The sequence below is a fragment of the Pannonibacter sp. CBAS1226 genome, assembly GCF_055685825.1.
Genome location: NZ_JBVOUO010000010.1, coordinates 1 through 115,343, shown reverse-complemented (window position 1 = coordinate 115,343; position 115,343 = coordinate 1). Strand labels below are relative to the sequence as shown.

Below are 115,343 nucleotides of genomic sequence, written 5' to 3'. Positions count from 1 at the left end.
TAGCCATAGCGGATGGCATCCACCTCCAGCGCGCCGCTCATCAGCCGCGACGCGCCTCCGGCCGGGCTCTGCGTCAGCGGATCGGGCTGGTTGCGCATGGCGTCATCGACGCGATTGAGATCGGCGCGGATGTTGGCAAGCTTCGGCGACAGGGCCACGAGGCTGACAAGCGGCGCGGAGAAACTGGCGGCCAGAAGCTGGAAGGCCACGAGATCGCCCAGTGTCATTGCCCCCTGCATCACCCGGAAGGCGCCCGCGCCCAGAATGGCCACATCCACCAGACCGGTGAGCAGCGCCGGGGCCAGCGAGGTGATCAGCGCCCGCGAGCCCGATTCCTGCACCGCATTGAGCAGCCTGGCATGAATGCCGGCCCAGCGCCCGAAGGACGAGGTTTCAAGGCCCGAGGCCTTGATGGTCTCGATGTTGTAGATGAGGCCGACCGTGGTGCCGCCAAGCTTGCCATGCTCCACTGCAAGACGAATGGAGGATTGCTTCAGCCGCTCCTGCACCACGCGCAGCACCACGAGGTTCGGCAGGCTGAGCGCAATGGTCAGCGCACCCAGCACCGGATCATAGCTGACCAGCACCACGGCAAAGAAGGCGAGCGTGCCCCAGTTCAGCACCGCATTGGCCATGTCGGCGGAGATCACCTCCGCCACCCGCTCGCTCGCCTCGACGCGGGAGGCAATTTCACCGGCGCTGCGCTGGGAGAAGAAGGACATGGGCAGATGCAGCACCCGCCAGACGAAGGCGCCCGCGCCGGAAATCGTCAGCTTGGTGCGCAATCTCAGGATCAGCGAGGATCTGAGCCATGTGAGGCCGGTCTTGATCAGGGCCGTCAGACCCAGCGCAATCAGCAGCGGGCGCGTCAGATGCTCCTGCTGCTGCATCAAGATGCCATCGACGAAGATCTTGGCGAAGACCGGCAGCACCACACCGGGGATCACGAGCGCAAGGCTCAGAAGCCCGATCAGCCACAGCGCTCCGTGCGAGGACGAAACACGCGCGCGGAAGGCGGAGAGCAGCCCCTCGGGCTTGCGTGTCTTGCGGAAGGCATCCGTCTTCTCGAAGGTCAGCACCACACCGGTGAAGGCTTCGCTCAGCTCCTCACGGGTGATGACACGCGGCCCCAGCGCCGGATCGTTGATATAGGCATGGGTCTCCGTCATGCCCTCGAAAACCACATAGTGGTTGAAGTTCCAGTGCAGGATGGCGGGCCAGGGCAGATCGGTCAGCGCCTCCGGCTCCTTGCGGAAACCCTTGGCGATGAAGCCATATTGCCGGGCAGCCTTCAGCAGGCTGCTGGCCTTGGAGCCATCACGCGAAACCCCGCAGGCAACGCGCAGCTGTTCCAGCGGAATCCAGGCCCCGTGATGGGCGAGGATCATGGCAAGGCTGGCCGCACCGCATTCCACCGCCTCCATCTGCAGGATGGACGGCGTGGCCTTGCGGCGGCGCTTTGCGGGTTTGGGGGGCGTGTCCGTACTCATGCGGCCGCTCACCCTGCCAGCCCCGAGACCTTGCGCAGCCAGGGAATGACGTAGCTGATCGGGCGCCGCCAGGCGACGGTCACTTCCGCTTCGGCCATCGAACCGCTGCTGAACTGCTGCTCAGGCCCGGAACCACCGCTCCAGGCGAAACCGCTCGGCGTATTGGCGTCCGGTGTCAGCAGCACCCGCGCGGCAAAGGGCGCGCCCTTGGACGAGAAGCTCTGCACCAGCTGGTCATTGCGCAGGATGGCCTGCATCGCCTGGGCCGTGGTGGGGAAGTCGGAAACCGCCGCCACCGTGCCTTCCATCATGCCATATTCCTCGCGCCGCACCGTGGAGGGTGCAATCTGCACCGGCATGCCGGAGACCACGCGCTTGCCATCATTGGGCGGAAGGTACAGCAGAAGCTCCAGCCCGGCCGCCCCGCTCTCGATGCTCAGCAGCGCCTGCCCCGGCGCGATGCGGGTGCCGGGCACGGCCTTCCACTCCACCACGCGGCCATTTGCCGGGCTGGTGATGGTTTCCTGCTGGCGCAGCTGGATTTCCAGCTCGGCCTTCTGCCGTTCCGCATCTGCCAGCCGTTCCTCGGAGGAGCGGATGTCCCGGTCGTTGGAATTGCGCTGCACGATGGCGTCGCTTTCCACCTGCGAAATCTGGCTGCGCGCTTCCAGCTCGCTCTGCCGCGCCTCGGCCAGCGCCCTGCGGGTTTCCAGCAATTGCTGCCAGGTGATGAGCCGCCGGTCGAACAGTGCCGTGTCGCGCTTTTCCTGCTCGTCCAGCACCCGCACCCGCTCCTGCGCATCGCTGACACGCATGGTCAGGGCGTTGACGCGGGCGGCCTGCGTCTGATCGGCGGCACGGGTGCGCTCTGCCACCTGCCCCTTCAGTTCCTCCAGCAGCGCCTTGCGCTCCGCGATCACCGCGTTGATGTTGTCGAGCTGCTGGCGCAGGGCGGGCTGGATCACCCGTGCCACCACCTGCCCCTGCTGCACGCCGCCACCGACCTCAACCAGAATATCCGTCAGCGTGCCATCGCCCGTTGCCACCGCATCGACAACGCGCCCGCCCGTGGTGATCAGAATGCCGGAGCCTTTCACCCGTTCGGGCACACGGCCCAGAATGGACCAGCCAATCGCCAGCGCAATGAGGGCAAACAGTGTCAGCATGGCCAGCAGGTCACGCGGGCGCGTCAGCGAGATCAGCTGGTCCAGCTGCTCGGGAGAGGAAAGCCGGTCCAGCGCCGCCTGCCGGAACAGCCGGATGGCCTGATTGGACGCGCCGTCCTGCGGCGCCGGGCTCGGTTGCGATGACATGGCCCCTGCCTTCTCTTACTGCGCCGCAGCCGCACGTGCGGCGGCTACGGTCTTCGTTCCGCTTGCGGACGGCGTTTCCTTCGGCTGCATCAGCAGCCTTGCATCTTCCGGCGACCATCCCCCGCCCAGCGCCCGGTAAAGCGCGATGGCGGCCTGGAAGCGCGCAAGGCGCAGCTGTTCCAGACTGTCAGAGGCGGAGAAATATTCCCGCTGGGTGTTCAGCACCGTCGTCATGTCCACTTGCCCGGCTTCCAGCTGCTCCTGTGTCAGCTCATAGGCCCGGCGCGCCGCATCCACGGCCTTTCCGGCAATTGCCAGTTCCTCCCCGCTCGTGTTCAGCGCCACCAGCGCCTTCTCCACATCGGACAGGGAGGAGAGAACCGCCTGTTCGTAGGTGGCAATCAACTCCTCCCGCCGGGCCTCGGCCCCCTTCATCTGCGCCGCCAGCCGGGGCGCATCGAAGAGTGGCTGGGTCAGTTGGCTGGTGAAGTTGGCAACCCCGGATGCAGGCGAAATCAGCGTACTCGTGGTCAAGCTCTCGAAGCCGCGCTGCAGCGAGAAACTCAGGCTGGGCAGCATCGCCGCCCGGGCAGCCCCCACATCCTGCGAGGCAGCCAGAATCTGCGCTTCGGCCTGACGCACATCCGGCCGGCGGCTCAGCACATCAGAAGGCAGCCCGGCGTTCAGCGGCGGCAGCTTCAGGCCCTTCAGCCCGCCCTTGCCAAGGCTGACATCCCCCGGCCGGGTGCCCACGAGCAGCGCCAGCGACAGTTCCGCCTGCGACGCCGACCTTCTGAGGCTGACGATCGCGGCCTCCTGCTGGCGCACCACGGTTTCCTGCTGGGCCAGCGTCACCTGTGTGGCAGAACCTGCCTCCACACGCTCGCGGATGCTGTCCATCACCTTGCGGGCAAGCGTGAGGTTCTGCCGCGCAATCGCCAGCCGGTCACGCAGGGACAGCACGGTCACATAGGTCTGCGCCGTTTCCGCCGTCACAGCCAGACGTGTTGCGGCAAGCGCGAAGACACCCGCCTCCTCACGGCGGGCGGCGGCGGAGTAGAGCGCGGCATTCTTGCCCCAGAAGTCCAATTCCCAGGAAGCAGACAGGCCCGCACGGCGCAGCTGCTGCTGCGGCAGGCGTCCGCTTTCCAGCCCCGCCGCCGTGGCAGAGGACCGGAATGTCGTGCTTGTCCCGCTCAGGGCACCGGACGGCAAAAGACCCGTACCGGCCTGCAACGCCCCCCATTCTGCCTGACGGACGCGGGCAATCGCAGCTGCGATATCCTTGCTCCCCTCTTCGGCACGGGAAACGAGCGCAGCAAGCTCCGGCGAGCCAAAGGCCGCCCAGAACGCCGGCGCGGCAACCGGTGCACGCATCAGCGCCTGACTGCGCGGGTCCTGATGGATATAGGCGGACGGCATCGCCGGAGAAAAATCATCGGACGGCACAAGCGGATTGCCCACCAGCGCGCAGCCGGACAGCAGAGCACCCAGAAGCCCCACGGCCCCGACGCGCCTCACCCCGGCAAGCGGGAGCGAAATCCCCTTACGCATCACTCCAAGCCGCCCGACACGCCACATACCAGCCCCACATTCCCCAAACACGTAACACCCGGCGGCGGAGCAACCCCGAAAGCACCCAAAAAACGCCAGCCGCATCCAGCATCAAAGAGCAGGCACTGGCAATCCCGGCGGCGTTCAATACACACCCGAAATCAAGCAGGAGAACTATTGAAGGCGGCAAAAAATCATCTGAAAATTAAACAAAAACAAATAAAAAATACTCACATCCAAAAGAATATCAACAATAATGAGAATAGATATATATGAAATAACGACTGATAAGCCATAGATCAACGGCCATTGATATTCCACTACTTCAGCACATCAAATTACGTGGTATCAATATCGGACAGAGTACGTGCGATCGTCGAAGCCTTTGCCAAGCGCAAGGTGCTGATCAGCGGAAGCCGGTCTGGAGATCACCTGATGAATGCTGCAGCCCCTCTCAAGCACCCTGTTCCGGGCACGCTCCGTGCCGCGGCTGGATGCCTGTGGGAGGGCACGGAGCCTCAGAACGCTGCAGCTCTTGAGATCCTCAACGCCGGGCAGCAGGTCATCACGCCCCCCGTCCGCGACGCCGTTGTCCAGAACCTCGTGTCCCTCTTCCGCGGTGATTATCTGCTGGCACGGCTGATGCTGGAGGAAGGCCGCTTCATGGTGTTTCAGGCCATCCTGTGCCTGAGCTCCGCCCAGAACCCGGAAGACCGGGACAGCTGGCTGACACTCGGGCGCCTTCAGGCGCGCCTCTCCTCGTCGGGCCTGACCAGCCGCAACCGGATCGAAGCGCTGGTGGCCATTTTCGAGCGCTATGGCTTCATCGAGCGGCGCAAGGCGGAAGAGGATCTGCGGATCAGCATCCTGATGCCGACAGCCCGCATGTGGTCCGCCGATGCGCTTTTCACTGAAATGCACCTGTCTCCCCTGTGCCGGGAGCAGAGCCAGGAAGAAACGTCTGCCGGCGCCAGCCAGCTTCTGGCGCGTCTCAGCCATGGCGGCGAGACAAATGGCAGCCAGCACCAGCATGCCGACCCGATGGCACCGGCCTGGTCGGAGCGCAGCATCGCCCCGGCAACGGCAGGCCACCGCAACTGGCGCCGCAGCTTTGCCCCCCTGCTGCAGGATTACTTCGGCATGCGGATGCAGCACCGGTCCATCTCGGCGCTGGCAGAGCGGGACGGCGGCTACCTCACATTCCTGATGCTGCTGCATGAGGCTGCCCAGACCGGCAGCAGCCGCATCCAGATGGGTTATGAATCCATCTCGGAACATGCCGGCATTTCCAGAACCCACGCCCGCCTGCTGATGGAACAAGCCGAAACGCTGGGCCTCGTTCAGCTGCACGCACGCGGCGGCCGCGACATCGAAGTCCGGCAGAGTGCCTGGGACGCGATGGACAGCTGGCTGACCGGCAACTTCGCTTACCTGCTCGCCACTGTCTGATTCCAGACATAGAAAAGGCGCCAGCCAGACGGCCGGCGCCTGAGTTTGCTGACAACCCTTCGGCCTCTCCATCGTCCTCCTCGGCCTTGTGCCGAGGATCTATACAAATCAATGACTTGCAGATGGCCGGGACAAGCCCGGCCGTGCAGCAGGAGAAGAAAGCTTCCGTCAGTTGCTGGACGCAGGACGGATCTTGACGATGGTGCCGCGCTGTCCGCCGCGCGGGTCCGGGCAGGGGTTGCCCTCGGCACCGCCCGCTGCATAGTCCAGAATTTCATCCGGCAGTTCGTCCTGCGCGATGGCGCGCGGCAGCACCAGAACCACTTCGCCCGGCACTTCTTCCAGCACACGGATCTTGAAACCGGGGATCGGATCGACGCCGATCAGCTGCTTCAGCGCCGCGCGCGGGTCCTGCAGCAACAGCTTGCGGAAGGCCTCGTCGGACTGCGCCGTGTCGATCAGCGCGCGCTCGATATGCTGACGGGCCTGCGTCATGGGATCGGGAACGTGGGACATTTTCTCTCCGCCTCTGTCTTGGAAAACAATTCAGGGCCAGCCAGTCGGGCAGGCCGTGCAAGCCATCCTGCCTGCCGGGCAGGCTCATCGTCAGATGGCGCCCAGGCTGCAGAAATCATCTGCCCCCGTTATAGGCGCAGCGGACCGGGCCCTGCCGGATTGGACCTCAAAAGTGCCAAAACAAACCGCCGCGCCTGCGCTAGTAAGAGGGCAGACAAACCGGGCTGCCGCGGGGCGGCCGGTCTATGGCGGCAGGCCCGAATGGACACCATGACAGCACAGGATCTGGACACGCATGTGCCGCAGATCCGCGAAACCAGACCCGAAGAAGCACCGGCCCTTGCCGCGCTGACCGCAGGCGCGCTGCAGTGGATGCTTGCCGCGCCCACTGAGGACATGCGTGTGCTGCGCCTTGCCGCCTTCATCGGCGATGAGCCCGCCGGACTGGTCCTCTCCTGTGCTGGCGAAGGCGGCCTGCAGGAGCTCACCTCCATCATGGTGGCACCGCAGTGGCGTGGCCGGGGCATCGCCATGATGCTGCTGGCCCGGCTGAGCCAGACCCTGCGCAAGGGCGGGCGGCGCGGCATCTATGCCCGCTGGTCCAGCCGTCTGCCGCGTGCCGCCGAATTTGCCCGGCTGCTGGCCTCCTCCGGATGGGGCCAGCCCGAAGTCTCGCGCCGCCGCATGTCCTGGCGCATTGGTGACTGGCCGAAAGGCTTTCCCTCGCGCGACCGCATCCTCACGCGGCTGGAGGCCAAGGGGCTGCGCTGCACCCGCCTCGACGCTCTGGATGACGCCGGACGCCGGCAGCTTGTGCAGGAGGGGCAGGACCTGATTGCGCAGGGACGCGCCCCGGAATGGTCCAATCCCGCATACTGGGCGCAAGGCGAAGGGGCAGGCCTCAGCCAGATCCTGTTTGACGGAACGGGCGCGGTTCAGGGCTGGCTTGTGTGCGTGCAGCAATCCGCCTTCCAGCGCTGGTACATTCCGCAGGGCTGGGTCGTGCGCGAGCGCATCCAGCAGGGCTGGCTTCTGGGCGGCATTGCCCGGCTGGTGCAGGTGCTGGAGAAAGAGGCCGGGCCCGACACCCTCCTCATCTGCCAGCCGCCCGCCGATGTGCCCGGCGGCATGGAGCAGATGCTCTACAAGCACTTCGGCAGCCACGCAGCTTCCACCGATTATCTCTTCGAGAGCGAATACATATTCAGCGCAGACTGAATGCTCCGGAGCCCGTACAACACCACTGTGAGCACGTGCATGTCCCCGACACCAGCCAGGCCCCCATCGATGCATCTGACGGAGCCGATCGAGATCAGACCTTGCAGGCCGGACGACCTGCCCCGCTTCGCGCCGCTGACGGCGCAGGGCCTTTCGTCCACGCTGCGTGACGGGATCACCGGCGCGGAGCAGGACCGCTACTGCCATCTCGGCCTGTGGCTGGGCGACATTCCCGCAGGACTGCTTCTGTCCCGGCGCAGCAGCATGGTGCCCGGCGAGCAGGAGCTTCTGTCCGTGATGGTGCTGCCGCTTCTGCGCCGCCAGCATCTGGCGCTCCGCCTGCTGGAAGCCTTTGCCGCAAGAATGAAGGCGGAAGGGCGCACGCAGCTCGCCACCCAATGGTCCGAACGGTTGCCGCAGGGCGAGGCCTTCGCCGGTCTGCTGACCGCCTCCGGCTGGCGGCCTGCGGCCAAGGCGCGGCTGCGCATGGCCTTTCACGTAGGCGAGCGGCACGACGCCCTGCCGCAGCACGGGATGCTGATGCAGCAGCTTCAGCGCCGGGGCCTCGTTCTGAAATCTCTGGCCAGTCTGGACGCCCTCGAGGAGGCAGGCCTTTCCGCCGCCACGGCCCGGCTCACCGCCCGCCAAGCCCTGCCCGCCTGGGCCGATCCGCAGCTGTGGCAGGACGGGCTGGACCGGGAAGTCTCGCAGGTGCTCCTCAGTGCCGGTGGAGAGCTTCTGGGCTGGCTTCTGGCGCAACATCATTCGGCGCCCGGGCGCTGGACATTGCCATGCGGCTGGCTGTCGCCGTCCGTCCACTGGCATGTTGCACTGATTGCAGGGATGGGCGAGCTTCTGGCCCGGCTGGAAGAGATACGCGGCCCCCAGTCCAGCCTCATCCTGCAGCCCACCACAACGGAAGGCGCCAAGGTCTGCCGCCTGCTCGACCGCCGCTTCCGCCCCTATGCCATGTGGGCCGACAGCATTCTGGAGAGCCACAAGCCCCTCGATTGAGCGGGCGGGTCTCAACGCAAGACGGAACTCTGCAAGGAGGCCCGTCTTCCCTCAGTCCACCTTGTGCTGCGAGGGCATCAGCGCATAGCCGACACCGCGGATGGTGACGATCGGCGCGTCTTTTCCTTCATGCTGCATCTTCTTGCGCAGGCGCGCGATGAGATTATCGACCGTATGGCCGCTGATGTCGCGCGGGTCGCGGTTGGAAATCACATCCAGCAGAAAATCACGGCTCAGCGGCTGCATCTGGCGGGAGGCCAGCGCCACGAGAATGTTGAACTCACCGGCCGTCAGCTCCACCAGCTGACCGTTGGGGCGGAACAATTCGCGCCGCACCACGTCCAGGATCCACCCGTCAAAGGTGATCACCGGCTCGCGCGAGCGGCGCAGCACGCTGCGGATGCGGGCCAGCAGCGTGCGCAGGTTGATCGGCTTGGTGACATAGTCATCCCCGCCCGCATCGAGCCCGGCCAGAACATCATCATCGGAATCCCGCCCCGTGACGAAGATGAGGCCGAACCGCTCGCCAAGGCGTAACTGCCGCGCCAGTTCGATGCCGTCCTCGTCCGGCAGATTGACATCGAGCAGGATGATATCCGGCTGCAAACCCTGCAACCGGGCCCGCAGATCCGCACCGCTGCCCGCAGCGATCACCGTCATGCCATTATCCTTGAGGAAGCCGGAAATCATCTCCAGGCTTTCGGGGGCATCTTCAACGACAAGGACTGTTGCGGTCATCAGCGTGCTGTCTTCCCGGGCGCGTCAGTTGCCTTGGCGCCTGTATTCGTTTCAAGCTCTGCAATCGCCGCACTAAGTGCGGTTGAAAGCTTATCGATAGCGCCGGTACTTGGCGCGGTTATTTCTGTCAACAAGAGCCCGGCAGCATGCTGAAGGTCAGTGTAACCCATGTTGGCCGCACTGCCCTTCACGCGGTGTGCAACACGCTGCAGTTCCACGCTATCACCTTCCGCCTTACGCAAAGCTTGAAGCTGCTCTTTCAAATTCTCAAGGAACAGGATTTTGAGCTGCGCAAGCCGGTCAGGCCCCAGAAGCTGGGCTGGGGCTGTGACCATATGTCCCGCCTCCCCGGACACCACAGGGCCGCTCAGCATCTGCCCCAGTTCTTCCGCCAGATCCTGCACGCGCTTGCCTTCCGCACGGCCGCAATCGAAGACCGCGTCGACCCCAAGCCGCTGCAGTTCATCCAGCGCCGCAGGCCCGCAAGCGCAGGTAACGAGCTGCATGCCGCCTTCACAAAGCTCCTGCGCCGCCGCCACATCGCCCATTCGGCGCGGGAAGAGGATCATCACCGGAAACGGCCGGACAGCCAGGATATGCTGGGCTGCCTTGATGTCCGGGAGCGGAAAGACGCGGTAACCAAGGCCCGTGAGGCCCTCGGGCAGGCCGGGGGGAACGTCACCTGCAATCAGAATATCGGCACCCGGCAGGATGTTGAGCGGCCGCATGGGCCGCCGCTCCGCCAAGGAGCGCTCCTGCGCCTGCCTCCGGCTGGCGGCCCGGTGCAGCGTATCGTTCAGAATCTCCGGCCGCACCGGCTTTTCCAGGTGCCCATCCATGCCCGCCTCCTGCGACCGGCGGCGGTCCTCCGGAAGCGCATTGGCCGTCAGCGCGATGATGGGCAGATGGCGGAAGGCCCCGCCCAGCGCCCGGATGGCGCTGCAGGTTTCATATCCGTCCATGCCCGGCATCTGCAGGTCCATCAGCACCACATCAAAGGGCCGTGCCTGCACCAGCTTCAGTGCCTCCTCGCCGCTGTCTGCCACAGTGCAGACATGACCCTCGCGTTCCAGCAACCCGCTGGCGACCAGCTGGTTCACCGGATTGTCCTCCACCAGAAGGATCGCCAGGCTGCGCAGCGGCACCAGCCCGGCATGGGTGCCGGCACCCAGCTCTGCTGCAGCCGCCTCCAGCGCTCCTTCAGGCGCCCGTGCCATGGGCAGATTGAGCTGAAAACAGCTGCCCTCTCCCTTGATACTGGTCACTGAGATGCTGCCGCCCAAGGCCTCGGCCAGCCGGCGGCAGATGACAAGGCCCAGCCCCGAGCCGCCATAGCGGCGGCGGATCGAGGCATCGGCCTGCGAAAAGGGCTGGAACAGGCGCGGCATCTCTTCCTCCGAAATGCCGATGCCCGTATCCCGGACGGAAAAGCGCATCGGCAGAAGCCCGCGGCCCGCCTGTGTTCCGCCGGACAGCTGCCCCTGCAGGTCCACCGTAATGGTGACAAAGCCCTGCTCCGTGAACTTCACCGCATTGCCGGCCAGATTGAGCAGGATCTGGCGCAGCCTTGCCGGATCCCCCATCACCCTGCGCGGCACATCGGGATGGAAATCCAGACGGACGGAAAGCCCCTTCTCCTGCGCCTTGGAACTGACCAGCGTCACCACATCCTTGAGGATCTGATGCAGGTCCAGCGGCACATTTTCATGTTCCGCCGTTCCCGTCTCCAGTTTGGACAGGTCCAGCACGTCATCCAGAATGGTGGCCAGAGCCTCGGCGGATTGCTGCAGGATTTCCAGCCGCGTGCGGGCAACCGGCGGCAGCTCTTCGGCCTGCGCCAGCCGCACCATGCCAAGCACGCCATTGAGAGGCGTGCGGATCTCATGGCTCATGACTGCAAGGAAGTCAGCCTTTACGCGGGCACCGGCCTCCGCCGCATCCTTGGCCTGGCGCAGCTCCTCATTGATCTGCCGCTCCCGCTCGATATGCAGAAACTCCTCGCGGCGCATTCTGTTCAGCTGCACTCTGGCCACGCTGCCCGCCACGTAAGCCACCGTGATCACCAGGAAGATGGAGGCCAGATCCAGCGGCGTTTCAGGCTGCGGCCGCAGCACGCCCCAGAACAGCAGACTGACCAGCGGCGCATAGGCGCTGGTCAGTGCCACCACCCAGAAACGCCCAGGCAGATACATTGCCATGGACATGGCGATCAGCGGCAGCAGCAGACCGCCATGGCGGGTCAGCGCCGGATGGTCGAAAATCAGCGCATTGAGAAAGAAGAACGGCAGGATATGCGCATAGGTCAGCACAACGATCCGGTGATGGCTTTCCGCCTTGACCAGAAAGTAAAGCACCACGACACAGAGCACACCCAGCACCGCCCGGATGCCGAGAAAGAGCAGCAGGCGCGGCTCCTCAAGCATCATGATATCCATCGGCGCAAAGGCCAGGCTGGCAATCGTTGTTGCCCCGACGCAGAGCTTGGCCGTCCCCAGCGTCTCACGGAGAGACGCCGTGCAATAGGCGTCTTCCTGCTCACGGTTCCGGAATTCACCGGTCCAGCTGAACAGCCGCGATGCAGGAAGGTCGTGGGTGGGTTGCGTACTCATCGAATCGAGCCTGCGCAGGTCTTTGGTTTCCCAAAGACATACCGCCTTATTCGCCCTCGTGCGACGTCAACCCGAAAAACGCCGGAAGTTCAGCCACCTGCCGCCAGTTTCAGCACATCCGCTTCGCTCACCTCCGTCAGCGGCATGTGCAGACGATGCACTTCGATGGGATGCCCCTCGCGCAGCAGGCCGATGACCGTTTCCACATCCGGACAGCCCTCATCGCGGCAGCTCAGCTCAGACAAGGAAATGGCCACACCCTCCTCAAGGGCAAAGGCCGTGCGGACCCAGCCCTTGATCTCGGCGATCTTCTGCGGAATGCCGCGCGAGCGCGGCTTGAGCGGATTGATGAATGCCGTCATGTGTCAGGCGTCCCGTGTTGGTTTGGGCCCCAGCCCGATTGCATTGCGCAGGCGCTCCATGGCCGAGGGACGGCCGACGAGCACCGCTTCAAACAGGTCCCGGACGGGCTTTTCCTCCAGCTCATCCGTGATGAAGACGAGGCGCCCGCGCCGGTCTTCGCTCGGCCAGGCCTCCAGCTGCACCGCCGGAAACACGGCATGCTGCACCGCATGGATGACCAGCGGCTTGTCCGGCGCATCTTCCAGCGCGATCAATCCCTTGACGCGCAGGAGGCGCGGCCCGGCCGCCTTGACCAGCACATCCATGAACCTCTTGTAATTGGCCTCCGCGAACGGCGCATCGGAGGTGAGCACGAAGCTGTTCACCCGCGCGGCGTGGCGGGAAAGGCCGCTCTTGCCATGCGCATGGCCGCCTTCGGCGCTGACCGCCTGATCCATGGCGAGCCACCCCAGCACATCCTCGCCAAGGCTGGCCGGCTGATAGTTGCGCGGCACGAACAGGCTGTCGAGATCAACACCCTCCCCGTGCCGGTCGATGAGTTCAGCCGCAGGGTTCAGCTGCCGCAGGCCTTCTGCCAGCAGATTGATATCGCGTTTGCTCGCCGGGTCCTGCGCCAGATCCGTCTTGGTCAGCACGATCCGGTCGGCAAAGGCCACCTGCTTGGCCGCTTCGAAATGGTTCTCCAGCGTGATTTCGCCGGTGATGATGTCCACCGTGGTGACGACACCGGCGAGCACGAAGTGCCGCGCCACCACATGATCACGCAGTCCCATGGCGGGCATGGCGCCGGCCACCAGCTGGTTGACCAGCGGCGCGGGATCGGCAAGGCCGGTGGTTTCGATGATGACGCGGGAGAACGGGGCAACATCGCCGCTCTCCACCGCTTCATACAGCTCATAAAGGGTTGCGCGCACATCGGCCCCGGCGGTGCAGCACAGGCAGCCGGTGGAGGTGCGCATCAGCTCGCCCCGGCCCACCCGGACCAGATCATGGTCAATCGGCACCTCGCCGAATTCGTTGATGATGACCGCCGTGTCCTGCCCGTTCTCCCGGGTCAGCAACTCCTGCAAGAGCGTGGATTTGCCCGAGCCCAGAAAGCCGGTGAGGACGATAACGGGGATTTTCTGCGTGATCTTTGGCATTCCGTCCCCAATTCCTCGCACCGGCGGCTGCAGCTCACCCTGTCCTGCCTGAAGGCAATCGGCCAGGACCCCGGCTAGAAATAAGCATCTGGCACGTGCTGGCAAGCGCGCGCGACGATGTTACATTATTACATGCGCTCCGGCGCTGCAAGACGGTCCGGCGCTTGACAGCAAGGAAGATCAGGCATTTAGTTCGTCAGTCTGACGAACTAAAAAGCACCTAATATGTTACCACTCCCGCAGCATCCGGCCACGCATCACGCCGTCTTCCGGCAGCTTCTCTTGGATGGCCCCATGTCCCGGGCTGAACTGGCGCGCCGCTGCGGCTTGTCGAAACAGACGCTGACGCTCATCTGCCGGGCGCTGGAGACCGCGGGCCTCATCCGGCAGACCGGCGAGACCGGAGGTCATATCGGGCGGCGCGCCTGCGTTTTCGCGCCCATTGCGGAAGCAGCCTGCTGCGCCGTGGTGGATCTGGGCGGCACCAAGGTGGCGGTTGCGCTCTCAACCCTCACCGGCACGCTTCTGCCCGGCCTGACAGAGCCAACGGATGGCCGGGGCGGCCAGCACGTCATCGCCCAGATCGCCCGCCTGTGCCAGGAAGCGGCTGCGGCCGCAGGGCTTGACTGGAGCCGGGTGCGCCATGCCGTCATCGGTGTGCCCGGCGCACCGGACCTCACGACCGGCCGGGTGATGATGGCTCCCAACATTCCGGCCTTCGACACATTCGACGTACGCGCCGCCTTTGCCGAAGCGCTCGGATGCAGCGTGCAGCTGGAAAATGACGTGAACCTCTGCGCCGAAGGCGAGCGGTGGGCATTGTCCGCCGCCGCTCCTGTTCTGGACATGGCCTATGTTTCCGTGGGTACCGGCATCGGCTGCGGGCTGATCTGCGATGGCCGGCTCTTGCGCGGCGCCGCACATGCGGCCGGAGAAATCGCCTTCCTGCCCTTCGGCGCTGATCCGTTCGACCCGCAATCGCGGGACTGCGGCGCGCTGGAGCAGGAAGCAGGCTCCCACGGCATGCGCCGCCGCTATCATGCGCTGAGCGGTGAAGACCTCACCGTGCCGGAGATTTTCGCCCGGGCAGAACAAGGCGATGCTGCCGCCGAAGCCGTTCTGGACGAAACCGCCCGGCTGGCCGCCCGCGCCATTGCCGCCCTTGCCGCCATCACCAACCCCGCCCTTGTGGTGCTGGGCGGCTCCATCGGCGCAAGGCCGGATTTCATCGCCCGCGTCAGCGCGCTTCTGCCGCTCTGCCATCCCGCTCCGCCGGAGATCCGCCGCTCGCTGCTCGGCGGCGGCGCCCCGCTGACAGGTGCCGCAAGGCTGGGCCTTCCCCGGCTGATCGAGGCTGCCCTCGGCGGCTGAGCAACGCACCTCGTTCCACAGGCACCCTCCCCCGGATGGCCTCGGTATAAACACGGTTGCTCTTGCGCCGTTTCCCCCGCTACGTTTGCTGCCGGTAAGGCTCACGGGAGGAGACCTTGTGCCCGTGTGGCCATGAGCCAGAAGGCAGTTGCGGCCCCAGCCGCGCTGCATGCCGGACGAAAAGACCGGAACCAAAAGGGAGGCATATTCATGAACCTGATCAAGCGTTCGCTTGGTGCTGCTGCCATCGCTGCCACCGCCATGGGCGTTGCCATGGCCCCGGCCAAGGCCGAATTCATCAACGTGCTCACGGGCGGCACATCCGGCGTCTACTATCCGCTGGGCGTTGCCCTGTCGAAAATCTATGGCGACAAGATCGAAGGCGCCCGCCCGCAGGTGCAGGCCACCAAGGCCTCGGTCGAAAACCTCAACCTGCTGCAGCAGGGCAAGGGCGAGATCGGCTTTGCCCTGGGTGATTCCGTCAAGCTCGCCTGGGAAGGCGATGCCGAGGCCGGTTTCAAGGCGCCCTTGACCAAGCTGCGCGGCATTGCCGCCATCTATCCGAACTACATCCAGATCGTTGCCTCCAAGGACAGCGGCATCACCGATCTGGCCGGCCTGAAGGGCAAGAGCCTGTCCGTGGGTGCGGCCAAGTCCGGCACCGAGTTGAACGCCCGCGCCATCTTTGCCGCCGCCGGCATGGGTTACTCGGATCTGTCCAAGACCGAATACCTGCCCTTCGCCGAATCCGTGGAACTGATGAAGAACCGCCAGCTCGACGCCACCCTGCAGTCCGCAGGCCTTGGCGTTGCCTCGCTGAAGGACCTTGCCACCTCGGTTCCGGTCAACATGGTGGCCGTACCGGAAGATGTGGTCGCAAAACTGGGTGCCCCCTATATCGCCGCCACCATTCCGGCGGGCACCTATGACGGCCAGAGCGCCGATGTGCCGACGGTCGCGGTCGTCAACTTCCTCATCACCCATGAGGATGTTTCGGAAGAAACCGCCTACCAGATGACCAAGCAGCTGTTCGAGAACCTGCCGGAAATGGTCGCCGCCCATGCGGCCGCCCGGGCCATCAGCCTCGACAATGCCCTCACCGGCATGCCCGTGCCGCTGCATCCCGGTGCCGAGCGCTACTACAAGGAAAAGGGCCTGATGTAAGGCCCCGGCCGACGGGGGGAGCGCAGCATCTGCGCTCCCCCTTTTTTCCCTTTCCGCATTGCCGCATCCCGCGAAAGTTCGAGCCGCGCATGAGCACACCCCTCTCTCCGCAGACCCAGATTGCTGCGCCTCAGGAAGACCCGCATGGCGCTGGCTTTCAGGAAGGCTTCGAAGGCCGCCTGCTGTTCTGGATCGCCTTTGCCTTTTCCGCCTTCCAGATCGCCACGGCCGCCCATGTCATCGACCTGCCGAGCCAGATCGTGCGCGCGGTGCATGTCGGTTTTCTCGGCCTGCTGACCTTCCCGCTGGTCGCCGCAGCCCGGCACGACAAGCTGCCGGTGCGCATCGCCGCCTGGCTGATGGCATTTGCCGCCGTTTCCGTCGCGGCCTACCAGTGGTGGGATTACACGGACCTGCTGATCCGGGCGGGCGACCCGCTGCCGCGGGATCTGGTGATGGGTGTCGTCGCGCTCGTCACGGTCTTTGCCGCCGCCTGGGCCATGATGGGGCTGGCGCTGCCCATTATTGCGGGGCTGTTTCTCGCCTACTGCCTCTTCGGTCAGTATCTGCCCGCGCCGCTGGACCATCGCGGCTACGATTTTGCGCAGGTTGTCGAGCACATGACCTATGGCACGGAAGGCATCTACGGCATTCCGGTCTATGTCAGCTCCAGCTTCATCTTCCTGTTCATCCTCTTCGGCTCCTTCCTGGAGCGGGCCGGGATGATCAAGCTCTTCACCGATGTCAGCCTCGGCCTCGTCGGCCATGCCACGGGCGGGGCCGCCAAGGTGTCGGTCATTTCCTCCGGGCTTATGGGCACGATTTCCGGCTCGGGCGTCGCCAATGTGGTCACCACCGGCCAGTTCACCATTCCCCTGATGAAGCGCTTCGGCTACCGCCCGGCCTTTGCCGGTGGTGTGGAGGCCACATCCTCCATGGGTGGCCAGATCATGCCGCCGGTCATGGGCGCGGTGGCCTTCATCATGGCCGAAACGCTGGGCGTCGAATATTACGAGGTGGTGCAGGCGGCCCTCATTCCTGCCGTGCTCTATTTCGCCTCTGCCTTCTGGATGGTGCATCTGGAAGCGGGCAAGCGGAACCTGCGCGGCCTGCCGAAGGACGAACTGCCCTCCGCCGTGAAGGCGCTGAAGGAAGGCTGGTTCCTGCTGCTGCCGCTCGGCGTGCTGGTCTATCTCCTTTTCGGCGGCTACACGCCGCTCTTCGCCGGCACCATTGGTCTGGGACTGACCGTCCTGCTGATCCTCGGCGGCTCCGTTGCCCTCGGCCTGCCGCAGGGTGTCATCCGCACGATCTTTTGGATCGGCCTCGGGCTGACGGGCGCTGCTTTCTTCTCCCTCGGCATCAAGGTGCTGCTGATCGCCATTTCGGCGCTCATTCTCCTCAACATCTTCACCAGGGGCGGGCGCAACACGCTGGCCCTGTGCCGCGACAGCCTTGGAGAAGGCGCCCGCACCGCCCTGCCCGTGGGCGTCGCCTGTGCCCTCGTCGGCATCATCATCGGCACCATGACGCTGACGGGCGCGGCCACCACCTTCGGCCAGTTCATCGTCAGCGTCGGCCAGAACAGCCTGTTCCTCTCGCTGCTTCTGACGATGATCACCTGCATCGTGCTGGGCATGGGCATTCCGACCATCCCGAACTACATCATCACCTCGTCGATCGCAGGCCCTGCCCTGCTGGAACTCGGCGTGCCGCTGATCGTCAGCCACATGTTCGTGTTCTATTTCGGCATCCTCGCCGACCTCACCCCGCCCGTGGCGCTCGCCTGCTTTGCCGCAAGCCCCATCGCCAAGGAAAGCGGGCTGAAGATCTCCTTCGAGGCCGTGAAAGTGGCGGCAGCCGGGTTCGTCATCCCCTTCATGGCCGTCTATACCCCGGCCCTGATGCTGCAGGATGGCGGGGCGCTGGCAGAAAGCATCGGCTATGTCCCGGCGGTGGTCTACATCGTCCTCAAGGTCGCCATTGCCATCAGCCTGTGGGGCGCAGCCGTCATCGGCTGGCTCGGCGTGCCGCTGGCCTGGTGGATGCGGGTGCTTGCCATCGCCTCGGCCTTCACGCTGGTGGCGGCCCTGCCGGTCACGGATGAAGTGGGGCTGGGGCTCTTCGCCCTCTTCGCCTTCCTTGTCTGGCGGGCCAACATGGCGGCAGGCAACAAGGCCACCCCGAACGCAGGCGCATGAGCGCCTGCCTTCTGGCCGGAGCGCTGACGCTCAGCCTCTCCGGCCCCTTCACGCTGGAATGGACCCACTCCGTCGAGAAGACGCAGTGGCAGGAAACCTGGGTGGTGACGCAGGACGGCCTCAAACTTAAAGAGGCCCGCGTGCGCGGCTCGGGCGCGGGCATGGAACCGGGCGATGGCGCCCGGCTTCAGGACGGCTGGTGGGTCTGGGCCCCCACCCTGCCGCCGCAAGAAGAGCTGCTTCTCGCAGCCTCCGGCACCACCGTCTCCGGCTGGACCCTCTGCGCAAACGGCACCTGCCACACGATCGGGGCAGATGCCTCGGAACCGGTCAGGATTGCGCCGTGTGAGTAGGGGGAGGCATTCCAGCCAGCCTGAATAGAGCACCCGGCACAGCGTTTCAGCCCCCCTCCCCCTCGTGGGGAGGGGTTAGGGGTGGGGGGCGGCTTCTCCGGCGGGCAGAATATTCACTGGTTCCGGGGAGCAGCTCCTCTTGATGCTTCTTAAGAAAAAGGTTGAGTTTTCAAACTCTTACAGGCGCAGAGCCCCCACCCCTTACCCCTCCCCACCAGGGGGAGGGGGGTGGAGAGGTCCTGCCACAAGCCTGACGCATCACGGGGGCTGCTTTTCGAAACAGATATGTGCATCTGCCAGAGAAAACAGCCAAAGCGTCGCTGGAACGCTCCCTATTCCTCACTTCACCATGTCGCGCTGGTAGATCCAGTCATGGTCCGGGTGGTTCTTGAAGCGCCACTTGCGCAAGGGGCCGGCCATGACGTTGAGATAGTACATCTCGTAGCCATAGGGTGAGCCGCAGGGGTGGTGGCCTTTGGGGACCAGAACGACGTCATGGTTGGAAACGGCCATCGCCTCGTCGAGGGAGCCGTCTTCAGTGAAGACCCGCTGGATGCCGAAGCCCTGCGCCGGGTTGAGCCGGTGGTAATAGGTCTCTTCCAGATAGGTCATGTCCGGATAGTTGTCCTCATCATGCCGGTGCGGCGGATAGGACGACCAGTGGCCGGAGGGGGTGAAGACTTCCGTCACCAGCAGGCTGCCGGCCACATCCCGCCCTTCCATGGCGATGTTGTGGATGTAGCGGGTGTTGGTGCCCTGCCCGCGCTGGTCAAGCTGGATGCCATCCGGCCCCAGCACCTGCGCTTCATGGGTGCCCATGCCCGGTGCCGAGCAGACGGCCAGCGTCAGGTCCGTGGTGGCGGTGACGGCCCAGTCCGACTGGTCCGGTACATAGAGGCAGGCGGGCGGCAGGCGCTCGAACACGTCCATGCGCAGGCCCATCTCGCCGAAGTCCTTGCCCGATGCGGAAAGACGGGCCTTGCCCTCGACCAGCACAAGGATGACTTCGCGTCCGCCGGTCGCTTCGCCAACAGTCTCGCCCGCCTTCAGGCGGTAGAGATCAAATCCCACATAGCCCCAGCCGGCGCTTTCCGGCGTGATGGCGTGGGTCTTGCCGTGGGTGCCTTGCGGCTTTCTCAGAAGCTTGCTCATGCCTTTCCGTCTCCGCCCTGTTGCGGCTTGTAGGTGATGATCAGCGCCCATGCGGCATAGGCCGCAATGGCTGCGAAGAACAGCGCCCAGCCGGTGGAGCCGTTCCAGTACTCAAACCCGGCCCAGCCAGCCGTGACAACGACAATGGCAACACGCCGCCACAGCGGGCCGTAGAAGGAATGGGTCGGGTCGATAATCTTCATCAAGGTCTCTTTGCTGCCTGGGATCAGGGGAAAGCGGGCGCGCCGAGCGTAGCAGATGGCAGGGGCCAGTGCTGCACCATATATGGTTTGAAGCTTCCTGACGTGTTTCCCCGGTACTGCCTTTTGCCGCAGCACCCTCTCCCCCTTTTACTGCATGCACACATCGTACCTGAAGCCTGATCACTCAGGCACGGCGTCTCCGCCCCCCTCCCCCTCGTGGGGAGGGGTTAGGGGTGGGGGGAAAGGCCTTTCCGTCTGGCAGAGCATCCATTGACTGCAGACAGCTGTTCCTCCTGATGCCTCTTCAAGAAATCATATATCCTTCAGACAGTTGCGGGCTCAGAGCCCCCCCACCCCTTACCCCTCCCCACGAGGGGGAGGGGGGCGGAGAGGCCCTGCCATAGATCAAATGCATCACTGCGGGCAATCTCCGGACCTGATATGTAGATCCGGCTGCCCAACCGAGGAGACGGAGGTCGGAAACTTTCAGCCTCACGCTGCCCCCCTCCATCACCTGCCCTTGTCGAGACCAGCCTCGCGGGCGAAGCTGCGCAGGGCGTTGAAGCCCATGCTCTGATACTCGAAGGGATTGCGCACGCTCGGGTCCTGCTCGGCCTCGATGACGAGCCAGCCTTCGTAGCCATGAGCCGCTGCGCTCTTCAGCACGGGCAGGAAATCGACGCCGCCTTCCGCATCACCCGGAACGGTGAAGACACCGCGGCGCACGCCTTCCAGGAAGGAGAGGTTTTCCTCACGCACCTGACGCATGATGTCCGGCCGCACGTTCTTGGCATGGATATGGCGCACGCGGGCCATGTGGCGCTCGGCCACTGCTGCCGGATTGCCGCCGCCGAAGTAGCAATGGCCCGTGTCGAACAGCAGCTTGGTGGCCGGTCCCGTGTGCTGCATGAACAGGTCGATTTCCGCCTCGCTCTCCACCACCGTGCCCATGTGGTGGTGATAGACCAGCGTGATGCCCTGCTCTGCCGCAAAGGCCGCCAGCGCCTCGACGCCCCGGCCAAAGTCAGCCCACTCGGAGGCGGCCAGCACCGGCTTGTTGTTCACCGGCACGCCGTCATTGCCATGAATGGCATTGGAGGTTTCGCAGGTGATGATCACCTTCGAACCCACCGCCTTCAGCAGGTCGAGGAACGGCTGCATCGCCGCCTTCTCGTCCTCGATGGAGTTGGTCAGAAGGTTCAGCGAATGCCAGCCGGAGATGTATTTCAGGCCGCGTCCGCCCAGTTCCTTCGCGATGCCTTCCGGCGTCGCGGGCAGCTTGTGGCCCTTCTCGATGCCGTCGAAACCGATCTTGGCGGTTTCATCGAGGCACTGCTCAAGCGAAATATGGGCGCCGAGGGTCTGGTCGTCGTCGTTGGACCAGGCAATAGGATTGGTGCCGTAGAGGATCATGGTTCAGTTTCTTTCCTGAAGCGAACGTTCGTAGGACTCGCGCGCCGCCCGCACTTCGGCACGGGCGGAAACTTCCGGCACCGCCACATCCCACCAGTGGCCGCCATGGGGCGTGGAGGGGTAGGGATCGGTGTCGATGACCACCACAAACGGGCCACTCGCCGTCTTCGCTTCGGCAAGGGCTGCCTCCAGCTCGGCAATGGACCCGGCCTTCACCGCCTTTGCCCCCATGGCGCCTGCATGGGCGACGAAGTCGATATGGCTGGGGTTGGTGTGGTTGGTGTGGTCGAGAAGGTTGTTGAACTCGGCTCCGCCGGTGCCCATCTGCAGCCGGTTGATGCAGCCGTAGCCCCGGTTGTCGGTGATGACGACCGTGATCTTCTGGCCCAGCATCACCGCGCTGGCGAGTTCGGAATTCATCATCATGTAGCTGCCGTCACCGACCATGCAGATGACGTCGCGCTCCGGCTCGGCCATCTTGATGCCCAGCGCTCCGGCGATTTCATAGCCCATGCAGGAGAAGCCGTATTCCATGTGATAGGACATGGGACGGCTCGCCTTCCACAGCTTGTGGAGTTCGCCCGGCATGGTACCGGCGGCGCACATCACCACCGTATCGGGGCCAGCTGCACGCTGCACGGCGCCGATGACCTGCTGATCCGTGGGCAGGCCGTTTGCATCCGCTTCCGGCGCAGCCGTCAGCGGATCGACCTTGGCGAACCAATCCGCCTTGAGGCTCGCGGCAACGGCCGGGCCCTTGTGGGCACCCAGCTGCGCTGACAATTCGCCAAGGCAGACGCGGGCATCGCCCTGCAGCGGCACCGCGCCATGCTTCATGGCGTCATAGGCGGCGACGTTGATGGAGACGAGCTTGCGTGCCGGATTGCGGAACAGCCCCCAGGAGCCGGTGGTGAAATCCTGAAAACGGGTGCCAACGCCGATGACGAGATCGGCATCCTTCGCGGCGCTGTTGGCGCTTTCCGATCCGGTGACACCGACCGGGCCAAGGTTGAGCGGATGGTCCCACGGCAGGGCCGACTTGCCCGCCTGGCTTTCCACCACCGGAATCTGATGCGCCTCGGCAAAGGCCTTCAGCGCTTCCGTGGCGCCGGAATAATGCACGCCGCCGCCTGCAATCAGCACCGGCTTTTTCGCGGCGCGGATCAGGGCCACCACTTCGGCCAGTTCCGCCTCGTCCGGGCGCTGGCGCCGCTGGCGCCAGACCCGGGGGGCGAAGAACTCTTCCGGCCAGTCATAGGCTTCCGCCTGCACATCCTGACAGAAGGCCAGCGTCACCGGGCCGCAATCGGCCGGATCGGTCATCACCGCCATGGCGCGCGGCAGGGCCGTCAGCAGCTGCTCTGGCCGCATGATGCGGTCAAAATAGCGCGAGACCGGGCGGAAGCAGTCGTTGGCGCTGATGGTGCCGTCGCCGAAATCCTCGATCTGCTGCAGCACCGGGTCCGGCCCGCGATTGGCGAAGACATCACCCGGCACGAACAGCACCGGCAGCCGGTTGACATGGGCCAGCGCTGCCGCCGTCACCATGTTGGTGGCGCCGGGGCCGATGGAGGAAGTCACCGCCATGGCACGGCGGCGGCCAAGCTGCTTGGCATAGGCGATGGCCGCATGGGCCATGCCCTGCTCGTTGTGGCCCCGCCACGTGGGCAGCGTATCGCGCACGCCGTAGAGCGCCTCACCCATACCGGCCACATTGCCATGGCCGAAAATGGCCCAGACCCCGGCGATGAAGGGCACGCCGTCTTCGGTCATCTGGCTGGAAAGCCAGCGCACCATGGCCTGGGCGGCGGTCAGTCTTACCTTGCTCATGCCGCAACTCCCGTTGCACCGCGTGCCGCATCCCATGTGGCGGACAGGCGGGCGAATTTTCCGGCCATCTGTGCGATGGCCTCAGCATCCGTCATGGTTCCGGCGAGCCAGCCGCGTGCTGCCTCGCTGTAGATGGTGCGCCCCACGGCAAAGCCCTTGACCAGATCATGCTGCGCCGCCGTGGCAAAACAGGCCGCAAGCTCGTCCTCCGGCGCATCAAGTCCCAGCACCACGATGCCGCGCACACGTGGATCATAGGCCTTGATCATGTCACAGGTGCGCTTCCAGGCTGCATCGGAGCGCATTGGCTCCAGCTTCCACCAGTCCGGATAGATCCCGAGCTTGTAGAAGCGCTCGATGATGCGGGCGGTCGTGTCATCATCCACCGGGCCAACCTTGGAAGGGATGACCTCAAGCAGGAATTCCAGCCGGTTGCGGCGGGCGGCGGCAAACAGGCGCTGGATCACCGCTTCCTGCCCGGCCCACAGGGCCGCATCATCCTCCGGGTGGCAGAAGCACAGAACCTTGACCACATGCTCCAGCGGCCATTCGGTGAGCCCGCCATAATCCGGGCCCAGTTCCGGCTCCAGCGTCAGCGGACGCGAGCCGGGCCACTCGACCGGGCGGCCGATCCACAGCCCCTTGCCGGCCGCCTGATGCAGCGCATCACGGCCAAGGCGGTTGTCGCACAGCAGGCCGTACCCGGTCTTGCCGGCAGCCACTTCTTCCACGGCGGCAAGGCAGAGCTTCTTGAAGGCGCCGATCTTCTCCGGCGTTGCCCCCGGCAGCTCTTCCATCTGGCGTCGGTGATCGAAGGCAAAGACATGCATCGACGGCCAGTCATAGGAGCGGTTGGTGGACCAGTGCACCTGTTCCAGCTCAGCGTCCTTGCGCAGCGCAGGCGTGACGACGCCGCGCTTCAGGAAGAACTGCAGCTCCTCCCAGGACGGATAGGCAGGCGTGCAGCCATGGCGCGACACGGCAAAGGCGCCGCAGGCATTGGCATAGGTCAGCGCACGCGGCCAGGTCTCGCCGTCGAGCCAGCCCTTCAGCAGGCCCGCCATGAAGCCGTCGCCCGCGCCCAGCACGTTGAACACCTCGATGGGAAAGCCCGGCCCAGCCTCGCCTTCATCCAGCGTGTCGGGAATGGCCCCGGCAAAGGCGGCAGCGCCCATGGGGCCGCGCTTGCAGATCAGCGTCGCCCCCGTCAGCGCCCGCACGGCACGAAGCGCCTCGATGGTGTTGGTGGAGCCGCCTGCAATGTGGAACTCTTCTTCCGTGCCGACGATCAGGTCGAACAGGGGAAGGTGCTGCTGCAGGCGGGCCGTCACCTTGGCCGAAGCGATGAAGCGGTTTTCGCCGTCGCCATGGCCGGACAGGCCCCAGAGGTTGGGGCGGTAATCAATGTCGAGCGCCGTCTGGCCACCACTTTCGCGGGCAAGGCGCAGGGCCTTCAGCACGGCAGCTTCGGTGCGCGGATGGGACAGGTGCGTGCCGGTGGCCACCACCGCCCTTGCGCTGGCGATATATGCGGGGTCGATGTCGTCCTCGCAGATCGCCATGTCGGCGCAGTTCTCGCGGTAGAAGATCAGCGGGAACTGCTTGTCGTCACGGATGCCCAGCAGCACGAGGGCGGTGAGGCGTTCCGGGTCGGTCTTCACGCCCGTCACGTCCACGCCCTCGCGCACCAGTTGTTCGCGGATGAAGCGGCCCATGTGCTCATCCCCCACGCGGGTGATGAGGCCAGCCTTGAGGCCAAGCCGCGCGGAACCGGCGGCAATGTTGGTGGGCGAGCCTCCGATATATTTCTGGAAGCTGCCCATATCCTCAAGACGGCCACCCACCTGGGAGCCATAGAGATCGACCGAGGACCGGCCGATGGTGATGAGATCGAGGGTCTTGCTCATCCGCGTTGGTCCTTCAGCCCGTGATTTCCGAGAGGCGCACGGCACGCCCTTCCGCAACCGACTTCAGCGCCGCTTCCGCCAGAGCCAGTGCCTTCAGCCCGTCCTCGCCCGTGGTGGGCGGCACGGATTTGTCCGTCACGGCCTTGATGAAGGCGGTGATCTCGGCGGCATAGGCTGCCGTGTAGCGGGTCATGAAGAAGTCGAGCAGCGGCGGCTTGTGATAGCCGCTGGCATCAGCCACCTCGATGTTGGCTTCGCGCAGGTTCTCGGCAGCCACCATGCCCTTGGCACCCAGCACCTCGATGCGCTGGTCATAGCCATAGACCGCGCGGCGGGTGTTGGTGATGATCGCCTGTCGGCCCGACGCAGTGCGCAGGATGATGTTGACGCTGTCAAAATCACCGCGCTTGCCGATTTCCGGATCGACCAGAACGGAGGCAGAAGCCATCACCGTTTCCACTTCCTCGCCCAGCAGCCAGCGGGCCACGTCGAAGTCATGGATGGTCATGTCGCGGAAGATGCCGCCCGAGCGGGAGATGTACTCATACGGAGGGGGCGAAGGATCGCGGGAGGTGATCGTCACCATCTCCACATCGCCAATGCGGCCGCTGTCGATGGTGGCCTTGAGCGCGGCGAAATGCGGATCGAAGCGGCGGTTGAAGCCGACCATCAGCGTCGCGCCGGTTTCCTTCACCGTCTTCAGGCAGTCCTTGACGCGCTGGACGTTCAGGTCCACCGGCTTTTCGCAGAAGATGCCCTTGCCGGCGCGGGCGAAGCGCTCGATCAGGTCTGCGTGGGTGTCGGTCGGGGTGCAGATGATGACCGCATCCACATCCTTTGCCGCTTCAATCTCGTCGATGGTGCGGATGGAGCAGCCATGCTCCGCCGCCAGCGACTGAGCCGCCGCTGCGATGGGATCGGCCACGGCAATCAGCGTGGCTCCTTCCGTCGCGGCGATCGCCTTGGCATGGACGCGGCCAATCCGCCCTGCCCCCAATACTGCGAAACGCATTGTCATGTCGGTCTTTCCTAAATTAACCCGCAACACCTCAGATCGTGCCGCCGAGCGAACCCTCAAGTTCAGCCAGTTCCTTGCCGCCTGCCATGAGGTCCTGCAATTCTTCCGGCTTGATTTCCCCGCGTTTTGCGGTGCCCAGCGTCTTGCCCCGGTTCAGCACGGTGAACCGGTCACCCACCGCCATGGCATGGCGCACATTGTGGGTGATGAAGACGACACCAATGCCGCGCTTGCGCACCTTGTCGATGGTTGCCAGCACGTTGGAGGTCTGACGCACGCCGAGCGCGGACGTCGGCTCGTCGAGGATCAGCACCTTGGCGCCGAAATAGACCGCACGGGCGATGGCCACCGTCTGGCGCTCGCCGCCCGAAAGCGTGCCGACCGCCTGTTCCGGCTCACGCAGGTGAATGCCCATGTTGGCCATTTCCTCCAGCGTCACCCGGTTAGCCTTGTCGAAGTCGATGAAGCGGAACGGGCCGAACTTCTTCTCCGGCTCGCGGCCCATCCAGAAATTCCGGGTGACCGACATCAGCGGGATCATCGCCAGATCCTGATAGACCGTGGCAATGCCTGCACCCATGGCGTCACGCGGGCTGTTGAAGGCCGTAGCCTTGCCGTCCACCAGGATCTCGCCCTTGGTCGGCTTGTGCACGCCGGCCATGGTCTTGATGAAGGTGGACTTGCCGGCGCCGTTGTCGCCGAGCAGGCAGTGGCATTCTCCGGCCTTCACGTCGAAGCTGACGCCAGCCAGCGCGATCACGGGGCCGAAATGCTTTTCGATGTTGCGCAGTTCGATGAGCGGGGCGGACATCAGCGTTCTCCCGTGATCATGCGGCGGATGTAGGTGTTGAGGATCACGGCAAGGATCAGGATCGTGCCGAGGAACACCCGGAAGAGCGAACTCTCTGCGCCCGAGAAGAAAAGACCCTGCTGCACCACGCCGAAGATGATGGCGCCCAGCGCCGCGCCGATGACCGAGCCATAGCCGCCGGTGAGCAGCGCCCCGCCGATGACCACGCAGATGATGGCCTCGAACTCCTTCAGCAGGCCGCGGTCCGCCGCCGCCGAGCCGAATTCGATCACCTGGCAGGTGGCAAACACGGTGGCGCAGAAGGCAGTGAACATGAACATCAGCACCTTCACCCGGTTGACCGGCACGCCCACATAGCGGGCCGCCTGCGCATCACCGCCGGAGGCAAAGATCCAGTTGCCGAACTTGGTGCGGGTAAGAAGGATATGGCCGAAGGCGACGAGCACCAGCGCCCAGACCACCAGCATCGGCACGCCTTCCACCACCGGCAGCCCAGCCTTGGGACCGGCCACGAACTTGCCGACAAGACCCATATCGGCGAACCAGACGAAAAGGTTCTTGAAGATCACGCCGCCGAACAGGAAGGCGAGCCAGTCGTTCTGTGCCAGATCCTTGACGCCGCCGATGATGGTCTGGCGGGTGGTGAGGATCGACAGCCAGATGGTGAGGCCGCGCAGGATGTAGAGGAAGGCCAGTGTCACGATGAAGGACGGCAGCCCGGTCTTGATCACCAGCATGCCGTTGATCCAGCCCAGCGTCACGCAGATGACAAAGGCCGCGATGATGGACACCCAGACGGGCAAGCCGAATTTGACACTCAGAATGGCGATGACGATGCCGGCAAAGCCGATCATGGAGCCGACCGAAAGGTCGAATTCGCCGGAAATCATCAGCAGGCAGGCGCCCACAGCGATGATGGCAAACTGGGCGGACACCACGCTCCAGTTCATGATGCCTTCCGGCGCGAACATGCCGGAGTTGCCGGCGATCAGAAGGAAGAAAAGGAAGACCAGAACGGTGCCGGTGGTCGCACCCAGCTCGGGCCGGATCATGGCACGGCGCAGGGCCGAGACCTGCTTGATGCGCTCGTCCGTCATGAGTTGCCTCGATTTTCAGGAAACGTCTGTTGCAAGGGGCCGGGGCGCTTTCACACCGCCCCGGCCGGGGCTGAAACCTCAGCTCAGATCAGCCGCTTAGCGGTACTGACCGGCGTATTTCTCAACCAGTTCGATGTTGTCCTTGGTGACGAAGCCCGGGCCCGAGTTGATCGAGTTGCCCGGCACGACGCCGTAACGGGCGAAGTTGGTGAGGATCACCACCGGCAGGTAGCCCTGCAGATAGGGCTGCTGGTCGATGGCAAAGGCGATGGTGCCAGCCTTGATGGCCGTTGCGATTTCCGAGGACAGATCGAAGGTGCCGAAGAAGATCTGGCCGGCCTTGCCCGTCTGCTCCAGCGCCGCCAGCGTCGGGTGCGCAGAGGTGGGGCCGAGGGCAAGGATGGCGCCCGTGTCCGGGTTGGTCTGCAGATAAGCCGAGACCTTGTTCTGGATTTCGGACGGGTCCTGCCCGGCATCGATCATCTGGTTGCCCAGATCCACGCCGAGCGCGGCGGCAAAGCCCTGGCAGCGCTCCACCGAGGCCGGGTTGGTGATGTAGTGGTTCACGCAGAGGAACGACTTGGCACCGGCTGCCTTGGCCTTTTCGCCCGCGCCGAAGCCTGCGTCATATTCCGGCTGGCCCACATGCAGCAGTGCGCCCAGGTTCTTGGACTGCTCGATGGTGCCGGAGTTGATGGTGATGACCGGAATGCCCTTGGCCACAGCGTTGGAAATCGGGCCGGACAGCACGTCATAGTCAGCGATGGTGACGATGATGCCATTCGGGTTGGATGCAGCCGCCTGCTCGACGATGCGGGCCATGTCGGCCAGATCACCGGTCGGCGGGTTGCGGTATTCGACGCTGACCTTCATCTGCTCGCCGGCAACGGCGATGGCATTCTTGATGGTGTTCCACCAGCTGTCACTGTCCGGCGCATGGCTGACCAGGACGAACTTTTCACCTTCGGCAGCAGCCGGAGCAGACAGGCCTGCCACGGCGATGGCCGCAGCGGCGACGGCGGTAAGCGCTTTTCTCATCATAACCTCCCAGAGTGCGGATCCGCCGGCTCCCCCCGGCGGCCACCCGGCCCGGATATGTCCGGGCTTCGGGTATGGAATATTCATTCCATTTTTAGGTTTGATGCAACAGTTTTTTTATGGTGCGGCTTTTCGTCCGGCACCGACGGCCACCGCCAGCGTGATGGCAAGCGAGAGCGTCGCCGACAGCGCACGGAAGGCACCGAAGTCAACTTCCGCCACACTCAGCACCGTGGCATCCAGTTTCTGCAGCGGGCTCATCACCGTGTCGGTGATGGCGATGACCGGCACATCCTGGCTGCGGGCAAACTCCGCCAGTTCCACCGTTTCCCCGCTGTAGGGCGAGAAGGTGATGGCCACCAGCGCATCGCCCGGGCGGATGGCATGGCGGTGATCCAGCTTGCCCACACCATCATGCAGAAACGCCGGAACATCCATTTTTTCAAAGGCATAGGCGAGATAGGACGCCACCGGGAAGGCACGGCGCAGGCCCACGAGATGCACCATTCCGGCTTCGGAAAGGATCTTCACCGCCCGGTCCAGATTGCGGCTGTCGACGCTGCTGGCGAGATTTTCCAGCGACATCCGGCCCGCATCGATGAACTCCGCCAGCAGGGCGGATGGGCTGCCAGCGCCGCTTTCCCGCAGGTTTCTGAGCCGTGTCGCGTAGTCCGGCCAGCCCTGCGCATAAGCATCGCGGAACAGGCGCTGCATCTCCGAATAGCCGGAAAAGCCCAGGATCTTGCAGAATCGCATCAGCGCCGAGGGCTGCACTCCGGCCGCCAGCGCCATCTCGGCCACCGTCGAAACCGCGATCCGGTCCGTGTTCGCCGCCAGATATTCCGCGCATTGGCGCAGGCGTTTCGGCAGGGTTTCCGCCGCTTCCAGCAGACGGGCATGGAAGGCTTCGATGTTGCGCGGGGCGGAGAGGTGCGACATTGCGGTTTGCCAGTTCGTTGATCCTGCTTGACAAAACAGGATAGCCGCAGGATGACAATAATGGAATAAAAATTCTATTTGGTTTCGGGAGGAAATCAATGACCCTGGGGATTGGCCTGATCGGAACAGGCTTCATGGGCAAGGCGCATGCGCTCGCCTGGCGCAATGCCCGCGCCGTCATGGGCGACGTGCAGGACGTGCGGCTGGAACTGCTCTGCGACACGCCGGAAGACAAGGCCGCCGCCTTTGCCAGCCAGTTCGGCTTCGCCCGCTCCACCGGAGACTGGCAGGCGCTGGTCACTGACCCCAAGGTGGATGTGGTGTCGATCACCACGCCAAACCGCTTTCACAAGGAGATGGCCATCGCCGCTCTGAAGGCGGGCAAGCACGTGTGGTGCGAGAAGCCGATGGGCCTGAGGCTGACCGAAGCCGAAGAGATGGCCGCCGCAGCTGCCCGCTCCGGCAAGCTGACCATGACCGGCTACAACTACACCCGCAATCCCGCCTACCGCCATGCGCAGAAGCTGGTGCAGGAGGGGCGGATTGGCCGCATCGTGCATGTGCGCGGCGCGGTGGACGAGGATTATCAGGCCGACCCGGATCTGCCCTGGACCTGGCGGGCAAAGCTTGGCGAGGCCGGCCTTGGCGCGCTGGGGGATATCGGCTGCCATCTGATCAGCCTGCTCTGCGGCATCTGCGGCCCCGTCGAAAGCCTCATCGCCGACATGCAGACCGTGCATGAAACCCGCCCCCTGCCCGATGGCACCGGCCGGGGCAAGGTGGAAAACGAGGATACGGCCACCGCCATCCTGCGCTTTGCCAATGGCGCACAGGGCTCCTTCGCCGCGTCGCGCTCCGCCTGGGGCCGCAAAAACCGCCTCGGCTTCGAGATCCACGGCACCAAGGGCATGATCATCTATGATCAGGAGCGGATGAACGAGCTGCAGCTCTTCGTCAACGAGGGCCCGAAGGCCGAACAGGGCTTCCGCACCATCCTAACCGGGCCGGATCACGATGGTTACGGCGCCTTCTGCCCAGCCCCCGGCCACCAGATCGGCTTCAACGACCTGAAGATCATCGAGGCCGCCGATTTCCTGCGCGCCATCGAAACGGGCGTAAAACCATGGCCGGATTTCGCAGCCGCACTGGAATTCGAAAAGGTCATCCACGCCATCGCCGAAGCTGCCCGCAGCGGCACGCGGGTGCGTGTGTGAGATCAGCAAAAAGGCCGGAGCAGCACTTGCTCCGGCCTTGCTTGAATGCGCTCTTCCCGCCCCTCTCCATCGTCATCCCGGCCGAGCAGCGTGAGAGCCGGGACCGGTGAGCCGGGGTATAAGTTAGTTGCCTTTAGAGCCATAGCCGGGAGACCCGGGCTCACCGGTCCCGGCTCGCGCTGCGCTTGGCCGGGATGACGATGGAGAGGTTTTTCCTTCAGCGTGGACCGGAACAGCAGATGTTCCGGCCCCTATTTTTCAACAGCTTACAGCTCCGTCCACACCCCGCCCGCAGATGACGAGCGGATGCAGGCGTCGATGAAGCGCAGGCCGGCAAGGCCGTCGCTGAGGCCCGGCAGATGCTCCGGCAAGGCCACCGGCCCGCCGTCGCGTGCCGTACGGATCGCAACCGCCGCCTCGCGGTAGAGCGTGGCAAAGGCCTCCAGATAGCCTTCCGGATGGCCCGAGGGCACCCGCGTTACGGCAGCGGCCGCCGGACCCGTGCCTGCCCCGCCGCGTGTCAGGCGGCGGCGCGGCTCGCCGAAGGGGGTGAACCACAGATGGTTCGGGTTTTCCTGCTCCCATTCCAGCCCGCCCTTGTCGCCATAAACGCGCAGGCGCAGACCATTTTCGTTGCCGGGCGCCACCTGGCTGGCCCAGAGCATGCCGCGCGCGCCGCCGGCAAACCGCAGCAGCACGTTGACATTGTCATCCACCCGGCGGCCCGGAACGAAGGTGCTGAGATCGGCCAGAACTTGCGAAGGGGCAAGCTGCGTCACGAAGGTGGCCAGCTGGAAGGCATGGGTGCCGATGTCGCCGATGCAGCCGCCCGCGCCCGAGCGGGCCGGATCCGTGCGCCAGGCGGCCTGTTTCTGGCCGCTTTCCTCCACCGGCTCGGTCAGCCAGTCCTGCGGATATTCCACCTGCACCAGGCGCAAGGTGCCGAGCTCGCCACTGGCGATCATTTCCCGCGCCTGCCGCACCATGGGATAGGCGGAATAGTTGTGCGTGAGCACGAACAGCCGCCCGCTGGCCTCACCCAGCTTCACCAGCTCCTCCGCATCCTCCAGCGTCGAGGTCAGCGGCTTGTCGCAGATCACGTGGATGCCAGCCTTCAGAAAGGCGCGGGCCACAGGGAAATGCAGATGATTGGGCGTAACGATGGACACCGCCTCGATGCCGTCCGGCCTTGCCGCTTCCGCAGTGGCCATTGCTTCAAAGCTGTCATAACAGCGGGCCGGATCGACGCCCAGCTCAAGGCCGGACTGGCGTGCCCGCTCCGGATCCGACGAGAAGGCGCCGGCCACGAGGTCAAAGTCACCATCCAGCCTCGCGGCCATGCGGTGGACGGCGCCGATGAAGCCGCCCTGCCCGCCGCCAACCATGCCAAGGCGCACGCGGGTGCCTTGCCCCGCCCCGCCCCTTGCTTCAATTGCCATGTTCCAGTCCTCCCTCAGCCGGCCGCAGCCGGGGCAAGGCCCAGCATCCGCCGGTTGGCAGCATCATCTGCACCGCTGGCGGCAAAGTCGTCAAAGGCCTTTTCCGTCACCCGGATGATGTGGTCCGCGATGAAGGGCGCCCCTTCGGCCGCGCCGTCTTCCGGGTGCTTGATGCAGCATTCCCATTCCAGCACGGCCCAGCCGTCATAGCCATGGGCCGTGAGGCGGGAGAAGACACCGGCGAAATCCACCTGCCCGTCGCCCAGCGAGCGGAAACGCCCGGCGCGGTTGATCCACGGCTGATAGCCGGAATAGACGCCCTGCCGCCCATCCGGATTGAACTCGGCATCCTTCACATGGAAGGCGCGGATACGCTCGTGATAGATGTCGATGAAAGCCAGATAGTCGAGCTGCATCAGCACGAAATGCGACGGATCATAGTTGATGCAGCAGCGCGGATGGCCGCCGACTCGCTCCAGGAACATCTCGAAGCTGGCACCGTCAAAGATATCCTCGCCGGGATGAATTTCGTAGCACAGATCGACGCCCGCCTCGTCATAGGCATCAAGGATGGGCCGCCAGCGCCGGGCCAGTTCGTCAAAGGCCGCCTCGATCAGTCCCGCAGGCCGCTGCGGCCAAGGGTAGACATAGGGCCAGGCCAGCGCACCGGGAAAGCTGACACTGGCATTGAGGCCGAAATGGCGCGAGGCCTTGGCCGCCTTCAGCATCTGATCCACCGCCCAGGCCTGCCGCGCGGCCGGATTGCCATGCACCGCCGCCGGGGCAAAGCCATCGAATGGCACGTCATAGGCCGGATGAACGGCCACAAGCTGGCCCTGAAGATGCGTTGCAAGCTCGGTGATCTCGACGCCCGCCTCCCGGCAGATGCCGGCCACGTCCTCGCAATAGCCAACAGAGTCTGCGGCCTTGTCCAGATCGAACAGGCGGCTGTCCCAGGTCGGAATCTGAACCCCGCGATAGCCGAGGTCCGCCGCCCAGGTCACCATGGACTTGAGCGAGTTGAACGGCGCCGTATCCCCGGCGAACTGGGCCAGAAACAGACCCGGACCCTTCATCGTTTTCATGCGCACCTCCCGAGCGATGACAAAATCCCCCCTGTTCCGGCGCCTCACCCATTTGAGGAAGGACGCCGGGCTGGCATGCTGGAACATGTTTCTGCATTTCATCCGGCAGGGGTAACGCGGATGCAAGCCGTGGATTATCATGCTCCAGACGGCCTACATGGCTTATGTAAACCTTTTTACTGTCGCTGTAAACATTTACAGACGCAGTTTGGCAAGGCATAGGTCAGAGGTTGCATATAGCCTTGCATCAAGGCAGAGACAGGGAACAGCATGCAGAGCAAGACCGCCACGATCGAGGACGTTGCGCGCCTCGCCGGTGTTTCCATCGCCACCGTCAGCCGCGCATTGCACCATCCGGCGAAGGTGGCGGAGGCCACGCGCAAGAAAGTGCTGGCGGCCATCGACAGCACCGGCTTCACCGCCAACGCCATGGCGCAGAGCCTGCGGCTGAAAAGCACGCGCATGATTCTCGTCATCGTACCCGATATCGGCAACACCTTCTTCGCCAGCATACTGCGCGGGCTGGAGGCCGTGGCCCAGCAGCGCGGCTATGGTCTGCTCATCGGCAACAGCGAGAATGATCCGGCCATCGAGGAAACCTATGTTTCCTATCTGCGCTCGGGCAAGGTGGACGGGCTTGTGCTTCTTTCGGGCCGCCTGCCCTGGCCTGCGGGCAGCATTCCACCCAATCCGCCGCCGATGATTTCGGTCTGCGAGGAAATCGAAATGCCCGGCTTGCCCTTCATCGGCATCGACAATCAGGCCGCGGCACGGCTCGCCACGGAACATCTGATCGCCGCCGGCCACCGCCGCATCGCCTATGTGGCAGGCCCGGCGCGCAACATCCTGACGCGCCAGCGGCAGGACGGCTATGCTGCTGCGCTCGCAGCAGCGGGCATTCCGCTCGACCCGGGCCTGCTGCTGCCCGGCGACTTTTCCATCGAAAGCGGTGTCAGGGCCGCAGCCAGCATGGATGGCATGGAGGAGCCCCCGACAGCCTTCTTCTGCGCCAATGATGAAATGGCCATCGGCGTGATCATGGAGCTGACCCGGCGTGGCCTGAAAGTGCCGGAAGATGTGGCCGTGATGGGCTTTGACGACATCCAGTTCTCCAGCTGCACCACTCCGCCATTGACCACCGTGCGCCAGCCCCGCCGCGAAATCGGCGAGGAAGCCATGGATGTGCTGCTGGACCTGATCGAAACCGGCACCCCGCCCAGCCTGCACCGGCTCCTGCCGGTTGAACTTGTCGTACGCGGCAGCACGGGGATGCCCGCCAGCGCAAGGTGAGCGCGCAAGCAGGCAGCAGGCCCTGAGTCGCCCCGGCCAAGCGCAGCGCGAGCCGGGGTGACGCTGAGTGTTTGGTGCAGCTGTGCTTCTGCTTCTACATCGGGAGCACTGCAGCTGTCCGCCATCTTGCTGCAGCCTGCCCCGAACCGCCCCTCCCCGGCGCCCTCCCGGTTGTCCTTCCGAATATTTACCCTTTTCAAGCGGCGCATGCCTGTGCTATGAAAATGATGTAAACGATTACAGAGAACCCAAAGAGGCCATGAAATCGTTTCAATGGGAGGAGACCATATGAAAAAGTTTCGTCATGCCCTGCTGGCCACGGCGATGTGCCTGGTTATGCCCGCGGCCGTTCAGGCCGCCGAGATGAAGGCGGAAGTGCTGCATTGGTGGACATCGGGGGGAGAGTCCGAATCCATCAAGGTTTTTGCAGATTCTTTCAAGGCCAAGGGCGGTGAGTGGATTGATTCCGCCATTGCCGGCGGCCCCAATGCCCGCACCGCCGGCATCAACCGCATTGTCGGCGGCAATCCTCCGACGGTGATGCAGTTCAACACCGGCCTTCAGTTCGACGAGCTGGTGGCAACCGGCATGCTGAGCTCCCTTGATGAGGTGGCTGAAGCCAACAAGTGGCGGGATGTGCTGCCGCCGGACATCGTCACCGCGACGACGCGCAATGGCAGTTTCTATGCTGTCCCGGTCAATATCCATGGCCAGAACTGGCTCTGGTACAATCCGGAAGCTCTCGCCAAGGCCGGCGTCGAACCGCCGAAGACCTTTGCCGACGTGATCGCTGCCGGCGGCAAGCTGCGCGAGGCGGGAATCGTGCCCTTCGGCCATGGCGGCCAGAACTGGCAGGACCATCTGCTGTTCGATGCCGTCCTGGTGGCGGAAGCGGGCAAGGACGTGTTCCACAAGGTCTATGCTGACCGCGATACGGAGGCCGCCAAAAGCGAAGGCTTCCGCAAGGCAGCTGAAACCTTCGCCGCCCTGCGCGCATTGACCGACGAGGGCAGCCCCGGCCGCAACTGGAACGACACCACCAGCATGGTGATCACCGGCAGGGCCGCCATGCAGCTCATGGGCGACTGGGCCAAGGGCGAGTTCACGGCCGCTGGGCTTACAGCGGGCAAGAACTTCGGCTGCACCGTCATGCCCGGCGGCTATGTCATGGGCGGTGATGTCTTCGTCTTCCCCAAGGTCAGTGACAAGGGCGCGCAGGAAGCACAGGCCGCCATGGCCACGCTGATGCTGGATCCCGAAACCCAGATCACCTTCAACACGAAAAAAGGCTCGGTTCCGGTGCGGCTGGATGTGGATGTGAGCGGCATGGACAGCTGCGCACAGACCGGCATGGCCGCCCTGAAGGACCCCGAGCAGCAGGTGCCCAGCATCAACTTCATCGCATCGCCTGACCTTGTCGGCGCGACCCGCGATGTGGTGACCCAGTTCTGGAGCACCCCGTCCATGACCCCGGATGACTTCATCGCCCGGTTCATTTCCGCGATGCAATCCGCCGGCTGAACCGGCACAGGCTCCCAAGGCTCCCAGCCAGGGCTCCGGCATGTCACCGTGACACTGCCGGAGCCCATCCTCCGGAGCCGTCAACCGGAGCCCATCAAGGGGTACTCGTCATGACCATAGCTCTACCGGCCGGCAGGCCGGAACGGGTGCGCACGCGCAGGCGGCGGAATCTGGCAGCCACGCTGGCCCTCGTTCCAACGGCACTCATCGTTCTGGTGGTCTTTGTGGGCTGCCTGCTCTGGACCATCCGCCTGTCCTTCACCAGTTCCAGGCTTCTGCCTGTGCTGGACTGGGTGGGTCTGCAGCAATATTCCCGCCTCTTCGCCAACGAACGCTTCCTGCTCTCGGTCGAAAACATCGCCGTCTTCGGCGTGCTCTTCATCGCCGGCTGCCTGATCCTCGGCTTTCTGCTGGCGGTTTTCATCGACCAGAATGTGCGTGGCGAGGCGGTGTTCCGCACCGTTTTCCTCTATCCCTATGCCATGTCCTTCGTGGTCACCGGCCTTGCCTGGCAGTGGTTCCTCAACCCCACGCTCGGCCTGCAGCAGATCGTCCGCGACCTCGGCTTTTCAAGCTTCCGCTTCGACTGGCTCGTCAATCCGCAGATGGTCATCTACACGCTGGTCATCGCGGGCCTGTGGCATGGCGCGGGCCTTGTCATGTGCATCATGCTGGCGGGCCTGCGCGGCATTGATGCCGACCTGTGGAAGGCCGCCCGCATCGACGGCATCCCCGTCTGGCGCACCTATCTGTCGGTGGTGCTGCCGCTGCTCGGGCCAATGATCATCACAGCCGTCGTCCTGCTCGCAACGGGCGTGGTCAAGCTCTACGACCTCGTTGTCGCCATGACGCTCGGCGGACCGGGCATTGCCTCCGAAGTGCCGGCCAAGTTCGTCATGGATCACTTCTTCGAGCGCAACAACATCGGCCTCGCCACCGCTGCCGCCACGGCCATGCTCATCGCCGTCGCCAGCGTTCTCGCCCCCTGGGTCTATGCCCGCTACATCCGCCCGCAACACGGGAGGCACGCATGAGCCAGACCGTCATCCCCTCGGGCCGCAAGCCGCAGCGCCTGACGCTCGCCCGCGCCGGTGTCTACGCCTTCCTGGTCATCAGCGCACTCTATTTCCTGCTGCCGCTGTGGATCATGCTCATGACCTCGCTGAAGGACATGGAGGAAATCCGGCTTGGCAGCATTCTCGCCTGGCCGAAGGCGCTGACCTTCGAGCCGTGGCTGCGTGCTTGGTCCTCGGCCTGCACCGGCCTTGACTGCTCCGGCATCAGCACGGGCTTCTGGAACTCGCTGAAGATCCTCGTGCCATCGGTGTTCTTCTCGGTCGCCCTGGGCGCCGTCACGGGCTACGCCCTGTCGTTCTGGCGGGTGCGGGGCGCGAACCTGATGTTCGGTATCCTGCTGATCGGCGCTTTCGTGCCCTATCAGGTGTTCCTCTATCCGCTGGTCCGCATCTTCGCCACCACCGGCATCTACAACTCGCTCCTGTGCATCGTGCTGGTTCACGTCATCTTCGGCCTGCCGCTGATGACCCTCCTGTTCCGCAACTATTATGCGGGCCTGCCCATCGAGTTGTTCAAGGCGGCACGTGTGGATGGCGGCGGCTTCTGGACGATCTTCCTGCGGGTGATCCTGCCCATGTCGACGCCGATCCTCATCGTCGCCACCATCCTGCAGGTTACCGGCATCTGGAACGACTTCCTCTTCGGCCTCACCTTCGCCGGGCGGGAGAACCTGCCGATGACGGTGCAGCTCAACAATATCGTCAATTCGACCCAGGGCGAGCGCGCCTACAACGTGGACATGGCCGCCACCATGCTCACGGCGCTGGTTCCGCTTGCGGTCTATTTCCTCTCGGGACGCTGGTTCGTGCGGGGCATCGCCGCCGGCGCGGTCAAGGGATAACGCCATGTCTGCTGTTTCAGTCCGTGACGTCAGTGTTGCATTCGGCCAGCACCGGGTGTTCGACGGCATGTCGCTCGATATCGAAGCCGGGGAATTCATCGTCCTGCTCGGCCCATCCGGCTGCGGCAAGTCAACCCTGCTCAACGCCATCGCCGGTCTTCTCGATATCAATGAAGGCCAGATCCACATCGGCGGGCGCAATGTCACCTGGGAAGAGCCGAAGGACCGGGGCATCGCCATGGTGTTCCAGTCCTACGCGCTCTACCCGCGCATGAGCGTGCGGGAAAACATGTCCTTCGGCCTGCGCATGGCCAAGACACCCAAGCCCAGCATCGACGCCAAGGTGAGCCGTGCGGCGGACATGCTGCAGATCAGCCACCTTCTGGACCGGCGCCCCGACCAGCTCTCCGGCGGCCAGCGCCAGCGCGTCGCCATTGGCCGGGCGCTGGTGCGGGACGCAGATGTGTTCCTCTTCGACGAGCCCCTGTCCAACCTCGATGCACAGCTGCGCAATGAACTGCGTGTCGAGATCAAGCGCCTGCACCAGCAGATGCAGAACACGACCATGATCTACGTCACCCACGACCAGATCGAGGCGCTGACGCTGGCCGACCGCATTGCCGTGATGAAGGACCAGAAGATCCAGCAGCTCGGCACCCCGGCAGAGATCTATCACCATCCGGCCAATCTCTTCGTGGCCGGCTTCGTCGGCAGCCCGCGCATGAACTTCATCGAGGGCACGGTGCAGCCGGGTGACGGCGCGCCCGTTTTCACTGCACCGGGCATCCTCCAGCCGCTGAGCCAGTACCGCTTCCGCGAGCCGGTGCGTGCGCCCATGCCCGCAACGCTGGGCGTGCGGCCGGAGCATGTGCGCGTCAACACCCCCGATGCACAGCCGGGCTTCCGCGTCGATCTGCTGGAGACCCACGGCGCCGACAATCTGATGTGGTGCGCCAATGACAGCCTGTCGCTGCAGATCCGCCTGCCCGGCACCATCAGCTATCCGCTCGGCACCGCCGTCAGCCTCACCTTTGACGCGGACCAGCTTTCCCTCTTTGGCGGCGAGGATGGCGAACGCCTCTGACCCCGCCCCTTCTTCCCTCATCTCACTGGAGCATTCGACATGCAGGACATCATCTCCATCCAGCTTTACTCCCTGCGGGACTATGGAAACCTCGCCCGTCAGCTTGAGACGCTGGCCTCCATCGGCTTTAACCATGTGGAGACCATCGGCTCGCATCTGGCCAATGCCGCCGAAACCCGTTCCCTGCTCGACCAGCATGGGATGACCGCCCCCTCCGGTCACGTCGGGCTGGCCGACCTGCGCGAGCGGTTCGACTGGGTGGCGGATCAGGCAGCCGCCATCGGCATCTCCCAGCTCTACATGCCTGCCGTTCCCCCCGGCGAGCGCGAGGGCATGCCCGCCGACTACTGGCGCAAGCTCGGTGTGGAACTGGGCGAAATGGCGGTGCGCATGAAGAGCCATAACATCGGCCTTGGCTATCACAACCACCATTGGGAACTGTTCCCCTGCGCCGATGGCGCAATCCCCTTTGATCTTCTGATCGAGGCTTCGGCCGGTTCTCCGCTGACGATCGAGGCCGATCTTGCCTGGCTGGTGCGCGGCGGTGCGGATCCGCTCGCCTGGATGGCAAAGCACAAGAACCGGCTGTCGGCCATCCACGTGAAGGACATCGCGCCGCAGGGCGAGAATCTTGATGAAGACGGCTGGGCCAATGTGGGCGCAGGCACGCTGGACTGGCCGGCGCTGCACGAAGCCGCCCGCAGCCATGGCGTCCGCCTCATGGTGCTGGAGCATGACAAGCCCGCCGATGCAGCCGCCTTTGCCCGCCAGAGCTACGCCTATCTCACCGGCCTTTCCGGCGAAGCCGCCAAGACCTCCCGCAGCGCCTGAAGGAACTCCCCCAAATGAAGACCATGAAACTCGGCATCATCGGCTGCGGCAACATCTCCGATGCCTACCTGACCGGCGGCGCCAGATCGCAGATCGTCTCGGTGAAGGCGGTGACGGATCTCAATGCAGAGGCAGCCCGCGCCAAGGCGGAGGCCTATGGCGTTGAAGCCATGACCGTGGAGGCCATGCTCGCCGATCCGGACATCGAGATGATCATCAACCTGACGGTGCCGCAGGCCCATGCCGCCGTCAGCGGATCGATCCTTGCGGCCGGCAAACACGTCTATTCCGAAAAACCCTTTGCCGTCACCTATGCAGAGGCGAAGGAAATGGTTGCTTCCGCCGATGCCAAGGGGCTGAGGATTGGCTCTGCACCGGACACGTTCCTCGGCGCCGCCCATCAGCGCGCCCGCGAGCTGATCGACGAAGGCAGGATCGGCAAGGTGGTGGGCGGTGCCGTCACCTTCGCCACCCCCGGCATGGAAATGTGGCATCCCAACCCGTTCTTTTTCTTCCAGAGGGGCGGCGGGCCGGTGCTGGATATCGGCTGCTATCCGATCACCCAGCTGGTCAATTGCCTGGGGCCGGTGGAAAGCGTCGTGGCTCATGCCTCGCGCGGACGGGAGACGCGCGTCATCACCAGCGAGCCGCACAACGGCAAGGAACTGACGGTGGAGGTGCCGACCACGGTCAATGGCGTGCTCGCCTTCGCCAATGGCGCCAATGTCGCCTTCACCGCCTCCTGGGACGTGTGGAAGCACGGGCGCAAGCCGATCGAATTCTACGGCACGGAAGGCAGCATCCTCAACCCGGATCCGAACTTCTTCGGCGGCGAGGTTCTGCTGTCGGCGCTCAACGGCGAGTGGGAAGCGCAGGACATCTCGCACCTGCCCTTCGGCGCCCCCAACCGCCCCTTGCGCGACGGGCGCGAGGTGGCCGACTACCGCATGGCGGGTGTCTTCGATATGGCGGCAGCCATCCGCACCGGCCGGCCGCACCGGGCAAATGGCGCGCTGGCGCTGCATGTGCTGGAGATCATGGAGAGCCTCGAACGCGCCTCTGACGAAGGCCGCCGCATCACGCTGGAAACCACCTGCGAACGGCCGCAAGCCGTGCCGCATGGAACCGGCGAGGCCGTCTTCCTCTGATCCTGAAAGCAGACATGAGGGGCAGCTAGCACGGCTGCCCCTGCCCCATCCGGCATTAGCGGAACAGCAGCACCGGCACCTTGCAGGAACGCAGCATCTGCGTCGTGGTGGAGCCGATGATGAGGCTGCGCAGGCGCGAGTGGCCATAAGCCCCCATCACCAGCAGACCGATGCCATTGTGCTCTACATTCGAGGAAATCACCGGCTCCGGATCGCCCGGCACAATGCCGGTGAGCACATCAAATCCTGCGGATTTCAGCTTGTCTTCGGCCGAACTCAGGCTCGCCTTCTGTGCGGTATTGGGCTCGCCGGCCATCAGCAGGTGGATATGCAGGCCGGAGAAAAGCGGGCTCCGGGCAATATAGTCCACCGCCTTCACCACACTGGGGCCGCCATCAAAGGCGACGAGCACCTTTTCCACCGGACGGAAGCTGCGGGCTGCGACCAGCAGCGGCCGGGACACGCTGCGGGCCAGACGCTCCAGATTGGAGCCCAGATGCAATGTCTCGAAATCCGCCGCCTCCCCACGCTTGCCGACAACGATCAGTTCGGCACCGGCTTCAATTCCGGTCACCGCTTCCACCACCTCGCCGTGGCGCAGGCGGCTGGAGACGGCGGCAACCCCGCGCTCACGCACCAGCGCTTCGGCATCATCCAGAATGGCGCGGCCATGCTCATGGGCCACCCGCGCCCGCTCCTCATCCAGGCGGGCCAGTTCGCTCAAGAGCGCGGTGCGCGCACCCAGCGCGATGGAGCCGCTGTAATCGGCACTGTGCACGGCCTTGCGCACCAGCACATGCACGAGATCCACAGGCAGGCCAAGGCGGGAGGCCGCCCAGACCGCATGTTCACAGACGCTGGGTGCATAGACCGAGGCGTCCAGGAGGGCGGTGATGGTTCTGGCTGTCATGGCTTTGTCCTCCATCAGTGGGCCGTCAGCTTGTCGAGCGCGCCCGGCTTGTCATGCAGTGCGAGCTTGTCGACGATGGTCTCACTGGCCTCGTTGAGGCCCGTGATGGTGACATCCGCCCCCTCCCTCCGGAATTTCAGCACCACCATGTCCAGCGCCGAGACACTGGAAATGTCCCAGATATGCGCGCGGCTGACGTCGATTGTGACCCGGTCCAGCGCTTCGCGAAAGTCGAAGGCTGAATAAAAATCCTCGACCGAGGCAAAGAACAGCTGCCCTTCCACCACATAGGTGCGGCTGCGGCCATCGGCGGAAAGCTCCGAGGTGACACGGAACAGCTGGGAGATCTTCCAGGCAAAGAAGATGCCCGACAGCAGCACGCCCACCAGCACGCCGATGGCAAGATTATGGGTTGCCACCACACAGATGACCGTTGCCAGCATGACGATGGAGGAAGAGCGCGGATGGCTGCGCAGATTGAGGATCGATGACCAGCTGAAGGTGCCCACCGACACCATGATCATGATCGCCACCAGCGCAGGCATGGGGATCTGCTTCACCCAATCCCCCAGCACTACGATGAGAAACAGCAGGATGACGCCTGCCGCGAAACAGGACAGGCGGCCGCGTCCGCCGGATTTAACATTGATCATCGACTGGCCGATCATGGCACAGCCCGCCATGCCGCCAATGAAGCCGGTGGCGAAATTCGCAAGCCCCTGCCCGATGCACTCCTGATTGCGGTCGGAGGGCGTATCGGTCAGCTCATCGACCAGCTGCTGGGTCATGAGGGATTCCAGCAGGCCCACGGCCGCAACAGCCGCCGAGTAAGGCAGCACGATCAGGAAGGTTTCCAGCGTCAGCGGCACATCCGGCAGGAGGAACACCGGCAGGGTTGAGGGCAGTTCGCCCATATCGCCGACCGTGCGCACATCAAGGCCGAACCAGATGGCAAGGCCTGTCAGCACGAAGATGCAGACGAGCGGCGATGGCACCGCACGGGTGATGTAGGGGAACAGATAAATGATCCCGAGACCGGCCGCCGTCATCACATAGGTCAGCGGCGTCACGCCGATCAGTTCCGGCAGCTGCGCCATGAAGATAAGGATCGCCAGCGCATTGACGAAGCCGGTCATCACCGAGCGCGAGACGAAGCGCATGACATGGCCCAGCCGCAGCAGCCCTGCCCCCACCTGCAGCACACCGGCGAGGATGGTCGCCGCCAGCAGATATTGCAGGCCATGCTCCTTCACCAGTGTGACCATCAGCACGGCCGTTGCCGCCGTCGCGGCGGAAATCATGCCCGGACGCCCGCCTGCAATGGCGGTGATGACGGCAATGGAGAAGGAGGCATAAAGGCCGATCTTGGGATCAACCCCGGCGATGATCGAAAAGGCAATGGCCTCGGGGATGAGGGCAAGAGCCACAAGCAGGCCCGAGACGAGATCGGCGCGGGTGTTGCCGAACCACTGGTTCCGGTATGCGGAGAGTGAGATCATGGGAAATCCGTTCAGATGATCGGGGCATCACTGGCGGAAAACCGGCCAGTTCAAACTGTATGGATGCGGGATCACGTGAATTGTCCGGCGGATCGGCGGCCGGAAGAGCCACCCGGAATTGCACCGGGTCCTGATGACTTATGGGATTTTACCTAACCCGGCAGACGCTGCGATGCAACATCACAAGCGCGCAAAAATGCTGCGCAAAGTGAGACAAGATCGGCCGGGCATCAGATTCTCTCCCACCTTCAGCTACTACATGCATACATCTTGTCTGCAGCCGTCCACGGCGTGGGGAAGGGCGGCATTTGGGTTGCTCCAGCACGGCCTTTCAGCCCCCCTCCCCCTGGTGGGGAGGGGCAAGGGGGTGGGGGGAAATGCCTTTCCGGAGGGCAAAGAACCCAATAATCCCGACGCTGTTATTTCTGATAGTCTGTATAGAAAACGTCTATCTTTCAGATATTTGCTGCTTCAGAGCCCCCCGCCCCTAACCCCTCCCCACCAGGGGGAGGGGGGCGAAAGCGTCCTGTCATAAACCAGATGTGTCACTGCGGGCTACCGCCTCAACCCATGTGAGAGGCTGAAGACCTTTGCCAGAGGCTAAACCATCTATCCCAGCCAGCCTTCAAAGGCTCATGGTCGCGGCGACGGCAGACTTCCAGGCGCCGTATTTGCGCTGGCGCTCGTCTTCGCCGATGGCCGGCTCGAAGCGCTTTTCGATGGCCCAGCTTTCCGCAAAGCCTTCCATGTCCGGATAGACGCCAGCTGCCATGCCCGCGAGCCAGGCAGCGCCCAGCGCCGTCGTCTCCAGAACCTGCGGCCGGTCGACAGGGGCGCCGAGGATGTCGGAGAGGAACTGCATGGCCCAGTCGCTGGCGCTCATACCGCCATCGACGCGCAGCACGGGCTTTCCGGCTGCATCCGTCCAGTCCACCTGCATGGCCTCCAGCAGGTCCCGGGTCTGGTAGCCGACGCTTTCCAGCGCCGCCTTGGCGAACTCGGCGGGGCCGGAGTTGCGCGTGAGGCCAAAGATCGCGCCGCGGCAATCCGGACGCCAGTAGGGCGCGCCGAGGCCAGTGAAGGCCGGCACCATGATCACGTGCTGGCCGGGATCGGCCTGCTCGGCCAACGGCTGGGTTTCCTTCGCCTCGCGGATGATCTTCAGCCCGTCGCGCAGCCACTGCACCACGGCACCGGCAATGAAGATGGAGCCTTCCAGCGCATAGGTGCGCTTGCCGCCGATCTGATAGGCAATGGTGGTGAGCAGCCGGCTCTGCGAGACGACCGGCTTGTCACCGGTGTTGAGCAGGGCAAAGCAGCCGGTGCCATAGGTGGACTTCAGCATGCCCGGCTTGAAGCAGGCCTGACCGACGGTCGCCGCCTGCTGGTCACCGGCCACACCCATGATCGGGATTTCGTGGCCGAAGAGGTCGGCGCGGGCATTGCCGTAATTGGCAGCGCAGTCCTTCACCTCCGGCAGCATCCCCATGGGAATATCGAGAAGCTCGCAGATTTCGGCGCTCCACTCGCCCTTGTGAATGTCGAACAGCAGGGTGCGGGCCGCGTTGGTGGCGTCCGTTGCATGAACGGCGCCTGCCGTCAGCTTCCAGATGAGGAAGCTGTCGACCGTGCCGAACAACAGCTCGCCCTTTTCGGCGCGGGCGCGGGCGCCCTCCACGTTGTCGAGGATCCACTTCAGCTTGGTGCCGGAGAAATAGGGATCGAGCAGCAGGCCGGTGCGGGCGCTGACCATGGCTTCATGGCCCTCGTCCTTCAGCTCACGGCACAGATCCGCCGTACGGCGGTCCTGCCAGACGATGGCATTATAGACCGGCTGGCCGGTGCTCCGGTCCCAGACCAGTGTCGTCTCACGCTGGTTGGTGATGCCGATGGCGGCAATGTCGCGGCCCGTACGCCCGGCGCGCTCAATCGCAGCGCGGCAGGAACCGGCCGTCGTCGACCACAGGTCCGCCGGATCATGCTCCACCCAGCCGGACTGGGGATAGATCTGCGGAAATTCCTCCTGCGCGCTCGCAACCACCTTCATGTGCTTGTCGAAGAGGATCGCGCGGCTCGAAGTCGTGCCCTGGTCAATGGCAAGAATATGGGTCAAGTCAGCCTCCTCGATTGCACCAGCCGCAGAAGCCCCCTCCGCCATGGCGTGTGAGACGGGAGCATCTTGTTGTTCGATGAAACCGGGCTCCGCGGCGGTTTCCGCCAGGATCCGGTCAGCCCAAAGGCGGGACCTTACGGCCCCGCCCCTGATTGTCGATAGCTAATTACTTATTTCCACGAGGCAATCAGCTCATCATAGGAAACGGTAATCGGCTGTTCCTTCTCGTCCGGGATCTTGCGCTTGGGCGCGCCCGGCTGGTCGAACCAGAACTCGGCGCTCTGCACCTCGTTCAGCTTCGGGCCGATATCGCCCTGCACACCGGCACGCTCCAGGCGCTCCAGCACTTTTTCCTGCTCTGCGCAAAGCGCATCCATGGCTTCCTGCGGGGACTTTGCACCGGAGGAGGCGTCACCGATGTTCTGCCACCACAGCTGAGCCAGCTTCGGGTAGTCCGGAACGTTGGTGCCGGTCGGCGACCACTGCAGGCGGGCAGGCGAGCGGTAGAACTCGACAAGGCCACCAAGCTTCGGAGCGCGTTCGGTGAAGCTGTCATGCGCAAGAGTGGATTCGCGGATGAAGGTCAGGCCGACATGGCTCTTCTTCACATCCACGGTCTTGGAGGTGACGAACTGGGCATAGAGCCAGGCCGCCTTGGCACGGTCAACCGGAGTGGACTTCATCAGCGTCCAGGAGCCAGCGTCCTGATAGCCGACCTTCATGCCCTCTTCCCAGTACACGCCATGCGGCGAGGGAGCCATGCGCCACTTCGGCGTGCCGTCCTCGTTCATGACCGGCAGGCCCGGCTTGACCATGTCGGCGGTGAAGGCGGTGTACCAGAAGATCTGCTGGGCAATTTCGCCCTGGGCAGGCACCGGACCGGCTTCGCCGAACACCATGCCGGCAGCCGCCGGAGGCGCATACTTGTTCAGCCACTCGATGTATTTGGCGATCGAGTAGACCGCAGCCGGGCCGTTGGTGTCGCCACCACGGGCCACGCACGAGCCGACCGGCTGGAAGTTCTCGTTGACGCGGATGCCCCATTCATCGACCGGAAGGCCGTTCGGCTCGCCCTTGTCGCCGGCACCGGCCATCGACAGCCAGGCATCGGTGAAGCGCCAGCCGAGAGACGGGTCCTTCTTGCCGTAGTCCATATGGCCATAGACTTTCTTGCCGTCGATTTCCCGGCCGGTGAAGAACTCGGCGATATCCTCATAAGCCGACCAGTTCACCGGCACGCCGAGCTCGTAGCCGTACTTCTCCTTGAAGTCCGCCTTGTTCTTCTCATCGTTGAACCAGTCATACCGGAACCAGTAGAGGTTCGCGAACTGCTGATCGGGCAGCTGGTAGAGCTTGCCATCCGGGCCGGTCGTGAACTTGATGCCGATGAAGTCATTGAGATCGAGGCCCGGATTGGTAACATCCTTGCCTTCGTCCGCCATCCAGTCGGTCAGGTTGCGGGCCTGCTGGTAGCGCCAGTGGGTGCCGATCAGATCCGAGTCATTGATGTAGGCGTCGTAGATGTTCTCGCCCGACTGCATCTGGGTCTGCAGCTTCTCCACCACATCGCCTTCACCGATCAGATCGTGGGTGATCTTGATGCCGGTGATCGCAGTGAAGGCCGGGGCCAGCACCTTGGCTTCGTATTCATGGGTGGTAATCGTTTCGGAAACGACCTTGATGTCCATACCCTTGAACGGAGCGGCAGCGTCAATGAACCACTGCATCTCGGCTTCCTGATCGGCGCGTGACAGCGCCGACATGTCGCCGATTTCCGCGTCGAGGAACTTCTTTGCTGCCTCCATGTCAGCAAAGGCGCTTCCGCTTCCAACCAGCATGGCGAGCGCCATGGCGGTGGAGGTGTAAAACACTCTCATTCCATTTCCTCCCGAAGTTTCATGATCGTGAGATCAGGTTACCTGCCCGTCAGACCCAGCGGAAAACCGCAAGGGCATAGACGAGACAGGCGATCAGAGCCCCCCACAGGGGAGCGCCGAAGGCGGCGAGCCAGCCAAGCGTGATGAAGGCTGAGCCCAGAAGGGTTATGAAGAGACGGTCCCCCCGGGTCGTCTCGATCCGCAGCACGCCGGTGCGCGGCGTCTCCGGAAAGCGGATCGCAAGCACGGTGAAGATCACCAGCAGCGCCGCTATCGTCGCAAAGAAAATCGCGGTCGGAGCAGTCCAGGCCATCCAGTCCATATCTGTTCTCCCTCAGATCAGACGCGGCCCAGGGCAAAGCCCTTGGCGATGTAGTTGCGGACGAAGTAGATCACCAGCGCACCGGGGATGATGGTCAGCACACCGGCAGCTGCCAGCACACCCCAGTCCATTCCCGACGCCGAGACCGTACGGGTCATGGTGGCCGCGATCGGCTTGGCATTCACCGAGGTGAGCGTGCGCGACAGCAGCAGCTCGACCCAGGAGAACATGAAGCAGAAGAAGGCGGCCACGCCGATGCCGCTCGCGATCAGCGGCATGAAGATCTTCACAAAGAAGCGGCCGAAGGAATAGCCGTCAATATAGGCAGTCTCGTCGATTTCCTTCGGCACACCGCGCATGAAGCCTTCCAGGATCCAGACCGCCAGCGGCACGTTGAACAGGCAATGCGCCAGGGCGACGGCGATATGCGTGTCGAACAGTCCGACCGAGGAATAAAGCTGGAAGAAGGGCAGCGCGAACACGGCCGGCGGGGCCATGCGGTTGGTCAGCAGCCAGAAGAACAGGTGCTTGTCGCCGAGAAACGTGTAGCGCGAGAAGGCATAGGCTGCCGGCAGCGCCACGGTGATCGAGATCACCGTGTTCATCACCACGTAGATCAGCGAATTGACATAGCCCATGTACCAGCTCGGATCCGTGAGGATCGTGATGTAATTGGCCAGCGTCGGGTTCTGCGGCCACATCGAGAAGGTGGACAGGATCTCCGTGTTGGTCTTCAGGCTCATGTTGACGAGCCAGTAGATCGGCAGCAGCAGGAAGATCAGATAGAGAGCCATCACCACGGCACGCGAGCTGATGCCGATGCGGGCAGAGCTGCGGTGCCGGGCCGGAATGGCAGCGGTCATGGTTGCGGCACCCATCAGAAGCCCTCCCTTTTGTCGAGGTTGGTCATCACGGTGTAGAACACCCAGGAAATCAGCAGGATCACGAGGAAGTACATGATCGAGAAGGCAGCGGCCGGTCCCAAGTCAAACTGGCCAAGCGCCATCTTGACGAGGTCGATGGACAGGAACGTCGTCGAGTTGCCCGGCCCGCCTCCCGTCACCACGAAGGGCTCGGTGTAGATCATGAAGCTGTCCATGAACCGCAGCAGGATGGCGATCATCAGGACGCCCTGCATCTTGGGCAGTTCGATGTAGCGGAACACGCTCCAGCGGCTGGCCTGATCGATCTTTGCCGCCTGATAATAGGCATCGGGGATCGACTGCAGACCGGCATAGGCCAGCAGCGCCACCAGCGACGTCCAGTGCCAGACGTCCATGACGATGACTGTGGCCCAGGCGGCGACGGCATCCTGCGTATAATTGTAGGAAATGCCCAGGCCATGAAGCGTCGCACCCAGCAGGCCGATATCGACACGGGCAAAAATCTGCCAGATCGTGCCCACCACATTCCACGGAATGAGCAGCGGCAGCGCCATGAGGACGAGGCAGAACGAGGCCCAGAAGCCCCGCTTGGGCATGTTGAGAGCGATGAAGATGCCGAGCGGGATTTCAATGGCGAGGATCACGGCCGAGAAGATCATCTGGCGGCCAAGCGCATCCCAGAGGCGCTTGGAATGCAGCATGTCATCGAACCATTCGACGCCGGCCCAGAAGAACTTGTTGTTGCCGAACGTGTCCTGCACCGAATAGTTGACCACCGTCATGAGCGGGATCACCGCCGAGAAGGCGACGAGCAGAAGCACGGGAAGGACCAGGAACCAGGCCTTGTGATTGACTGTCTTTTCCATCAGGCCGCCTCCCCCGTAACGCGCCAGCTGTTGGCATAGACATTGACATGCGCGGGATCGAACACCACGCGGGTCATGCCGGATGTGACGGGGTCGCTTTCGCCCGCAATGATGTTGATGTCAGCACCGAAGAACTCGGCCCGGACGATCTTGTGCCGCCCCACATCCTCGACGCGGCGCACCTTCACCGGCAGGCCTTCGCTTTCCGACAGGCGCACGAACTCGGGCCGCACACCGATCTGGATCTTGCCGTCCAGGCCTGAGTAGCCGTGGCCAAGCGGAATGGTTGCCCCGTTCACATAGGCCGAGTTGCCCTCGACCTTGGCATCCATCAGGTTCATGCCCGGCGAGCCGATGAAATAGCCGACGAATGTATGGGCCGGCCGTTCGAACAGTTCCTGCGGCGTGCCGATCTGCACCACCCGGCCGTCATACATCACCACCACCTTGTCGGCGAAAGTCAGCGCCTCGGTCTGGTCATGCGTCACATAGATCATCGTGTGGCCGAACTCGTGATGCAGCGACTTCAGCTGCGTTCTGAGTTCCCACTTCATGTGCGGGTCGATCACGGTCAGCGGCTCATCGAAGAGCAGCGCGTTGACGTCCTCCCGCACCATGCCGCGGCCGAGCGAGATCTTCTGCTTGGCATCTGCGGTCAGCCCGCGGGCCTTGCGGTCCAGCACCTCTTCCATGCCGATCATGCGGGCAATCTTCTGCACGCGCTCGGCGACATAGGCAGCGCTCGCCCCCCGGTTCTTCAACGGAAACGCAAGGTTCCCGCGCACCGTCATCGTGTCGTAGACAACCGGAAACTGGAACACCTGCGCAATGTTGCGTTCCGCCGTCGCCTTCTCGGTGACATCGGTGTCATTGAACAGGATGCGGCCCTGGCTCGGCACCAGCAGGCCGGAGATGATGTTGAGCAGCGTGGACTTGCCGCATCCGGACGAGCCGAGCAGCGCATAGGCCTCACCATCGTTCCAGACGTGGTTCAGTTCCTTGAGCGCAAAGTCGTCCTCGTTCTTCGGGCGCGGATTGTAGGAATGGGCGAGATTGTCGAGCGTGATCTTGGCCATGGGTCCCTCCTCACGCCGCCAGCGCATAGGCGGCCGGAGCCACCAGCGAACCGTCCTGTCCGAAGACATAGACATGGGAAGGATCGAGATAGACCTTGAGCGCCGTTCCCAGGGCCAGGTCATGCACGCCATGCACAAGCCCCACCCAGCGCTCGCCATGGTGCTCCAGATGCACGAAAGTCTCCGACCCGGTGATCTCCGTGACCATCAGATGCGCCGTGAATTCCATGGCATCGGCGCTGTGCCGGTGCAGTTCCAGATGATTGGGGCGGAAGCCCGCGATATAGCGGCCATCGCTCAGATCCGACAGCTTGCCGGCGGCCGGGATCGACTGGCCGTCGCCGAACATCAGCCGGGCACCGGCCTTGGCGATCTGAAGGAAGTTCATCGGAGGATCGGAGAAAACGCGCGCCGTCGTGGCGTCAACCGGGCGCCGGTAGACCTCCGGCGTCGGGCCGAACTGGGTCACCCGGCCCTGCCAGAGCGTCGCCGTGTTGCCGCCGAGCAGCAGCGCCTCTTCCGGCTCCGTCGTCGCATAGACGAAGATCGAACCGGATGCCTCGAAGATCTTCGGGATTTCGACGCGCAGTTCCTCGCGCAGCTTGTAGTCGAGGTTGGCGAGCGGCTCATCGAGCAGCACCAGACCTGCATTCTTCACAAGCGCACGTGCCAGCGCACAGCGCTGCTGCTGGCCGCCCGAGAGCTCGAGCGGCTTGCGCTGCAGCATCGGGGTGAGCTTCATCATCTCGGCGGTCTGACGCACCGCCCTGTCGATGTCCGCAGCGGGCTTGCCCATCAGCCGCAGCGGGCTGGCAATGTTGTCATAGACGGTCATTGCCGGATAGTTGATGAACTGCTGATAGACCATGGCGATGGCGCGATCCTGCACCCGCACACCGGTCACGTCCGTGCCGTTCCAGAGGATCTTGCCCGAAGACGGCTGATCAAGGCCGGCCATCAGGCGCATGAGTGACGTCTTGCCGGCCGAAGTCGGTCCAAGCAGGACATTCATGCTACCCTCACGCAAGGTAAGGTTCGTTGTGTGGATGTGCGTCTGCCCACCCACGACCTTGGAGACATTCTCCAGGACCAGGGTCATGTATTCCCTCCTCCCAATTCCTCCTACTGAGCTGCAGCCTCCCCAAGCCGCAGCGCGCAGGTACTCTTCATCCACGCGTCCAGTGCCGCCACCTCGGCAGCACTCAGACGCAGGCCCAGTTTCGACCGGCGCCACACCACGTCCTCGGCGGTGCGCGCGTATTCCTTTTCAATCAGCCAGTTGACTTCCCGCTCGGTCAGGTTCCATCCGAAGTGACGGCCAAGGTCCTCCACCTTTACCGCTCCAGCCAGAATACCCGCCGCCTCGGTGCCATATGCCTTCACCAGGCGCGTGGCCCAGCGCTCGTCGAGGAACGGATACGCGGCGCGCAGGTCCGCAATCAGCTTCGCAACGCCCAGCACCGGAAAGTCACCGCCCGGAAGCGGCACACGGGCTGTCCATGCCCCGGCCGTGCCGGGGAAATAGGGCACGATCTTTTCCAGCGCATGCTCGGCGAGCTTGCGGTAGGTGGTGATCTTGCCGCCGAAGACATTGAGCAGCGGCGCACCGCCAGTCTCTTCCACCTTCAGCACATAATCGCGGGTCGCCGCCGTCGCCGACTTGGCGCCGTCATTGTAGAGCGGGCGCACACCGGAATAGCTCCAGACGATATCATCAACCGTCACCGGGCGCTTGAAATAGCCGGAAGCGAATTTCAGCAGATAGTCGCGCTCCTTCTCCGTACAGACCGGCTTGACGCCCGGCTCCGGATGGTCGGCATCCGTGGTACCGATCAGCGTGAAATCCGTCTCGTAGGGAATGGCGAAAATGATGCGGCCATCCTCGCCCTGGAAAAAATAGCACTTGCCGTGGTCGAAGAGCTTCTTCGTGACGATGTGGCTGCCGCGCACGAGGCGCACGCTTTCCTGCGAATTGGAGCGAACGGTGTTGCGGATCACGTCCCCGACCCAGGGGCCACCGGCATTGATCAGCATCTTTGCCTTGCGGCTGGTGCGGGCGCCGGTGCCGCAGTCTTCCAGCACGATCGACCACAGGCCATCCACGCGCTCGGCGGAAACCACACGGGTGCGCACCATCACCTCGGCGCCGCGCGCCTCAGCGTCCCGGGCATTCAGCACCACAAGGCGCGAGTCCTCGATCCAGCAGTCGGAATATTCATAGGCCTTGGCAAAGCGGTCCTGAAGCGGTTCACCCTCAGGGCCGGATTTCAGATTGACCGTCGTGGTGCCGGGCAGGATCTTGCGGCCGCCCAGATTGTCATAAAGGAACAGGCCGAAGCGGATCAGCCATGCCGGGCGGCGGCCCTTCATCCAGGGCATCACCATGTTCAGCAGCTTCGAGGTCGGCGTTTCGCCCTCAAAGCGCATGTCCTTGTGATAGGGCAGCACGAAACGCATCGGCCAGCTGATGTGCGGCATTGCCTCCAGCAGCGTTTCCCGCTCGATCAGCGCCTCGCGCACCAGCCGGACCTCGAAATATTCGAGATAGCGCAACCCGCCATGGAACAGCTTGGTGGAGGCCGAAGAGGTGGCAGATGCCAGGTCGTTCATCTCCGCCAGCGCCACGGACAGGCCGCGCCCCGCCGCATCACGGGCAATGCCGCAGCCATTGATGCCGCCGCCGATGATAAAGAGATCGACCACCTGGTCTTGCTGCGACGTCACGGGCACGAGCCTCCTGAAACCGGACATTTGTGAAAACAAACGAACCACAAGACGTGGGCTTTCGTCAATCGCTGATTTTCGTTTCTGTTCGTTTTTGTTTTCTCACGTTGCGGCAAACACTTGACCGGCGCCAGCCAGCCGAAACGCCCCGCGGAAGAGCCATGCTGCAGAACAGCATGAATTTCTTGTGCATTGCACACCCGCTCCCGCACCGCAGAAAGCCCCGTACATCTCCGGCAAGCATTCGCCCCCGCGTCTGAAACTTGAAAAAGGGAACCAAACCGAACATATTGCGCATCCAAAAAGGAATATGCCGTGTCCCAGAGCTTCCGCCAGCCCGAGATTCTCGAACTCGCCCGCCAGCAGGGGAAAGTCACCGTCGAAGGGCTTGCCGCCCATTTCGGCGTGACCGTGCAGACCATCCGCCGGGATCTGGCCGATCTCGCCGACAGCGGCCGGCTGGAGCGGGTGCATGGCGGCGCGATCCTGCCCTCCGGCGTCTCCAACATCGGCTATGAGGACCGGCGCAGCCTGAACCGTGAGGCGAAGGCCGCCATTGCAGAGGCCTGCGCGAAAGCCATTCCGGAAAACGCGTCCGTGTTTCTCAACATCGGCACCAGCACGGAAGCCGTCGCCCGCGCCCTGCTGCACCACCGCAATCTCATGGCGGTGACCAACAACATGAATGTCGCAAACATCCTTGCCGCCAACCCGGACTGTCAGGTCATTGTGGCGGGCGGGGCCTTGCGGCGCACCGATGGCGGCCTGGTCGGCACCCTGACCATGCGCACCATCGAACAGTTCCGCTTCGACTTTGCCGTCATTGGCTGCTCGGCGCTGGACGAGGACGGCGACCTGCTGGACTTCGACATTCAGGAAGTCGGCGTCAGCCAGACCATCATCCAGCAGGCGCGCAAGACATTTCTGGTCAGCGATCACTCCAAATTCCTGCGCGGCGCCCCGGTGCGCATTGCCTCGCTGAGCGAGATCGATACCTTTTTTACCGACCGGCCGCTCTCTCCTGCACTCAGCACACGCTGCCGGGAATGGGGCACGAAGACGGTGATCTGCGGCGGATAAACCGCCGTTACGGCTTTTCGCAAGAAAGAGGGTGACAGGCGCCGCTGCTGAGGCTACCTCCTCGCTTATGCCGCGGTGCGGCAATCCTTTCGCCAAAGGGCATCAGCCCCGGAACAGGCCGGCAGAAGTGCCGGCCATCCTTGTGGAGTGACACCATGAGCCACACCCTGATTGCACCCTCCATGCTGGCCAGCGATTTCTCGCGCCTGCGTGACGAGATCCGCGCCATCGACGGCGCCGGTGCCGACTGGATCCACCTGGACGTGATGGATGGCCATTTCGTGCCCAACATCACCTTTGGCCCGGACATCATTGCCGCCATGCGCCCGCATACCACCAAGGTGTTCGACACCCACCTGATGATCGCCCCTTGCGATGCCTATCTGGAGGCCTTCGCCAAGGCGGGCTCCGACATCATCACCGTGCATGCAGAAGCCGGTCCCCATCTCGACCGCTCGCTGCAGGCCATCCGCAATCTGGGCAAGAAGGCGGGCGTATCGCTGAACCCGGCAACGCCCGAAAGCGTCATCGAATATGTGCTCGACCGGCTGGATCTGGTGCTGGTCATGAGCGTCAACCCTGGCTTTGGCGGGCAGAAATTCATTCCTGCCGTGGTGGACAAGATCGCCCGGATCAAGGCGATGATCGGCAGCCGCCCGATTGACATCGAGGTGGATGGCGGCGTCACCCCGGAAACCGCTCCGCTGGTGACGGCGGCCGGCGCCAACGTGCTGGTGGCCGGTTCCGCCGTGTTCAAGGGCGGCACGCCGGAGACAGCCTCCCATTATGCGGCGCAGATCGAGGCCATCCGCAGTGCGGGCAACGCGGCAGCCAAGGCATGAAGGCGGTCATCTTCGATCTGGACGGCACGCTGGTCGACAGCGTGCAGGCCGTCACGGACATCGGCAATGCGCTGATGGCCGAACTGGATCTCGCCCCCCTCTCCGTCACTGAGACGCGCAGCTACATCGGCAACGGCGCAGCGCGCTTCATCGAACGGGCGCTGGCCGCCCGAGGCATCAGCGGCGATGCAAGCCTACTGGCGGCGCGGGTGGAGCGCTTTGAAGAGCTTTATGCGCAGGCTCCCGGCAGCGCCAACCCGCCTTTCCCCGGCGTGGAAGCGGCCCTTCACGCGCTGAAGGCGCGCGGCATCCGTCTGGGGCTTTGCACCAACAAGCCCGGCGCGCCAACGCACAATCTGGTCGCGGCCCTCGGCTGGAGCGACTTCTTCGACGTGGTGGTGACGGGTGACACCCTGAACACCCGCAAGCCGGATCCGGCCCCGCTCGCCTATGCGGCCAAGGTTCTGGCCCTTTCGCCGGAAGATCCGGGCTTTGCCTATGTGGGCGACAGCGAAGTGGACGCGGAAACCGCCGTGGCGGCCAAGGCGCGCTTCTTCCTCTTCACCGAAGGCTACCGCAAGAGCCCGGTGACGGCCCTGCCGCATGAAGCCGCCTTCAGCGACTTCGCAGACCTGGAAGCTCTGCTGAACGGCTGATCAGTAGCCCCGCTGGCGGTCCACCGCCGGCGGGATTTCTCCCCGCTCGAAATAGGCCGACAGATTGGCCGCCACGATCCGTGCGGCCGTCGCCGGTGTTGTCGGGGCGCTGATGTGCGGCAGCACGGTGACCGACGGATGGCTCCAGCAGGGATTGTCCGCCGGCAGCGGCTCCTGCGCAAAGACATCCAGCACCGCATGGGACAGCTGCCCCTCGTCAAGGGCTGCCAGCAGCGCCGGCTGGTCCACAATCGGCCCCCGGCCAAAATTGATGAGCCCAGCACCGCGAGGCAGCATGGCAAGCCGGGCGGTGTTGAGCAGGCCGCGCGTGTCCGGCGTCAGCGGCAGCAGCACCACGGCGATATCCGAGCGCGACAACACCCGTTCCAGGCCCTCCTCGCCGCTGAAACACTCCACCCCCTCCACTTCGGCAGGCGTGCGGCTCCAGCCGCTGACAGGAAAGCCATTGGCCAGCAGGCGCCGCGCCGCAGCCTTGCCGAGGTTCCCCAGCCCGAGAATGCCTATGTGCCGGTCAGCGGCAAGGCGCGGCAAGGCTTCGGCCCAGATCTTCTCGCGCTGCTGCGCCAGATAGAGCGGAATGTCCCGGTGGAGATACAGCGAGAAGGCCAGCACCGCCTCGGCCATGGTTTCCGCCAGCTGCGGATCGGTCATGCGGACGATGGCGAAGTCCGTATCGATCAGCTCGCCCAGCAGCCGCTCCACCCCGGCCCACAGGCTCTGCACCCAGACGAGGCCCGGCAGCTCATGCAAATGCGCCGGATCCGGATTGGCGACAATGGCCACGCGTGCCGACAGGCGCTCTGCGGCGTCCATGGTGGCCAGCGGGCGCACATCGATCTGCGGCATCAGCCTTTCAAACTGCGCCATCCACTCCGCACGTTCCTCGGCAGACATCCGGGCAATGAAGGGAACGACGGGTTTCATGACGGTGGCACCTTGCGCTTTCAGATTTGCGCCGGATCATGCCTTGCCACAATGCTGCCGCAAAGTGGAAAGTGCCCGCCGGCCGCAAAAATCAGCTCGCCAGCCGCCCGGTGTCCGGCGCTTGCGCCGCGCCATCAGAGCCACCGGCAGTTCCGTCTGAAGAGGCTGCACGCAACTGCTCGCGCAGCATGAGCGTCTGAACCGAAGATAGCGGCATGGGCCGCCCGAAGAGGAAGCCCTGCACGGCGGGGCATCCCGCCTCCCGCAGATAGGCAAACTCCTCCTCGCTCTCCACCCCCTCGGCCAGTACCGGGATATTCATGCTTTCGGCAATCAGCAGGGCGGCACGCACGATGGCGGCAGCCCGGGGCCGGTTGGCCACATCGGTGATGAAGCTGCGGTCGATCTTGATCTTGTCGAAGGGGAAATGCTGCAGCAGCGCCAGCGAGGAATAGCCCGTGCCGAAGTCATCCATGGCGATGGAAACACCCAGCGTCTTGAGCCGGGTGATGGTCGCCAGCGCCCGGGCGTGATCGGCGATCAGACCGCTTTCGGTCAGCTCGATTTCGAGACGCTCCGGCGCAAGCCCCGTCTCCTTCAGCACTTCATCCACCAGGGCCGGCAGATCGATACGCGTCAGCTGATAGGCCGCGACATTGACCGCAACCTTGTAGCCCCCCGGCCAGGCGGCCGCATCGGCACAGGCACGGCGCAGGACATATTCGCCGATTTCCGCAATCAGCCCGGTGCGCTCGGCAACCGGAATGAATTCACCCGGAGACACCATGCCAAGGGTGGGATGGTGCCAGCGCACCAGCGCCTCGAAGCCGACGAGGGACCGGGTGCTGGTGCAGTTCTGGGGCTGGTAGTAAAGCTCCAGCTGGTTGCCCGAAACGGCGCTCCGCAGATCAATGGCCAGCCGGGCCTGATGGCGCACATCGTCATCAAGACCGGCCTGATAGCGGCGGACCTCCCCGCTGCCGCCACGCCGGGCATCCTGCGCGGCAAGGCTCGCCCTTGTGATCAGAGTCGAGGCATCCAGCCCGTCGTCCGGAAAGACAGCATAGCCGACAGCACTGCGCAGGGTGAGCGTGCCTGCCGGTGTCATGTGTGGTCCGGCCACCAGCTTCTGCAGCCGGGCTGCAGCGGCGCTGGTTTCATGGCGGCCAAAGACCCGCGTCTTGATCAGCATGAACTGCGCCCCCGGCAGACGGGCGGTATATTCATCGGCCATCAGGGCATCGTTGAGATACAAGCCCACTTCCCGCAGCACCGCATCTCCGGTGACATCACCATGGGCGGCGTTGATCATGGCGAATTCTTCCAGATCAATGGTGTAGACCGCCACCCTGTCGTTGCTCCGGATGGCGCTGCCCAGAAGCTCGGCGAGCTTGCCTTCCGCCCAGGCCTTGTTGGGCAGACCGGTGAGAGCATCAAACAGGGTCAGCTGCTGATAGCGCTCCGTTGCCTCCTGCAAGGAGAAGCGGTCGATGGTGTAGGACGACCCGACGGTCACCAGCAGGACGGTGGTGATGCCGGTCACCGCAGCCAGCATATACTCGTCCGGCATCGCCTGAGGCGGAATATCGATGCCTGCCAGCGGCGTGATTGTCATCGCCTCCATACCGGTGAAATGCATGGAGACAATCGCCAGGATCATCGCCACCATCGACCCGAAGCGGCAGAACCGCGTGACCGGCCTGGATGCACGGTTGAAGGCAAGCCCTCCGAACAAGGCACCGAGCAGCACGGATGCCAGCACGTAGGACGGCGTCCAGGTGATGATGCCCGGCACCAGAAATGCGGCCATGCCTGTGTAGTGCATGATCGCGATGCCAAATCCAAAGAGCACTCCGCCCAGTTCGATCGTCAGCCCCGCGGGTGAGCGCAAGGACACGCCGAAGGCAAAGCAGGTGCAGAGGAACAGGATCGCAAAGCTGGCGGCGGTCAAGCCGGGTGTAAATGAACGGTCGAACGGGACGAGATAGCCCAGCATGGCCGCAAAATGGGTGGTCCAGATCGTGCTGGTCGCAACGAGCGCACCCAGGAACAGCCAAAGCCATTGGCGCGAGCCATCGCTCCTGCGCATGCGCGTATAGATGCGCATCGACAGGAAAGACCCGAAGACACAGACGCTTGCGGCAAGCGCGACGTAACGCAGGTCATGTTCGACCGCGATACAGGACAAGACGTTCAGCATGCATTGCACCCCTTCACAGGGGAAAATACGTACCAGCCGCGTAAAGTCTCCTAACGTGGCGGGAATTCCGCATTTAACGTCACCAATTCCTTGATCCGGACAACCGGATATTGAAGCAGATCGCACAGCACACCAGCCGCTTGCCGCCCTGAAAAGGCAAGGCAAGCGGTGCATGGGCGGGACAAAACATCCAGGACGGAATAAAATTTCAGAAACCCTAAAAATAACACCACTACAAAGAAATAAAAACTTCAGAACCCAAACAGTTCGATCTCGAATAGTATATAGTGAAAATAAAAAGGCAAAAAATTCCTTTTCTAATCAAAAATATAAATGAGAAAAAGTACACCGAATACAAATCTAGCAATCACCCTCAGAACTGGCATATTTTAAAATATGTCAAAACCTTGACATAAATATCCAGCAGACTATGTTTAGCGCGATCACCCTGAATGCAGGGTAGATATTTCAAAATGCCGGCGACTTTCGATCGCAGGGGGGCTCCCTCCGTCCGGCATTACATTTTGCCACCACGTGATCCTGGATCGTGCTGGCTTTCGCTCCGCAGGCCTCGCCAGCGGATGACGACCAACAGGAGACTGACAATGACAAAGACACTTCTGCTGACGGGCGCCGCCCTGATTGGCCTTGGCATGTCCGGCGCTTCGGCTGCCGAGGAATGCGGGCGGGTGACGCTGGCCGAAATGAACTGGCCCTCAGCGGGTGCCATTGCCCATATCGACAAGATCATTCTCGAGGAAGGCTTCGGCTGCGAGGTGGAGCTGGTGATTGGTGACACGGTTCCGACCTTCACCTCCATGACCGAAAAGGCCGAGCCGGACATGGCTCCCGAGTTGTGGGTGAACACCATCCAGGATCCGCTCGACAAGGCCGTTGCAGAAGACAAGCTGATCATCGGCAGTGAGGTCCTGTCGGAAGGCGGCGTGGAGGGCTTCTGGGTCCCCACCTTTCTCGCTGAAGAACATGGCCTGAAGACGCTGGCCGACGCGTTGGCAAAGCCGGAGCTGTTCCCCGGCGCGGAAGACCGCAGCAAGGGCGCCTTCTTCAACTGCCCCTCGGGCTGGGCCTGCCAGACCCTGACCACCAATCTGTTTGCAGCCTTCGATGTGGAAAGCAAAGGCTTCGAGCTGGTCGACACCGGCTCGGCAGCTGGGCTCGATGGCTCCATCTCGCGCGCCTTTTCCCGCAATGAAGGCTGGCTCGGCTACTACTGGGCGCCGACGCCCATCCTTGGCAAATACGAGATGACTCGGCTTGAACTGGGCGTCGAGCATGATGCGGCCGAATGGGAGCGCTGCACCGCCGTCTCCGGCTGCCTCGACCCCAAGCCCAACGACTGGGACAAGTCGCCGGTCTACACCGTCGTGACCAAGGAATTCGCGGAGAAGGCGGGCGTTGCCATGGATTACGTCCAGGGCCGTTCCTGGGACAACGCAACCGCTGGCGAAGTGCTGGCCTGGATGACCGACAATCAGGCCTCCAATGAGGATGGCGCCTTCTGGTTCCTTGAGAACAAGCCGGAAGTCTGGGAGGCCTGGGTCTCCCCGGAAGTGGCGGAAAAGGTGAAATCCGCCCTCTGAGCCGGTGATTGACAGGCGGCCGGACGCGCTTGGCAGCACAGCCTGCGGAGCGCGTCCGGCCCGCCTCCTTCCGGCTTGCGCTTTTCATCCTCAGGCGCCCGCCTCCACGCAAAGCAGCGGGCAGGCGCAACAAGGACACTTCAATGGATCTTTTCGACTTTCCCTCGCTCAGCCGCGGCACGTTGCGTGCCATGCGGCAGACGATCGATGCGGGGTTTCTTGAGTTTACCCGCGCCTATGGCGACGCGCTGTCCCGGGCCTTCGAACCGCTGCGCCTGCTGCTAAACGGTATCGAGAACCTGCTGCTCAACTCCCCCTGGCCGCTGGTTCTGGCCGGCATTCTCGCCATTGTCTTCCTCATCAGCCGCAGCTGGCGCATCACGGCAGGCAGTCTCGTGGCACTTGTGCTGATCGGCGTGCTCGGCATGTGGGATGACACCATGCGCACCATTGCGATGGTGGCAGTGTGTACCCTCACAGCGGTCGTGCTCGGCATTCCCATCGGCATCGCCATGGCCCGGTCCGACAGGCTTCAGGGCGCCATCAATCCGGTGCTCGACCTGATGCAGACCATGCCGGTCTTCGTCTACCTGATCCCGGTGGTGATGATCTTCGGCCTCGGCAAGGTGCCGGGCGTCATTGCCGTGGTCATCTATGCCATTCCGCCGATGATCCGCCTCACCAACCTCGGCATCCGCCTGGTCAGCGCCGATGTGCTGGAAGCAGCCGATGCCTTCGGCTCCTCCTCCTGGCAGAAGCTGAAAGACGTGCAGCTGCCGCTGGCGCTGCCCACCATCATGGCCGGCATCAATCAGTGCATCATGATGTCCCTGTCCATGGTTGTCGTCGCCTCCATGATCGGCGTGCGCGGCCTTGGTCAGCCGGTGCTGCAGGCGATCAACAACCAGTTCTTCACAATGGGCATTCTCAACGGCCTCGCCATTGTCGCCATCGCCATCATCTTCGACCGGTCCACCCAGGCCTATGGCAAGCGCATGCAGAAACATTCGGAGGCCGCCCATGGCTGATCATCTGACCAACGCCCCCACTCCCGCAGACGATCCGGACGAAGAGGCAAGCGTTGCGGGCATCGAGCTGCGCGGCCTCTACAAGGTCTTCGGCCCCAATCCGGCCGGCGTCATGGATCTCGTGCGCGAAGGCATTTCCAAGACGGAGCTGAACGACAAGCACAGCCACATCCTGGGCCTCAAGGACATCAACCTCACCATGCCAGCCGGGCGCATTCAGGTGGTGATGGGCCTGTCCGGCTCGGGCAAATCCACCCTCATCCGCCACATCAACCGGCTGATCGAGCCGACGGCAGGCGAGGTGCTGTTCGAGGGGCAGGATGTGTGCTCCATGTCTGCCCAGCAGCTGCGCGATTTCCGCCGCCACAAGACGGCGATGGTGTTCCAGAAATTCGCCCTGCTGCCGCACCGGACCGTGCTGCGCAACACCATCTATGGCCTCGAAATTCAAGGCATTCCCGAACGCGAGGCCAAGGAGCGCGCCGCCCGCTGGCTGACCCGCGTCGGGCTGGAAGGCTATGAGGATTACTATCCCAACCAGCTTTCCGGCGGCATGCAGCAGCGTGTCGGCCTTGCGCGGGCGCTGGCCAATGACGCGGGCATCCTGCTGATGGATGAAGCCTACTCGGCTCTCGACCCGCTGATCCGCATGGACATGCAGAAGGTGCTTCTGGACCTGCAGCAGGAGCTGAAGAAGACCATCGTCTTCATCACCCACGATCTGGACGAGGCCCTGCGCCTTGGCGACCGCATCGCCATCCTGCGCGATGGCGAGATCGTGCAGGATGGCACGGGCCAGGAGATCGTGCTGCGCCCGGCGGACAGCTACATCGCCGATTTCGTGCGCGAGGTGAACCGCGGCCGGGTGCTGAAGGTCAACACCATCATGCGCAAGGGCGAGTTGGCCGAAACGGAGCTGACCATCCCCAGCGGCAGCCTGCTGGAAGATGCCGCAAGACTGTTCTCACAGACGAGCGAGACGGCCGCCATCGTGACGCGCGCCGATGGCCGGAAACTCGGTACCATCCAGCTGCATGACATGATCGCGGCCATGGTGTCGCCGGGCTGAGGCACGCATTCACCCCTGCGCAAGCCCCTTGCGGTGGCGGCCCGACACGGCGGCCACCGCAAGAAAAAGACCGCTGACCGTGGCGATCATCCCCGCCGCACTCACAGAATTGGCAGCCCCCAGCCACAGCGGGCCATAGCCCGCCAGCACATAGCCGGTGATGGCAGCCAGCGCCGCGATCACAAGGCTCAGTCCCACCTGGGTTGCGAGCCGGTTCGTCATCAGCCGTGCCGTCGCGGGTGGGCAGATGAACATGGCAATGACGATGATCGAGCCCACCGCATCAAAGGCCGCAACAGCCGCCACGGCCGAAAGCGTGACCAACCCGAGGCTGAGCAGCGTCACCGGCAGCCCGCGCGCGGCGGCATAGCCTTCGTCGAAGGTCATCAGCACCAGTGGCCGCCAGAACAGCCCCATCAGCAGGAACACAGCCACCGTGACACCCGCCATGCGCGGGAGTTCCGGCGGCAGCCCGGCCAAAGCCTGCGGATCGGTGAGCGAGCCCCAGCCGTCCGCATCCAGCCAGATCAGGCTTTCCAGATTGCCATAGAGCGCGTGCTCCACATCCAGATGCACCGTGCTGGTGTTGCTCTGCTCCAGCAGCAGCACACCGGCGGCAAAAAGCGTGGTGAAGACCACGCCCATCGCCGCGCCCGGTTCCATCCTGGCATAGCGGCGCAGCAGCTCGATCAGCACCACGGCCACAAGCGCCGCGCTGCCCGCCCCCAGCATCATCGGCCAGGTAGAGATATGGCCGGTGATCAGAAAGGCAACGACGATGCCCGGCAGCACCACATGCGAAATGGCATCGCCGATCATCGCTTCGCGCCGCAGGATGAGGAAATTGCCCGGCAGGGCACAGGCCAGCGCGGCCAGCGTGCCTATGAGCAGCGGCGTCAGGCTGAATTGCACGAACTCCGCACCGAACATCTCAGACCCCATGGCGCAGCTCCCCGGATGAGGCGGCGGCGTGCCTGTCCAGCTGCGCGAGTTCGCCTGCGGACAAAAGACTGCTGATCAGACGCACACCGTCATAGCGCGACATGACATCCTCACTGGCACCACCTGCCTGCAACGCGGCCCAGCGCGCTTCGTCCTGAGCCAGCATCTGCGCCAGCGCCCGGCCCTCGTCATTGAGGTTGCGGTCAGCCGCCAGAAGACCTGCGCGGGACAGCGCCTGCAGAAGACGCGGATCATGGATGACGCCCTGCTGTGCCAGCGTCAGAACCCCTTGCCGCAGCAGCAGGCGGCGGCGCTGCCGCGCCCGCGCCAGAACGGCCGCCACCAGTCCCCGGCGCGGCGCGGCAAGCAGGGAAGCCGTGAAGAAGACCGCGGCCGTCAGCACGATCACCGGCCCGGCAGGCACATTGGGCGCCGCCGCCGACAGCGCCGAGCCAACATATCCGGCCAGCGCGCCGAACAGGGCCGCAAGGGCAAGAATGACGGTTGCCCGTTCGCTCCAGAACCGGGCGGTCGCGGCGGGAATGATCAGCAGTGCGACGATGAGCACCAGCCCGACCAGCTTCAGCCCGGTGACGGTGACGGCCAGCATCAGCCCCAGCATCACGCCGTCGGCAAGGCCGGTGCGGATGCCGATGGTTTCCGCATGCCCCGGATCAAAGCAGACATGCAGCATGGGCCTGCGGAAAATCAGCATCACCAGCACGCAGATAGCACCGCCGCAGGCAATCAGCACCGCATCGCTGAACAGCATGCCCGCCGTGGAGCCAAGCAGAAAGCCTTCCAGCCCCGCCTGCCGTCCGGTGCCCATCACCTGAATGACCGTCAGCAGCACGATGCCGAAGCCGAAGAACACCGACAGCACGGCGCCGATCGCCGTATCCTCCGCCAGACGGGTGTAGCGGGTGAGCAAGGTCACGGCCAGCAGCCCCAGCCCGGCAGACAGGGCCGAGCCCAGCAGCAGCCCCGGCAGGGAACGGCCATCGCCGCCCAGCGACACCATCACCATGAAAGCCAGCACAATGCCCGGCAGCGTCGCATGGGCGCTGGCATCGCTGATCAGCGAGCGCTTGCGCAGGAACAGGAACGTCCCCGTACTCCCCGCTGCCGCCCCCAGCAGGCTCGCACCAACCGCCACCAAAGCGGCGTTATATCCCGCCTGCATCATCAGCGCAGAGAGGAAGGCAGACAGGACCTCAGTCATGGCTGGGCTCCAATGGCTCGGCTATACCGTCCCCCCGAAAACATAGCCTCTCCGCCGGCAAGAAGACATTGCGACGACTGACAGAGTCACAATGGCGGGACCTCTCCGCCCCCCTCCCCCTCGTGGGGAGGGGTGAGGGGTGGGGGGCTCTGAGCCTGCAATCATCTGAAGGACGGATATTTTTCTGAAGCGAAATCGGGAGGAACGCCCGGCCCAAACCAATGGACACCATGCCAGACGGGGAGGTTTCCCCCCCCACCCCTAACCCCTCCCCACGAGGGGGAGGGGGGCTGAAAGGCCGTGCCAGGATGGCCAGATCACAGACCTTTCCCAAGCCTTCACCAGCTTCAAACAAGATCTGCAAATCCGGCAACCACCAAGGGGAGCGGAGCTGAGAGGCTGTGCCATATGCTGAAAGACTGGAGCAGGTGGCCACCTTCACCTCCCCGTTTCCAGTGCAAGGTCCAGCTCCGGCGCAGTGGAGGGACCGGCGGGGGCAAGGGATGCGGTGTCGAGGCGCCCGCCGTAGGCGCGCTGGAGGATGGCGGGGGTGAAGGCTTCGTCCACCGGGCCTTGCGCGATGAGGCGCATGTTGATGACGAGCACGTGGGAGAAATAGGCCGGGACGGTGGAGAGGTCGTGATGCACGCAGACCACCGTCCGGCCCTCGTCCCGGAGCGCCTTCAGCACCCCGATGATCGCCCGCTCCGTCGCGGCATCAACGCCGGCAAAGGGCTCATCCAGCAGATAGAGATCCGCCTTCTGCGCCAGCGCCCGGGCCAGAAACACGCGCTGCTGCTGGCCGCCGGACAACTGGCCGATCTGCCGGTCCGCAAAGCCAGCCATGCCCACCCGGTCCAGGCAGTGCATGACGAACTCCCGGTGATGCTGGCGGATGCGGCCGAGAAGGCCAAGCTCGCGCGAGAGCCCCATCATCACCACGTCTTCGGCACGGGCCGGAAAGTCCCAGTCGACGGACGCCCGCTGCGGAACATAGGCAACACGCTGGCGGACCCTCGCAAAGGGCTGACCGAACATGTCCACAGTGCCGGACAGGCGTGGCACGATGCCCAGCGCCGCCTTGAGCAAGGTCGACTTGCCCGCCCCGTTGGGGCCGATGATGGCCGTCATGGACGCGGCCCCGACATCCGCCGAGATGCCCAGAAGGGCAGGCTTGCCGCCATAGGAGACGGAAAGGTCCCGGATCGCCACAGCCGGTTGCTCCCGTTGTTGCAGGACGCTGCTTGCCGTCTGTTTGAAATGCACCGGGATCATCCTGATATTGCCCTTCTACTCAGCCCGCAGCCTGCAATTGCCCAAGACGGCCCCGGTCCGGCACCCTGCCACCGAGGGCGGCGGCGATGGTGGTCACGTTGTGGTCGATCATGCCCAGATACGTGCCTTCGTAGGTGCCGGATTGACCCATGGCATCGGAGAAGAGTTCACCGCCGATGGCCACCTTGTGCCCCTTCGCTGCAGCGCCCTCGATGAGCGCCTTCATGTTGCGGTCGGGCACGGAGCTTTCCACAAAGACGGCACCGATCTTGCGCTCGACCAGCGTGTCGACCAGTTCGGCAATGCGGGCAAGGCCTGCTTCGCTTTCCGTGGAGATGCCCTGAATGCCCAGCACCTCGAAACCATAGGCCCGGCCGAAATAGCTGAAGGCATCATGCGCCGTCACCAGCACACGGGCATTTTCCGGCACACTGCCCAGCACCTGCCTGGAATAGGCATCCAGCGCATCCAGTTCATCCGTGAAGGCCGCAAGCCGCTCCTCAATGCCCTCCGCCTGATCCGGCTGCGCCGTCTTCAGCGCCGAAGCGATGGTGGTAGACACGGTCTTCCAGAGTTCCGGGTCCATCCAGACATGCGGGTCATAGCGGCCGGGATAGTCTTCATGCGACAGCAGCAGCGACGGGTCGATGGTATCGGCAACCGCCACCACCTTGCCCTTGCGGGAAAGATCCTCGAAGAAAGCCTCCATCTGCGCTTCCAGATAGAGCCCGTGGCGCAGCACCAGATCCGCCCGGGCCATGGCGACAATGTCGCTACGCGTCTGGCGGTAGCCGTGCGGATCCACCCCCGGCCCCATCAGCGCGGAGACGGAAACAAGATTGCCGCCGATCACGGATGCGGTGTCGGCAATCATACCCGTTGTGGCACTGACAATCAGCTGCGAGGCCGCCCGTGCGGTGCCGGAGAAGCCCGTTAATCCGGAAGCACCGGCCATCACGCCGCCCGCTGCCAGCGCCGCCTGCCGTATAAATCCACGTCTTGTCAGAAGCATCGGGTTTCCTTTCCTCTCCAGCCTACGCACCGCACCGCAAAAGGCAAATGCTTTTAAGAACGATTTGCATTTAACATAGACACTTGCGAATGAGTTGCAAGTGCAAAAACAACGCAGGCTTTTCCGGTTGCCAAAGCAGGCAGCCTGGCGCAGGACTGGTGCGGGACGCGAACCCCTTGGATGGAGCAGAGAATGCGCCGGGAAACTGACAGCATGGGCGAGATCAGCGTCGAGAGCGACCGCTACTGGGGCGCGCAGACGCAGAGATCGCTGACCTATTTCAACATCAGCTCCGAGCTGATGCCCATCGAGATCATCCACGCCTATGGCATCCTCAAGCAGGCTGCCGCCGAGACAAACCGGGATCTGGGCCACCTCAGCCCGGACCTTGCCGCCCTCATCATTGCCGCAGCGCGGGAAGTGAGCGAAGGCAAGCTGGACGAGCATTTCCCCTTGCATGTCTGGATGACCGGCAGCGGCACCCAGACCAACATGAATGTCAACGAGGTCATCTCGAACCGCGCCATCGAGGTGGCAGGCGGGGCGCTCGGCTCCAAGAAGCCGGTGCACCCCAATGACCACGTCAACATGTCGCAGTCCTCCAACGACACCTTCCCCGCCGCCATGCATATGGCTGCGGCCATCGCGGTGAAGACCCGTGTTCTGCCCGCCGTGAAGGCGCTGCGCGATGCGCTGGACAAGAAGGCCAAGGCCTGGGACCACATCATCAAGATCGGCCGTACCCATCTGCAGGACGCGGTGCCGCTGACCCTTGGCCAGGAATTCTCCGGCTATGTGGAGATGCTGGACGAGAACCTCGACCGCATCGCAGGTGCCCTGCCCGATGTCTACAAGCTGGCGCTTGGCGGCACGGCGGTCGGCACCGGTCTCAACGCACCAAAGGGCTTTGCCGAAGGGGCCGCGGCCCGTATTGCGGCGCTGACCGGCCTGCCCTTCATCACCGCACCCAACAAGTTTGCCGCGCAAGGCGCCCATGACGGGCTGGTGATGCTGCATGGCGCGCTGAAGACCACGGCCGGCTCGCTCTTCAAGATCGCCAATGACATCCGCCTGCTCGCCTGCGGCCCGCGCTGCGGCTTGTTCGAGCTGATCCTCCCGGCCAACGAGCCGGGCTCTTCCATCATGCCGGGCAAGGTCAACCCCACCCAGTGCGAGGCCATGGCCATGCTCTGCATTCAGGTGATGGCCAATGACGTGGCGGTGGGCATGGGCGGGGCCAGCGGCTATCTGGAGATGAACGTCTACAAGCCGCTGATGATCAACGCCGTACTCCAGTCCGCCCGCATGCTGGCCGATGGCTGCACCAGCTTCCGCAAGTTCATGGTGGACGGCATGGAGGCGAACGAGGCCCGCATCGCCGGCTATGTCGAAAACTCGCTGATGCTGGTGACCGCCCTCAGCCCGCACATCGGCTATGACAAGGCCTCCAAGGCTGCCCATCACGCCTATGAGCACGACATGACCCTGAAAGCCGCCTGCCTCGACCTCGGCTACATCTCCGCCGAAGATTTCGACCGGCTGGTGGACCCCAGGCTGATGCTCAGCGAGGGGTGATCCCGGAGGGTGCCCGTCTGCCGGGCACCCTCACAACATGTCTGTTGAGGACCACCGTCAGAATTTCAGGCCAAGTTTCAGGCTTGCCGAATGGCCAAGCGTGTTGCGCCCTGCCGTTGCCTCATAATGCATCCGGGCCTCCATGTTGCTGCCCCACAGAAGAGAGCCGCCAAGCCCGAGTGTCGCAACGGCCGGATCCCGTTTGAGCTCAAGACGCAGCCGCTCACCCGGCGCAGGAGAGCCCGGCAGCGAGACAGTGTGCCGCAGGCCATTGAGCGCAATCCGGGCACCCGCTTCCACATAGCCGCGCACAATCCCACCCGCAAAAGGATGGTCGGTGGACAGGCGCAAGACCGGGCGGACATCGGCAAGGAAATGGGTCGCGCGGTGGATCTTCAGATTGAGCGAGCCCGCGCCCGACTCCGTGAAGCCTCCGTCCTGCAGGACTGCCAGATCCAGTTCAACGCTGGGGATCACATCGATCTGCCCGGCCTTGGCCAGCACACCAGCCCGCAACCGCGAGGCAAGCGCCAGCGTGGAAGGACGCGACCTGGCAACATAGGCTGTCCCCGCAGACGAAATGAGCCGTTCCGCCTTGCCGCTGCCATAGCTGCCGTTGAGCGACACAGAGCCATAGACCGGTCCCTGTGACACCTTGGCAATAGCACCAAGATACAGCCGGTAGCCCGAGGCAGATCTGCCGCTGGCGCGGAACCGGGAGCCCTCATAGGCAGTGCTGAGGCCAATGACCAGATCATCGCTCACGCGCTGCTGACGGCCGAGGCTGACCATGACCGTGTCAACATCACTTGACCAGTCATAGCGCGTGGTGCTGCCGGTCACCTTGGCCCAGTTGCACGCCTCCTCGGCAATGGCCGCATAGGGCCCCACCGTGCCGCCGCAGCTCTGCATGTTCGACAAGTGCGTCCCGGAAGAGGCAAGCGTTGTCTCACTGGCCTTGCTGAAATCAGCCGCGTCAAAAACGGCCAGACTGGACTCCAGAGCCTTCGGATCAACCGCATTGGCCGCAGACAGCAGCAGGGCCTCCAGCTCGGGATAGGCGCCGGGCACATTGCTGCCGAGCGCTGTGACCATGTCATTGGCGAAGGTGGCGGCCTTGCCGGAATTGCCGCTAAGCCCGGCCCGCCCGAAGTCGACGGAGGCCCCGGTGACAAGCGCCCGGTCATGGTAGAAATCATAGACGAAACGGGTTGCCACGGTGCCGGAGGCGAACCCGAACGGCAAAGGCTCCCCCGGGCTCTGAACGATGGGCGACGTGTCGGTCGCCCCCGCAAAGCTCAGGACGGTGCTCGGTTGCGCAAATGCAGACGCAAATGTGGTCAGCTGCGGAATGATCTGATCCCGGCCCGTCTCGAGTGACAGCAGGTCGATGCGGTCACTGGCAAGCCCCGCAGGATCAAGTGCCAGGAAATGCTTTCCCCCATCGACAATCGTATAACTGCCGCCATTGAGGATCGAGCCAAAGATCAGTCCAGCATTGCTGATCAGCAGGTCCCGGGTGGCTGGACCTGAGATATCCCCTTCCAGAATACCGCCGCTCCGCACGTTCAGCGCACCGCCGGCTTCGGACCAAAGGGCAGTTCCGCCGGGTGCCCGCAGAGCGCCTTCCACATCCAGGAACAGGGTACTCACCTGCGCCCCCACCCGGATACCGCCCGCACTGCCCTTTGCAGCACTTACGGTGCCGGTGCGGCCGATATTCAGTTGTGCAACCTGCCCCAGAGCTGTGCTGCCGCTGGTCAAGCCGTCGGAAATGTTCACCGCCCAGGCATCGGGACCTTGCACGGCAAGCATGCCGTCGAGGCGGGCGGTAAGCGCAGTGCTGCCGTTATAGTCCGCATTGCTCACCACGTAGATGCCATGCGCCCCGCGTCCCCAGGTGCTGACGGTGCTGGTGCGGTGAAGCCAGATATTGATCCCGGTCCCAGAACCGGAGCTGGCGGCCGATTGCGGTATCCGAAGGCCATCCGTGCCCAGCAGCGCGACGGTTTGCGGAAGGTCCATCGCCAGAATGCCATAAGCGGAGGCACCCAAAGTGTAGATGCCGCCACGCAGATTGACGTCGATGCCGCCGAACTCCAAAGGCAGCGAGGATGGCAGAATGGGATCTGCCGTAATATCGAGAGGCAGAACAGCGGTGTCCATCAGCACCAGGCCGCCTCCACCACTTGCCACGTGGGCAATGATGCCCGCCGAGCCGTCGCCCCGGGTTTCAACAAGAAGCGGAGCGGGTGCCTGGGTGTCGTCAATAGCAACCTGCCCTGCGAACCCGAACGCCCCTCTGGAGGTCACCGTGATCGGAAAGGCGCCACCGGCAATTGTGCCGCGAACAACGCCCAAGGCACCGCCGCTGCCGCCGATCGACTGGGCCAGGATGGCAGGGGCGACGGCACCATAGGTGCCGATGCCGCCGCCGAAGTTCACCGACACATCGCCGCCCCAGCCCCCGTTGCCGCCACCGCCGCCAATGGTGAGCGCAAGCCCGTAGTTGGTGTCCGGCAGAAACGGAAGGGAGCCTTCATGCGCCAGAGAACCTGCCCCGCCGCCGCCGCCGACCGACTGGGCAAAGATGCCGGCAGCGCCAGCCCCCAGCGTGACAATGGCGCCCTGCCCTTCAACGGCCACGCTCCCGCCGCTGCCGCCGCCTGACCCCGCACGCCCGATGGCCAGCTTCATAAGGCCTCCGGCAGTGGTATCGCCCCCGTAGCCGCCACCGCCACCCACGGACTGGGCAAAGATGCCATGGGCGCCCGCTCCAGCGGTTTGCACACGTCCGGGATTGCTCACCAGAACGCTGCCACCCGCGCCGGAGCTGCCGCTCGCGCCGCCGATCGCCATCTCAAAACCCTGACCACTCAGAACGGGGATGCTCTTGATGGCGGAAGCAGCCGCTCCGCCATCGCCGCCGCCACCGCCAATGGACTGGGCGAAGATGCCATGTGCGTTGGCACCCTGCGTCGAAATGAGGCTCCAGCTGGTTTCAGGACCCGCTGCGCTGCCGGCCAAGCTGACGGATCCGCCGTCCCCGGCAGAAGAACCGGAGCCACCGACAGACACCCCAAGGGCGTAGGTATCAAAGCCGATGAAACCGTTGGAAATGGCGTGACCGCCGGAGCCGCCGCCACCGCCAACCGACTGGCCATGGACACCATAGGCCATGACTCCGGATGTCGCGACGGTTGCGCCCGGCCCCGCAGTGAAGGTGACGCTGCCGCCATTACCGCCTGCACCGCCCCAGCCACCGACGGAAACGGCAATGTCGGCACCGTTCTTCTTGTCTGTCTCGCGCGAGGGCAGCCCCCTCACCTTGTTGACCAGTCTGAGCAGAAGCGGCTGCGGTGGATAGAAGCGGTTCCAGCTTGGCACCGATGTCGACACGGCAAAGCTGTGCGCCACGCCGCCGGTGCCGCCACCGCCGCCAACCGACTGGAGTTTCACGCCCGTGGCCATGACGCCCGAGGTGGCAATGGTGCTGCCCGCCGCCGCATTGACAACAACGCTGCCGCCATGGTTCCCCACGCCGCCATGCCCGCCAACGGTCACCGCCGTACTGACAGCCCTGCCGCCCTTGTCCTTGTTTTCCCCGCTCTGGCTGTCCAGCGTTGCGGCAATCGACAAGGCCAGCACGGAGCCGCCATCCCCGCCGCCGCCGCCGACAGACTGGCCAAACAGGCCATGGGCCTGATCGCCAAATGTCAGGATGCTGCCGGCATGGCTGACCGTCACACTGCCCCCGGTACCGCCGCTGCCCCCGTGACCGCCAACGGCGATGGGCACTGCCACAGCATGACCGTTTCCGTAAATGGCAGAGATCGCATAGGTGTGAACGTCGCCGCCATGCCCGCCGCCGCCGCCCACTGATTGTGCGAGAAGTCCGTGCGACTGATGCCCCAGTGTCTGAATGGTGCTGGAGATGGAGGTTGTCGCATTGGCCGCACCGCCCTGCCCGCCGCTGCCGCCGGTCATGCCGAGGGCAACATTCAAACTGAGCGCGTTCTTGCCAATGTCCGTATCAACCGCGACAACGCTGCCTCCACTGCCGCCGCCGCCGCCCACGGACTGGGCGAACACTGCGGGCGACCTGGAAGATGCTGTGGCGGCAGATCCTTCATTGTAGACCGAAGCCGTTCCGCCATTGCCGCCACTGCCGCCCGTGCCACCCACTACGGCCGAAAGGCTGACGGCTGCTTCTCCCACCGCAGCGCCGACGCCGATCGCATGGCCGCCGGTGCCGCCGCCACCGCCGACAGACTGAGCATAGACTGCAGGAGCCAGCCGTCCATAAGTGACGACGGAGCCACCGCTCAGGACAAATACGGCGGCATCCGAACCGTCGCCGCCCGAGCCGCCACTACCGCCCAGCGCGACCGAAACATCAACGGCACCACTGCCGCTGGCAGCTGCCGTGACCGAGATCACCGCCCCGCCGTTGCCTCCACCGCCACCAACGGATTGTGCCAGCATGCCTGCTGCATGATCGCCCGGCAATTGCACATTGCGCGGCTCAACCGCGTCCAGGGGATCGATATATCCGGTGGCAACCCGTCCGGAGCTGGTGAGCGTTACCATGCCGCCATCGCCGCCCGAACCGCCCAGACCGCCCATCGTCAGCGACACCGCGGCCTGATATCCCAGAACCACGCTTTGAGCAGAGCCGCCCTCACCGCCACCGCCGCCAATCGACCGCCCAACCATGCCAGTTGCGTAGCGCCCAGCTGTGAGAATGGTTCCGGAATTGTCGATCGTCACCATGCCGGCGTCGCCGCCGCCGCCGGCATTTCCACCGATTGCAACTCCGTAAAAGGAGCTGTAGTCGAAGGCCTGCCCGCCATCGCCGCCACCGCCGCCAATGCTCAGGCCCGACAGGCCACGCGCATGATCCCCGGCCGTTGTAATACGGCCCAGGTTCATCATCGCGACACGCTCTCCGTTGCCGCCTGCACCGCCATTGCCGCCCAGAACGAGGATTGTGCCGGTGGTGACCCCGCCTTCTCCGCCATTGCCGCCGACACTGCGGGCGAGAGCGCCATGCGACATGACGCCAAGCGTTGAAAGCGTGCCGGAATTGCCAACACTGACCGATGACCCGGAGTTTCCGGCCTGTCCGCCCGAGCCGCCACGGCCGAAGAAGAAGCCGCCGCTCCCACCCGCTCCGCCATAGCCCCCTTCACTGAGAGCAGACACCGCAGCTGCATAGTTGCCGGCGGTTGAGATGCTCGAGCCGGCACTGGTGATGACAGAGACAGAACCGCCATTGCCGCCGAGGCCACCGGTGCCGCCATCTGACGCGCCATGGCCCTCGCCACCGTCACCGCCCTGGCCACCCTTGCTGACCGCAAGGATGCCGATGGTTCCCATGGTCCCGGTTTCGATGCTGCCGGAGGGCTCCAGCATGAAGATCACCGATCCGCCATCACCTCCTTGGCCGCCGGACGCCCCGTCATGAATGATGTTGCCATCGCCGCCATGACCGCCCCTGCCGCCCATGCTCAGAAGCGAGAAGGCTGCTGGCCCGCCATTGTACTGGACATAGTCGAAAGCATTGGAGATCCGCAGCGAAAGCCCGCCGCCGCCAGCCCCGCCACCTGAAGCTCCGCCCCAGCCGGCACCGCCCCCGTGCTGTCCGTCAAAGCCGGTTGAAGTGACGCCAAGCCCGGGGTTGCCCGATGTGTCTCCATAACAATCAGCAACCGTGGCAAAGACACCGAGGGCCGCCATGGACGGCGCATCACATCCGGCAACCGTCACCACCGGGAAAAAGGCCCCCTGCGCGCTTGCGGATGTAGCAGCCAGAGGCAACAGCAACACGGGAAGAACCGCAGCGGGAATGGCAAGATCCAGTCTCAGGGGCTTCCGCCATTTGCAGGAACCGGCCTCAATGCGCCCCGCTGGATGGATTCTGGAACAGGCAGCACCGCGCAACGCGCTCCCTTGCCGGGAAACAGTGCCTTCCGGCGCCAGAATCTCATCCATAGCAGCCCCCTCTGATCCCCTTACGTCATCTGGCAATGGTTAATGAGTTCTTACCGGCCATGCATTTTGACAAAATTCCGCGGGGGGCAGGCTGAGATTCAGGTCCAAAAAGGCTTGCCAGACAGGCGTGGCCTGGCTTAAGTAGCAATGTTATAAGATAACATTACAGGAGTTTGAGATGCTCAGGCAGACGACGGCCCTTGCGCTGGCGATGATGGCGCTGGCCGCAAGCGGAACAATGGTGCGGGCGGACGAAGCCCAGAGCCACTGGCGTGTTTTCGTTGGCGATCATTCCACCGGCAAGATCACGGCGATCGATCTGGACAAGCCCGACCAGCGCTGGTCCTTCGAGGTGAAGAGCCACGCAAGGCTTTATCCCTTCGGTGATGGCGCAGGCATTGCCGTGGTGCAGGCTGAAGCGGACCGTGCCGATTTCCTGAAGAGCGGCATCACCCTGGAAAGCCACGGCGACCATGCCGACCTTGAGGTCAGCGACCCGGCCCTGCTCAGCACCTCCATGGAGGGCGGCAATCCGGTGCATGTGGTGGAGCACTCCGGCGTGCTGGCCATCAATTTCGACAAGGACGCCAAGGCGACACTTGCCGATGTGAAGGGCCTTCTTGGCGGCGATCCGCAGATGCGTGACTTCCCGCAGGAGATTGCGCACCATGGCTTCGTCGCCGTCTTCGGCGACTACGTGCTCTCGACTGTTTCGGCCAAGGAAAAGCCGGAAGGCGCCTCCAGCCTGCCACGCCTCGGGCTGCAGGCGTTCACCGCCGATGGCAAGCCGGTATCGGATCTGGCCTCCTGCCCCGGCATTCATGGCGAGGCCTTCTCCGGCGCCTATCTGGCGGCGGGCTGCGAAGACGGCATCCTGACGGTGAAGACGGACAAGGCAAAGCCCGAGTTCTCGCTCCTGCCTTATCCTGCCGATTTCCCGAAGGGCAAGACCGGCACGCTGCTGGGCGTGAAGGGCATGCAGGCCTTCCTCGGCAACTATGGCGCTGACGGCCTTGTTGTAGTGGACCCGGCCGATGCGCCGCATTTCACCCGCGTCACCCTGCCCTTCCGCCGGGTGGACTTCGTGCTGGATCCGGCCAAGCCGCAGGCAGCCTATGTGCTGACCGAAGACGGCACGCTGCACCGCCTGAACATCCTGTCGGGCGAGATCGAGGTGTCCGGCAAGGTGAGCGAGCCCTACAGCATGGACGGCCACTGGCGCGACCCGCGCCCGCGCCTTGCCGTGGCTGGGGATACAGTGGTGATGACCGATCCGAACAAGGGCCTCCTGCGCCTCATCAGCACCGCTGACCTGAAGCAGACCGGCGAAATCCCGGTGGAAGGCATGCCCTACACCATCGCCATCACCGGCGGCAGCGGCATCAGCCACTGACCCTATCCCTCCGCCCCGTTTTGCGTGAGAGCTGGGGCGGAGGGCACTCTCCTTTTGCCGCAGCGCCCCCTCTCCCCCCTTGAGCTACCGGATTCACACATCAGGTTCGGAAACTGCCCGCAATGAGGCGTTTGCTTTTCGGGAGGACGCCTGCCGCCCCCCTCCCCCTGGTGGGGAGGGGTAAGGGGTGGGGGGCTCTGAGCCGAAAACTATATGAAAGACAGATAGATACCTGAAGAGGCGTCACGAGGAGCAGCTATCTGATATCAATGAACACTCTGCCAGACGGAAAGGCCTTCCCCCCACCCCTCACCCCTCCCCACGAGGGAGAGGGGGGCGGAAAGACCGTGCCCAAGTGACCAAACTGCAGGCTTTACCCAAGCTGCCTTCGGCCTCAGGCAGGATGTATGCATGCAGTAGCTCCCCCTCCGGAAGCAGCCCCCGGTCACTTGCCCTTGCGGTTCATCGCAGCAGCGAGAGCTGCGGCCATGGCGCTGTTGCCGCCGCTGGCCGGGGCCGGAGTGCCGCCGCCACGGGGGGCGCCGCCGCCACGCGGGGCACCTCCACCCGGACGGGGGCCGCGCGGGTCACGCGGGCCATCCTGGCTGGTCCGCTCGCGGGCGGCCTGATAATCGGCGGCCTTCTTCATGGTCAGGGAGATGCGCTTGCGCTTGGCATCCACCTCCAGCACCGTCACCGACACGATATCGCCCGCCTTGACCACCTTGTGCGGATCATCGACGAACTTGTCCGCCAGCTGCGACACGTGGACAAGACCGTCCTGATGCACGCCGATATCAACGAAAGCGCCGAAATTGGTGACGTTGGTGACCGTGCCTTCCAGCTTCATGCCCACGCGCAGGTCTGAAATCTCTTCCACACCATCCAGCAGCGTTGCGGTCTTGAACTCGGGGCGCGGATCGCGGCCCGGCTTTTCCAGCTCGGCGATGATGTCGCGCACCGTCGGCAGGCCGAAGCGTTCGTCGGTGAACTGGGCCGCATTCAGCGTCTTCAGGAAGGCGCTGTCGCCCATGATCTGCCGCACATCCCGGCCACAGGCCTTCACGATGCGCTCGGCCAGCGGATAGGCTTCCGGGTGCACGGAGGATGAATCCAGCGGATTGTCACCGTCGCGGATGCGCAGGAACCCTGCGCAAAGCTCGAAGGCCTTGGCGCCAAGGCGCGGCACATCCATCAGCTGCTTGCGGCTGGTGAAGCGGCCAATGCTGTCGCGGTGTTCAACCACGGCCTTGGCAAGGCTTTCGCCCAAGCCTGAAATGCGGGCGAGCAGCGCAGGCGAGGCGGTGTTGAGATCCACACCCACCGCGTTCACCGCATCTTCCACAACGGCATCGAGCGCACGGGCCAGACGGGTCTGGTTCACGTCATGCTGATACTGGCCGACGCCGATGGACTTGGGCTCGATCTTGACGAGCTCGGCCAGCGGGTCCTGCAGGCGGCGGGCGATGGAGGCCGCCCCGCGCAGGGACACATCCACATCCGGCATTTCCTTGGCTGCCAGCTCGGAGGCCGAATAGACCGAGGCACCCGCCTCGTTGACGATGACCTTGATGGGCCGCGCCGCGACCGGAATATCGGCCAGAAAATCTGCGGCCAGACGGTCAGTCTCGCGGCTTGCCGTGCCGTTGCCGATGGCGATCAGCCCCACCTTGTGGCGGGCGATCAGCGCCATCAGCGTGTTGCGGGCACCGGCCATGTCGTTCTTCGGCTGGAAGGGATAGACGGTGGCCGTCTCCACCAGCTTGCCGGTGGCATCCACCACCGCCACCTTCACGCCCGTGCGGATGCCCGGGTCCAGCCCCAGCGTGGCGCGGGCACCGGCGGGGGCGGCGAGCAGCAGGTCCTTGAGGTTGCGGGCGAACACCTGGATGGCCTCTTCCTCGGCCCGGTCGCGCAGGTCGCCCATCAGGTCAAGCTCAAGGTGCAGCGCCAGCTTCACCTTCCAGGCCCAGCGGGCCACATCCATCAGCCACTTGTCCGCCGGGCGGCCCTGCTCGGAGATGCCGGCAGCATGCGCCACCATGCGCTCGACGGGCTTCAGCCCCTCGGTCACATCGGTGTCCACCGTCAGCTCTACGGAAAGCACACCCTCGTTGCGGCCACGGAACAGCGCCAGCGCCCGGTGGCTGGGGATCTTGGCCCAGCTCTCGGAATAATCGAAATAATCGGCGAACTTGGCCCCCGGCTCCTGCTGGCCGTCGATGACCTTGGAAACGACAACGCCCTTGGCGGTCAGATACTCGCGCAGGCGGCCGACCAGTTCGGCGTTTTCGGAGAAGCGCTCCATCAGGATCTGGCGTGCTCCATCCAGCGCATCCTTCACCGTGGCCACGCCCTTTTCCTCGCTGACAAAGGCAGCAGCTTCCGTTTCCGGCACCTTGCGCGGATCGGTGAGCAGCGCATCGGCCAGCGGCTCCAGCCCTGCCTCGCGGGCAATCTGCGCCTTGGTGCGGCGCTTCTTCTTGAAGGGCAGATAAAGGTCTTCCAGCACCGCCTTGGTGTCGGCCTGCGCGATCTTCAGCGCCAGCTCGTCCGTCAGCTTGCCCTGCTCATCAATCGACCGCACGATGGCGGCACGCCGGTCTTCCATCTCGCGCAGATAGATCAGCCGCTCTTCCAGCTTGCGCAGCTGGGTGTCATCCAGCCCGCCGGTCGCTTCCTTGCGGTAGCGGGCGATGAAGGGCACGGTCGAACCCTCATCCAGCATCTGCACCGTGGCATTGACCTGGTTCGGCTGACAGCCGATCTCCTCCGCAATCCGCCGCGCAATCCTGAGCGCCACTTCGGGGGAGACCTGCGCCTTCTTGCCGGTGGCGGGCGTCGCGGCAAAGCCGGGGGTCTCGGGGCTCAGGTCGGAGAGATCGGACATGGGGTCGTTCCATCGCAAATTGATCGGATAGCCCCTGCCTTCCGCAGGCCGGCAAGGGAGCGCGGACGATAGAGCCCGCAAAGGCGGCGATAAAGAGACACCCCGCCACAGTCCACGGAAATGCAGGGTTTCACACAGGGAGTGGAGTGGCAGCGCGCAATCCGGGTGACCCGGCACGGCCTATCTGTCCCCCTCCCCCTCGCTGAGCCATTGCATGCACACATTGTGCTTAAAGCCGGTGGCAACATGGAGAAGGCCTCCATTGTGATCACTCAGGCACGGCGCTGCGGTTCCCCTCCCCCTCGTGGGGAGGGGGGGCGGAGATGCCCTAGCATAAATCAAATGCACCACACCGGGCTGCTGTCAGCAGCTGGGCATTCATGGTTCCCGTAAATACTCACCGCACCACGGTAATGCTCTCCGCTGCGCGGGTGACGGCGGTGTAGAGCCAGCGGTCGCGGTGTTCGCGGAAGGCGAAGCTTTCGTCGAAGAGGACAACGCGGTCCCATTGCGAGCCCTGGGCCTTGTGCACGGTGAGGGCATAGCCGAAATCAAATTCGTCGGACTTGCGCCGCAGGGCGTAGGGGATCTGCTCCGCGCCTTCCTCGAACAGCGCCGGCATGACCTTGATTTCCACCGACTGCTTGCCCGGCTCATCCTCGGGCATGATGTCGTAGCGCAGGGTGTTGCCCTTGGACTGTTTCTGCCGCTTCACCTGCCACAACCCGCCGTTGAGCAGGCCGCGGGTCTTGTCATTTCTGAGGCACACCAGCTTGTCGCCAACGGCAGGCATGGGCTGGAGGAAGCCCTTCAGCTCGCGAATGCGGTTGTTGTAAAGGCGGCGGGTGCGGTTGGTGCCGACCAGCACCTGATCGGCGGCCAGAATCTGCTCCTTGTCGATCTCCCGGCGGGAGATGATGCGGCTGGCGCCGAAGGTGCCGTAATCAAGGCTGCCGCCCTCGCGGATCGTCATGGACATGCGCACGATCGGATTGTCCTGCGCCTGCCGGTGCACCTCGGTCAGCATCACGTCCGGCTCGGCCTCGGTGAAATAGCCACCGCCCTTCACCGGCGGCAGCTGCGCCGGATCGCCCAGCACCAGCACCGGCGTGCCGAAGGACAGAAGATCGCGGCCCAGATCCTCATCCACCATGGAACATTCATCGATGACGATGAGGGACGCCCGCGCCGCATCGCTGTCGCGCTTCAGGGCAAACTGCGGACCGCTGTCCTCGCCCTCCTCGACGATCTCCTCTTCCTTGGCCGCGCGCGGCCGGTAGATCAGCGAGTGGATGGTGCCGGCATCCGTGCAGCCCTTCTGGCGCAGTACATGCGCGGCCTTGCCGGTGAAGGCGCCGAAGCACACGTCGCCATCAATCCCTTCCGCCAGATGGCGGGCCAGCGTCGTCTTGCCCGTTCCGGCAAAGCCGAAAAGGCGGAACACCTGCTTGTCGCCGCGCTTCAGCCAGCGCGCGGCATCCGACAAGGCCTTTTCCTGCTGGGGCGACCAGAGCATCCGTGCGATTCCCGTTTCGTTCGCTCAAGGCAATAGCGGGTTTTTACCGCATCACCAAGGCTCGAAAACAAAAACCCCGCGAGACCGGCGGGCGGCCTCGCGGGGCATATCCTCAATCAGTTCTGCTTCAGGCCGCCGCAGCCTTGGCCGCGAGGCGGGCGCGGATGCTGTCCACATCGGCCTTCGGCGTCGCCCCGAAGAGGGTGCGGGTATACTCGTGCTGCGGGTTGTCGAACACCTCTTCACGGGTGCCGTATTCCACCACTTCGCCGTAATACATCACCATCACCTTGTCGGCGAGGTAACGCACAACCGACAAGTCGTGGCTGATGAACACATAGGTGAGGCCCATCTCGTCCTGCAGATCCTTCAGCAGGTTGAGGATCTGCGCCTGAACGGAAAGGTCGAGCGCGGAGACCGGCTCGTCCAGCACCAGCAGCTTCGGCTTCAGCATGATCGCCCGGGCAATGGCCACGCGCTGGCGCTGACCGCCGGAGAACATGTGCGGATAACGGCCGTAATGCTCCGGCTTCAGCCCCACCTTTTCCAGCATGGACAGCGCCGCATCACGCCGCTCGGCAGCGGACATATCCGTGTTGAGCAGCAGCGGCTCTTCCAGAACGTGGCCGATCTTCTGGCGCGGGTTCAGCGAGCCATAGGGGTTCTGGAACACGATCTGCACCTTGCGGCGCATTTCGCGGGAGATGCCGGTCCTGGCGATGTCGATGGACAGGCCGTCGATCTCGATGGAGCCGGAGGTCTGAGGGTCGATCATGGTGAGGATGCGGGCAAGGGTGGACTTGCCGCAGCCGCTCTCGCCGACGATGGCAAGGGTGGAGCCGCGCTCCACATCGAAGCTGACGCCCTTCACCGCCTTCAGCACGCGAGGCTTGGCAAACAGGCCGCCGCCGATGACATATTCGCGCGTGACATCGCGCACCTTGAGGATTGCGTCACTCATGCGCCGGCCTCCTGCGCTGCAAAGGTCTTGGCAAAGTCGCTCACGGTCGGCAGCCGGTCGCCGGTGGCGTTTTCCGGCAGCGCCGACAGCAGCGCACGGGTGTAAGGGTGCTTGGGCGCCTCGAAGAGGGAGAGCACATCGGACTCTTCCATCTTCCGGCCCTGATACTGCACGATCACCCGGTCGGCGGTTTCGGCCACGACACCCATGTCATGGGTGATCATGATCAGCGCCATGCCGCTGTCCTTCTGCAATTTCATCAGCAGGTCGAGGATCTGCTTCTGGATCGTCACGTCGAGCGCCGTCGTCGGCTCGTCGGCGATCAGCAGCTTCGGGGCGCAGGCGATGGCCATAGCGATCATCACGCGCTGGCACTGGCCACCCGACATCTGGTGCGGGAAGGAATTGACCCGGCGCTCCGGCTCGGGAATGCCCACCGCCTTCATCAGTTCCAGCACGCGGGCCTTGCGGGCGCTGCCGGACAGATCGGTATGCACCTTCAGCGCTTCATTGAGCTGGAAGCCGACGGTGAAGCACGGGTTGAGGCTGGCAATCGGCTCCTGGAAGATCATGGAGATGTCCTTGCCGATGACCTTGCGCCGCTCTGCTGCAGAGAGCTTGCGCATGTCACGGCCTTCAAACTCCATCTTGTCCGCCGTGATGGTGGCCGTGTCCGGCAGAAGCCCCATGGTGGCCAGCATGGCAACCGACTTGCCCGAACCGGACTCGCCGACGATGGCCAGCACTTCACCGGCCTCGACCGTATAGTCCACGCCGTCCAGCGCGCGGAACGGGCCCTTGGCGGTGTCGAACTCGACCCGGAGGTTGCGGATTTCAAGTAGCGCCATGGGCTTAGCTCCGCTTCAGCTTGGGATCGAGCGCATCACGCAGACCGTCGCCGACCAGGTTGATGGCCAGAACCGTGATGAGGATGGCAAGACCGGGGAAGGTGACGACCCACCAGGCGCGCGTGACGAATTCCCGCGCCTCCGCCAGCATCGTGCCCCATTCCGGGGTGGGAGCCTGAGCGCCCATGCCGAGGAAGCCGAGGGCGGCCGCATCGAGAATGGCGTTGGAGAAGGAGAGCGTTGCCTGCACGATTAGCGGCGCAACGCAATTCGGCAGGATGGTCTTGAACATCAGCCGCAAGTGCCCTGCCCCGGCCACGCGCGCCGCCACCACATAATCGCGGTTGCGCTCGGCCATGACCGCCGCACGGGTGAGGCGGACGAAATGCGGCTGCAGCACCAGGGCAATGGCGATCATCGCATTGGTCAAGCTGGGCCCAAGGATCGCGACCAGAACCAGCGCCAGCAGCAGGGACGGAAACGCCAGAATGATATCCATCACGCGCATGATGAACGTATCGACGGCACCACGGGCATAGCCGGCAACAAGGCCAAGCACGATCCCGCCAGAGGACGCGATGGTCACCACCAGCGCGCCAATAAACAGAGAATACCGCGCACCAAAGATAAGCCTTGAAAGGATGTCACGCCCCACGGCATCGGTACCGAGCAGGAAGCGCCAATCGCCGCCTTCAACCCAGGCCGGCGGGACGAGGAAGCTGTCACGGTACTGCACCTGCGGCGCATGCGGGGCGATGAGCGGCGCGAAAATGGCCATCAGCACCACGAGTGCGAACACAGCCAGGCCGATAACGGCACCGCGGCTCTGAGAGAAATAGTACCAGAATTCGGCCAGCATGGCGCGGGTGGCGTTGCGGCTTTCCTGGGCGAGCTTTTCGGCCGAAACGGGTGCGGCCTCTGAGGTTTTTGTCATGGTTTTTCCTCCGCGCTCAGTTGTGCCGGATACGCGGGTTGATGAGCCCGTAAAGCACGTCAACGATCAGGTTCACCAGCATGATGATGCCAGAAACCAGCAGCAGCCCTCCCTGTACGGCGAAGTAGTCTCTTCGAAGAACGCTATCGAGGAGCCACTTGCCAATGCCGGGCCAGGAGAAGATCGTCTCGGTCAGGATCGCGCCTGCCAGCAGGACACCTACCTGCAGGCCGATGGTGGTGATGACGGGGATCAGCGCGTTGCGCAGCGCATGCAGGCCGATCACCCGCAGCGGCGGCAGCCCCTTGGCCCGGGCCGTGCGCACATAGTCCTCACCCATGACTTCCAGCATGGCCGAGCGGGTCTGCCGGGCGATAACGGCCAGCGGAATGGTCGCCAGCACAATCGAGGGAAGAATCAGATGGCGGACGGCAGACAGGAACGCGCCCTTTTGTCCGGACAGCAGGCTGTCGATCAGCATGAAGCCGGTCACCTGCGGGAAGAAATACATCAGCGAGATGCGGCCAGAAACCGGTGTCCACTGCAGTGTCACCGAGAACAGGATGATCAGCAGCAGACCCCACCAGAAGATCGGCATGGAATAGCCGACAAGCGCGGTGCCCATGATGGTCTGATCGGCCACCGTGCCGCGCTTGACTGCCGCGAAGATGCCAAGCGGGATGCCCAGCAGCACGGCAATGAGAATGGCGCAGAAGGCAAGTTCCACCGTCGCGGGGAAGAGTTGCAGAAACTCGGTCAGGATCGGCTTCTTGGTGGCGAAAGAGACGCCCAGATCGCCGTGAAAAATCTTGACGAGGAAGTCGAGATATTGCTCCCACAGTGGCTTGTCGAAGCCCAGCTGCTGGAAAATCAGCGCCTTGCGCTCGGGATCAATGCCGCGCTCCCCCGCCAGAAGCTCAACCGGATCACCCGGGAGCAGGCGGATGAAGCTGAAGGAGATCAGCGTCACACCGAGAAAGGTCGGAATGAGCAGGCCGAGACGGCTCAGGAGAAATCGTATCATGGTCCGGTTCCGGATGAGGGGCAGCGGCACGCCTGGCTGAGCCAGCGCGCCGCCACCCGGGAACAGCAAAGGGCAGCGGCGCCAGTTGGCTCCGCTGCCCCGCGAGTGTCACCGATTATTCAGCGATGTCGACACCAACGAAGGAATGGCCGCCGAGCGGATCCATGACGTAGCCGGAGACATTCTTCGACATCGGCATGAACACGACGGAGTGAGCGATGGTTGCCCACGGAGCCTGCTCCTTGAAGACGACCTGAGCTTCTTCATAAAGCTTGGTGCGCTCTTCCTTGGTGGAAACAGTCTTGGCCTTCTTCACAAGCGCGTCGAAGTCCTGGTTGCACCACTGGGCACGGTTTGCACCGCCCACAGCGTCACAGCCCAGCAGAACGGCCAGGAAGTTGTCCGGGTCGCCGTTGTCACCGGTCCAGCCGAGGAGCACGGCGCCATCGCGCTGCACATCGCTCGAGCGCTTCAGGTACTCGGCCCATTCGTAGGAAACGATCTCGACCTTGACGCCGATCTTGTCGAAGTCAGCCTGGATCAGCTCGGCCATACGGCGGGCATTCGGGTTGTAGGGACGCTGCACCGGCATCGCCCAGACCTTCATGCTCAGATCCGTAACACCTGCTTCTTCAAGCATCTTCTTGGCCGCTTCCGGATCGTACGGATCGTCCTGGATGGAGGTGTTGTAGGACCACATGGTCGGCGGGATCGGGTTGGTGGCCTTCTGGCCGGAGCCCTGGAACACACCGTAGATGATGGCGTCCTTGTTGATCGCCATGTTGAGTGCCTTGCGCACTTCCGGCTTGTCGAACGGCGCCACCTGGGTGTTGTAGGCGAGGTAGCCGATGTTCAGGCCTTCCTGTTCCATCAGCTGCAGGTTGGCATCTGCCTTGATGGCCTCAATGTCGGCCGGGGCCGGATAAGGCATCACATGGCACTCGCCGGCCTTCAGCTTCTGCAGGCGCACGGCCGCATCCGTGGTGATGGCGAAGACGAGGTTATCGGCCGGCTGCTTGCCGTCCCAGTAGTCGGCGAAAGCCTGATAGCGGATCACCGCATCCTTCTGGTAGCCGACGAAGGCGAACGGGCCGGTGCCGATCGGCTGCTGGTTCAGCTGATCCCGGGTGCCGGCCTTGTCGAGCTGGTCGGCATATTCGGCGGAGAGGATCGAGGCAAAGTCCATGGCCAGATTCGCCATCATCGGCGCTTCCGGACGGGTCAGGACGAACTTCACGGTGTAATCGTCGACCTTGACGATTTCCTTCACCAGCTCCGGCATGGACATGCCGTCATAATATTCCCAGGAAGCGCCAGCGGTGTACTGGTTCCAGGGGTTGTCCTTCTGGCCCTGACGGTTGAAAGAGAACAGAACGTCGTCAGCGTTGAACTCACGCGTCGGGGTGAAATAGTCGGTGGTGTGGAACTTCACGCCCTTGCGCAGGTTGAACGTGTATTCCAGCCCGTCGTCGGACACGGACCAGCTTTCGGCGAGGCCCGGAACAACTTCCGTGGTGCCCGGCTTGAACTGGACGAGACGGTTGTAGACGGTCTTGGAGGACGCATCGAACGTGGTGCCGGACGTGTAGAGTGCCGGGTCGAAGCCTTCCGGAGAGCCCTCGGAGCAATAGACCAGCGTCTTTGCCTGCGCGCCGGTTGCAGCAACGCCAATGAGGGTTGCACCCAGAAGCGCAGCCTTGAGGGTTTTACGCATCATCATCAAACTGTTCTCCCCTTTGATGAAAGGGCCGCGACCCCGCCGTTAATGTTTGGCGGGCTGGAACACGGCCTTGAGCGAAATAAGGCCGCTTTTTGGCCTGAAATCAACCGCCAAATTATTTCTTCTTCTCCGCAGATCTGGAAGGATTTTTCCAATTCTCTCCGCAGAACAAAAAGACAAAGCTAAACTGAAGCCAATATATGAAAAACGATCCCGAGTTCCTTTCGGATCCGGAGGGCAGCCAAGAGTCAAAAAAGAAAAAAATCGAACACACACCAACATCAAGCCACACGAATAAGTCGTATTATTCGTTAGTCTGACAGACTGCGGTTGACCGCATATAGAAGACTTTGACCATTTGTACAAAATTTATGGCAAGCCGGTTTTGCACCCGGCACAGCACGGCAGGCCGGGGCAATCTTGTGCGAAGGCGTTACGTCGCAGACGCAGATCCGGGCCCGCTACCCTTGGACTGATCCTCTTGCGTCAGCATCGGCGGGCGTCCCTCGGCCACATGATAGGTGACCTGCGGGAACGGAATCTCGATGCCATGCTCGTCGAAGGCAATCTTGAGCTGCTCGTTATAGGCGCGTCCCGTAGCCCACTGGGCGCCGGGGAAGGTCTTGATGCGGGCACGCAATGTGATGGCGGAATCACCGAAGGCCGTGACACCGTGCATGTCGAGATCGCCGATGATGCTGCCGCCGGCCGGCAGTCCCTTCAGCCGGTCGAACGCCTCCTTCATCGCCGCCTTCGCCTTGGCAATATCCGTGTTGTAGGCAACGCCGATCTCCGCCACATGGAAGGAGAAGTCGCGCATGAAGTTCGACACCATGTCGACCGACGAGAACGGGATGATATGTGTGGTGCCGTTCACATCGCGCATGCGCACGGAGCGCACGGTCAGCCGTTCCACCGAACCTGTAATCCCGGCGACGGTGACCACATCGCCCTCATTGATGGCATTCTCGATCTGGATGAAGGCACCGGTGATGATGTCCTTCACCAGCGTCTGCGCACCGAAGGAAACAGCAAGGCCCAGAACACCGGCACCAGCGATCAGCGGGCCGATGTCGACGCCCAGTTCCGACAAGGCCAGCAGGGCAGCCATGATGATCACGATCACCGTGAAGGCATTGCGGAACAGCTGGAACAAGGTCCGCTCGCGCGACGAAATGATGGAATCATTCCGGCCCTTGAGGCGCAGATCCGTCCAGGACATGACCGCCAGCCAGATACCGAAGCAGATGAGCACAATCACCAAGGCCGAGGTAAGACGGCCCATCAGTCCGCCGCCGGCCCCTTCAAAGAGCCAGCCGGTCACATCCAGCACCGACCAGACCTGCAGCAGGATGGCCCCCGCCAGCAGGCCAACCAGCACCCGCAGCACCTGCAGCACATGAGGAATGAACCGGTTCACCCGGCCCTCCAGCTCGGGCAATGTCTCCTTCAGGTCCTCCGGCAGGCGGATGCCTCCGGAAATGGCCCTTGTCATCATCAGCGACAGCAGCATGGCGCCAAGCACCGTCAGCATGGTCAGTCCGGTGCCGGTCACCACCACACGGGTCGCCTCGAACGGCCGGGTGATCCAGATGCCGAACACCACGAGGATGTAGAGCAGGGCCAGCGGCGCCCACACTCGGGAGAGTGCGAGCAAGGCATGGCGCCCGATTTCCCCTTCCAGCGAATGGGCATAGGCCGCCATGGAGGTTTTGACATCATTGCGGTTGACCAGGACGATGATGGCCGCAATCGCCGTTGCCAGCAGCACGACCAGAACCCGCAAGGCATTGCCCACTGCGATCGAAATCGTCAGGTTTGCCACTGGTACCGCCAGCATCACCCCATAGCCAAGGAATGACACCACAAATCCCAGCCGCCGCGACCAGTAGCGCGCATGTGTATTGGACATCGGCAGCAGGCGCAGCTTTTCGCGCGCAGGTGAAAAGGTGATGCGAAGAGCCAGCCGGGCAAGCCCGGTGATCACAAAGGCATTGAGCGCCAGCGTCTCAAACAGGGAAAGGCCGCTCTGCAACGGCCCAAGCCGGATCAGCGCCGCCGCATAACCAGCCACGGCCCCCAGCAGAAGCGCCACCACGTCTGCAAATGCCAGCAACAGCAGCAGACCTGCGCGCCAGAGCCAGCCGCGCTGCCCTGCCTGCTTCTCGAGCCTGTCGGCCACCGGGCGGCCAAACTGCCGCAGCAGCCAGTAAACGGCGAAAGCGCAGGCAAAAACAACCAGCAACTCAAGCGCGGTGTGGCGGATCCGGTCCCATTTGACCGTCACTTCTCCGGTCGCGAGCAAGTGAAACCCCCGCAGGGAAATCGTCATGCGCTCGGCAACATTGATGAAGTCGTCGATCACATATTTGGTGTAGGCCCCTACCCTGACCGCAAAGGTGTCATCCTGCGGCTCGGGCTCTGCGGCAGCCGCAACCGCAGCCGCACCATTTGAGGACCCGGAGACAGCCGCGCCTGCCTGCTCCGCCTGACCCAGGCCTTCCAGAAGACCGATCAGCGCCGCCCGGCCGGCAGGATCCTGCAGGACCTTGACCAGAGCGTCGCGGGCTTCGGCCATGGATTGCTGTTCGCCGGCTGCCGATGTCACGGCTGCGGCCCCTGCCTGCTGCGCCCCCTGCGCCGGGGCCTGTGACGCCCCCTGCGATGCGGGCGGCTGACTGGACTGGGCAGAGGTCTGCGCCGGCGTTTGCCTAGGCCTCGCAGCCTCGGAAGCAGGCCGGGATTGCAGCACGGGCTGGTCCTGCTGAGCCGCGGGAACAGTTTGTGGCGCTGCATTTTGCGCAGCAACAGGCGCAAGCGCCCCAGCGGTCAGCAGAACGGCCAACATGGGGCCGCCAAGGCGGCCAAGTGAAGCAGTGAGTCGGGCAATCGTGGATTTCATGCGCTAAGTCATAGCAAACAATACGGCAATATCCAGACTGGCTGCACAGCAGAGGCGGCTGGCGGAGCTTTTCGATGGAGACATCGGAAATGGCGGTCTTCAGCCACCCAAATTGCAACGGCCTCCAGGCTCCCAAAGGCGACAATCGTTAACGAAGGTTGATAACTCTTTGCTAACAGTAAGAACACTAGATTGCGGGCCGGAAACAGACGGAAAAATCATGGCCCAAGAGCTGATCAGTCTAGCCATGAACGCCTCTCCGGACGCTCGAAGCGAGCTGATGCAGAGGCTGGCAGATATCTTCCTGCTTCGCGCGGACCAGAATTCCGTCGAGGAACTGTTGCTTTTCGATCAGGTAATACAACGCCTGCTGGACGGCAGCCCGCTGGACGAGCGGGTGCGGCTTGCCGAAAAAATTGCACCCTTTGCAGGAACACCGAGCGGCCTTGCCGTCCGGCTGGCGCAGGATGAAATTCAGGTCGCCCGCCCGGTTCTGGAACAGTCTCCGGCCCTTGGTCCGCAGGAACTTGCGGCTCTCGCAGAGGGGCTTGGCGAAGATCACCTCGAGTGCATGACCCGCCGCGATGATCTTCCGGCCGACGTTTCCGACACATTGGTCCGCCGCGGACAGGTGCGGGTCTGGCGCCGCCTCGCAAGCAACCGCCGCATCAGGCTCTCCGAAGGGGCACTTGCGGCACTTGCCCGCGCCGCACAGGAAGATTCCGTCCTGCGGGAAGAGATGACGCTGCGCTCCGACCTGACGCCTCGTATCTGCCGGGGCCTCATGCCCTTCGTCGGCACAGAGACGCAGGAGCGCCTCAAGGAACTGGCGGCAGGACGGCTGACGGTCGAAGAGCTGGAGGGCATCGCCCGCAGGCGCAAGATCCGCCGCAAGCTGGGCACGCTTCTGGACACGTCCAACACCAGCCGGCTCTGGCGGGCGATCACCCTGGGCTCCGCCTTGCTGGACGATGTCATCCTGCTCATGCTTGAAGATGACCGGCTGACAAATGCGGCCGATCTCCTGGCCCTTGCCTGCAACACCCACAAGGCGCATGTGCGCTCTGCCGTGTTCAGCATCGAGGGGGACAGGCTGCTCCACTTCGCCCGCCTCGCCGGCCTTTCGGCCTCAAGCTTTGCTCAGCTGGTCCGGGCACGCAGCAAGCACATGCACATCCAGCCCGAGCAGGCTGAGGCCCTTATCCAGCGCTTTGCAAGCGAAGCCGAGAGCGAACTGGAACGCAAGCGGGCTCGCAGCGACTTTGCAGCACACCGTCAGCGCCGGCCCGTGCCTCTCTCCCCGTCCTGATCCTGAAAATCCTGAAACCTGGCACTGAAACGGCACGAGGCCCGCGCATCCACGCGAGCCCCGTGTCCGTTCTGAAAATTCCGATCAGCGGGCGCGTACGCGTCCTGCAACTTCATCCAGCTGATCCTGCTCTGCCTGCTCCTGCGCTTCCCGCTCCCGCTGATGGTCGCGCTCTTCGAGCTGCTCGAATTTCTTCAGCTCTTCAATCGCTTCGCTCAGCTCGTCGCGGGCCTTTTCCAGCTGGTCATCCAGCTCATGCGCGGAGTTGCGCAGATTGTCGCGCCGCGTTGCCGCGGCCTTTGCAAAGGTCGGATAGGCAAAATGCGTGACGTCGGTGATGCCGACACGCTCCTGCTCGGTCCGGATCTGGTCGTCGAGTTCATCCGCCATGCGGTGGAATTCGGCGATCATCGATTCAATCTGGGTAACCTGGCGGCGCTTCTCGTCCACCTGGAACCGCTTCAGACGAATGAGGCTTTCTCGGGACTTCATTACTCGGTACTCCCCTTACAAGGCGCACTCTAACCCGGAGTCATTTCCAAAAGGTTGGCAAGCTGCATGTAGCCCTCATCCAGAGGCGTCGCCTCGCCCTTGCCCTGTGTCAGAAATGTCTCAAGCGCATCATGACGTGAAATCGCCTCGTCCACCAAGGGGTCCGACCCGCGCCGGTAGGCACCAAGGCGAATGAGTTCTTCCATGTCCGCAAAAGTCGCCATCAGCGCCTTGGCCTTGCGCAGCACCGGGAGATAGTCCTGCGGAACGCAGCGCGGCATGGTTCGCGAAACTGACTTTAGCACATTGATGGCCGGATACCGCCCTCTTTCGGCAATCGACCGTTCCATCACCACGTGCCCATCCAGAATGCCGCGCACCGCGTCGGCCACGGGCTCATTGTGGTTGTCGCCTTCCACCAGCACGGTGAACAGGCCGGTGATCGAACCGCTGCCCACCTTGCCGGGACCGGCCCGCTCCAGGAGGCGCGGCAATTCGGTGAAGACGGTCGGCGTATAGCCCTTGGAGGTCGGCGGCTCCCCGATGGACAGGCCGATCTCGCGCTGTGCCATGGCAAAGCGGGTGATCGAATCCATCATGCAGAGCACCTTCTTGCCCTCGTCACGGAAATATTCCGCAACCGTCATGGCCAGATAGGCCGCCTGACGGCGCATCAGCACGCTTTCATCCGACGTGGCCACCACGACGACCGAGCGGGCGAGCCCCTCCTCGCCCAGGTCATCCTCGATGAATTCCTGCACCTCGCGCCCGCGCTCGCCGATGAGCCCGATCACCGACACATCACAATCCGTATTGCGTGCCAGCATCGACATGAGCACCGACTTGCCCACGCCGGACCCGGCGAAGATGCCGATACGCTGGCCTTCGCAACAGGTGATAAAGGTGTTGAGCGCCCTCACCCCCAGATCCAGCGGCGGGCCGACGCGGGCCCGGTCGGCGGCCGGGGGCGGCGCGGTACGCAAACGTTTCGCCGCCTCGCCGCCGGGCAGAGGCCCCTTGCCATCGATCGGCTCGCCCATGGCATTGATGACGCGGCCCAGCCAGCGGGCCGCCGGATGGACGACACTGTCACGCGAAGCGACAAGCGCCCGGCACCCCATGCGTACACCTTCGAGGCCCGAAAACGGCATGCACAGCGCATGACCGGAGCGGAAGCCCACCACCTCGGCATAGACGGGCGGGATGCCATCGCCAATGTCGATGGCCAGCCGGGCACCAACGCTCATCTCGTGAATGGGACCGGCAATTTCGACAAGCAGACCCTGCACCGCCACAACCCGGCCCCATATCTGAGCGGGCATCAACGATTCGATCTCTGCAAAAAGTGCCTTCACACCAAACTTCCTCTCGATCCGTGGGCCGCTGGTAACCGAACGTTTACATCTCTGCTTAATGTTAATGAACGAAGCGTTGAGAGGCGAAAGCCATTTCAGGGCGTGATGGTAAGGTCGAACGAGTCTGATTGGAATCAGCTAGCCTGATTTCCTGATGTGAAACGTTAACGCATATGGAAGCCCCGATTGCCCGGGCTCTCACATGACTGGGCGTTTTTTCACAGTTTCAGACTATTGGTGCTTGCTGCGGGGAATCAGAATTTGTTAACCATAATTCACGAAGTGAGTCGGGGTTGACAATCAGTCCTACGTAGCGCGCGCACCGGCTGAACTGTTGCGATTTGCCCAGAATAGGCAGCACAAGGGGATTGACATGCGTGTATTGTTGATTGAGGACGATAGCGCCACTGCGCAGAGCATCGAGCTGATGCTGAAGTCCGAGAATTTCAACGTCTACACGACAGATCTTGGCGAGGAAGGCATCGACCTCGGCAAGCTGTACGACTACGACATCATTATGCTGGATCTTAACCTGCCGGACATGTCAGGTTACGAAGTCCTGCGGACACTGCGCGTTTCCAAGGTCAAGACACCGATCCTGATCCTCTCCGGCCTTGCCGGCATTGAGGACAAGGTGCGTGGCCTCGGCTTCGGCGCCGACGACTACATGACCAAGCCGTTCCACAAGGACGAACTGGTTGCCCGTATCCACGCCATCGTCCGCCGCTCGAAGGGTCACGCACAGTCCGTGATCGTTACCGGCGACCTGCGCGTCAACCTCGACACCAAGACGGTGGAAGTCGCTGGCCAGCGCGTCCACCTGACCGGCAAGGAGTACCAGATGCTGGAACTCCTGTCCCTGCGCAAGGGCACGACCCTGACCAAGGAAATGTTCCTGAACCACCTCTATGGCGGCATGGACGAGCCGGAACTGAAGATCATCGACGTGTTCATCTGCAAGCTGCGCAAGAAGCTCGCATCGGCCACCTCCGGCAAGAACTACATCGAAACGGTCTGGGGCCGTGGCTATGTGCTGCGTGAACCCGACATGGAAGTGGCTGCCTGAGACAGCCACCCCGCTTCATCCGCTTCAGGAGAACCTCCGTCCGCAGGGCCGGGGGTTTTTCTTTTGCAATCTGAGCCGCAAATTGCAAGAAACCCGCGCCCGGAAGCCAGACGCGGGTTTCCTCGGGATCTGGCCGATTCCCTTATACCAAGGCTCTGAGATGCTGACGCATCACGCCTTGGAAATGCTCAATCGCCGCACGGGCTTAACCGGCGCTCGATGAATCAATCTCATCGAGCGCCGGTATTACAGGTTAAGCTGATAGGCGGCCGGCACGTACCGGAAGCCATCGCCATTGGCCTCGACAAAGCCGACGGTGGGGAACGGCATGTGATAACCGGCGAAGGCCACCCGGTCAGCGGCAATCATGCCCAGCACCTTGCGGCGCGTTTCCGCTGCGGCGGCCTTGTCCATGTCGAAGCGGACTTCCCAGTCCGGATGGGCCAGTGACCAGACAAAGTGATTGGTCATGTCTGCGGTCAGCACCAGGCGCCGGCCTTCCGATTCCAGATTGTAGATCATGTGGCCCGGCGTATGCCCGGCAGCATCCATGCCGGTGATGCCGGAAACCACAGCGCCACCGTCACCGATGAAGGTCATCTTTTCGGCGAAAGGCTTGACGTGGGTTTCCATCAGCTTGGCCACGCCATTGCTGGCCGGATCCTGCGCGGCCCAGAAATCATACTCGGCCTGGCCCGCAACATAGACCGCATTCGGGAAAGCGGGATTGCCGCCCTCCAGCATGCCGCCGATGTGGTCCGGGTGCATATGGGTCAGCACCACAATATCCACCTGCTCGGGGCTGTAGCCTGCGGCCTGCAGTGCCGCCCGCATGTTGCCACGGTCCGGGCGCCCACCCTCACCGACACCCGTATCAAACAGCACCAGCTGCTCACCGGTATTGACCAGCACGGGCGTGAAGGAATTGCGGAACTTGTCCACCGGCAGAAAATTGGCCTCGGACACCGCGTTGAACTCTTCGGCAGGCACATTCATGCCGAAGGTCTTCTGCGGCTCCTCGCTCACCGCAGCCCCGTCCAGAAGAGCAGTCACCTCGAAGGCGCCCACCTTGAAGCGGGAGACGGAAAGAAGAGCTTCCGTCTGCATGGGTGCTGCGGCCTGCGCGCGAAGCGGCGCAAGACCCAGACCGAAGCCCGCTGCGCCCGCGGCTGTCAGACCCGCGGCGCCTCCGGCCAGAATATGGCGGCGATTGAATGAAACTGGCTGATCCATCATCCCGGTTCTCCAAATGATCAGTCGTTCATGGCCTGAGACTGAATGTGCCAAGCCTCGCCTGACAAACTGGAGCACCACAGGTTGAGATCAAGCAGAAGGCCGTGATCTGACGCGATCGTGAAGACGAAAAGCAAATGGCCGCCCAACCAGGGCGGCCATCAGCACAAGAGATATCCGGGCAGCTTATACCAAGGCGCTGAGATGCTGACGCATCACGCCTTGAAAATGCTCAAGCGCCGCACGGGCTTACCAATGTTCGATGAGTCAAGCTCATCGAGCATTGGTATTACTTCAGGCCAAAGGCAGACGTTGCACCAGCGGCGGCGAAGCGGGACGCAGGCTTTGCGGCTGCCTGCTTGAGCTGGTAGAGGCCACGCTGGCCCGGCACCGGCTGGAAGGCATCGGTCAGGCCCACCACGGTTTCGGCGGCGCCAAGCACCAGATATCCGTCATCCGGCATCATCTTGGCGATGCGGTGCAGGATATCCACCTTGGTCTGCTGGTCGAAATAGATCAGCACGTTGCGGCAGAACACGATGTCGAATTCGCCGAGGTGGCTGAAATTCTCCAGAAGGTTCAGCTTGCGCCACTCGATCATGGCACGCAGATCCGGGTTGATCTGCCACAGGTCACCCTGCTGCGAGAAATACTTCAGCAGCATCTGGATCGGCAGGCCGCGCTGCACCTCGAACTGGCTGTAGATGCCGGTCTTGGCCTTCTCCAGCACTTCCGTGGACAGATCGGTGCCGAGGATGCGGAACCGCCAGCCGGCAACCTTGGCCGCGTTCTCCTTCAGGCAGATCCCCAGGGAATAGGGTTCCTGACCGGTGGAGGCAGCCGCACACCAGATGCGCACGCTGCGGCTGCTGGCACGGTTTTGAAGCATCGCCGGCAGCATGATGTTGGTGAAATGATCGAACGGCGTCTTGTCGCGGAAGAAGAACGACTCGTTGGTCGTCATCGCTTCCACCACGGCATTGGCCAGCATGGCGTTGCCGCCGCGCTGCAGCGAGCCCACCAGCGCGGACAGGCCGTCAATGCCATTCTTGCGCGCCACCGGCACCAGACGGCTCTCGACCAGATACTGCTTGTCATCAGACAAGACCAGACCGGACCGCTCTTTCAGGAAGCGCTTGAGGAATTCATATTCGGCCGGTGTCATCGGATAGTCCCCTTCAACACGCGCACAATTTTGGGTCCAATTTCCATGAGCGGCAGAATGTCGCTGCACAGGCCCGTGTTGGCAGCTGCCCCAGGCATGCCCCAGACAACGCTGGAAGCCTCGTCCTGAGTAATAATGCTGCCGCCACCGGCGGAAATGGTCTTCACGCCATTCGCGCCGTCCGAGCCCATACCCGTCAGGATGAGCGCCAGTGTTGCCGAGCCATAGGCCTTGGCAACGCTGTCAAACATCGGATCGACGGCAGGTTTGCAGAAATTCACCGGAGGATCATCCGTCAGGCGGATCTTTACCGCACCCCCGTCCTTTTCCAGGATCATGTGCTTGCCACCCGGCGCCACATAAATATGGCCCGGCTGCAGCACATCACCTGTCTGCCCTTCCTTGGAGGGGCGCATCGCGGCCTTGCCGATGTGTTCGGCGAGAATGGCCGTGAAGGTCGGCGGCATGTGCTGCGTCACGACCACCGGAATGTCGCCAATCACCGGGCCGATATCGCGCATGACCTGCTGCAGCGCCTGCGGGCCGACGAATAGGGCTTGGTCTGCAGGCCCTGCTTCGGTGCTTCAGCACGGGTTGCCAGTGCCGGGCGGGTCGCCAGCGCGCCCACGGGCGCCTGCGAAGCCGTACGTCCAGCGGCCGTTTCTGCACGCATGACGCGGGCGCGGCTGTTGATACGGCGGGCACGCTCTCCGAGCGCCTTGACCTTGTCCAGAAGCTCCCGGCGGAAGTCGACCGAAGTGGTCAGCTCCGAAGTGCTTTCCGGTTTGGGCACATAGTCCGCAGCACCCAGCGACAGCGCCTTGAGAGAGATCTCGGCGTTGCGGCGCGTCAGCGTTGAGGCCATGACCACGATAAGATCACGCTTCTTGGCCAGCATGAGCGGCAGCGCCGTCAGACCGTCCATTTCCGGCATTTCAATATCAAGCACAACAACGTCCGGGTTGCTGCGCAGAATATCATCAACAGCCAGCTTGCCGTTCCGGTGCGATGCGACGACGGCGAGTGCCGGGTCCGCATCCAGCCAACGGCCGAGAAGTCCACGGATGACCACCGCATCATCAACCACCATCACGCGGATGGGGTCGGTGTTTGGTGTCGATCCCGTGGTAAGATTTGTCTGTGCAAATGCCATCCTGGCTGCCCTGTGAAAGGGTTAGATCAGACCGACTTCCTGGAATTTCGCCTCGACGATTTCCCGGTCGAAGGGTTTCATGATGTATTCGTTCGCACCGGCCCGGATGGCACGGGCAATGTGCGCTACATCGTTTTCCGTCGTGCAGAAGACCACGACAGGCTTGTCGCCGCCGGGCTCGCGGCGAAGGCTGGTCAGAAACTCGAGGCCATCCATGACCGGCATGTTCCAGTCGAGCAGGATGGCGTCAGGCATCTGGTTGCGGCAGGCGTCCAGCGCCTGCTGCCCATCCTCGGCTTCGGTGATCTCGAAATGGAGGTCCTCAAGAATCCGGCGTGCGACCTTGCGGATCACGCTGGAGTCGTCCACTACAAGACACTGTTTCATCTGCCTGTTCTCCATAGTACCCGGGTTCTGAGCATCCATGGCCTCAAGCGGCCATGGGCTCACTCATCATCGCCCCGAGCAGGCGCTCTACATCAAGGATCACCATCAGCTGGCCATCCAGGCGGTGCACACCGCCCGAGATTTCCGACCAGCGCTTGTCGAGGTTCTGCGGGTTCGGCTCCGCCGTCTTGGCCGACAGGGTCAGCACCTCACCCACCGTATCGATCACAAGCCCGCAGGATTCGTGCTTGTATTCGATGCCGACAGCCATCATCTGGCCGTCCTGACGGGGCGGCAGATGCAGGCGGCGGCGCATGTCGATGGCGGTGACGATCCGGCCGCGCAGGTTCAGCACACCGGCCACTTCCGGAGCAGACAGCGGCACGCGGGTGACGCTTTCCGGCACGAACACGTCATGCACCTGGGAAATCGGCAGGCCGAACAGCTGGCCACCGATCACCACGGTGACGTACTGGATCATGTCGCTGCCGGAACCGGCGAGATTGTGGTCAACGGCACTCATGCGGCCACTCCCATTTCACCAGAGAACACATCCTTGAGGGCCGCGATCAGGCCCGGACGGTCGAACTTTGCCACATAGTCATCAAAGCCTGCCTGACGGCCGCGCTCGATGGATGCCGGCGTGACCATGGCCGACAGGGCCAGGATCGGGATCTTGCGGAAGCGCGGATCGCGGCGCAGGGCTTCGCAGAACTCGAAGCCGTTGACGCGCGGCATCTCGATGTCGCTGACAATGGCCTGGAACTCGACGCCGCTCTCCAGCAGTTCGAACGCTTCGTCCGGACCGGTGCAGGTGGTGACGTCATAGCCGGCGGCCTTGAGGACAGGCGTCAGCATGTTCCGGAAGAAGGCCGAGTCGTCGACGAAGAGGATCTTTTTGGTCAGCGACCGGATGTCCATCTCCTTGCGCATGAACCAGTCCTCGAAGGCCTGCGGCAGGTAGTAGCCGAGGTCGAGGATTTCGGTTGCGCGGTCCTTGATGACGGCCGAGCCCAGGATGCCCGGACGCTCCGAGCCAACCTCGATGTTCAGGCGGTCTTCAACGATGTCCACGATCTCGTCGACGACGAGGCCCATGGAGCGGCCGCTGTCGGAGAACACCAGCATCGGCTGGGTGCCTTCCGTCTTGTGGTGGTCGCCTTCGTTGACATAGACGAGCGGCATGAGGGCACCGCGGTACTGAACCAGATCGCGGCCGTTGGAACGCTCGATCTTGGAGACCTCGAACTCTTCCAGACGCGTGACCAGCGACAGCGGCACGGCCTTCGGCTCGGGAGCCCCTGCACGGAACAGCAGCAGCGAGATCGGCTTCTGGCCTTCGCCGAGACGGCTCCGTGCGTCTTCCTGCTCTTCGTTCTGCTCGGCAACCGCGCTGGAAGCGTGGCTGGCCATGGCCGAAGCGATGCCGTTCGGATCGATGATCATGATCACCGAGCCGTCACCCAGAATGGTGTTGCCGGAGAACATGTTGAGGTTGCGCAGCATCGAGGACATGGGCTTGACCACGATTTCCTCGGTGTGGAAGACGCCATCCACCACGACGCCGAAGGTCTGGCTGCCGACCTGCATGACAACGATGAAGCCGTTGTCCTCGTCGATGGCCTTCTCTGCGTTTTCGCCCTCGTAGATGCCCAGCAGCTGCGACAGATGCAGCAGCGGCAGCAGCTTGTTGCGCAGGCGCAGAACCGGCGTGTCCTTGATGCGTTCGATACGGTGCTCGGAGTTGGTCTGCACGCGGACCAGTTCGACCACGGAGAGCTGCGGGATCGCGAAACGGTCACCGCTGGCCTCGACGATCAGGGTCGAGACGATGGCGAGCATCAGCGGGATCTTGATGATGAAGCTGGAGCCCTTGCCCGGGGTGGAGCGAAGGTCAACCGTACCACCGATCAGCTCGATGTTGTTGCGCACCACGTCCATGCCGACGCCACGGCCGGAGACGCTGGTGACGGCAGCGGCCGTGGAGAAGCCGGCGGCAAAGATGAAGCGATGGATCTGCGCATCGGTCATCTTGTCGAGTTCGGCTTCGGTCGAAATACCGCGCTCGATTGCCTTTGCCTTGATCTTGTCGACATCGAGACCGCGGCCGTCGTCCTTGACCTCGATGATGATGTGGCCGCCTTCATGGTAAGCGGACAGGGTGATGATACCCTTTTCCGGCTTTCCGGCTGCACGGCGGGCCGCAGGCATTTCGAGGCCATGGTCGGCGGAGTTGCGGACCATGTGGGTCAGCGGGTCCTTGATCATCTCAAGGACCTGACGGTCGAGTTCCGTCTCGGCGCCGATCATTTCCAGTTCGATCGGCTTTTCCAGTTCCTGGCTCAGGTCGCGCACGATGCGCGGCAGCTTCTGCCAGGCGTTGCCGATCGGCTGCATGCGGGTCTTCATGACGCCTTCCTGCAGCTCGGCCGTCACGTTGGACAGACGCTGCAGCGGCACCTTGAATTCGCTGTCTTCGTGACGGCGGACGATTTCCAGCAGCTGGTTACGGGTCAGCACCAGCTCGGACACCATCGTCATCAGGTGTTCAAGAGTTTCAACCGCGACACGGATGGACTGGTTGGAGACACCGCCGCCGGCAGCAGCCTTCTTGTCAGCCTTGTCCTCGCCGTCGTCATCACGGGCAACAGGCGCACGCGGGGCCTTGGCAGGCTTGGCTTCGGCGGCAGCCGGTGCAGCAGCAGCCGGGGCCTTGGGTGCGGGGGCGGGCTCGGGTTCAACCGCAGCAACCTCGACCTCGGTCTCGGTCTCGCGGAATGCGCGCTCAAGTTCATCAAGGGAAACTTCACCGGGGCGCAGGGGGCGCTCAAGGATCTGCAGCGGCATGTCTTCGGCAGCTGGTTCCGGCTCCGGCTCCGGAGCTGCCGCGGCCGCAGGTGTCTGCGCGCTCATCGACATCCGCTCCAGCTCGGATATCAGATCGCTGTCATCGCCCTGCGGCTCTTCGCCTTCTGCAGCTTCCAGGTCGGCCAGGATCTCCTTGATCCGGTCGATCGAGCTGAGAATGAGCGACACCGCTTCAGGCGTCACCGGAACGCCGTCACGGAACTTGCCCATGAGGGTTTCGGCAGCATGGGCAATCCCTTCAAGGCGCGGCAGCCCGAGGAAGCCGCACGTGCCCTTGATGGTGTGAACCAGCCGGAAAATGTTGTCCAGGATGGTCGCGTTGTTTGGCTCTTGCTCGAACTTGACGAGCTCAACGTCCACAACATCGAGACTCTCACTGGTCTCGGTCAGAAATTCCCTGAGGAGGTCGTCCATGGCCTGCACTCACCCGACTAGTTACTGGTTCCGCGCCCCCGAAGGGACGGCTGGACCGGGATGTCCATGTCGTGAGGTTGGCCCTAAACAGTTAAGATAGACTGAAGCGGGTTCAGCTTCCTGCCAGTGATTTCTATACCTGAGTTGCGGTAAGCCTTACGCCCTCGTCGTCTTTGACAATATCAATCTTCATGCCGCATTCACGCGCCAGCAGAACAGTATAAATCGGCTGCACGGAGTGCGCATCGACGCGCTCGGGCTCTTCGCCCGACAGTGTCGCCTGCATGCCCAGCGGAATCCGCGGATTCACGCCCTTTGCGGTCAATTCGAAGGACGGGCTGGCAGGCTGGCCGGTCATCGAAACGGTGATCTCGCCCCCGCGCGGCACGCATTGATTGGCGATCAGAAGCAAGTTTAGCAAAAGCTTAACCAAGTTCTTCGGCATCAGCTGCCGGTCAATCTGCCAGTTGAGATTTGACTTCTCGTTCTCCATGAGTGCGCCCGCCACGGACTGGGCATCGCCCAGATCAATTTCTGCCCCGGCAGAGCCAGCCGCGCCAAAGGCAAGGCGGGCAAACTGCAGCTTTGCGGAGGCCTGACGCGCACTCTTGCGGATCAGTTCCATGGCGAATTCGCGCATGTCGCCGGAGCCGTCCTCGTCCAGCACCTCAAGCCCGTTGATGATAGCCCCCACCGGCGAGATGATGTCGTGACAGATACGGCTGGACACCAAGGCCGAGAGGTCGAGGGAGGTGAGATCTTTCATTTCGGACATGGACGGACAAAGCTCCAGATCTGGCCAGCTGCAGACATGATTCGAGAAAATGTACCAAAGCGTTACACAGGCAGGCAGGCCCTGCCAAGGGAATGCAGTCCTTTCAGGGCAGCAAACAGCCAGTTTTAAGGGCATTTGCCGCCGCTGCCTCGACGGAGGTCTCGAGAGAGGTCAGGAACAGGTAGCGGTTCACCGCCGTATGAAAGAAATAAAGCCGGCTCTCAACCACCGCAAAGATGGCCGGATTGCCTGCCGTCGCATAGCCCTCCACCAGCGCATAGGCGCCGCAGCCGCCATATTGCGGGGCATAGACCTCCGGATCGCGCTCGAAGGCAGCCTTGTTGCCCTCGTTGACGAACAGCCACCGCACGCCGCGCCAGGACAATTCGATCCGGCGGTCGCCAAGCCGCGGATAGCCGTCGACAAAAAATGCGACAGGATCATAGCCGCCAATGGCATAGGCCGTGACCGGATCGGCCAGATAGAAATCCGGGCGGGCAGGAGCACCACCGGCACTGAGCGCAAAGAAAACGGCCGCCATGGCGAATTGCTTGGCCGGAAGCCATAACCTTGTCAGATTCAAGGTAAATTCTGACATTGATTCGGGTCCTGCTGCCATGATTCGAGCGCTTGGTCTTCATACTACGAAATGCCTGTTCCGTTCCAACCGGGACACGTCCGGGGTGAGGCAAAGTGAAAACAGTGACGGGCGGCACGGACAATGAACCTGGAACTGCAAAGGTGATTGCGCGTTTGTCCGGTATGGCGCCTGCCCCTCTCCCCCCGCGCATGCCGTGTGCGGCGCAAGCGTCAGGTCAGGCTTTGAAGAGAGAATAGCTTCAGCCGCATGGCTGTGAATTTTAAGTTTGGAGAAACACCAAGATGGCAGACAACAAGGCTTCCGGAACCAGCTCCAGCGAAGGCCGCCCGATCAGCCGGCGCGCGTTGATGGGCTTCATGCTCGGCTCGGTCGCGAGTGCTGCCCTCATGGGCCGCTCAGGGGCCGCTTTGGCCCAGGGTTCACCTCCGGGCGGCAGCTATAACCAGCAGGAAATTCTGGACGCCGGCCATCGCTTCTTCGGTGAAATCTCTGGCGGCCTTGCCTCGGTCATCGAGAAGGCCATCAGCCAGTATGGCGAGCCCAACGGCTACATTCTAGGCGAGGAAGGGTCTGGCGCGATCGTTGCCGGTGCGCGTTACGGCGAGGGCGACCTCTACACCCGCAATGCAGGCAATCACAAGATCTTCTGGCAGGGCCCGTCGATCGGCTGGGACTTCGGCGGCGACGGCGCCCGCGTCATGATGCTGATCTACAATCTGCCGGTGGTGGAGGACATTTACCGCCGCTATGTCGGCGTCAATGGCTCGGCCTATCTCGTCGGCGGCTTCGGCATGACGGTGCTTGCCTATAACAACATCTATGTCGTGCCCGTGCGGGCCGGCGTCGGCGCCCGCCTCGGCGTCAACATGGGCTACCTCAAATTCACCCAGCGCCCGACCTGGAATCCTTTCTGATCTGCGGAAGTTATCTGAACGGCAGCTTTTCAGGGCGGGCCTCTTGGCCTGCCCTTTCTGCTGCGGTATTGATGAAGGTAACTGGCAGCAGAACAGACTTCAGAACCAGCGAGACGGCGTGTGATCGAAGCGGCAATGTATGGACTTCTGGGGTTCCTGGCAGCCAGTCTGCTGGGCCTTGCTGTTCTGTCTGCCGTGTGGAAACGCGCCGTGCGCCTGACACGTGAAGCGGTGCTGGCCACCACGCCAACCAGCTACCGCGAGATCATGGCCGCGCGTGACACGCTGCGCGCCGAACATGCCGTGGAACTGCGCCGCCTGGAGCGGGAACTTTCAAGGCTCAAGGAAGAAAGCACCCGGCTCCGTGCCGAGGCCGGACGCGCACTGCCCGCCCAGCTGGCGCTGGAGCGCGAGCATCACGCCCAGCTGCGCCAGGACAAGGCGCTGGAGGAGCAGCTTGAGGCCGAACGCCGCGATTCAGCCCGCCTGAAGGACGCCCTCTCCGAACTGGGCGCCCGTTACTCCGCCCTTCTGGAAAAGACCTTCGAGGCCGAAGCGCCCGAACTGACCGGCACGGCAGATACGGCAGCGCTCGCCACCATCACTTCGCTGGAAGCGCAGATTGCCACGATGAAGCGCCAGCTTGAGGCCTTCCGGGGCGGCGCACTCGCCAGCCAGATGGAACCGGATGCCGACGGCAGTGCATTGCGCAAGACGATTGCCCAGCTGGAAGCCCGCCTTCTCGACAAGGAAGCCGATCTGATCGCCGCCCAGGCCGACATTGCGCGCCTGAGCCTGCATCTGGACATGGCCGGTGCAAAGCCCGAGACGCTGATGACACGGCTCGACAGCGAACTTCAGGCGGCAGAGACGGAGAAAGCCAGGCTGGCGGCCCGCACGGCGGCGCAGGAGCGCGCACTCACCCGCGTGCGCGGCGAGAACCTGCGGCTGCGCAGCGAACTGGCGTCCAGCACGACGGTCCAGGATCTTCGCAGCGAGCTTAAGTCCATCACCAAGGCCATGACGGGCGGCACGGCTGCGGCGCCCGCAGCGCGGCCAACCTCAGCCTCAGCCCCGGCCCCGGCCGCTCCCCAGCCGGCCAAGACGCGCAAGAAGGCAGCCGCCAAGCCGGCACAGCCAACGCAGCTCAGCCCGGCGCAGCTTGCCGGCAAGATCGTACGTGCCAGCGCTGCCGCCGCCAGCCAGCAGCAGGCAGCCCAGGCTGCAACAGCCCCTTCGGCCGTCACGGCAACGCCTGCATCTGCCCCGGCAGACCCGCAAAAGAAGGTGGTCGCCTGAGGCGAAGGCAGCATGCCGCAAGCCTCTGGCCTGCCTTGCTGTTCAGATCTGGAAACTGACATCCCCGGATGAAACACGCCAAAGCCCGCACGCAGCGCGTAACGCTGTGTGGTCTCATATCCATCATGTGAGGGAAGAGTTTGGTACTCCCAAGGGGAATCGAACCCCTGTTTCCGCCGTGAGAGGGCGGCGTCCTGACCGCTAGACGATGGGAGCGCCAGCAGCAATCGTGCTGCGAGGCCGCTCATATAGGCTCAACAGCAGAGCCATGCAAGGGCAAAGTTCTGATCCGCCGGGGAAAAACACCTTCCCCGGCTTCCGGACCGGAGCATTCACTCCGCCAGCAGCTTCGTGCGGCCCAGGATTTCGCCGGATGAGGCGTCCAGATGCACCAGCTGGGACGCGCCCTCCTGCTGAACCAGCAGGATGAGGCTGCCATCCGCCCCCGGCGAAAGGCCCAGCACCTCGGCCCCTGCCCCCAGTTTCACCGTCTCCGGCAGGGCAACGCCGCTGTTTTCCTTGCCCACGGAATTGACCTTGTACACGATTACTGCGAAGAGAGCGGCAAATCCGGCGAACATGATCAGCGTGGAGCCCGCCATGAGGCGGCGCAGGCGCGTCTGAACCCGCAGCACGGCGGGGTCCAGAGGAGCTTCCTCCTCATGTGTGCTGGTCTCCACATCCCGGTCTTTGAAGGCGGAATTGGTCATGAACGATACTTCTCCTCAGGCGCCGCAGGGGCTGGATGGGGCATCCGGCTTTATCGCTTCTGAAGAAGATGCAGGCAAGCGCCTCGATGCCGTCATGGCCGCAAAGCTGGAAGGCCTCAGCCGCAACCGGGTACAGGCCCTTATCAAGGGTGGCGAGGTGCAGGTCAACGGCAAGACCGTCGAAGAGCCCAAGCACAAGGTGCATGAGGGCGACCGCCTGAGCCTGACCATGCCCGAGCCGGAGGATCCCGAACCGCAGGGCGAGGACATCCCGCTCGACATCGTCTATGAGGATGATGCCCTCATCGTCATCGACAAGCCGGCGGGTCTCGTCGTCCATCCGGGAGCGGGCAACTGGACCGGCACGCTGGTGAACGCGCTGATTGCCCATTGCGGCGACAGCCTGTCGGGCATCGGCGGCGTCAAGCGCCCCGGCATCGTCCACCGTCTCGACAAGGACACATCGGGACTTCTGGTCGTCGCCAAGACCGATATTGCCCATCAGGGCCTGTCGGAGCAGTTTGCCGACCACGGCCGCACCGGCCCGCTGGAGCGCGCCTATCTGGCGCTGGTCTGGGGCGGACCGGGTGCCTTGCGCGGCACCATCGAAGCCAATCTGGCCCGCTCGGAGAGCAACCGGCAGAAGATGACCGTGGTGCGCAAGGGCGGGCGCGAAGCCATCACCCACTGGCAGGTGATCGAGCGCTTCGGCCCGGTTGACCAGCCGCCGCTGGCCTCGCTGATGGAATGCCGGCTGGAGACGGGCCGCACCCACCAGATCCGTGTGCACATGGCCCATATCGGCCTGCCGCTCATTGGCGATCAGGTTTACGGCGCCGGTTTCAAGACCAAGGCAAACCCGCTTCCCGAGCCCTTGCGCAGCGCTGTCCTTGAGTTTCCCCGTCAGGCGCTGCACGCCGGCGTCCTTGCCTTCGAACATCCGGTCAATGGCGAAACGCTGTATTTTGAAAGCGAGATGCCCGAGGATTTCGCCACGCTTCTTGAAGCATTACGAAAATTTTAGGTTTCAGCCCCCTTTACGGTCCTGTTTTCGGCAAGATCTTCCTTATATCTTGAACCTGAGGGCGATCCGGGAACGGATGCCATATTGAAGCGTTTGCCCTGAGCAGCAGCACAAGCGGTGCCGCCAGACGTCCGGTAGGGGAACGCAGAAGGTTTTAGGAAAGGGGGCGCATTTCATGGCCCAGAACATTCCGGTGCTGACAGCAGGCGAAGGCGGCCTCAGCCGCTATCTCGACGAAATCCGCCGGTTCCCCATGCTGGAACCGCAGGAAGAATACATGCTCGCCAAGCGCTACCGCGAGCATGAAGACCCTGCCGCCGCCGAAAGGCTCGTAACCTCGCACCTGCGTCTTGTCGCCAAGATTGCCATGGGCTACCGTGGCTATGGCCTGCCGCTCGGCGAAGTCGTATCCGAAGGCAACGTTGGCCTGATGCAGGCCGTCAAGCGCTTCGAGCCCGAAAAAGGCTTCCGCCTCGCCACCTACGCCATGTGGTGGATCAAGGCCGCGATCCAGGAATATATCCTGCGGTCCTGGTCGCTGGTGAAAATGGGCACCACCGCCAATCAGAAGCGCCTGTTCTTCAACCTGCGCCGCCTCAAGGGCCGTATCCAGGCGCTGGAAGAGGGTGATCTGAAGCCGGATCAGGTGCAGGCCATCGCCACCAAACTGGGTGTGCCGGAAGAAGACGTGATCTCCATGAACCGCCGTCTGGCCGGTGACGCCTCGCTGAACGCGCCGATCCGGGCTGCGGAGGCCGATTCCGGCGAATGGCAGGATTGGCTTGTGGACGAAAGCGAAAGCCAGGAGACGATCCTCGCCGACCAGGAAGAGCTGGACATGCGCCGCAAGCTGCTGGGCAATGCCATGTCGGTTCTCAATGACCGCGAGCGCCGCATCTTCGAGGCCCGCCGCCTGTCGGAAGATCCGATCACGCTGGAAGACCTCTCCACCGAGTTCGGCGTCAGCCGCGAGCGCGTGCGCCAGATCGAGGTGCGCGCCTTTGAAAAGGTGCAGAAGGCGGTGCAGAAGAGCGCCCGCGAAATGGAGACGGCAACTCCGGCCTGACTTGTTTTCCAGCATCAATGGCATTTGATGAAACGGGACGCGCACTTGCGTCCCGTTTTTTGCTTTTCTAACGTGGCAGACTGCGGTCGGACGCGCCGCAAAGGGTGGAGGCTGCATCAGCGTGGGGTTTGGGCACTTTATGGGCAAGCGGGCGCGGGTTGCGCTCGTCACGCTGGCGGCCTTGGCCAGCCTTGCAGGCATTCGTGCCATCGACCCGCCGTTTCTGCAGGCCGTGCGGGAGCTGAGCTTCGATTATTATCAGCGGCTGGCCCCTCGCGGCTATCAGGACAGCCCGGTGCGGGTGGTGGATATCGACGATGCCTCTCTGGCGCTCTACGGCCAGTGGCCCTGGCCACGGGACCGGATGGCGGAAATCGTCAACACGCTCAACAGCATGGGTGCCGCCGCCATCGCCTTCGACGTGATCTTTGCCGAAGCCGACCGGTCCTCGCCGCGGCAGCTGGCGCTCAGCCTGCCGGAAAGCTCCATCGCTGCCTCGCCGGATCTGAAAGCCGCGCTCAAGTCTCTGCCGGATACGGATGAGCTTTTCGCAGAAGCCCTGGCGGAGGCCCCCTCCATCCTGGGCTTCGCGATCCTGCCTTCTGCTACCCCGCAGCAACCGCAACTGAAGGCCGGCATGGCACATGTGGGCCCCTCCCCCGCCGGCCTGCTCGCGCCTTACGCCTCGGCTCTCGGCGCCATTCTCCCCCTGCAGGAGGCTGCGAGCGGCGTCGGCAGCGTGTCGCTGAGTGCCGACGACACAGGCGGCATCGTCCGCCGCATTCCGCTGCTGGTGACCGACGGGACCGAAGTCTTCCCCAGTCTGGCGGTGGAGGCCCTTCGCGTGGCACAAGGTGCAACCGGGCTGATCACACGGGCGGATGAAACCGGCAGAGGCGGAGCGCTCAACGGGATCAGAGTGGGCAGCTTTTCGGTTCCGGTGACGGAAACCGGCGAGTTCTGGGTTTATTACGATTGGAACCGGCCCGAGCGCTATGTCTCCGTCGCCGACCTTCTCGACCCGCAGAAGCGTCCCAAGGTGCAGCCACTGATCGATGGCCAGATCATCTTCATCGGCACCTCTGCCGCTGGTCTGTTCGATATCCGCTCCACGCCCCTTGGCGAGCAGGTGCCGGGCGTATCGATCCACGCACAGGCGGCAGAGCAGATCATCTCCGGCAACTTCCTCTCCCGGCCGGACTGGGCGGAGGGTGCGGAAATCATTGCCGTTCTGCTCGCCGGCCTCGTCCTTGTCGCGCTTCTGCCGCTGACCGGCGGGCTGATCACCGGCGCGGCAGCCGTTTGTCTCACCGTCCTGATGTTCGGCGGCTCCCTGCTGCTTTTCGTCCAGAACGGCCTGCTGATCGACGGGCTCTATCCCTCGATCACCGCCTTCGTCGTCTTCGCCATCGGCACCTCCATGCTCTATGTGATGACGGACCGGGAGAAGCGCTTCGTGCGCCAGGCCTTCAGCCAGTATCTCTCGCCGGAGCTGGTCAGCCAGCTGGAACAGCAGCCGGACCAGCTGGTTCTGGGCGGGGAACTGAGGCCCATGACCATCCTCTTCATGGATGTGCGCGGCTTCACCCCCATTTCCGAACAGCTGACGCCGACGGAGCTGGTGCATTTCCTCAATACACTGCTGTCCCCGCTCAGCGATGCCATCCAGGCCCATGGCGGCACCATCGACAAGTATATCGGCGACAGCATCATGGCCTTCTGGAACGCACCCGTCCGGGTGGAAAACCACGCCGCCATGGCCTGCGCAGCCAGCCTGAAGATGCTGGACGTGGTGGACCAATTAAATGCGGAAGATGCCTTCGGCTTCAAGGCGCGCAATTTCAAGACCCAGACCGTGCAGATCGGCATTGGCCTCAACACCGGCGAGGCCTGCGTCGGCAACATGGGCTCCTCACGCCGCTTCAACTACTCGGTGATTGGTGACGCTGTGAACGTGGCAAGCCGGATCGAATCCAGCTGCAAGAGCGTCGGCGCCGATCTCGTCGTCTCGGAAGACACCCGCACGCAGGCCCCTGATCTTGCCTATCTGGAGGCTGGCGCCATCCCGCTCAAGGGCAAGTCCCGGCCCGTGAAGCTCTTCGCGCTGATCGGCGATCAGGAGCTGCGGCGCAGCGAGGCCTTCCGGACGCTTGAGCTGCATCACATGAAGCTGATGGATGCCCTCGACAACCGCAAACCGGAAGCCGCCGCCGCCGCCCTTTCCGACTGCCGCAACGCCGCCCCGCCGGAACTCACCGCCTTCTACGACCGGCTGGCCGAACGGGCGGAAAAGCTCGAAACAGCGGCGGCGTGAACTGCGGGAAGGTTTGACGGGTGCAAGCAAGCTCAGGCGTCCCGAACACCTCTCCATCGTCATCCCGGACGCGCTCCGCGCGATCCGGGACCGGTGAGCCAAGGCCTGCCGGCTCTGGCTCTGTAGCGGAACCAATTTTCGCCCCGGCTCACCGGTCCCGGCTCAAGGCCGGGATGACGACGGATAGATAGGCGTTTTCTTGGCCGTCACCGCAGCTCCGCCGTATAGTCCTCCACCGGCGGCACGCTGGTGATCAGCTTGTTTTCATGCAGAAACTCGGCAAAGCGCTGATAGCGGCCGGCATCCAGAGCTGCCGGCCGCTTGGCAAAACGCGGCAGCGTGTCGCTCCAGGCGCGGCGGTTCAGCTCGTCATCGAGATTCGGGTAGGCCGCAATGAAAGCCTCCCACGAATCCTCCGGATGGTTGGTGAGGTAGACCGTTGCCTTCTCCACCGCCGCGAGGAAACGGACATAGCGCGGGTCACCGGTCTTGTCCTTCGCCGCCACATAGATCAGCTCGTCGAAGATGGGCACGCCATTTTCTTCCGGGAAGAAAGCCTTGCCCTTCTTGCCCTCCAGTTCGATCTGCGTGAGCTCAAAATTGCGGTATCCGCCGATCACCGCATCCACCTGACCCGTCATCAGGGACGGCGACAGGGCGAAGTTGACGTTGATGAGCTCCACGTCCTCGATCGAAAGCCCCTGCGAGCGCAGCATCTGGCCGAGCATCGCATCCTCGAAGCCGGAGACGGAGAAGCCGATCTTCTTGCCCTTGAGGTCCGCCAGCGTCTTGATGGGGCCCTCCTCCAGCACGATCAGCGTGTTCAGCGGCGTCTCCACCAGCGTGCCGATCCACTTCAGCGGCATGCCTTCGTTGATCTGGGCATGGAGCGTCGGCTGATAGGACACGGCAATATCCCCCTGCCCGGCCGCCACGAGCTTCGGCGGCATGGCCGGATCGGCCGGCTCGATCAGGTCCACATCAAGCCCTTCGGCTTCAAAGAAACCCTTCTGCTTGGCCACCACCAGCGGCGCGTGGTCCGGATTGACGAACCAGTCGAGCAGAACGGTCAGCTTGTCCGCCGCCGAAGCGGGGGCAGCAGTGGCCAGAACAGCGGCCAGCGACAGCGCGAGAATGCGTTTCATGCGGGGTCTCCCAATAGACAGGTGTTGGATGAAGTTCGAGCCGGTCCAGCCTCAGCCTGACCGGCAGATGCGTGCGCGGGGATCAGTCCTCGCGCTGCCAGGGCACCATGCGGCGGGTCAGGCGCTCCACAACAAAGCGCAGGACCAGAACCATGGCGGCAAGCAAGGTGAGAGCGGCAAACATGGTGTCCGTCTGCATCCGGGCATTGCTCTGCAGCATGATGAAGGCGAGCCCGCCCTTGGCGCCGACCCATTCGCCGACAATGGCACCGATGGGGGCGAAGACCGCTGCAATCCGGACACCGGAGGCAAGCGCGGGCATGGCAGACGGCAGGCGGAAATAGCGCAGTTCCTGCCAGCGGTTGACGCGGTAGAGCAGCGCCAGATCGACCAGGCCCTGATCCATCCGCCTGAGGCCGTCAAAGAAGGTGGAGGTGACGGCAAAAAAGATGACCAGCACCGCCATCACGATCTTGGAAGCAAGGCCGAAGCCGAGCCAGAGCACCAGAATGGGGGCAATGGCAAAGACCGGCAGAGCCTGCGTCACCAGAACCACCGGCAGCAGCCCGCGCCGTGCCAGCGGCGACAGCCACATGACGAAGGCCAGCATGACCCCGGCTGCAATGCCAAAGACAAAGCCCAGCAGGGTTTCGCTCAAGGTGATGCTGGCGTGATACAGCAGGAAGCCGCTCTGGCGCTGGAAAGCCTCCAGCACCTTCAGCGGGCCGGGCAGCATGTAGGGCGGAATTTCGAGGAACCGCACCGCCAGATCCCAGATCAGCAGCAGGAACAGGCTGACCGTCAGGCCCGGCGCAATGCTGCGCAGGAGAGAGGCTGCACGGGCCGGAAACGCATTCCGGACAGGGCTCGCAGAGGGAAGGGGTTGCCTTCCCGAAAGAAGTTCTATCGACACAAAAGGATCTCCCGTCACCGGCGAGCCGGTCAAGACATTGGAGATCCGGGATATGGCTAAAGGTTTCCGTCCCTTCGCCGGCATGACCCGGATCAGGTTCTAAGGGTTCGGCTTTGCGCCATCTCAGCTCACATCGGAGCACCCCTCGGACCAGCCCGAAACATGCCGCCTGAATGCCGCCTTGGCAAGCAAAACTTGCGGCACCCTGTCACAAAAGCCGAAGGCCCCGGCTGTCACCCATGGACAGCCGGGGCCTTGAAGCTTAACCGGAACCGGGCAGAACCGCCGGGATCAGCCGCCCTGCCAGGCGGCCAGCGCCTGTTCCAGAGCGCGGGCGCCCGGGGTGCCCTTCTCGATGGTGAAGATGGCACGCTTGCCGTTTTCATAGAGCATCGGAATATCGATCCAGCCACGCTCACGCATCAGGGCAAGGTTGCGGTCCCGCTCGCTGTCAACGCTCGACAGCGCAATCCAGAAGTAACCCGGAGCAACCTTCACCGAAGCGCCCAGGAGAGCATCTCCGCGCGCTTCCTCGGTCGGCTTCATCACGAGGCCCGGCACATTGGAGACGTCCCCGCCGGAGAAGCCCTCAGGAAGCTGGAACTGGATCTCGACCAGATGGCTGGCCGGTAGCGACACATCCGTGTTCGGCTTGATTCGCAGCGTCACATTGATGTTCCGGTCCGGAATCTGGGCCTGCGCCACGAGCACCGTTTCGGCCTGTCCGCCGGAGCCGTTTTCCTCGGAAACCGACCAGGCCACATTGCCCGCAGAAGCGGTGCCGGATCCGCTGGCATCTTCGCCCTCCTCATAGAGGAAAGCCTTCTGCGCAACGATTGCACCGGGCGTTTCTGCCGTCTGAGCCGGCGCCGTGCTGGCGGGCGGGGCAGCGGCCTCGGGCACGGCAGCAGGCGCCTCCTGCGGCGGCGGAGGAGGGGCTGACGGTGTGATGAGTGTCGTCGTCACGGTCCGCGCATCGGGGGCAACCGCAGGCTCACCCGTATCGGTCAGCAGACGGTCGGTGTTCTTGCCGCCATTCTCGCCATTGGCAGCCGTCTCGCCCGCCGGTGCTCCTGCCTCGGGGGCCGGAGCGGTCGTTGCGGCTGTATCCCCGCTGGAGGAGAAGATCCCCGCGATCAGCGAGCGCTGGGAATAGATGAAGGCACCGATACCGATCAGCACCAGCACAAATCCGCCCAGGAACACGTAGGACATGAAAGACGAACTACCAGCCGTGCGGGCGCGGCGCGGGGCGCGTGTCCGGCCCTTGCGCGGTTCATCAGCCGCAAGCCGGTCAGCCGCAGCGTTCACGCTTCCAGCACCGGCGGGCGCAGGTGCGGACGGATCCGGGCGCAGGCTCTCGCCGGCAGGCGCCGGCCGCGGGCTCGGCGTGGGAAGGGCGTAGGAAGACGGTGCCGGGGCAGCCGGTTCAACGGACGGCTTTGCAGGCGCCGCCCCGAAGGCAGGCTCCATGCGCGGCTGGCTGCGCTCAACGGGCGGCTCTGCCGGAGTGCTTTCGTTGCGGAAGGCATCGCGGGCGGTCTGCACCGCGCTCGACGACGCATCCCCCAGCCTTTCGGCTTCCTGCACGGCAGAGCCCAGCGGCCCGCGCGGCGCAGGCGAAGACGGGGGATAGGGTTCGGTGCGGGGAGCGGCCGGAGCGCTGGAGCCCGCAGCAGGGGCCATGGGCGCGGGCGCAGCAGGCGCCGGGCGCGTCGCCATCAGCGTTTCGCGCGCAGCCTCGGCCTCAACCTTGCGGATAGCCTCCTCAAGGCGCAACTGCTCGGCCGTGATCTCGGACGGGGAAAGCGGCGGCTCATAGGCCTTGAGCTGACTGACAATCGCGTTTCGGGCGCGGCTGTAGACGTTGCGCCGTGCAGAACCGTTGTTCTCCGGCAGTGACGCAATCGTTTTTTTCAAAATCGAATAGTAATCAGCCATTGGCTCGCTCGTGAGGGGTGCCAGCCTGAACCCGGCGCACCGGAAGCTCCGTATTCATGCCATCCCATTTGTAGGCTCAACACCGGCGGGCGCAAGAGGTGTTCAGCAAAGATAGGATGTGCAATCAGGTTTTTACATGACTTTCGGGCGGAATGGGGAGCATTCCGCCCGATAAATTTCACGTCAGTCCTGGAACGGATTCTGCACCAGGATGGTGTCGTCACGCTCCGGGCTGGTGGAAAGCAGCGCCACCGGTGCGCCGATCAGTTCCTCAACGTGACGGACATACTTCACGGCCTGCGCCGGAAGATCTGCCCAGCTGCGGGCACCCTTGGTGGATTCCTGCCAGCCCGGGAGGGTTTCATAGATCGGCACCACGCGGGCCTGCGCGCCCTGGGAAGCCGGCAGATAGTCGATCCGCTTGCCGTCCAGCTCATAGCCGACGCAGATCTTCAGCTCTTCCAGGCCGTCCAGAACATCCAGCTTGGTCAGTGCGATGCCGGTAATGCCGGAGGTGCAGACCGTCTGACGCACCAGAACCGCATCGAACCAGCCGCAGCGGCGCTTGCGGCCCGTGACGGTGCCGAATTCATGGCCGCGGGTGCCGAGGAATTCGCCGACTTCGTTCTGCTGCTCGGTCGGGAACGGGCCTTCGCCCACGCGGGTGGTGTAGGCCTTGGTGATGCCCAGCACATAGCCGACCGCATTGGGGCCAAGGCCCGAGCCGGTGGCAGCCTGACCGGCAACCGTGTTGGACGAGGTCACGAAGGGATAGGTGCCGTGGTCGATGTCAAGCAGTGCGCCCTGCGCGCCTTCAAACAGCAGGCGCTTGCCTTCACGGCGCTGGCCGTCGAGCAGCTTCCACACCGAATCCATGTAGGGCAGCACGGTGCCAGCCACGGAGGACAGTTCTTCGAAGATGGCCTGAGCGGAAATTTCGCTCTCGCCGAGGCCCCGGCGCAACGGATTGTGATGCGCCAGCAGCCGGTCGATCTTGGCCGGCAGCGATTCCAGATTGGCAAGGTCCATCAGACGGATGGACCGGCGGCCCACCTTGTCCTCATAGGCCGGGCCAATGCCGCGGCCCGTGGTGCCGATGCGCGTGCCGGTGCTGGAGTTTTCGCGCAGCGCGTCGAGTTCGCGGTGCAGCGACAGAATCAGCGTCGCGTTTTCGGCGATGCGCAGGGTTTCCGGGTTCACGGTCACGCCCTGATCGCGCAGGCGGCCGATTTCCGACACCAGTGCATGCGGGTCCAGCACCACGCCATTGCCGATCACCGACAGCTTGCCCGGGCGCACGACGCCGGAGGGCAGCAGGGACAGCTTGTAGCTGACGCCGTCGATCACGAGCGTATGGCCGGCATTATGCCCGCCCTGGAAACGGACAATCACATCGGCCTGCTCCGAGAGCCAGTCGACGATCTTGCCCTTGCCTTCATCGCCCCATTGCGAACCGACGACAACAACATTGGCCATGGGTGCCATACCCTTCTCAAAAGGAACCATCTGCCGGGGCCGCTTTTTCCGGGCACCAGCACACAAAACCCCGGTACATGGCCGGGGCAAACGCGCGGACTATAGCCACTTCCGCCAAGAGTTGCGAGCCCGAAACGGAAGAAATTGACGGAAGGGAGCCTCGCATTCCGGGTGGCGCTGACTGCCGGGCAAATGATACATCTTTGATCCTGCAGAGCTGGCAGTGTTTGAAACGGACTGCACGGAGGAGGAAGGCCTTCCCATAGCCGCAGCGCCCCTCTCCCCCCTTGAGGGGGAGATGTCTGCGTCAGCAGACAGAGGGGGGTAGCAGCGCTTCGGCACAACACGGTCTCTCTCAAACGGACAGTCCGTTACCCCCCTCTGCCCCTC

General features: G+C 63.6%; 89 protein-coding genes, 1 tRNA gene, 1 pseudogene, 1 riboswitch and 1 other annotated feature (1 of these 93 running past the window's edge). Of the genes and pseudogenes, 30 read left to right on the top strand and 61 right to left on the bottom strand.

The window, feature by feature from the left end:
- The 3 genes in view from AC0CMF_RS22025 to AC0CMF_RS22015 are tightly spaced (at most 15 nt apart) and all read right to left on the bottom strand, a layout consistent with a single transcriptional unit that may run on beyond the window.
- On the bottom strand, positions 1-1,490 hold the 5' portion of the coding sequence (locus AC0CMF_RS22025; RefSeq protein ID WP_374631050.1) for an NHLP family bacteriocin export ABC transporter peptidase/permease/ATPase subunit. Its footprint begins 685 nt before the window's first position; only the first 1,490 of its 2,175 coding nucleotides appear in the window; its start codon is at positions 1,488-1,490; the stop codon falls past the left edge of the window.
- A gap of 8 nt (positions 1,491-1,498) precedes the next feature.
- Positions 1,499-2,803: an NHLP bacteriocin system secretion protein gene (locus tag AC0CMF_RS22020; RefSeq protein WP_094463937.1), complete on the bottom strand. Its 1,305-nt coding sequence runs from the start codon at positions 2,801-2,803 to the stop codon at positions 1,499-1,501.
- 15 nt (positions 2,804-2,818) lie between these two features.
- Positions 2,819-4,357: an efflux transporter outer membrane subunit gene (locus tag AC0CMF_RS22015; RefSeq protein WP_374631048.1), complete on the bottom strand. Its 1,539-nt coding sequence runs from the start codon at positions 4,355-4,357 to the stop codon at positions 2,819-2,821.
- Between the two features lie 435 nt (positions 4,358-4,792).
- Here AC0CMF_RS22015 and AC0CMF_RS22010 point away from each other — a divergent pair, with 435 nt between their 5' ends.
- Positions 4,793-5,806, top strand: coding sequence for a hypothetical protein (locus AC0CMF_RS22010; RefSeq protein WP_094463935.1), 1,014 nt, complete (start codon positions 4,793-4,795; stop codon positions 5,804-5,806).
- Between the two features lie 168 nt (positions 5,807-5,974).
- Here AC0CMF_RS22010 and AC0CMF_RS22005 read toward each other — a convergent pair whose 3' ends face one another.
- Positions 5,975-6,322: an NHLP leader peptide family RiPP precursor gene (locus AC0CMF_RS22005; RefSeq protein ID WP_050475247.1), complete on the bottom strand. Its 348-nt coding sequence runs from the start codon at positions 6,320-6,322 to the stop codon at positions 5,975-5,977.
- A gap of 261 nt (positions 6,323-6,583) precedes the next feature.
- Between AC0CMF_RS22005 and AC0CMF_RS22000 the strand changes: the two genes are divergently transcribed.
- Together AC0CMF_RS22000 and AC0CMF_RS21995 are read left to right on the top strand one after the other, a co-directional pair.
- Positions 6,584-7,540, top strand: a complete 957-nt coding sequence (locus AC0CMF_RS22000; RefSeq protein WP_374631045.1) for a GNAT family N-acetyltransferase — start codon at positions 6,584-6,586, stop codon at positions 7,538-7,540.
- 39 nt (positions 7,541-7,579) lie between these two features.
- The gene (locus AC0CMF_RS21995; RefSeq protein WP_472482460.1) at positions 7,580-8,554 is read left to right on the top strand and encodes a GNAT family N-acetyltransferase; all 975 of its coding nucleotides are present in this window, start codon (positions 7,580-7,582) and stop codon (positions 8,552-8,554) included.
- A gap of 51 nt (positions 8,555-8,605) precedes the next feature.
- On the opposite strand, the gene AC0CMF_RS21990 is transcribed toward AC0CMF_RS21995, so the two are convergent.
- The 4 genes from AC0CMF_RS21990 to AC0CMF_RS21975 all read right to left on the bottom strand — a co-directional run bounded on the left by AC0CMF_RS21990 (position 8,606) and on the right by AC0CMF_RS21975 (position 13,406).
- The gene (locus AC0CMF_RS21990; RefSeq protein ID WP_050475244.1) at positions 8,606-9,292 is read right to left on the bottom strand and encodes a response regulator transcription factor; all 687 of its coding nucleotides are present in this window, start codon (positions 9,290-9,292) and stop codon (positions 8,606-8,608) included.
- Positions 9,292-11,901 carry an ATP-binding protein gene (locus tag AC0CMF_RS21985; RefSeq protein ID WP_374631041.1) on the bottom strand — a complete coding sequence of 870 codons (2,610 nt, stop codon included), beginning with the start codon at positions 11,899-11,901 and terminating at the stop codon, positions 9,292-9,294. Before AC0CMF_RS21985 ends, AC0CMF_RS21990 begins: the two co-directional genes overlap by 1 nt.
- 89 nt (positions 11,902-11,990) lie before the next feature.
- The gene (locus tag AC0CMF_RS21980; protein ID WP_050475242.1) at positions 11,991-12,263 is read right to left on the bottom strand and encodes a hypothetical protein; all 273 of its coding nucleotides are present in this window, start codon (positions 12,261-12,263) and stop codon (positions 11,991-11,993) included.
- Positions 12,264-12,266: 3 nt separating this feature from the next.
- A complete protein-coding gene (locus AC0CMF_RS21975) occupies positions 12,267-13,406 on the bottom strand; it encodes a CobW family GTP-binding protein (RefSeq protein ID WP_374631038.1) in 1,140 nt (379 codons plus the stop codon).
- 225 nt (positions 13,407-13,631) lie between these two features.
- Between AC0CMF_RS21975 and AC0CMF_RS21970 the strand changes: the two genes are divergently transcribed.
- The 4 genes from AC0CMF_RS21970 to AC0CMF_RS21955 all read left to right on the top strand — a co-directional run bounded on the left by AC0CMF_RS21970 (position 13,632) and on the right by AC0CMF_RS21955 (position 18,495).
- A complete protein-coding gene (locus AC0CMF_RS21970) occupies positions 13,632-14,777 on the top strand; it encodes an ROK family transcriptional regulator (RefSeq protein ID WP_374631037.1) in 1,146 nt (381 codons plus the stop codon).
- A gap of 210 nt (positions 14,778-14,987) precedes the next feature.
- The gene (locus tag AC0CMF_RS21965; protein ID WP_123195100.1) at positions 14,988-15,941 is read left to right on the top strand and encodes a TAXI family TRAP transporter solute-binding subunit; all 954 of its coding nucleotides are present in this window, start codon (positions 14,988-14,990) and stop codon (positions 15,939-15,941) included.
- 89 nt (positions 15,942-16,030) lie between these two features.
- Positions 16,031-18,142, top strand: a complete 2,112-nt coding sequence (locus AC0CMF_RS21960) for a TRAP transporter permease (protein WP_122521930.1) — start codon at positions 16,031-16,033, stop codon at positions 18,140-18,142.
- Positions 18,139-18,495: a DUF1850 domain-containing protein gene (locus tag AC0CMF_RS21955; RefSeq protein WP_374631035.1), complete on the top strand. Its 357-nt coding sequence runs from the start codon at positions 18,139-18,141 to the stop codon at positions 18,493-18,495. The genes AC0CMF_RS21960 and AC0CMF_RS21955 overlap by 4 nt, the downstream gene beginning before the upstream one ends.
- Positions 18,496-18,834: 339 nt before the next feature.
- On the opposite strand, the gene iolB is transcribed toward AC0CMF_RS21955, so the two are convergent.
- From iolB to AC0CMF_RS21905, 10 genes are all read right to left on the bottom strand, one after another.
- On the bottom strand, positions 18,835-19,647 hold the full coding sequence (iolB, locus tag AC0CMF_RS21950) for a 5-deoxy-glucuronate isomerase (protein WP_374631034.1): 813 nt from the start codon (positions 19,645-19,647) through the stop codon (positions 18,835-18,837).
- Positions 19,644-19,850 (bottom strand): hypothetical protein, encoded by a 207-nt coding sequence (locus AC0CMF_RS21945; RefSeq protein WP_374631032.1) that lies wholly within the window; start codon positions 19,848-19,850, stop codon positions 19,644-19,646. The genes iolB and AC0CMF_RS21945 overlap by 4 nt, the downstream gene beginning before the upstream one ends.
- 510 nt (positions 19,851-20,360) lie before the next feature.
- On the bottom strand, positions 20,361-21,263 hold the full coding sequence (gene iolE, locus AC0CMF_RS21940; protein WP_094463778.1) for a myo-inosose-2 dehydratase: 903 nt from the start codon (positions 21,261-21,263) through the stop codon (positions 20,361-20,363).
- Between the two features lie 3 nt (positions 21,264-21,266).
- Positions 21,267-23,093, bottom strand: coding sequence for a 3D-(3,5/4)-trihydroxycyclohexane-1,2-dione acylhydrolase (decyclizing) (gene iolD, locus AC0CMF_RS21935; protein WP_374631029.1), 1,827 nt, complete (start codon positions 23,091-23,093; stop codon positions 21,267-21,269).
- Positions 23,090-25,000 carry a bifunctional 5-dehydro-2-deoxygluconokinase/5-dehydro-2-deoxyphosphogluconate aldolase gene (locus tag AC0CMF_RS21930; RefSeq protein ID WP_374631027.1) on the bottom strand — a complete coding sequence of 637 codons (1,911 nt, stop codon included), beginning with the start codon at positions 24,998-25,000 and terminating at the stop codon, positions 23,090-23,092. The genes iolD and AC0CMF_RS21930 overlap by 4 nt, the downstream gene beginning before the upstream one ends.
- 13 nt (positions 25,001-25,013) lie before the next feature.
- Complete coding sequence (gene iolG / locus AC0CMF_RS21925; protein WP_374631025.1) at positions 25,014-26,018, bottom strand: inositol 2-dehydrogenase; 1,005 nt, start codon at positions 26,016-26,018, stop codon at positions 25,014-25,016.
- 31 nt (positions 26,019-26,049) lie between these two features.
- Positions 26,050-26,829 carry an ATP-binding cassette domain-containing protein gene (locus tag AC0CMF_RS21920; protein ID WP_050475231.1) on the bottom strand — a complete coding sequence of 260 codons (780 nt, stop codon included), beginning with the start codon at positions 26,827-26,829 and terminating at the stop codon, positions 26,050-26,052.
- Positions 26,829-27,926, bottom strand: a complete 1,098-nt coding sequence (locus tag AC0CMF_RS21915) for an ABC transporter permease (RefSeq protein ID WP_472482459.1) — start codon at positions 27,924-27,926, stop codon at positions 26,829-26,831. The genes AC0CMF_RS21920 and AC0CMF_RS21915 overlap by 1 nt, the downstream gene beginning before the upstream one ends.
- A 96-nt stretch (positions 27,927-28,022) precedes the next feature.
- Positions 28,023-28,964, bottom strand: coding sequence for a sugar ABC transporter substrate-binding protein (locus AC0CMF_RS21910; protein WP_472482458.1), 942 nt, complete (start codon positions 28,962-28,964; stop codon positions 28,023-28,025).
- A gap of 117 nt (positions 28,965-29,081) precedes the next feature.
- Positions 29,082-29,903 carry a MurR/RpiR family transcriptional regulator gene (locus tag AC0CMF_RS21905; protein ID WP_058898824.1) on the bottom strand — a complete coding sequence of 274 codons (822 nt, stop codon included), beginning with the start codon at positions 29,901-29,903 and terminating at the stop codon, positions 29,082-29,084.
- A gap of 98 nt (positions 29,904-30,001) precedes the next feature.
- Here AC0CMF_RS21905 and AC0CMF_RS21900 point away from each other — a divergent pair, with 98 nt between their 5' ends.
- Positions 30,002-31,117, top strand: a complete 1,116-nt coding sequence (locus tag AC0CMF_RS21900) for a Gfo/Idh/MocA family protein (RefSeq protein ID WP_374630377.1) — start codon at positions 30,002-30,004, stop codon at positions 31,115-31,117.
- 266 nt (positions 31,118-31,383) lie between these two features.
- Here the strand turns inward: AC0CMF_RS21900 and AC0CMF_RS21895 are convergent, their stop codons facing one another.
- Positions 31,384-32,556, bottom strand: a complete 1,173-nt coding sequence (locus AC0CMF_RS21895) for a Gfo/Idh/MocA family protein (RefSeq protein WP_374630379.1) — start codon at positions 32,554-32,556, stop codon at positions 31,384-31,386.
- A gap of 14 nt (positions 32,557-32,570) precedes the next feature.
- Positions 32,571-33,641 (bottom strand): sugar phosphate isomerase/epimerase family protein, encoded by a 1,071-nt coding sequence (locus AC0CMF_RS21890; protein ID WP_374630381.1) that lies wholly within the window; start codon positions 33,639-33,641, stop codon positions 32,571-32,573.
- Positions 33,642-33,911: 270 nt separating this feature from the next.
- Here AC0CMF_RS21890 and AC0CMF_RS21885 point away from each other — a divergent pair, with 270 nt between their 5' ends.
- The 7 genes from AC0CMF_RS21885 to AC0CMF_RS21855 all read left to right on the top strand — a co-directional run bounded on the left by AC0CMF_RS21885 (position 33,912) and on the right by AC0CMF_RS21855 (position 41,433).
- Positions 33,912-34,931: a LacI family DNA-binding transcriptional regulator gene (locus AC0CMF_RS21885; RefSeq protein WP_374630383.1), complete on the top strand. Its 1,020-nt coding sequence runs from the start codon at positions 33,912-33,914 to the stop codon at positions 34,929-34,931.
- A gap of 288 nt (positions 34,932-35,219) precedes the next feature.
- Positions 35,220-36,452, top strand: a complete 1,233-nt coding sequence (locus AC0CMF_RS21880) for an ABC transporter substrate-binding protein (RefSeq protein ID WP_374630385.1) — start codon at positions 35,220-35,222, stop codon at positions 36,450-36,452.
- A gap of 110 nt (positions 36,453-36,562) precedes the next feature.
- Complete coding sequence (locus AC0CMF_RS21875; RefSeq protein WP_094463774.1) at positions 36,563-37,486, top strand: carbohydrate ABC transporter permease; 924 nt, start codon at positions 36,563-36,565, stop codon at positions 37,484-37,486.
- Positions 37,483-38,370 (top strand): carbohydrate ABC transporter permease, encoded by an 888-nt coding sequence (locus tag AC0CMF_RS21870; protein ID WP_050475224.1) that lies wholly within the window; start codon positions 37,483-37,485, stop codon positions 38,368-38,370. The genes AC0CMF_RS21875 and AC0CMF_RS21870 overlap by 4 nt, the downstream gene beginning before the upstream one ends.
- Positions 38,371-38,374: 4 nt before the next feature.
- Positions 38,375-39,454 carry an ABC transporter ATP-binding protein gene (locus tag AC0CMF_RS21865; protein ID WP_374630387.1) on the top strand — a complete coding sequence of 360 codons (1,080 nt, stop codon included), beginning with the start codon at positions 38,375-38,377 and terminating at the stop codon, positions 39,452-39,454.
- Positions 39,455-39,493: 39 nt separating this feature from the next.
- A complete protein-coding gene (locus AC0CMF_RS21860) occupies positions 39,494-40,285 on the top strand; it encodes a sugar phosphate isomerase/epimerase family protein (protein ID WP_374630388.1) in 792 nt (263 codons plus the stop codon).
- A gap of 14 nt (positions 40,286-40,299) precedes the next feature.
- The gene (locus tag AC0CMF_RS21855; protein WP_094463771.1) at positions 40,300-41,433 is read left to right on the top strand and encodes a Gfo/Idh/MocA family protein; all 1,134 of its coding nucleotides are present in this window, start codon (positions 40,300-40,302) and stop codon (positions 41,431-41,433) included.
- 55 nt (positions 41,434-41,488) lie between these two features.
- Here AC0CMF_RS21855 and AC0CMF_RS21850 read toward each other — a convergent pair whose 3' ends face one another.
- The 10 genes from AC0CMF_RS21850 to glpD form a co-directional block, all read right to left on the bottom strand.
- Positions 41,489-42,343, bottom strand: coding sequence for a universal stress protein (locus tag AC0CMF_RS21850; RefSeq protein WP_123195770.1), 855 nt, complete (start codon positions 42,341-42,343; stop codon positions 41,489-41,491).
- 14 nt (positions 42,344-42,357) lie between these two features.
- Entirely contained in the window at positions 42,358-43,842 is a 1,485-nt protein-coding gene (locus AC0CMF_RS21845; protein WP_122521956.1) for a SulP family inorganic anion transporter, read from the bottom strand.
- 78 nt (positions 43,843-43,920) lie between these two features.
- Positions 43,921-43,976, bottom strand: a sequence feature (sul1 is cis-regulatory element that is thought to sense ions involved in sulfur or methionine metabolism; They are found in Alphaproteobacteria).
- Between the two features lie 491 nt (positions 43,977-44,467).
- Positions 44,468-46,000, bottom strand: coding sequence for a glycerol kinase GlpK (glpK, locus tag AC0CMF_RS21840; RefSeq protein WP_374630391.1), 1,533 nt, complete (start codon positions 45,998-46,000; stop codon positions 44,468-44,470).
- Between the two features lie 125 nt (positions 46,001-46,125).
- A complete protein-coding gene (locus tag AC0CMF_RS21835) occupies positions 46,126-47,832 on the bottom strand; it encodes an ABC transporter substrate-binding protein (RefSeq protein ID WP_374630393.1) in 1,707 nt (568 codons plus the stop codon).
- A 49-nt stretch (positions 47,833-47,881) separates the two neighbouring features.
- A complete protein-coding gene (locus AC0CMF_RS21830) occupies positions 47,882-48,154 on the bottom strand; it encodes a DUF2160 domain-containing protein (protein ID WP_050472524.1) in 273 nt (90 codons plus the stop codon).
- A gap of 17 nt (positions 48,155-48,171) precedes the next feature.
- Complete coding sequence (locus tag AC0CMF_RS21825; RefSeq protein ID WP_244274474.1) at positions 48,172-48,948, bottom strand: carbohydrate ABC transporter permease; 777 nt, start codon at positions 48,946-48,948, stop codon at positions 48,172-48,174.
- An 83-nt stretch (positions 48,949-49,031) separates the two neighbouring features.
- On the bottom strand, positions 49,032-49,904 hold the full coding sequence (locus AC0CMF_RS21820; protein WP_050472523.1) for a carbohydrate ABC transporter permease: 873 nt from the start codon (positions 49,902-49,904) through the stop codon (positions 49,032-49,034).
- Positions 49,904-50,980, bottom strand: coding sequence for an ABC transporter ATP-binding protein (locus AC0CMF_RS21815; protein ID WP_050472566.1), 1,077 nt, complete (start codon positions 50,978-50,980; stop codon positions 49,904-49,906). The genes AC0CMF_RS21820 and AC0CMF_RS21815 overlap by 1 nt, the downstream gene beginning before the upstream one ends.
- Before the next feature lie 10 nt (positions 50,981-50,990).
- A complete protein-coding gene (locus AC0CMF_RS21810) occupies positions 50,991-52,079 on the bottom strand; it encodes an ABC transporter ATP-binding protein (protein ID WP_050472522.1) in 1,089 nt (362 codons plus the stop codon).
- A 23-nt stretch (positions 52,080-52,102) separates the two neighbouring features.
- Positions 52,103-53,731, bottom strand: a complete 1,629-nt coding sequence (glpD, locus tag AC0CMF_RS21805; protein ID WP_472482457.1) for a glycerol-3-phosphate dehydrogenase — start codon at positions 53,729-53,731, stop codon at positions 52,103-52,105.
- A gap of 288 nt (positions 53,732-54,019) precedes the next feature.
- On the opposite strand from glpD, the gene AC0CMF_RS21800 reads away from it, so the two are divergent.
- From AC0CMF_RS21800 to gph, 3 genes are all read left to right on the top strand, one after another.
- Entirely contained in the window at positions 54,020-54,784 is a 765-nt protein-coding gene (locus AC0CMF_RS21800) for a DeoR/GlpR family DNA-binding transcription regulator (protein ID WP_050472520.1), read from the top strand.
- A 155-nt stretch (positions 54,785-54,939) separates the two neighbouring features.
- Positions 54,940-55,626 carry a ribulose-phosphate 3-epimerase gene (gene rpe / locus AC0CMF_RS21795; RefSeq protein ID WP_374630401.1) on the top strand — a complete coding sequence of 229 codons (687 nt, stop codon included), beginning with the start codon at positions 54,940-54,942 and terminating at the stop codon, positions 55,624-55,626.
- Positions 55,623-56,282, top strand: coding sequence for a phosphoglycolate phosphatase (gene gph / locus AC0CMF_RS21790; protein WP_050472518.1), 660 nt, complete (start codon positions 55,623-55,625; stop codon positions 56,280-56,282). The genes rpe and gph overlap by 4 nt, the downstream gene beginning before the upstream one ends.
- Here the strand turns inward: gph and AC0CMF_RS21785 are convergent, their stop codons facing one another.
- Both AC0CMF_RS21785 and AC0CMF_RS21780 read right to left on the bottom strand, forming a co-directional pair.
- Entirely contained in the window at positions 56,283-57,227 is a 945-nt protein-coding gene (locus AC0CMF_RS21785) for a 2-hydroxyacid dehydrogenase (RefSeq protein WP_122521968.1), read from the bottom strand.
- Between the two features lie 91 nt (positions 57,228-57,318).
- The gene (locus AC0CMF_RS21780) at positions 57,319-59,427 is read right to left on the bottom strand and encodes a putative bifunctional diguanylate cyclase/phosphodiesterase (protein WP_374630404.1); all 2,109 of its coding nucleotides are present in this window, start codon (positions 59,425-59,427) and stop codon (positions 57,319-57,321) included.
- Positions 59,428-60,032: 605 nt separating this feature from the next.
- Between AC0CMF_RS21780 and AC0CMF_RS21775 the strand changes: the two genes are divergently transcribed.
- The 3 genes from AC0CMF_RS21775 to AC0CMF_RS21765 all read left to right on the top strand — a co-directional run bounded on the left by AC0CMF_RS21775 (position 60,033) and on the right by AC0CMF_RS21765 (position 63,125).
- The gene (locus tag AC0CMF_RS21775; protein ID WP_123195118.1) at positions 60,033-61,028 is read left to right on the top strand and encodes a glycine betaine ABC transporter substrate-binding protein; all 996 of its coding nucleotides are present in this window, start codon (positions 60,033-60,035) and stop codon (positions 61,026-61,028) included.
- Between the two features lie 143 nt (positions 61,029-61,171).
- On the top strand, positions 61,172-62,056 hold the full coding sequence (locus AC0CMF_RS21770) for an ABC transporter permease (RefSeq protein WP_050472515.1): 885 nt from the start codon (positions 61,172-61,174) through the stop codon (positions 62,054-62,056).
- Positions 62,049-63,125: a quaternary amine ABC transporter ATP-binding protein gene (locus tag AC0CMF_RS21765; protein ID WP_082205892.1), complete on the top strand. Its 1,077-nt coding sequence runs from the start codon at positions 62,049-62,051 to the stop codon at positions 63,123-63,125. Before AC0CMF_RS21770 ends, AC0CMF_RS21765 begins: the two co-directional genes overlap by 8 nt.
- A 9-nt stretch (positions 63,126-63,134) precedes the next feature.
- On the opposite strand, the gene AC0CMF_RS21760 is transcribed toward AC0CMF_RS21765, so the two are convergent.
- The 4 genes from AC0CMF_RS21760 to AC0CMF_RS21745 form a co-directional block, all read right to left on the bottom strand.
- Positions 63,135-64,067, bottom strand: coding sequence for a metal ABC transporter permease (locus AC0CMF_RS21760; RefSeq protein ID WP_244284621.1), 933 nt, complete (start codon positions 64,065-64,067; stop codon positions 63,135-63,137).
- A complete protein-coding gene (locus tag AC0CMF_RS21755) occupies positions 64,057-65,289 on the bottom strand; it encodes a metal ABC transporter permease (protein WP_472482456.1) in 1,233 nt (410 codons plus the stop codon). The genes AC0CMF_RS21760 and AC0CMF_RS21755 overlap by 11 nt, the downstream gene beginning before the upstream one ends.
- Before the next feature lie 438 nt (positions 65,290-65,727).
- Complete coding sequence (locus AC0CMF_RS21750; protein ID WP_374630407.1) at positions 65,728-66,501, bottom strand: metal ABC transporter ATP-binding protein; 774 nt, start codon at positions 66,499-66,501, stop codon at positions 65,728-65,730.
- Positions 66,502-66,583: 82 nt separating this feature from the next.
- Positions 66,584-67,576, bottom strand: a complete 993-nt coding sequence (locus AC0CMF_RS21745; RefSeq protein ID WP_058898808.1) for a metal ABC transporter solute-binding protein, Zn/Mn family — start codon at positions 67,574-67,576, stop codon at positions 66,584-66,586.
- Positions 67,577-67,768: 192 nt separating this feature from the next.
- Here AC0CMF_RS21745 and fumC point away from each other — a divergent pair, with 192 nt between their 5' ends.
- Complete coding sequence (gene fumC, locus AC0CMF_RS21740; RefSeq protein WP_058900650.1) at positions 67,769-69,151, top strand: class II fumarate hydratase; 1,383 nt, start codon at positions 67,769-67,771, stop codon at positions 69,149-69,151.
- Between the two features lie 57 nt (positions 69,152-69,208).
- Here fumC and AC0CMF_RS21735 read toward each other — a convergent pair whose 3' ends face one another.
- A complete protein-coding gene (locus AC0CMF_RS21735; RefSeq protein ID WP_374630410.1) occupies positions 69,209-74,890 on the bottom strand; it encodes an autotransporter outer membrane beta-barrel domain-containing protein in 5,682 nt (1,893 codons plus the stop codon).
- A 433-nt stretch (positions 74,891-75,323) separates the two neighbouring features.
- On the opposite strand from AC0CMF_RS21735, the gene AC0CMF_RS21730 reads away from it, so the two are divergent.
- Positions 75,324-76,538 carry a metallochaperone AztD gene (locus AC0CMF_RS21730; protein WP_058898806.1) on the top strand — a complete coding sequence of 405 codons (1,215 nt, stop codon included), beginning with the start codon at positions 75,324-75,326 and terminating at the stop codon, positions 76,536-76,538.
- Between the two features lie 445 nt (positions 76,539-76,983).
- Here AC0CMF_RS21730 and AC0CMF_RS21725 read toward each other — a convergent pair whose 3' ends face one another.
- The 8 genes from AC0CMF_RS21725 to AC0CMF_RS21690 all read right to left on the bottom strand — a co-directional run bounded on the left by AC0CMF_RS21725 (position 76,984) and on the right by AC0CMF_RS21690 (position 89,039).
- Positions 76,984-79,428, bottom strand: coding sequence for a Tex family protein (locus AC0CMF_RS21725; RefSeq protein WP_374630413.1), 2,445 nt, complete (start codon positions 79,426-79,428; stop codon positions 76,984-76,986).
- A gap of 397 nt (positions 79,429-79,825) precedes the next feature.
- Positions 79,826-80,944, bottom strand: a complete 1,119-nt coding sequence (locus AC0CMF_RS21720) for an ATP-dependent DNA helicase (protein WP_186391790.1) — start codon at positions 80,942-80,944, stop codon at positions 79,826-79,828.
- 127 nt (positions 80,945-81,071) lie between these two features.
- Positions 81,072-81,905, bottom strand: coding sequence for a dipeptide ABC transporter ATP-binding protein (locus AC0CMF_RS21715; protein ID WP_050472506.1), 834 nt, complete (start codon positions 81,903-81,905; stop codon positions 81,072-81,074).
- On the bottom strand, positions 81,902-82,753 hold the full coding sequence (locus AC0CMF_RS21710) for an ABC transporter ATP-binding protein (protein ID WP_374630415.1): 852 nt from the start codon (positions 82,751-82,753) through the stop codon (positions 81,902-81,904). Before AC0CMF_RS21710 ends, AC0CMF_RS21715 begins: the two co-directional genes overlap by 4 nt.
- 4 nt (positions 82,754-82,757) lie before the next feature.
- Entirely contained in the window at positions 82,758-83,612 is an 855-nt protein-coding gene (locus AC0CMF_RS21705) for an ABC transporter permease subunit (protein ID WP_244274473.1), read from the bottom strand.
- Between the two features lie 91 nt (positions 83,613-83,703).
- Positions 83,704-84,711, bottom strand: a complete 1,008-nt coding sequence (locus AC0CMF_RS21700; RefSeq protein WP_050472563.1) for an ABC transporter permease subunit — start codon at positions 84,709-84,711, stop codon at positions 83,704-83,706.
- 115 nt (positions 84,712-84,826) lie between these two features.
- Entirely contained in the window at positions 84,827-86,431 is a 1,605-nt protein-coding gene (locus tag AC0CMF_RS21695) for an ABC transporter substrate-binding protein (RefSeq protein ID WP_050472504.1), read from the bottom strand.
- A 433-nt stretch (positions 86,432-86,864) separates the two neighbouring features.
- Positions 86,865-89,039: a mechanosensitive ion channel domain-containing protein gene (locus AC0CMF_RS21690; protein WP_374631074.1), complete on the bottom strand. Its 2,175-nt coding sequence runs from the start codon at positions 89,037-89,039 to the stop codon at positions 86,865-86,867.
- Positions 89,040-89,553: 514 nt separating this feature from the next.
- Between AC0CMF_RS21690 and AC0CMF_RS21685 the strand changes: the two genes are divergently transcribed.
- On the top strand, positions 89,554-90,642 hold the full coding sequence (locus AC0CMF_RS21685; protein WP_374631072.1) for a DUF2336 domain-containing protein: 1,089 nt from the start codon (positions 89,554-89,556) through the stop codon (positions 90,640-90,642).
- An 84-nt stretch (positions 90,643-90,726) separates the two neighbouring features.
- Here the strand turns inward: AC0CMF_RS21685 and fliJ are convergent, their stop codons facing one another.
- Complete coding sequence (gene fliJ, locus AC0CMF_RS21680; protein ID WP_019965066.1) at positions 90,727-91,134, bottom strand: flagellar export protein FliJ; 408 nt, start codon at positions 91,132-91,134, stop codon at positions 90,727-90,729.
- A gap of 29 nt (positions 91,135-91,163) precedes the next feature.
- A complete protein-coding gene (gene fliI / locus AC0CMF_RS21675; protein ID WP_050472502.1) occupies positions 91,164-92,489 on the bottom strand; it encodes a flagellar protein export ATPase FliI in 1,326 nt (441 codons plus the stop codon).
- A 373-nt stretch (positions 92,490-92,862) separates the two neighbouring features.
- On the opposite strand from fliI, the gene ctrA reads away from it, so the two are divergent.
- On the top strand, positions 92,863-93,555 hold the full coding sequence (gene ctrA / locus AC0CMF_RS21670; RefSeq protein WP_019965068.1) for a response regulator transcription factor CtrA: 693 nt from the start codon (positions 92,863-92,865) through the stop codon (positions 93,553-93,555).
- 246 nt (positions 93,556-93,801) lie between these two features.
- Here ctrA and AC0CMF_RS21665 read toward each other — a convergent pair whose 3' ends face one another.
- From AC0CMF_RS21665 to AC0CMF_RS21630, 8 genes and pseudogenes are all read right to left on the bottom strand, one after another.
- Positions 93,802-94,788, bottom strand: coding sequence for an MBL fold metallo-hydrolase (locus AC0CMF_RS21665; RefSeq protein ID WP_374631080.1), 987 nt, complete (start codon positions 94,786-94,788; stop codon positions 93,802-93,804).
- Between the two features lie 289 nt (positions 94,789-95,077).
- Positions 95,078-95,953, bottom strand: a complete 876-nt coding sequence (locus AC0CMF_RS21660; protein WP_050472500.1) for a CheR family methyltransferase — start codon at positions 95,951-95,953, stop codon at positions 95,078-95,080.
- Positions 95,950-97,106: pseudogene (locus AC0CMF_RS21655) on the bottom strand (protein-glutamate methylesterase/protein-glutamine glutaminase). Before AC0CMF_RS21655 ends, AC0CMF_RS21660 begins: the two are co-directional and overlap by 4 nt.
- 21 nt (positions 97,107-97,127) lie before the next feature.
- The gene (locus AC0CMF_RS21650) at positions 97,128-97,493 is read right to left on the bottom strand and encodes a response regulator (protein ID WP_026355815.1); all 366 of its coding nucleotides are present in this window, start codon (positions 97,491-97,493) and stop codon (positions 97,128-97,130) included.
- A gap of 43 nt (positions 97,494-97,536) precedes the next feature.
- Positions 97,537-98,016 (bottom strand): chemotaxis protein CheW, encoded by a 480-nt coding sequence (locus tag AC0CMF_RS21645; RefSeq protein WP_472482455.1) that lies wholly within the window; start codon positions 98,014-98,016, stop codon positions 97,537-97,539.
- Complete coding sequence (locus tag AC0CMF_RS21640) at positions 98,013-100,775, bottom strand: hybrid sensor histidine kinase/response regulator (RefSeq protein ID WP_472482454.1); 2,763 nt, start codon at positions 100,773-100,775, stop codon at positions 98,013-98,015. Before AC0CMF_RS21640 ends, AC0CMF_RS21645 begins: the two co-directional genes overlap by 4 nt.
- Before the next feature lie 133 nt (positions 100,776-100,908).
- Positions 100,909-101,550, bottom strand: coding sequence for a histidine phosphotransferase ChpT (gene chpT / locus AC0CMF_RS21635; protein WP_050472496.1), 642 nt, complete (start codon positions 101,548-101,550; stop codon positions 100,909-100,911).
- Between the two features lie 103 nt (positions 101,551-101,653).
- Complete coding sequence (locus tag AC0CMF_RS21630) at positions 101,654-102,091, bottom strand: YHS domain-containing (seleno)protein (RefSeq protein WP_050472562.1); 438 nt, start codon at positions 102,089-102,091, stop codon at positions 101,654-101,656.
- Positions 102,092-102,432: 341 nt separating this feature from the next.
- Here AC0CMF_RS21630 and AC0CMF_RS21625 point away from each other — a divergent pair, with 341 nt between their 5' ends.
- Together AC0CMF_RS21625 and AC0CMF_RS21620 are read left to right on the top strand one after the other, a co-directional pair.
- A complete protein-coding gene (locus AC0CMF_RS21625) occupies positions 102,433-103,065 on the top strand; it encodes a DUF1134 domain-containing protein (protein ID WP_050472495.1) in 633 nt (210 codons plus the stop codon).
- A gap of 120 nt (positions 103,066-103,185) precedes the next feature.
- The gene (locus AC0CMF_RS21620; RefSeq protein WP_472482453.1) at positions 103,186-104,364 is read left to right on the top strand and encodes a hypothetical protein; all 1,179 of its coding nucleotides are present in this window, start codon (positions 103,186-103,188) and stop codon (positions 104,362-104,364) included.
- A gap of 141 nt (positions 104,365-104,505) precedes the next feature.
- Here the strand turns inward: AC0CMF_RS21620 and AC0CMF_RS21615 are convergent.
- Together AC0CMF_RS21615 and AC0CMF_RS21610 are read right to left on the bottom strand one after the other, a co-directional pair.
- Positions 104,506-104,580, bottom strand: a tRNA-Glu gene (locus tag AC0CMF_RS21615).
- A gap of 116 nt (positions 104,581-104,696) precedes the next feature.
- A complete protein-coding gene (locus AC0CMF_RS21610) occupies positions 104,697-105,074 on the bottom strand; it encodes a DUF6476 family protein (RefSeq protein WP_374631063.1) in 378 nt (125 codons plus the stop codon).
- On the opposite strand from AC0CMF_RS21610, the gene AC0CMF_RS21605 reads away from it, so the two are divergent.
- From AC0CMF_RS21605 to AC0CMF_RS21595, 3 genes are all read left to right on the top strand, one after another.
- Positions 105,073-106,098: an RluA family pseudouridine synthase gene (locus AC0CMF_RS21605; RefSeq protein ID WP_050472492.1), complete on the top strand. Its 1,026-nt coding sequence runs from the start codon at positions 105,073-105,075 to the stop codon at positions 106,096-106,098. The two genes, AC0CMF_RS21610 and AC0CMF_RS21605, sit on opposite strands and share 2 nt — an antisense overlap.
- Positions 106,099-106,273: 175 nt before the next feature.
- Positions 106,274-107,164 (top strand): RNA polymerase sigma factor RpoH, encoded by an 891-nt coding sequence (gene rpoH / locus AC0CMF_RS21600; RefSeq protein WP_050472491.1) that lies wholly within the window; start codon positions 106,274-106,276, stop codon positions 107,162-107,164.
- Positions 107,165-107,285: 121 nt separating this feature from the next.
- Complete coding sequence (locus AC0CMF_RS21595; protein WP_374631060.1) at positions 107,286-109,478, top strand: CHASE2 domain-containing protein; 2,193 nt, start codon at positions 107,286-107,288, stop codon at positions 109,476-109,478.
- Between the two features lie 206 nt (positions 109,479-109,684).
- Here the strand turns inward: AC0CMF_RS21595 and AC0CMF_RS21590 are convergent, their stop codons facing one another.
- From AC0CMF_RS21590 to AC0CMF_RS21575, 4 genes are all read right to left on the bottom strand, one after another.
- Entirely contained in the window at positions 109,685-110,623 is a 939-nt protein-coding gene (locus AC0CMF_RS21590; protein ID WP_374631059.1) for an ABC transporter substrate-binding protein, read from the bottom strand.
- A gap of 82 nt (positions 110,624-110,705) precedes the next feature.
- Positions 110,706-111,416: an ABC transporter permease gene (locus tag AC0CMF_RS21585; protein ID WP_374631078.1), complete on the bottom strand. Its 711-nt coding sequence runs from the start codon at positions 111,414-111,416 to the stop codon at positions 110,706-110,708.
- Positions 111,417-111,588: 172 nt separating this feature from the next.
- A riboswitch (TPP riboswitch) is annotated at positions 111,589-111,692 on the bottom strand.
- A gap of 135 nt (positions 111,693-111,827) precedes the next feature.
- Positions 111,828-113,477: a hypothetical protein gene (locus AC0CMF_RS21580; protein ID WP_374631057.1), complete on the bottom strand. Its 1,650-nt coding sequence runs from the start codon at positions 113,475-113,477 to the stop codon at positions 111,828-111,830.
- A 183-nt stretch (positions 113,478-113,660) separates the two neighbouring features.
- Positions 113,661-114,953: an adenylosuccinate synthase gene (locus AC0CMF_RS21575; RefSeq protein ID WP_050472559.1), complete on the bottom strand. Its 1,293-nt coding sequence runs from the start codon at positions 114,951-114,953 to the stop codon at positions 113,661-113,663.
- Positions 114,954-115,343 lie beyond the last annotated feature (390 nt).

Coding starts and splice junctions, on each gene's coding strand:
- AC0CMF_RS22020 (WP_094463937.1), bottom strand. CDS start 2,803: ATGTCATCGCAACCGAGCCCGGCGCCGCAGGACGGCGCGTCCAATCAG.
- AC0CMF_RS22015 (WP_374631048.1), bottom strand. CDS start 4,357: ATGCGTAAGGGGATTTCGCTCCCGCTTGCCGGGGTGAGGCGCGTCGGG.
- AC0CMF_RS22010 (WP_094463935.1), top strand. CDS start 4,793: ATGAATGCTGCAGCCCCTCTCAAGCACCCTGTTCCGGGCACGCTCCGT.
- AC0CMF_RS22005 (WP_050475247.1), bottom strand. CDS start 6,322: ATGTCCCACGTTCCCGATCCCATGACGCAGGCCCGTCAGCATATCGAG.
- AC0CMF_RS22000 (WP_374631045.1), top strand. CDS start 6,584: ATGGACACCATGACAGCACAGGATCTGGACACGCATGTGCCGCAGATC.
- AC0CMF_RS21995 (WP_472482460.1), top strand. CDS start 7,580: ATGTCCCCGACACCAGCCAGGCCCCCATCGATGCATCTGACGGAGCCG.
- AC0CMF_RS21990 (WP_050475244.1), bottom strand. CDS start 9,292: ATGACCGCAACAGTCCTTGTCGTTGAAGATGCCCCCGAAAGCCTGGAG.
- AC0CMF_RS21985 (WP_374631041.1), bottom strand. CDS start 11,901: ATGAGTACGCAACCCACCCACGACCTTCCTGCATCGCGGCTGTTCAGC.
- AC0CMF_RS21980 (WP_050475242.1), bottom strand. CDS start 12,263: ATGACGGCATTCATCAATCCGCTCAAGCCGCGCTCGCGCGGCATTCCG.
- AC0CMF_RS21975 (WP_374631038.1), bottom strand. CDS start 13,406: ATGCCAAAGATCACGCAGAAAATCCCCGTTATCGTCCTCACCGGCTTT.
- AC0CMF_RS21970 (WP_374631037.1), top strand. CDS start 13,632: ATGTTACCACTCCCGCAGCATCCGGCCACGCATCACGCCGTCTTCCGG.
- AC0CMF_RS21965 (WP_123195100.1), top strand. CDS start 14,988: ATGAACCTGATCAAGCGTTCGCTTGGTGCTGCTGCCATCGCTGCCACC.
- AC0CMF_RS21960 (WP_122521930.1), top strand. CDS start 16,031: ATGAGCACACCCCTCTCTCCGCAGACCCAGATTGCTGCGCCTCAGGAA.
- AC0CMF_RS21955 (WP_374631035.1), top strand. CDS start 18,139: ATGAGCGCCTGCCTTCTGGCCGGAGCGCTGACGCTCAGCCTCTCCGGC.
- iolB (WP_374631034.1), bottom strand. CDS start 19,647: ATGAGCAAGCTTCTGAGAAAGCCGCAAGGCACCCACGGCAAGACCCAC.
- AC0CMF_RS21945 (WP_374631032.1), bottom strand. CDS start 19,850: ATGAAGATTATCGACCCGACCCATTCCTTCTACGGCCCGCTGTGGCGG.
- iolE (WP_094463778.1), bottom strand. CDS start 21,263: ATGATCCTCTACGGCACCAATCCTATTGCCTGGTCCAACGACGACGAC.
- iolD (WP_374631029.1), bottom strand. CDS start 23,093: ATGAGCAAGGTAAGACTGACCGCCGCCCAGGCCATGGTGCGCTGGCTT.
- AC0CMF_RS21930 (WP_374631027.1), bottom strand. CDS start 25,000: ATGAGCAAGACCCTCGATCTCATCACCATCGGCCGGTCCTCGGTCGAT.
- iolG (WP_374631025.1), bottom strand. CDS start 26,018: ATGACAATGCGTTTCGCAGTATTGGGGGCAGGGCGGATTGGCCGCGTC.
- AC0CMF_RS21920 (WP_050475231.1), bottom strand. CDS start 26,829: ATGTCCGCCCCGCTCATCGAACTGCGCAACATCGAAAAGCATTTCGGC.
- AC0CMF_RS21915 (WP_472482459.1), bottom strand. CDS start 27,926: ATGACGGACGAGCGCATCAAGCAGGTCTCGGCCCTGCGCCGTGCCATG.
- AC0CMF_RS21910 (WP_472482458.1), bottom strand. CDS start 28,964: ATGAGAAAAGCGCTTACCGCCGTCGCCGCTGCGGCCATCGCCGTGGCA.
- AC0CMF_RS21905 (WP_058898824.1), bottom strand. CDS start 29,903: ATGTCGCACCTCTCCGCCCCGCGCAACATCGAAGCCTTCCATGCCCGT.
- AC0CMF_RS21900 (WP_374630377.1), top strand. CDS start 30,002: ATGACCCTGGGGATTGGCCTGATCGGAACAGGCTTCATGGGCAAGGCG.
- AC0CMF_RS21895 (WP_374630379.1), bottom strand. CDS start 32,556: ATGGCAATTGAAGCAAGGGGCGGGGCGGGGCAAGGCACCCGCGTGCGC.
- AC0CMF_RS21890 (WP_374630381.1), bottom strand. CDS start 33,641: ATGAAAACGATGAAGGGTCCGGGTCTGTTTCTGGCCCAGTTCGCCGGG.
- AC0CMF_RS21885 (WP_374630383.1), top strand. CDS start 33,912: ATGCAGAGCAAGACCGCCACGATCGAGGACGTTGCGCGCCTCGCCGGT.
- AC0CMF_RS21880 (WP_374630385.1), top strand. CDS start 35,220: ATGAAAAAGTTTCGTCATGCCCTGCTGGCCACGGCGATGTGCCTGGTT.
- AC0CMF_RS21875 (WP_094463774.1), top strand. CDS start 36,563: ATGACCATAGCTCTACCGGCCGGCAGGCCGGAACGGGTGCGCACGCGC.
- AC0CMF_RS21870 (WP_050475224.1), top strand. CDS start 37,483: ATGAGCCAGACCGTCATCCCCTCGGGCCGCAAGCCGCAGCGCCTGACG.
- AC0CMF_RS21865 (WP_374630387.1), top strand. CDS start 38,375: ATGTCTGCTGTTTCAGTCCGTGACGTCAGTGTTGCATTCGGCCAGCAC.
- AC0CMF_RS21860 (WP_374630388.1), top strand. CDS start 39,494: ATGCAGGACATCATCTCCATCCAGCTTTACTCCCTGCGGGACTATGGA.
- AC0CMF_RS21855 (WP_094463771.1), top strand. CDS start 40,300: ATGAAGACCATGAAACTCGGCATCATCGGCTGCGGCAACATCTCCGAT.
- AC0CMF_RS21850 (WP_123195770.1), bottom strand. CDS start 42,343: ATGACAGCCAGAACCATCACCGCCCTCCTGGACGCCTCGGTCTATGCA.
- AC0CMF_RS21845 (WP_122521956.1), bottom strand. CDS start 43,842: ATGATCTCACTCTCCGCATACCGGAACCAGTGGTTCGGCAACACCCGC.
- glpK (WP_374630391.1), bottom strand. CDS start 46,000: ATGGCGGAGGGGGCTTCTGCGGCTGGTGCAATCGAGGAGGCTGACTTG.
- AC0CMF_RS21835 (WP_374630393.1), bottom strand. CDS start 47,832: ATGAGAGTGTTTTACACCTCCACCGCCATGGCGCTCGCCATGCTGGTT.
- AC0CMF_RS21830 (WP_050472524.1), bottom strand. CDS start 48,154: ATGGACTGGATGGCCTGGACTGCTCCGACCGCGATTTTCTTTGCGACG.
- AC0CMF_RS21825 (WP_244274474.1), bottom strand. CDS start 48,948: ATGGCTCTCTATCTGATCTTCCTGCTGCTGCCGATCTACTGGCTCGTC.
- AC0CMF_RS21820 (WP_050472523.1), bottom strand. CDS start 49,904: ATGGAAAAGACAGTCAATCACAAGGCCTGGTTCCTGGTCCTTCCCGTG.
- AC0CMF_RS21815 (WP_050472566.1), bottom strand. CDS start 50,980: ATGGCCAAGATCACGCTCGACAATCTCGCCCATTCCTACAATCCGCGC.
- AC0CMF_RS21810 (WP_050472522.1), bottom strand. CDS start 52,079: ATGACCCTGGTCCTGGAGAATGTCTCCAAGGTCGTGGGTGGGCAGACG.
- glpD (WP_472482457.1), bottom strand. CDS start 53,731: ATGTCCGGTTTCAGGAGGCTCGTGCCCGTGACGTCGCAGCAAGACCAG.
- rpe (WP_374630401.1), top strand. CDS start 54,940: ATGAGCCACACCCTGATTGCACCCTCCATGCTGGCCAGCGATTTCTCG.
- gph (WP_050472518.1), top strand. CDS start 55,623: ATGAAGGCGGTCATCTTCGATCTGGACGGCACGCTGGTCGACAGCGTG.
- AC0CMF_RS21785 (WP_122521968.1), bottom strand. CDS start 57,227: ATGAAACCCGTCGTTCCCTTCATTGCCCGGATGTCTGCCGAGGAACGT.
- AC0CMF_RS21780 (WP_374630404.1), bottom strand. CDS start 59,427: ATGCTGAACGTCTTGTCCTGTATCGCGGTCGAACATGACCTGCGTTAC.
- AC0CMF_RS21775 (WP_123195118.1), top strand. CDS start 60,033: ATGACAAAGACACTTCTGCTGACGGGCGCCGCCCTGATTGGCCTTGGC.
- AC0CMF_RS21770 (WP_050472515.1), top strand. CDS start 61,172: ATGGATCTTTTCGACTTTCCCTCGCTCAGCCGCGGCACGTTGCGTGCC.
- AC0CMF_RS21765 (WP_082205892.1), top strand. CDS start 62,049: ATGGCTGATCATCTGACCAACGCCCCCACTCCCGCAGACGATCCGGAC.
- AC0CMF_RS21760 (WP_244284621.1), bottom strand. CDS start 64,067: ATGGGGTCTGAGATGTTCGGTGCGGAGTTCGTGCAATTCAGCCTGACG.
- AC0CMF_RS21755 (WP_472482456.1), bottom strand. CDS start 65,289: ATGACTGAGGTCCTGTCTGCCTTCCTCTCTGCGCTGATGATGCAGGCG.
- AC0CMF_RS21745 (WP_058898808.1), bottom strand. CDS start 67,576: ATGCTTCTGACAAGACGTGGATTTATACGGCAGGCGGCGCTGGCAGCG.
- fumC (WP_058900650.1), top strand. CDS start 67,769: ATGCGCCGGGAAACTGACAGCATGGGCGAGATCAGCGTCGAGAGCGAC.
- AC0CMF_RS21735 (WP_374630410.1), bottom strand. CDS start 74,890: ATGGCGGCCCTCGGTGTCTTTGCCACGGTTGCTGATTGTTATGGAGAC.
- AC0CMF_RS21730 (WP_058898806.1), top strand. CDS start 75,324: ATGCTCAGGCAGACGACGGCCCTTGCGCTGGCGATGATGGCGCTGGCC.
- AC0CMF_RS21725 (WP_374630413.1), bottom strand. CDS start 79,428: ATGTCCGATCTCTCCGACCTGAGCCCCGAGACCCCCGGCTTTGCCGCG.
- AC0CMF_RS21720 (WP_186391790.1), bottom strand. CDS start 80,944: ATGCTCTGGTCGCCCCAGCAGGAAAAGGCCTTGTCGGATGCCGCGCGC.
- AC0CMF_RS21715 (WP_050472506.1), bottom strand. CDS start 81,905: ATGAGTGACGCAATCCTCAAGGTGCGCGATGTCACGCGCGAATATGTC.
- AC0CMF_RS21710 (WP_374630415.1), bottom strand. CDS start 82,753: ATGGCGCTACTTGAAATCCGCAACCTCCGGGTCGAGTTCGACACCGCC.
- AC0CMF_RS21705 (WP_244274473.1), bottom strand. CDS start 83,612: ATGCTGGCCGAATTCTGGTACTATTTCTCTCAGAGCCGCGGTGCCGTT.
- AC0CMF_RS21700 (WP_050472563.1), bottom strand. CDS start 84,711: ATGATACGATTTCTCCTGAGCCGTCTCGGCCTGCTCATTCCGACCTTT.
- AC0CMF_RS21695 (WP_050472504.1), bottom strand. CDS start 86,431: ATGATGATGCGTAAAACCCTCAAGGCTGCGCTTCTGGGTGCAACCCTC.
- AC0CMF_RS21685 (WP_374631072.1), top strand. CDS start 89,554: ATGGCCCAAGAGCTGATCAGTCTAGCCATGAACGCCTCTCCGGACGCT.
- fliJ (WP_019965066.1), bottom strand. CDS start 91,134: ATGAAGTCCCGAGAAAGCCTCATTCGTCTGAAGCGGTTCCAGGTGGAC.
- ctrA (WP_019965068.1), top strand. CDS start 92,863: ATGCGTGTATTGTTGATTGAGGACGATAGCGCCACTGCGCAGAGCATC.
- AC0CMF_RS21665 (WP_374631080.1), bottom strand. CDS start 94,788: ATGGATCAGCCAGTTTCATTCAATCGCCGCCATATTCTGGCCGGAGGC.
- AC0CMF_RS21660 (WP_050472500.1), bottom strand. CDS start 95,953: ATGACACCGGCCGAATATGAATTCCTCAAGCGCTTCCTGAAAGAGCGG.
- AC0CMF_RS21650 (WP_026355815.1), bottom strand. CDS start 97,493: ATGAAACAGTGTCTTGTAGTGGACGACTCCAGCGTGATCCGCAAGGTC.
- AC0CMF_RS21645 (WP_472482455.1), bottom strand. CDS start 98,016: ATGAGTGCCGTTGACCACAATCTCGCCGGTTCCGGCAGCGACATGATC.
- AC0CMF_RS21640 (WP_472482454.1), bottom strand. CDS start 100,775: ATGGACGACCTCCTCAGGGAATTTCTGACCGAGACCAGTGAGAGTCTC.
- chpT (WP_050472496.1), bottom strand. CDS start 101,550: ATGTCCGAAATGAAAGATCTCACCTCCCTCGACCTCTCGGCCTTGGTG.
- AC0CMF_RS21630 (WP_050472562.1), bottom strand. CDS start 102,091: ATGGCGGCCGTTTTCTTTGCGCTCAGTGCCGGTGGTGCTCCTGCCCGC.
- AC0CMF_RS21625 (WP_050472495.1), top strand. CDS start 102,433: ATGGCAGACAACAAGGCTTCCGGAACCAGCTCCAGCGAAGGCCGCCCG.
- AC0CMF_RS21605 (WP_050472492.1), top strand. CDS start 105,073: ATGAACGATACTTCTCCTCAGGCGCCGCAGGGGCTGGATGGGGCATCC.
- AC0CMF_RS21610 (WP_374631063.1), bottom strand. CDS start 105,074: ATGACCAATTCCGCCTTCAAAGACCGGGATGTGGAGACCAGCACACAT.
- rpoH (WP_050472491.1), top strand. CDS start 106,274: ATGGCCCAGAACATTCCGGTGCTGACAGCAGGCGAAGGCGGCCTCAGC.
- AC0CMF_RS21590 (WP_374631059.1), bottom strand. CDS start 110,623: ATGAAACGCATTCTCGCGCTGTCGCTGGCCGCTGTTCTGGCCACTGCT.
- AC0CMF_RS21580 (WP_374631057.1), bottom strand. CDS start 113,477: ATGGCTGATTACTATTCGATTTTGAAAAAAACGATTGCGTCACTGCCG.
- AC0CMF_RS21575 (WP_050472559.1), bottom strand. CDS start 114,953: ATGGCCAATGTTGTTGTCGTCGGTTCGCAATGGGGCGATGAAGGCAAG.